We start from the raw sequence: 100,016 nt of genomic DNA on the forward strand, positions 1-100,016 counted from the left end.
TACTTCTGCAGTATGTAAAGCTGGTAGCCCTGAATCATGAAGCAGCCGACGACGAAAGTGAACCTGCCCAGAAGCGCCAGGTAGAAGTCGCGACAATTCTTAGTGGGCGGTATGAAGGATCGGCCGACATCTGCCCAGGTTCGTTCCACGACCGTGTTGGCAGCCGACTTCTCCCGGGGCCAGATCAGCACGGTGAGAATACCAGAGAAGAGGAAGATGATCATGGCCACTACCAGGCCGGTATGGATGTTGGCTATGAACGAGCTGCCGATGATGGTTCCCAACTGCTGGCCGATGACCTGGCTGGCTCCATACAGCGCCGAATAGGTCCCCCTGGTCGACTCGGGAATCCTGTCGGAAAGGACCGCCACAGCCGGGGCTATCAGGCAGTTGATGCCCATCTGGACAATGCACCAGCCGAAGATGATCATGACGAGTGTATGGGACTGGATAACCAGCAGGAAGCCAAGGGCGCCAATGATGCCGCCCAACACGATCCAAGGAGTACGTTTGCCGACTCGGAACCTGGACATGTCTGAGAGAGCACCAAAAACAACGTTGGCCACGAGGGCGAACACACAGCCGATCGAATTCATTGTCCCCAGAGCCGCTTCAGCGCTGACGCCATGCAGGGAATTGAAAATCTGAGGCAGGAGAACCCCGGACCCCATGGTAAAGGGCGCAGCCCAGAGCAAGGAAACCAGAACGAACCCAATGGCAAAGCGGAGCTTCTCCGTGGTCGTAAGCCTCCTGCCCGTATCCGGGGCAAAGCTCGCATCCACGCTCTGGCCCACCACAGCGCCTTGCTGCTCATCTGCAGAGGCCATGGCTTTGATGTCTTCCCTGACGCGAGCAGTGACCCCCTCAGCTGAGTCTCCCCTTCGATCATTATTTTCGTTCACCATCGTTACCGCTCCTTCGTGTGCAACCCTGCAGTCAGTGGCTCATCATTGAGCCCCACCAATCTCCCCCCTTCCATGACGGGTGATCATTTAGAACTTATTATCGGAGCAAACAAGTCGACATGTGGGCTACAATCACAGAATTTTTTCAATTGCTGAGACAACCGAGTCCACATTTCGGCGGAATTCCAAGGATTCCGGCAGAAGAGACAGGGCTAAGTATCCGTTGCCTGGCATGTCGAAGAAGTATCCTGGCTGTCCAGTCAACCCATAGGACCTAATCAGGCGAAGAATCAGTTCCTCTTCGTCAATGACCTGGGGAAAGCGCAGCAGAACATTCCAGCCGCCCTCAGGCCTGAGTAGAGATACGCAGGAATCCTTGTGGCCCAATGCCTGTCTAAGGATGTCAAGGTTGCCTCTGACACGCTCCCCTACTCGACTGGTCTGAGCGGGAATATCAGACAGCATGGCCTTCATATCTCTGGTAATCAGAAGGCTCATGGGCAGGTAATCATCGGCTATCAGATCAAGATGGCGCTTGGCAGCAGCAACCTGGTCCGACGGCCCGGAAACCTGGATCCAGCCCACTTTGGCATGGGGAGCTGCCAGGTTCTTCGAGAACCCATCCAGAGCGAAGGTCAGCACCCGATCCTCTCCTGCCAGCCGCGCACGGCCCGGCAGAGGGTCCAGAGGATAGTCGAAGAAGACCTCGTCCGCTATGATGGCCACCCCCTGCCGCTGGCAGAGCTCCATCAGCGACCGGCGTTCTTCCGGATGAACGTAGGAGCCAGTGGGGTTGTTGGGATTGATAAGGACCAGAGCGCGGATACGGTCACCTTCAGGTCCTTCCAAGGCCTGTCTGACCGCGGCCAGGTCAAGCACCCAGGACCCGTCGTAGGACAGGCGGTACGGAATTGTCCGAACGCATTCCAGACCGGCGATGGATTCAATCAAAGGGTAACCAGGCCTGGGCTCCAGAATGGCATCACCTGGGTCGCAGAGAAGCTTCATCAGCCAGGAATACGCCTGGGATGTGGAAGAGAGCAGGTAGAGGTCATCAGGATTAACCGCTGCATCATGATTGTTTTCGTTCAAGCCCCGATGCCTGGTCAGAAACTCAGCCAGAGCCTGGCGGGCCGCAAGAGGTCCTCTCGGTTCAGCCTCATAGACTTGGGGCAGGAATGACGGAGCCAGTCCGAAGCGAGTGGGATTCGAGTCGTTCAGCTTGTCCAGCCTGAGACCACAGGCTCGCGCCTCTGACTCGGCCAAGGCAATACGATTAGGGCGGTCAGACCCGGTTCGGTGAGAAAAATGCATGATTCTCCAGCTCCTCATCCGATTCACCAGCCGCCCGAACGCCACATGCGGGATGGTCGCAGAAAAAGCCGCGCTTCACCCCAGATGCTTTTGCCGAAGGTCGGCCAGATAGGCGGCGCCGACGATGCCAGCCTGGTTGCGCAGCTTGGCAGCCACAATAGGAGTCTTGATGTCGACATGAGGCAGGAACTTCTCGCTCATCCGGCTGACCCCGCCGCCAACGACGAAGAAATCAGGATTGAAGTAGTGCTCAAGCAGGCGGTAGTACTTGGTCAGGCGATTGGCCCACTTCTTGTAGCTCAGCTTCTTGCGGTCACGCACCGAAGAGGCTGCGTATTTCTCGGCCTCCTTGCCGTCCAGCATCAAGTGGCCCAGCTCGCTGTTGGGAATCAGAACGCCATTGTAGATCAGAGCCGAGCCGATGCCGGTGCCCAGCGTAGTGGCGATGACCAGGCCCTTCTGCCCCTTGGCCGCTCCATACTGCACCTCGGCAAGACCAGCTGCATCCGCGTCGTTGACTACGCTGACAGGCCTGCCACAGGCCTTGGAAAGGACCTCCTGAACATTGGTGCCGACCCAGGCCTGATCCAGGTTGGCCATGAAATCGAGCGGCTTGTCAGGCTTGACAGGAGCCGGAAAGGCGATGCCCACGGGCACATCTGAAGCAACTTCGAAACGGTCCAATAGCTCCTTGACGACAACCCCCACAGCCTCTGGCGTGGAGTGCTCCGGAGTCAGAATCTTCTTGCGAGGCTCTGCAAAATCTCCGATCGTCAGGTCAACAGGGGCAGCCTTAATGCCGGATCCGCCAATATCCACTCCGAAAGCCTGCGCTGTTTCAATCATTACTGCTCCTTAGCTGATCAAAGATGAGGGTCCGAACCGGCACGGTAGCGATTGTACCCCAAGGCATGCCTCTGCAACCCTTAGGAGCGGCATAAGTCAGGCCCGAGGGTGGGCCGTTCCTCAGCCTTGCGATACGCGCTATCGCCTCCCTACGCAAACTGCAGGAAGAAGAATTGAGTGGGATAATGAAGTTATGCCTGAACATACACAGCTTATTGATGCAGTCAACGTACGCATCACCACCAGAGAGTACGACCCCAAGCCCATCGATCCGGACCTGGCCAGGCAGCTGGACAGCACCTTGAATGCGCTGAATACGCTGAGCGGTCTGGACATACAGCTGATCCGGGGCAAACCTGACGCCTTCGCAGCTGACAACGCCTCAGGGCATCTGGCCAATGCGGCAAATTACTTGGCTCTGGTCGGCCCCAAGGACAGCAAGGAGAGTCTGGAAAAAGCCGGCTTTTACGGAGAACGCATGGTTCTCGCCGCCACCCTCTACGGGTTGGGGACAGGATGGGTATCGGGCAGCTGGGATCGTCAGGCAGCTGAGCGCCACTGCCGGATTACGCCCAGCCAGTCGCTCTATCTGGTAGTTACCATCGGCTATCCAGCCGACCAGGTCGGCTACGGCAACCAGGACTTCGCCACACTTTGCCAACGTCAGTGCGAGCATCGAACATCCAAGAGCTACGAGGAACTGACCTCAGCCATGAACGCACAAGACCGTCAGGATGCACCGGAATGGTTCAAAGCCGGCGTTGCAGCCGCCGCCAAGGCACCCTCGGCCATGAATGGACAACCAATCCTTTTCGCCTATGACAAGGACTCAGGTGATGCGATCGCCACTCTGGATCCCTCGATCGTCTATGGCTCCGCAGTCGATCTGGGCATAGCCAAAATGAACTTCCAGATCGGGGCCGGAGGCGGCGCTTGGACCTGGGGCGATGGAGGCCGCTTCATCAGGTCCTAACCATGGTTGCACCATGGTGACCCGGCAAGAGGGCCGTGTAGGGTGATGAACTATGAACAATGGAGCATCATCAACGCAATCTGCCTGCGAACCCAGCACCGAAGCAGGTTCGACAACCCTTTATCTGACCCGGCATGGCAGAACTACGGCCAATGTCATGCATCTCATGCAGGGCTGGTCCGATTTCCCTCTGACCAGGCAGGGCCGTGAGGATGTGCGCCAGTTCGGCCGGGGCCTGCGGTCCATTCGTTTCCGTGCGGCCTGGAGCGGCAATCTGAACCGCCAATATGAAACAGCGCGCCTGGCCCTTGACATATCCGGCAATGGGGACCTGCGCGTAGGCGTGGACCCGGATCTGCGCGAGGACAATTTCGGCAGTTTTGAGGGCCGGGACGAACGCACCACTCTGGACCAAGTCTGCGCCGCCATGGGATTCAAGGACTTTGCTGCAGCCAAGGCAACCTACGGCAGGAATATCCCTATCCATATGCAGGACGCCTTCCATCGGCTGGATGCCCAGGACGTCCTGTCTGCAGGACTGGAAGAACAGGATCGGGCCGAGACCACGGCCCAGGTCCGCAGCAGAATGATCAGCGCACTGACACGCATCGCCCAGTCTGCCATCGAAGAGGGCGGCGGGCCTGTCCTGGTAGTCTCCTCTGGCATGTGCCTGCAACAGTTCCTGGTGGCCATCGACGACCACTGCCCCATTCCTGACATGGACAACACCGCCGTAACCAAGGTCGTTTATGGGAATGACGGCTTTCGCCTGGCGGGACCGGTAAGCTCCATGGAGTACTTCCGGACAGGGAGTCAGAAAAAGTAGCAGAAGACATTTCAGCCGCGCTGCACTGCTCCGGCTGGCCAGCCCTTGAGGGGCTCTGCGGGCTTCCAGTCGGGAACGTGCATTATCCGGCGCCAATCCATCCCTCATTTCAAGGTTGAGCGTCTTCTCCCCGTCGGCGAGCGAGCGTATCTGGAAACCATGAGATCGTCGTAATACTTGCGAACCAGGTCATCGGCTGCATGCAAAGAGCTGGTGGACAGTATGCTTCCGATCCATTCCAAGTCCTCCGCTTGGGATCCGTCACCGTCACAGCGTCCTCATCGCTGGTTTGCCTGGCCAAGGCCGGATGCGCAGCTTCATTTGCAGGCAGCAGATGGTTTTGCATCCTTGCCGCGCTCCAGCCTCATTTGCAGCATTGTGAACCTTCGACAACCATAATATTTGTACAGGCTGCAGCAGTTGCATGGAAGGCGGTTTTATTTCCTTCCTGGATGTCGTGGAAATGCTCCGGCGGCGAGAGGGAATTGACCATTCCAAGGACCGCAGCTATATTGAAATCGTCAGTTTCAGGGAAGGTGAAAGTCCTTACTGGCGGTATCCGGCTGAATGCCGGGAGCCCGCGACCCGCGCAAGCGGTGGATATCGGTCAAAGTCCGAAGCCAACGGTTACAGTCCGGATGGAAGAAACGAGGCCCTCTATGAGCATGCCCAATTCTCATTCGCACACCACTGCAAACAAGGACACGCGCTTCAACGATGTCCACTCCACAGGGGCAGGCGGTTCAGGACGCTGGTCGACCAAGCGGATTGCGGTCTACGCGCTCTTCGTAGCCCTGGCCATGGTTCTGAGCTTCTTTTCCTTCCCGATCTTTCCTGCCGCCCCTTGGCTCAAATACGACCCCTCAGGCATCGTCGTCCTGGTATGCGGCTTCGCCTTCGGTCCAGCGGCAGCCGCCATCATCTCCGTACTGGGGTTCGTCCCTCACCTGTTCACCAACCCCTTCGGCGCTCTGATCTCGATGATCGTAGCCCTGGCCCTGAGCGTGCCGGCAGCATTGGTCTACCGCAGGATACATAGCCGTAAGGGAGCAGTCATCGGAATCGTCTCCGGCGCCATTCTGGGCGTGATCGCAGCCATCCTGTGCAACGTGGTGATCACCCCCTTCTACGCGCACATGTCAATGGCAAAAGTGGTCGCCATGATCGTGCCGACCCTGCTCCCCTTCAACCTGATGAAGTTCGCCATCCACGGCGTGGTCACCTTCCTGATCTACAAGCCCATCTCCAGGCTGATCAACAAGTAGGCTACGGAGGTTCGGAACGTCATGGCAGCATCCATGACCCAATCCGCAGTCCCGGATTCGGCGGATTCGACGGCAATGGTCGCCCGTCTCAGCCATGTCTCCTTCTCTTATGACGGAGGACGGACCTGGGCCTTGGACAATCTGTCCATGGAGGTGCATGCTGGCGAGCATCTGTGCATATTGGGAGCGAATGGTTCCGGCAAATCCACGCTGGGAAGCATCCTCTCGGGTGCGACGGCACCCGACCGCGGCCAGGTTGAGCTTATGGGCCGGGCAGTCTGCTCCGACACCCCGGATCAGGGCCGACAGGTCGATGCTGAGGCTTATCGGCAAGTGCGGCGAAGCATCGGCATGGTCTTTCAGAATCCCGAAGACCAGATCGTGACCACGGTTGTCCAGGACGACGTGGCTTTTGGACCCGAAAATCTGGGCCTGCCCCGCCAGAGGATGCTCTCCTGCGTGCCAGCAGCCCTGAAGCAGGTGGATCTGCAGACGCGGATGAATGATGATCCCACCCGCATGTCAGGCGGACAGCAGCAACGCCTGGCCCTGGCCGGCAGCCTGGCCATGAATCCGAGCATGATGGTGCTGGACGAACCTGGCGCCATGCTTGATGCAGCTGGCCGACAAGAGATCCAATCAATCCTCTGCCGGCTTACGGCCCAAGGGACAGCCGTCGTCCACATCACCCATCTGCTTGAGCAGGCCAGGCAGGCCGATCGGGTTCTGGTGCTTGACCATGGGCACATCCTGGCCTTCGGAAGACCAGATGAAATCCTGAACAGACAGGACCTGCCCGCCCTTGTTGACGACATCTCATTGGCAAGACGCAGTCAACCGGACCGAAATTCGTTAACCCAAAGCAGAGCTTCAAAAACGGATGCAAAGACCACGGTCGACAACCACACCATTTCCATGGTCAAATTCTCGGATGTCTCTTACCGCTTTCCTGATGCTGGCAGAAAAACTCTCAACCAAGTGAATCTGGAGCTGGCGTCAGGACAGACTCTGGCCATCATCGGGCGCAATGGATCCGGCAAGTCCACCCTAGCCAGGCTCATCTGCGCCCTGGCTGTTCCTGACAGCGGTTCCATCCAGGTGGCCGGCCTGCCTCTGGCAGGACCCGACCGACCCAAGGCCAAGCATCAGCGGCGTCAGAATCTGAGGCTTCTTCGTCAAAGGGTCGGCTATGTCATGCAATATCCCGAGCATCAGCTTTTTGCGGATACTGTTGCCCAAGACATTGCCTATGGTCCGCGCAACCTAGGCTACGAGCCCCAACAGGTGCAACAGCGGGTGGATGAAACCATGAAACTTCTGGGCATCGCTGATCTAGCCGACCGCTCCCCCTTCGATCTCTCAGGAGGCCAGCGGCGTCTAGTGGCCATCGCCGGAGTCGTGGCCTGCAGCCCGCAACTGCTGGTTTTGGACGAGGTCACTGCAAGTCTCGACCCCCAGGCCCGCGCGCGCATCATGACACTGCTTCGAGTGCTCCATCAGCGCGGAGTCACTATCGTCATGAGCACCCACGCCGATCGCGAAGCCTTGAACCTAGCCGACCAGACCCTGCTCCTGGAGCATGGAGAAACGCTGGCCTATGGGTCTACTGCTGATGTAGTGGAGCGCTACCACCAACTGCTGGCAACAGACGGAACAGTGAAGGAAGCGACAGGGAAGGAGACGCCCAGGAAAGAAGCAGGTCGCACTCAGACCGACAACAAACCTGTCTCCCTGCTGGCAAGACTGGACCCGCGAGCCAAACTGGTAACCTTCCTTCTGGCGATGTTCACCGCCTTCGCCATCTCCACGCCGACACAACTTGTTCTGGCGCTGGTAGTCACGGTGGGCCTCTTCGCCGCCGCTCGGGCCCCCCTGCGTTCCATGATGAACTCGGTCAAGGGCTTTCTAGTCCTCATGCTTCTGCTGGCCCTGTTCAATCTTTTAGTCACTCAGACCGGCCGCAGACTAGCTGTCTGGGGGCCATTCGTGCTGACCACCGGCGGCATCTGGGTAGCTGTACTCTATGCCTGCCGCTTCATGCTGATCATCTTTCTGGGGGCGCTCCTGGTTGAGACCACCACTCCGACTCAGATGGCTGATGCCTGTGAATCCCTGCTGAGCCCACTGTCCAGGCTGGGCATACACACTAATGAGATTGCACTGGTGCTCTCACTGGCTCTGCGCTTCATCCCGACCCTGAGGCGTGAGATTCAGGCCATTGCGGAAGCACAGGCCGCCCGTGGCGGATCCATCGAGTCTGGATCACTCTCGCAACGCCTGCATGCGGCCACAGCCATTACGGTCCCTGTCTTTGCTGGAGCTTTGCGCCACGCTGATAACCTGAGCCGAGCCTTGGATGCCCGATGCTATGAGGGCAGCCGTCAACAACGAACCCACTACCGCCTGCTGCAATTGGGCAGGATGGACATCCTGTTCATCGCTCTCATGTCCCTCTATCTGCTGGCCCTGCTGCTGCATCCCCTGTTCTGAGAGGTCCGGTTGGGTCAAGCACTGAGACGAGTTATCATCAATATCATCCAAGACTCTTCCACGCCGATTCCAAGTACTGCGCTACGCAAATGCCTGAATCATCGACTACTTGACTGAACAAGTGCAATGAATGCTGAGTTGGGAACGCCAGGTTCAGTCGCTGTCAGTGTCATCACTGCCATATGTCTGGCATAGGAAAATGGCCGAGTCTCTCGACGGAATCGTAGAGCAAAAGCAAATGTCACGATCACGATGTCAATGGACACCACTAATTCCTGGCGATCTCTCAGGGACGACACTGCAGAGATCAACACAAATTCTCGGCAGCACAAAGTACGAGGGGCTGGAACACAGCTCATGTGCTCCAGCCCCTCATCAGCCAACCATGTCAGGCATTACCGACAGGGCACCTACCGTATCTCAGTCGCTGTCGGCCGGACTCTGACCGGGCTGCTCAGACCCTTGGCCATCCTGGCTCTGGCTGTCGACCTCGCCTACTGATGGAAGGTCAGCTTCGGAAGAATCCACTGTGACACCGACCAGTTCAGGCTTCTGCTCCTGTTCATCGGCAGAGCTGGCCGCATGCCTAGGTCCCTCAAAGGGCTTGCCCGTGAAAGTAAACTCGCCTAGGATGCCCTCGCCTTCGGCGTCGACCTGGATCGATTCGTTATCCGTGAGGTCGCCCATGAGGATCTTCTCGGAGACGGCATCCTCGATGTCCCGCTGAATGACGCGGCGCAAAGGCCGAGCGCCCAGGAGCGGATCGAAGCCCTTCTCAGCCAGCAGATCCTTGGCCTTGTCGGTCAGATCCAAGGACATATGGCGCTCGAAGAGACGATCGTTAAGCTGAGCGATGTCCAAGTCGACGATCTGACGAACCTGCGGCTCAGTCAGCTGCTGGAAAACGATGATGTCATCCAAACGGTTCAGGAACTCAGGCCTGAACTGCTGCTTGAGCTCGCTGGTCACCTGGTCCTTCATCCGCTGGTAGGAGGTCTCGGTGTTGCCGCTCACATTGAAGCCGGTATTGGCCGCCTTGGCGATGTCGCGGGTTCCCAGATTCGTGGTCAGGATGATGATGGTGTTTTTGAAGTCCACCGTACGACCCTGCCCATCGGTCAGATGACCGTCGTCCAGCACCTGCAGAAGGGTGTTGAAGATGTCCGGGTGAGCCTTCTCGATCTCATCGAAGAGCACCACGGAGAATGGCTTGCGTCTGACCTTCTCCGTCAGCTCGCCACCCTCTTCGTATCCTACGTACCCTGGAGGGGCGCCGAAGAGACGAGAGGTGGAGTACTTCTCCGAAAACTCGGACATATCCACCCGGATCAGGGCATCCTCGTCGTCAAAGAGGAACTGAGCCAGAGCCTTGGCCAGCTCTGTCTTGCCAACGCCAGTGGGGCCAGCGAAGATGAAGGAACCTGCGGGACGCTTGGGATCCTTGAGGCCCACACGGGTACGGCGGATGGAACGAGACAGGGCGGAAACAGCCTCATCCTGGCCGATGATCCGCTTGTGCAGCTCCTTCTCCATGCCCAGGAGCTTCTTGGACTCGGCCTGAGTCAGCTTGAAGACCGGAATGCCTGTGGTCGAGGAAACCACTTCAGCGATCACGTCCTCGTCGACAACCATCTTGACGTCGGACTCGCCCTCGTGCCAGGCCTTCTCCTTCTCCTTGCGCTCGGCTTCCAGCTTCTCCTGGCTGTCACGCAGCTGAGCGGCCTTCTCGAAGTCCTGGTCCTTGATGGCCTGGTCCTTCTGGGCGGAGATGCGATCCACCTTGGCATCCAGCTCCTTGAGCTCCGGCGGCGCGGTCAGACGCTTGATGCGCAGGCGCGCACCGGCCTCATCGATCAGGTCGATGGCCTTGTCAGGCAGGTTTCTGTCCTGAATGTAGCGGGCAGAGAGCTCAGCGGCCGACTGCAAGGCCTTGTCGGTGATAGTCACATGGTGATGATGCTCATAGCGTCCGCGCAGACCCTTAAGAATCTCGATAGTCTGGGCAATGGTGGGCTCGGAGACCTGAATGGGCTGGAAGCGCCGCTCCAGAGCCGCATCCTTCTCAATGTACTTGCGGTACTCGTCGGTAGTGGTCGCTCCGATGGTCTGCAGCTCGCCACGGGCCAGCAACGGCTTGAGCATGTCAGAGGCGCCCAAGGCACCGTCGGCTGACCCAGCCCCGACAATGGTGTGAATCTCATCGATGAAGAGAATGATGTCGCCCCGGGTCTTGATCTCCTTGAGGACCTTTTTCAGACGCTCCTCGAAGTCGCCCCGGTAGCGGGAACCAGCCACCATGGAGCCCAGATCCAGCGAGTAGACCTGCTTGCCTTTGAGCGTCTCAGGCACATCGCCTTCATGGATCTTCTGCGCCAGACCCTCCACCACGGCGGTCTTGCCTACGCCAGGCTCGCCGATCAGCACTGGGTTATTCTTAGTCCTCCTGGACAGGACGACCATGACCCGCTCAATCTCGTTAGCGCGGCCGATGACCGGGTCCAGCTTGCCTTCAGCGGCTTCCTGAGTCAGATTCCTGCCGAACTGGTCCAGGATGGCCGAACCAGTCTGTCCGCTCTTGTTGGAAACGCTGCCTGCATTGGCCAGATCGCCCTTGCCGGCATCGCCGCCTTCATGGTTGCCGCGAATCATATCAATCGTGGCGGTCCGCAGATCGCTGAGATCCACGCCCATCTTGATCAGCACCTGGGTTCCGACACCCTCACCCTCGCGGATGAGGCCGAGGAGGATGTGCTCGGTGCCAATATATGAGTGGCCCAATTGAAGAGCCTCGCGCAGCGACAGCTCCAGGACCTGACGAGCATGCGGCGTAAATGGGATATGCCCATTGGGAACCGCGTTGCCCTTACCGATCATCTCCTCAACCTGTTTACGAGTGGCATCCAGCTCTACGCCCTTGGAGGCCAGGGCCTTGGCGGCAACACCGTCACCCTCCCTGATCAGGCCCAGGAGGAGGTGCTCGGTGCCGATGTAATTGTGCTGCAGGGTGCGGGCCTCTTCCTGCGCCAGCACAATCACCCGCCGCGCACGGTCGGTAAACCGTTCGAACATACTTGTCCTTCCCTTTGATCCGTAATTCACTCTACAGATTTACGGTGACGTTTATTCTCGGCCCGCCGGTGATTGCGCTCTGAACGCAACAAGGCCTTGGAATCATTCCTCTGAGCCGTCTTCTGACTGGATCCGCTCCATGAGTTCCACCTCAGGACGCTCATCGCGAGGCTGCTGTCTGACCACATCAATATGAAGATCGTCATAAGCCGGCTGCGACTGGACCCAGAGATGGGTTTCCTCCTGGGGCTCGATCTCGGAATGCTCGCCGCAGCCGTGATCCAGGGAAACCACGCGCCCGTCATCCGGGCTCCAACGATTGGCGCACACGCCGAACATGGTCCCCAGATCGCCTGCCAGGGGGATCATGAAGCCGCAGGTCTCGCAGGCCTTGCCCTTGGCTGTCCTGGTCGACAGGGACTTGGGACCGTGCTGACCCTCGTACCAGCGCTTGGCGGTGGCGGTCCTGGCCTCGACGGTCATCAGATGCCGACGACTCAGGGCGAAACGGTCAACAGCCTCATCCAGGTCGACGGAAGAGGTCTTCATATCTGCAGAAGCCTGATCCTTCGAATCCTGCTCATGCAATTCTTCCTCCTGACCTGAAGGTTTGACCAGGTGGAAGACCGCGCCATCGGTCTCCTGCTCAGTCCCGTCACCAAGGACCGAATCTGATTCGTTCAGGCCTTCCTCATTATCTTCAGGAGTCTGAGGCCTAGCCTGCACAGGCTTGCATCCCGCTGTCAGTCTGGGGTCGTCAGGATTCGTTCCCATGGCATCGGTCACGCTCAGGTCCGAGGGCAGCAGACGATCCTTCCAGGGAACCCATACCGGTGGCTGCAGGGCCGCATCGGTGGGGACCAGCGAGGATTCATCCACAGTCCAGGTATCGGCATCCTGGTCATGGTAGAGGGTAACCGACCACTGCCAGCCCTCGTAGCCCTTGATGGCTGAGGCGAACCGGTAGTCCCAGACTCCATCCTCGATCAGGGTGCGGCCGACCAGTTGTCCGACCTCATCACTGTCGGCAGCCACGCTCAGAGCCACTTGTCTGGCCAGTTCCTCAGGATCCAGGTCCTCTTGAACCATCTATCACACCTTCATCATCAGTGGGACCGGATCAGGCCGATCCACGTCGGATTCTTCTCGCTGTCACTCAGTCCGGCACGTCAAAGTCATCAGCCACAGCCCTCAGCAGGGTAGCCAGCTTGGCAGATTCAGCCCGACCCGGATAGTGGTGCCGACGCAGGCCATTGCCCGCCGAATCCAGCAGCTTGATCAGATCCTCCACAATGGCGGCCATATCATCCGGATCAGGTCGCTTGGCACGCAGAATGGAGGGGGTCGGTCCCACCAGTTTCAGATCCAGGGCCTGCGGGCCCTTTCGACCCTCGGCCACCGAAAATTCAACTCGGGATCCCTTGCGTATGGTGGATACACCGGCAGGTAGGGCTGATGAGGGCATAAAGACATCCCCACCTTGTTCATCTGTGATGAACCCGAACCCGCGCTTGGCGTCGTACCACCGTACTCTCCCGCTGGGCATGTTCTGCCACTTCCTTACGTTGCTTCTTGAACAGGTATATCCGAGAACAGTTTACCTGACCGGGACGGGCAGGACGACTCATCTTGTCATAGGCGTACGGGACGGTTGGCGACAATATTGGCCTATTCCTCAACGCGCCCCTGATCATGGCTGACGCCTTGGGGTATGACGATAGTAAAGGTCAAGCCGCCCCCCGGGGTCTGCGAGGCACAGATGAATCCCTGATGGGCCTTGACAATGGACTGGACAATGGCCAGACCTAGCCCAGTGCCACCCTTCTCCCGAGCCCTGGACGGGTCGGCGGTGTAGAAGCGCTCGAAGAGCCTGGTCCTGGATTCCTCCGGGACGCCGGGCCCGTGGTCGACCACACGGATGATGGCATAGTCGGTGCCCACATGGCTGTTCTGTGCCACCTGAATCGCCTCGGTCAGGCGTGCCAGAGAGGACCCAGTGGCATCCAGCCCAGTCAGGTCCGCTGGAGCGATGGTTGCCTTGACAAGGCCCAATCCCACTTGGACCGGCGAATCAGACGGAGTGTAGCGGTGGATATTGCCCACGATGTTGGTAATCACCTGACGCAGGCGGTTGGGATCGCCAGTCACCTGCACCGAGGGCAGTGGACCCTCCTGAATATCCAGGCTGACCGCTGGGCCCAGGTGCTCGCCTACCGTAATTTTCTCCTTGCTGCGTCCCTTGCGACCAGACAGTCCCTTGCTGGCCGTGACTTGCATCACCTGGGAGACAGGCTGATCCTCGGTATGCAGGCAAACTTTTCCTGTAGCCACCTGCCTGCCCAGGTCAAGCGCATGCAAGTCGTCCACCCCGTCTCGCACCAGTCCAGTCAGATCGACCGGCAGGGTCGGGTCGATCCCCCTGCCCTCATCCAAGCGCGCAAGCGAAAGCAGATCCGTAACCAGGACCGTCATCCTGGTGGAAGAGTCCTCGATGTGCTGAATGGACCTGTCGGCCCGCTCCAAAGCCCCTGGATAGTCGCGCTGCATCCTGTAGAGCTCTGCATAGCCGTGGATGGCGGCCAGAGGGGTGCGCAGCTCGTGGCTGGCATCCGAAACGAACTGCTTCATCTTCTCGGTGGTCTGACGCTGCTCATCGAAGGAATGCTCGATTCGCGCCAGCATGGCATTCAGGGATGCTGCAAGGGAACCCACCTCGGTATTCTCTGGAAAGTTGGGAATGCGTTGGGAAAGGTCACCGGCAGCTATCTTTGCAGCCGTCTTCTCGATGCGTTTGAGCGGAACAAGGGTGGACTGGATCAGCAGAACCGAAATGATTCCGCCCAGAAGAACCACCACGGCAGAGATGACCATGCAGAAAGCCGTCAGATCGTGCACGGCCTCATCCTGGTCGCTCATGGACAGGCCAATGAAAAGCACGCCGCTGATTTCGGAACCATCCAGTTCATTGCGCATCTTCCACTGCATGGCGACCACCCGCCAGGAGGCCCGGGCTCGCTTCATGGCGTCGCGATCGGGCGAAGCCTGTTGGGAGACGCGCACGTAGGCCGGTACCGTGGTCGGCTGTCCCAAGGGTATCGAACCCATGCTGCCGTCGGCTGGCAGGCGAGGGCGGGAGACGACCCCGTTGACCTGCATGGGATTCAGATCGTCCGAAATGATGTGCAGGTCGTCGTCACGGATCTGCAGGAAGTAGTCGGTAGGACCCAGACCGTTCTTGCTCAGATCCTCCTGGCGCAGGAGGGTGGCGTTGCGGATGCCCAGGTTGGCCTGGCGGATCAGCTGAGAGTCCGTGCGCTTCATCAGGTAGTCGTCGGCCATCTGGCAGATGGCTACGGAAACGCCCACCGTGCCCACGATGAGCAGGATGAGCATGCTGGCCACAAGTTTAGTGCTCAGGGGAATGGCAGCCAGCGGCGACCTAGGCATGGACCGACCACTCGGCTTACTGGAGCCTGTTGCTTTGCCGGAGTCCGAACCCATGAAGGACGTGGACCTGTCAGCCGACCTCGGGTCAGGAGCCGCAGAAGGTTCTGCCATGGGAGTCGGTTCCTTGGGGCTAGTCGCCATCGCCGCCGTCCGATGCGTTCTGCCTTGGCGCCCGAACCATGTAGCCGATGCCCCGTTTGGTCTCGATCAGCGGAGTAACCTTGCGCTCCCCGCCATGGCCGTCGCTGACGGTGATGCCATCGACCTTCTTTCGCAGGTAGGAGATGTAGGATTCCACGATGGCCGCATCGCCGCCCCAGTCATACTGCCAGACATGGTCCAGAATCTGGGCCTTGCTGAGCACGCGACCCTCATTGTCCATCAGATAGCGCAACAGCTTGTATTCGGTCGGGCTCAGGTCGATGGGTCGACCGGCCCTGGTGACATCGTGCGAATCCTCGTTGATCTCCAAATCACCCACGCGGATGATCGGGTCGTCCTCCTGGTGCTCGCGGGTCCTGCGCAGTATGGCCTTGATCCTTGCCACAACCTCCTCAAGACTGAAGGGTTTGGTCACGTAATCGTCACCGCCCACAGTGAGCCCCATGACCTTGTCCTGGGTGTCGTCCCTGGCGGTCAGGAAGAGCACCGGCGCATCGATTCCCTCCTGACGGATACGGGAAGTGACCGTAAATCCATCGATGTCAGGCAGCATGACATCCAGGACGATCAGGTCCGGCTGGATGCGTTCTATGACCTGAATGGCCTCGGAGCCGGATGCCGCCGTCTCGACTGCAAAGCCTGCGAAGTGCAGGGAAGCCACCAGAAGATCCCTGATGGACGGTTCATCGTCGACCACGACCAGTTGTGCTTGCGTCGGTTTGCTCATGTGTTCAGCTTGCCGTGTCTTTCTGAGTATTGTCTGATAGTTTGCTGACCGCCTCTGTTGGGCGAGAGGTCCTCTTAACAGAGCCAGACTTGCGATGGTGAGCCCCGCTTCGGCTGCTGCGACGCCACCAGATCGCCACAGCTATGCCCAGAATGACCAGGACCACAACCGTTACTGAAAGGGCGATGATCATGACACGGTGATGCCGGTGGTTTTGATCCAAGGTCTCCACCTGGGTCATCATGGCCTTGGCTGAGCCCACCCAGTCGGGATTGCGTCCCTTGGTGACCGGCTCCAGAGCAGACTGCGAGAGCTGATCCACACTGGATTGGTCCTTGAGCCAATCCTGAGAGTTGCTGGAGACCGCCACCACCAATTTGCCGTCCTGAGAGGCCACGGCCAGCATAACCGTGTCATTTGCGGGCTTCGTCGACTCAAGCACCCGGGAAGCCCAGGTCTCCGGCTTGACGCCCTGATAGAAATGCGGCAGGTAGAGCAGTCGGACCGATACTCCTGTTTGTTCTGCGGTCTCCTTGATCGCATCCTTGACGGATCCCACGTCCGAACCCAGCAGATTCTGCGGATCGGTGATTGTGTCAGTCATGGTTCCGGACCCGGTTTCAGGCTCATCGGCAAAAGCCTTGGTCGGTCCAAAAACGCAGACCATCAAAACCATCGAGAGCAGGACAGCCAGAACCCGCCTCATGGCCAAAAGACAGCCCGGGCTCGTCTTGTGGAGGGCAACTGGTTCGACCACATGGACGCACGGACGGGGCAACTGCGTGAACACTGTCATAGTGTCCACAGTAGCGGTTGACGGCATTGGACTCCCCCACCATCACCGCCATTCACGGAAAGGAAAACCATGACACGGTTCCAAGTTGATTCGGATCAGATACAGACGGCCTCCGGCGCGGTCAGCGGCTCGATAGGGGCCATCAGAGATGCCGTGGCGGGAATGTACACCAATCTGGACAATCTCCAAAGCGTCTGGCAGGGTTCGGCGGCCAGCCAATTCGCTACGGTGGCCCAGCAGTGGCGCACGTCTCAGGCCCAGATGGAACAAGCGCTTGAGGGCATCCAGGCAGCCCTGACCCAAGCTTCGGCTCTCTATGCGGACACGGAAGCCCAGGCTACCCGCCTCTTCGCCGGAGCTTGAGCATCCGGTCAATGAATGCACTCACCTTCCAGCCTGTTCGCCATTGTCGGACGGATGCCAGATCCGGAAAAACCAATGACGCACTAGCAGAAGAACACCAACAGGGGCCTGCGCACCATTGTCCGGCGCGCAGGCCCCTGTCCTTGGCGATCCACCAAATCAGCCGGAAAACCCGACCGGATCAGGGATCAGTAGCCCATATCGCCCTGAGGCTGGCCAGCAGCTGGTGCCGGAGGCTCAGGCTTGTTGGCCACGACAGCCTCGGTGGTCAGGAAGAGCCCGGCGATGGAGGCAGCGTTCTGCAGCGCGGAACGGGTCACCTTGACGGGGTCGGCCACACCGGCCTCCAGCAGGTCCTGGTACTCGTTGTTGGCGGCGTTGAATCCCTGGCCAGCAGGCAGCGAACGGACCTTGTTGATGACCACGTCACCAGAGACGCCGCTGTTCTCGGCAATCTGCTTGATGGGGGCCTCGATGGCGCGGAAGACGATGGATGCACCAGTGGACTCGTCGCCATCCAGCTTGACATCCTTCTCAGCCTTGGCTGCGGCCTGAACCAGAGCCACGCCGCCTCCTGGCAGCAGCCCCTCTTCGATGGCGGCCTTGGCGTTACGAACAGCGTCCTCGATGCGATGCTTGCGCTCCTTGGCCTCGACCTCGGTGGCTGCGCCGACCTTGATGACGGCCACACCGCCGGCCAGCTTGGCCAGCCGCTCCTGCAGCTTCTCGCGGTCGTAGTCGGAGTCGGTGTTCTCGATCTCGGTGCGGATCTGGCCCACGCGGGCGGAGACCTCGTCCTTGGAACCGCCACCGGAGACGATAGTGGTCTCGTCCTTGGAGACGATGACTTTCTTGGCGGTGCCCAGCACGCTCATGTCAATGGAGTCCAGCTTGAGACCGAGCTCATCAGAGACCACCTGTGCGCCGGTCAGGATGGCCATATCCTGCAGCATGGCCTTGCGGCGGTCGCCGAAGCCAGGAGCCTTGACGGCGCAGGAGTTGAAGGTGCCGCGAATCTTGTTGAGGATCAGGGTGGGCAGCGCCTCGCCGTCCACATCCTCAGCCACGATCAGCAACGGCTTGCCGGTCTTCATGACCAGCTCGGCAATGTGGACCACGTCCTGCTGGCTGGAAACCTTGCCCGAGGTCAGCAGAATGTAAGGATCATCCAGAACAGCAGTCTGATCGTCGTTGTTGGTGACGAAGTAGGGAGCGATGTAGCCCTTGTCGAAGCGCATGCCCTCGGTGAACTCAAGGTCAAGTCCGAAGCGGTTGTTGTCCTCAACGGTGACCACACCATCCTGGCCGACCTTGTCCAGAGCCTCGGCGATCTCATTGCCGATCTCGGGGTCGCCTGCAGAAATGGTGGCGGTGGCGGCAATCTGGTCCTTGGTCTCGACTTCCTTGGACTGGGCCACGAGCTCCTTGACGATGGCGTCAGCGGCCTTCTCGATGCCACGGCGCAGGGCGATGGGGTTGGACCCGGCGGCCACGTTCTTCAGACCCTCATGCACCAGGGCCTGGGCAAGCACAGTAGCAGTGGTGGTGCCGTCTCCCGCGACGTCGTCAGTCTTCTTGGCGACTTCCTTGACCAGCTCGGCGCCGATGCGCTCGTAAGGATCCTCCAGGTCGATCTCCTTGGCGATGGAGACGCCGTCGTTGGTGATGGTCGGTGCGCCATAGGACTTGTCCAGCACCACATTGCGACCCTTGGGGCCCAGAGTGACCTTGACCGTGTCGGCCAGCTTGTCCAGGCCGGCAAGCATGCCCTGACGAGCTTCCTCGTCGTACTCGATAATTTTTGCCATTGTTGCTTCCTCCGTCATGGCTTGAGGTTTCATGACCCACCGTCGGCGTGGAGCGGAACTCGACCGTCAGCTGTCGCGTTATCACTCCCGCACCTCGAGTGCTAATTCAGCAGATTAGCACTCGCTGAAGCCGAGTGCCAACCTGAGGAAAAAATTCGCTGCAGGCTGCATGCCATATCAGCCGCGACGGCAGACGATTCACGCCCTAAAATTCCTGGATAAGCACCAGGATATGGGCAAAGTGCCATAAAAAAGGACCCCGGAATTCCCGGGGTCCCCATGACGAATACAGAAGACGACAATCAGAGCTTGGTGACCTTGGTTGCCTGCAGACCCTTGGGGCCCTGCTCCACCTGATATTCGACCTTATCTCCCTCATCAAGGGTCTTGAATCCATCGGACTGAATAGCCGAGTAGTGCACGAACACGTCCTCGCCTCCATCGTCGGGATTGATGAATCCGTAACCCTTGCCAGCGCTGAAGAATTTCACAGTGCCTTGTGCCATAACTAACTTCCTTAACATAGGTGCCGCGTCACAACAGATACGAGACTGACCGCATCTGCCTGGTCGGCAAGGTCAGTTTAGGCCCATCGTGAGGGCAATTGCAAAACGTCGAGCCAAGATGCGGAATGTTGCACTGCCATATTTTCTTCCTCGTCCGGTCGTCGAACCTCACCGCATGAGGATGGCTTCCACCGGAGTGGCGGCCACTGAGGACTGCTCCACCTGGGCGATGCCCAACAAGCTGGCCACCTCTTGTGCGGTGGCCTTATCGGCCTCGTCACGGTAGCGCACTGTGCTTACGCCAGGCAGGGCACCCTGCGGGTTGGATGCTGTGACCGCAGTGTAACCGGCACTGGATAGAATCTGGCGCTTCTTGCCGGCATACCCGGTGATTCTCGTTCCATTGATGATTGAGACCTGCGTGCCATGGTTGACCACAGGAGCCGGACTGCTGCTGGAAGCGCTTGCTGAAGGCGGCTGGGAGGACGGTTGATCCGTCTGCTCTTGGGAGGCTTGGTCAGTAGGGGCCACGCTGCTTGATGCAGAGGAGGACGTCGACCTCTTTGGCAGATGGCTGCTGATAACTCGGGAGGCCTCAGTGTGCGTCTGCTGCCAAGGCAGGGAGCCGCTGACCGCAGCCCATACGCCCAGACCGCACAGCACGGCCAAGACAACCACCAGCAGGTAGGGCAGAACCCTGACCGACAGGGAACGAGGCCCGCGATGCACACCGACCGGCCCATTGGGAGGGTTGTCGAACACATCATGAACCTGGGGGCGCGCCTGCGTTTCATTGTCGTGCGTGCTAGCCATGAACTCTCCTCCGCTCCACCGGATCCTGAACCATTATAAGTAATGGGTCGCCGGGTCAACATTCAACTGACCGTTCGACGCCCTCCGCCAACCCTGGAATGGCCGAGGCGGCCCTGACCGGCCCATATCACCAAGCGATATAGTGACCTTATGAACAGCAGCCAGCCTATTGCCGCAACCTCCCCCGCGCCGACGAACGAAACGGTTACCAACTCTCAGACCATAGCAGGAGGCCAGGGCCGAACCCACCGCAAACCCCTAAGCGCCCTGGTGGACCCGGGCTGGGCCCATGCTCTGGCGCCCGTCGAACCCAACATTCACCGGATGGGCGATTTCCTCAGAACCGAGTTGGCCCAGGGTCACCGCTATCTGCCGGCCAGCAAGAACATTCTTCGCGCCTTTACCATCCCCTTCGACTCCATCAAGGTCCTGATCGTAGGCCAGGATCCCTATCCGACGCCCGGCCATCCGGTAGGCCTGAGCTTCTGCGTGGACCCTGCGGTCAGCCCCATTCCCGGTTCCCTGCGCAATATCTACACCGAGCTGAGCGCCGATTTGGGCCTGCCCACGCCTTCCAACGGCGATCTGACGCCTTGGACCAGGCGAGGGGTCATGCTGCTCAACCGCTGCCTGACTGTGCGAGTGGGCAAGCCGGCCAGCCATCGGAACAAAGGCTGGGAGGAGATCACCGACGCTGCCATCCGAGCTCTGAACGACAGACGTGACCAGGAGGGCAGAATCCGGCCCTTGGTGGCCATTCTTTGGGGACGGCAAGCCCAGAGCCTAGAGCCTCTGCTGACCAACGCAGCCATCATCAAATCCCCGCACCCCAGTCCCCTATCGGCCCGGTATGGCTTCTTCGGATCCCGCCCATTCTCCAAGGCCAACCAAGCGCTGGAGGCCATGGGCGCCCAACCGGTGGACTGGTCCCTGACCTGAGTCCTGCCAGCTGAGTCGTCAGGAAATGCCGTTACCATGTCTGCTATGGCATTATTCCCACCTCAACCCAGTCAGCCTCCATCTGTTCAGCTCGGCAGGGACCGGCAGGTTCCGCCAATCAATCAGGATGACCTGCAACGTTGCCGTCAGTTGGCCGACCGGATCCGGACCCGCTTTTCAAGAACTCTGGTAGGTCAGGAGAACCTGCGCGAAGCCCTGATACTGACGTTGGTGGCCTCCGGACACATCCTGATCGAATCCGTACCCGGCCTGGCCAAGACCACTGCCGCCCAGACCCTGGCCACCTCGGTATCTGGCAGCTTCAAGCGGATCCAGTGCACACCCGACCTGATGCCCTCGGATCTGGTGGGCACCCAAATATACGACTTCTCCACACAGCGCTTCTCCACGCAGCTGGGCCCTATTCACGCCAACTTCGTTCTGCTGGACGAGATCAACCGCTCCAACGCCAAGACCCAGTCGGCCATGCTGGAGGCCATGGCCGAAGGCGCAACCACCATCGGCGGCGAGCGCATAGCCCTGCCTAGGCCTTTCATGGTGATCGCCACACAGAACCCCATCGAAGAGGAGGGCACCTACAATCTGCCTGAGGCCCAGATGGACCGATTCATGCTCAAGGCAGTCATGACTTATCCTGATGCCGACCAAGAGACCCGAATGCTACAGATGCTTACCATCCGCGGCACCGACATGCCCGAAAAGGACGATGGGGATGCCCTGACCATCGCTGATGCGGACTTTCTAAGGCAGAAGGCCCGGCAGGTCCACGTAGCACAGCCAATCATGCGATATGCAGTCGATCTGGCAGCCACCAGCCGGGGGGCAGGATCACGGCCCATCCAAGGGCTAGCCGAGCAGGTGAGGCTGGGAGCCAGTCCGCGCGCCTCCATCGCCCTAGTGCGCATCGGCCAGGCCAGAGCCCTGCTGACAGGCAGGGATTACGTCATTCCCGAGGACCTGAAAGACTGGGCCCATTCGGTGCTTCGCCACCGGATCCTCATGACCTTCGAGGCTCAGGCCGACGGCATCAGCAGCGACGATATCATCGACCAGATCGTCGACATGGTGCCAGTTCCATGATCCGTCGACGCCCGTATCGCGACCCGGTCCGCAGACGGATCGAGTCCTTGGACACCAGCCTCCGGCTTCCCACGGTACGCAGGGCCTTGGGCCTGTTGGAGGGCGAGCACTCCTCTGGCCGTCGCGGCGGCGGAGATGAGCGTGCCGACATACGCGCCTATGAGTTCGGAGACGAAACCCGCATGATCGACTGGCATGCCAGCGCACGGGTGGGTCGGCCCATGGTGGTGGAGCGCGAACGCCTGGTCACCAGCAAGGTCTGGCTGCTGCTGGATGTCGGCCGCGAAATGTCGGGAACATGCCCGGATGGGGAACAGGCCATTCAGGTAGCCGCCAATGCCCTGTGCATGTTCGCATCCCTCTGCCTGCGCCGCAGCGATGAGGTCGACCTGGTCCTGGTCGATTCATCCGCTATTCGCCGCATACCCTGCCAAGGCGGCTTTGCCCGATTCGAACAGACCCTGGACCGAGCTCTGGAATCGCCGCTGGATCAGCCACGCAACCTTGAAGCCCTATTGGGCTATGCCGCCGGCATCCAGGACCGTCAAGCCATGCTGGTCATCGCCACTGACCAGTCAGCATTGAACGTTGACCTGATGCCGACCATCCGCCGGTTGGCCACCACCCACCCCTTGAATCTCATCGGAGTGGAGACCATGAATCCCCTGCGCCAGCAGCCCGCAACGGGCTCAGTAACTGATGCCCCAACCGCACGGAAAATCCCGGCCTTCCTACGCACTGCGAATGGGACGCAGGCCGTGGACCTGCACAGGCGCTATCAGATCGAGGCATTTGAGAGGGAACTATCCCGGATCGGGGCCTCACTGATCCGGGCCGACTCCAGCACAGCCATGTTCAACAGGTTCATCCGCCTGCTTTCAGCCGGTCGACCGGGCATCCCCGAACAACGGACGGTGATGGCGGCATGAGCGATGTCGTCCTGATTCATCTTGCGTCTGATCATGGCCGACCCAAGGTCATGCCCGCTATGACCCAGCCCGCCTGGCTGCTGACACTGACGGCGATCGCCATCATAGCGACCTTGTCTCTGGCTACGGCTGCCCTTGTCCTGCCTAAGTTCCGTCATCAGCAGAGGGAGCATACGGTCCAGGCGAACTTCGACTCCCGCAATGCATGGCGTCAGCGGATCGATCAAGTGATGGACCAGTATGACAACGGCCGCATGAACCGCGACCAGGCCATGACGGCGCTGGCCGCTATAGCTCGTGGATTCGCCTCCCGTTCCTGGAACAGCGACATGAAGGCCAAGACTCTGGCTGAAATCAAGGCCCAGCCCCGCACGCCGGGCACCCGTCAGGGCCTTGACCTGCTTCGGCAGACCATAGATGCCCTTTATCCCCCTGAATTCGCTCTTCCCCGTGACAGCGCAGGAACCGACGCCACGGTGAATCAGGCAGCCGACTGGGTACGGGATCTCATTGAACGGTGGCCGCGATGAGCATAGGCAATCTGTTCTGGAGGTGGCCTTGGCTTCCGGTTCTGGCTTTGGTCCTGTCCCTGGTATTCGGCCTACTGGTTTGCCATATGGCGCATCGGCGTAAGCCGAATCAGGAAACGGGAGCCCGCGTCTGGACCTTGAAAAGCGACTTGGATACCGAGGATGGCCACGAAGCCCTGCGACGCTGGCGAGGGTTGAACCGCATCGCAGCAATCCTCCTCTGTCTAGCCCTGCTGATGGCTCTGAGCCTTGCTGCAAGGCCGGCCCGGGTAGATCGGACATTGGAGCGAGGTCATAACCGCGATATCGTCCTATGCCTGGATGTGTCCGGCTCCACCCTGCCCTACGACCGGCAGGTGATCGCCTCCTACCTTGATCTGGTCCGCAACTTCCGGGGCGAACGAATGGCTCTCAGCATCTTCAACTCCACCTCGCGCACCGTCTTCCCTCTAACCGACGACTATGACATGATCACCGCCGAATTGAGCAAGGCGCGGCGGATCCTGGACGGAGTTCAGTCTCAGGACCGCATCGACGCCATGAGCGGACGGCAGTATCAGGACATCAGCGATTGGCTGGAAGGCACGCAGAATCGCCGGGACACCACTTCCTTGATCGGCGACGGGCTGGTGGGCTGCGCTGCGCTCTTGCCGCAATTCGCTCCCAAGGACCAGAGCGGATCGACAAGGATCAACCAACGATCGAGCTCGCTGGTCCTGGCCACCGATAACGTGGTCTCCGGCAAACCCACATATACCTTGGGTGAAGCGCTCAAACTTGCCGCTGCTGCCGGAATTGCGGTGGATGGGCTTTATTCGGGTCCTGAGCAGGGCACCGAGGATGAGAGCACTAAGCAGATGCAGCAGCTGATCGAGGCCCATGGCGGCGTCTTCCTGCGACGGCAAGACGGGAACTCCATCAACGCGCTTGTCCGCCAAATTGAGTATCGACACGGAGCCGAACCCCGCCAGCAGGAGCAGTCCAGCCTGGTGGATGCACCCGGCTGGTGGACCCTGGCCCTGGCCCTGGCGCTGTCGGGTTATCTGCTCCTGGCCTGGAGGCTGAAGCGATGAACATACTCAAGTCCCTGACCTTCGAGCCTGCCTTGGGATGGATGGCCGGCGGCCTCCTGGCAGGCCTGCTGCTGCTCCTGGCCACTGCGCTGGTCATCCATGGACTGCGCAAGCGCGAGGATACGGACGCTGATCGCTGGGCCTTGGCTCGGCGCACCGCCATGGTCCTGATCCTGGCCCTCATGGTCCTGACCCCCAGCACGATCAGCAAAACCACCAATAAAGCAGTAAACGCCACTGATGTTTTCATTGCGGTCGACGTGACCGGATCCATGGCAGTCAAGGATGCTGGATATGGCGATCACGAAGGGATGAGCCGGCTGGAGGCAGCCCGGGCAGCCGTCCACGATCTGACAAGCATCTACCCGGATGCCTCCTTCTCCGCCATTAGCTTCGGCGCATCGGCCAGCGTCGATCTGCCCCTGACCCCCGATGTGCGGGCTGTGGACAATTGGGCCAGGGGGCTGACCACAGAACCCACATCCCGATCTTCCGGCTCCAGTCTAGATGCTCCGCTGAATCGTCTGAGCCTGATCTTGAAACAGACCAAGGACCGGCATCCTGACGATCGAATCCTGCTCTACCTGATCAGCGATGGCGAACAAACCGGGCCTGATGAGCGGCGATCCTTCAGCGTCCTCAGGGAAGGGCTGGACGAAGCCTTCATACTGGGAACCGGCTCAGCCAAAGGCGGCATGGTGCCCCTGAGCTCCGATGTCGGCGGCAGTGACGCTAACGGTTGGGTGACGGACCCCAGGACCGGCCAGCCGGGCATCTCTGCCATGGATGCGAAAACCCTCAAGGCCATGGCCGACGAGATGAGCGGCCACTACCAGGCCCTGGCCAAGGGGGCCACCGTGCGCGAGGGCGCTACGGCTGCGGCCTCCAAACGCTACCGGATGACCACGGTCGACCAGGTCCGCCTACATGTCACCCCGCTGGTCTGGCCGCTGGCACTGGTAGAGCTGCTCCTGATCCTGACCGAGGCAGGGCTCTGGATTCGCACTTCGAGGAGACTGCTATGAGTAGAAAGCCCAGGCAAGGCGCAAGAAGCGGACACGGCCTGCGGACGCGCCTGATTCTGGCTGGCTTGGCTTTGATCGCAGCCCTGGTCGGAACCTGGGGCCTGATCAACGTCAAAGCCATCGCCACCTATAACGAGGCTACGCGCATGCTGAGCACCAACGTCCGGCAGGCTCAAAACCCACAGGCCGATCCGGCATCCATCAAAGCCCTGCAGGAGCAGGCCGAACGGCTTTTCGCCCAGGTCGAACGACCAGGACCCCTGATTCTGCCACAGACCAGGCAAGCTGCCCAGGCCAACCGCGCTGCCAATGCTGCACTGACCAGCCGCACAGAGCGCCTGCTCAAGAAGCAGAAGGCCAAACAGGGCCAGAATGGACAGAACGGGTCCGGCAAGGGTTCCTCCTCAGGGCTGACCAAGCAGCAGGAGGCCGAGGTGGAGGATTTGCTTAGGCGCAACCAGCAACAGAGTGAACCATCCGCCTCTCCCACGCCGACAGAAACGGGGAACGACAACATAGGGCAGAAGAAGAACGTCAAACCCTGGTGACCGGCCGCGCATTAGCCTTTCGCATGAGTTTTTCACCGTGTCTTTTTCCCATGGATTCGTCCTAGGCAGACGAAGACTCCCGGCTATCACGCTTACGGGCTTAATGGTGAATTTATCCCCATCCAGTTGGAGCGGACATCATTCGACCACATAGTTCCATGGGAATCGTTGCAAGATGGCTGCCATGATGAAGTTGACACATGTATAGGTCATCCTCGTCACCACCCACCCTGGGTCCCTTCCTTGCTCAGCCGTCCTACCTTGCCGATCCAGACACAGCCCAAGCCTGCCCCTGCCATGCGCGAGCAGCCCGATGCCGAGCCATGCTGTCCGACATGGCGCAACAGTCACGAACAACTCTGGTCCACCTGAGCGAATTAGCCGATCAGGCTTTGAGGGTCGACTGGCAAGGGCGGGCCTCTGAGACCTATAGAACCCAGATACGGGCCATGGATGCCTTCTGTCAGGATCAGCGTATCCAGGCAGGACGCACACTGAACCTGATCGATCAAGAGTGTCGGCCTTGAGGCGGACGATCACCGCCGCCCCCGATGCCAACGGCTATACACGCACCGAGCTGGAGCACCTGACCGGTATGGCGGACCGGCTCAACCAGGCAGGGAGTGCCCTGGCCACCATGCAGTCCCAATGGATTCTTACTAATCAGGCCATTCGCAGAACCATGCCAGGACTACCGGCCCTCCCCTGCACCCAGGCTGCCACGCCGCAGCCGGGTCACGCCCATCTGCCTCTGGTTCTGATGGCGACCTTCTGCAACGACCAGGCACAGGCCTGCGAAGACCTGCGCACCCGGCTTCAGTCTGTGGCCGACCGGTTGACCAAGGCCTACGGGCTGTATTCACAGGCTGAATCATTCATGGAAAGGCTGATCGGCTCCCTGATGTCCAAGGCCTTTACGGTCTGTCAGCCTATTGCCCCGCTCATGCTGGGAACCGCTGGAATAGGACTGGGAGCAGCCAAACTGACCGGCCACTTGGATGCCTCGCAATTCCAGGAATTTCTGGAGACTACAGCTGGCATCCATCAACCCCTGCTGACAGCCGTGGCTTCCGGCCTGTCCTCGGACCACCATGATCCCATAGGAGGATTGGTCACAGGCCCGGGCCTGCTGGTGCCCTTGATACTTGATCATTTTCAGGGTGACCAAATAGCAATGGATCCTGTTCAGCCACAGGGCAAGGGCTTGGGCGAGGCTCATGACATTTCCAGCGCTCTGAGCAATCTGGAGACCTTAGGTTCCTGTCGTGATGGCATTCCCTATGCAACCGTCGCCGTACAACGCTATCAGGAAGCCGACGGCAAGGATCGCTGGCTGGTATACATACCAGGCACCAGCTCCCATCTGGACTCCCCTATCGGCTGGGCCCAGAACATCCAGCTCATGAGCGACAGGGCTTCAGTGCGCGACAGGGCGGCCTCTCTGCGTCTAGTGGACCAGGCCATGAGGGATGCAGGGGTGCGGCCAGACGACCCGGTCAGCCTGGTGGGCCATTCCCAGGGCGGCATCGTGGCCGCCACCATGGCCACGGATCTTTCGGACCGCTACCGCTTCGATCACATCGTGACTGTCGGATCGCCCATCGCCCACCGCCAGATAGGTTCAGACACCTGGGTCACCAGCGTTGAGATGCGTGAGGAGCTGGTCTCCAGCCTTGATGGAGCCGACAACCCCTCCCGACCCAATCAACTGACCATCAGAGGAAGAGCAGGCGGACCTCCCCCTCCAGGAGGCAGTCAGACTGGCCGGACAGTGACCACTACCGGCCCCGGCAAGGAATCGACCCATGGCATGGCCTACCAGCATGCAGCCTGGAACGATGCCCGAGACCAGAACTCACCAGCAGTACGTCGTCAGGACGACCATTTCGCCCATGCCATCCGGGGCAATCTGCAAGAGACCCGCTACTACCGCGGCAGGCTGCGACGATGAGCTGGACACGCGCTCCGCCGGAAGCGCCCATGCCGGTTCCTGATGGTTGGCCCGGTCGTCTAGGCTGGAGGCATGAACCTGAGCCGAATTATCCCAGTCATCCCCCTCAATCCCCTAGACGGACGTTATCGCAAACAGACCGCAGGACTGGTGGACTATCTGAGCGAACCCGCCTTGAACCGCGAGCGCATACGGGTCGAGGTCGAATGGATGATCATGCTGGCCAATGGCTACCAGGGAAATGGCCAGCACCCGGTTCTGCCGGGCGTAGATCCTCTGACTGAGACGGAACAGGCCTACCTGCGAGCCATCCCTGAGGATTTCGATGCCGATGGCATCGACGAACTGGCGGGTATCGAAGCCCAGACCCACCACGACGTCAAAGCCGTGGAATACTACATCGACCGCCGTCTTGAGGCTGCGGCCACAGCTCTTGGCCCCAAGGCCCAACTCCCTAGGCTGGCGCCCCTGGTCCACTTCGCCTGCACCAGCGAGGATATCAACAACCTGGCCTATGCCCGCTGCATCCGAGGCGGGGTCGAACAGGTCTGGCTCCCCAAGGCCGACCGGATTGAGGATCATCTGGCGGCTATGGCGGAACAATACCGGGATTTGCCCATGCTCGCCCTGACCCACGGCCAGCCGGCCACGCCCACCACCCTGGGCAAGGAGATGGCGGTCTACGTCCACCGGCTGCATCGGCAGCTGGACAGAATCCGCAGTCAGGACTACATGGGCAAGATGAATGGTGCCACTGGAACGCTTGGCGCCCATATGGCCGCCCTGCCGCAAGTGGATTGGATCGATCTGACACGGACCTTCATCGTGGAGCGGATGGGCCTGGTCTGGAACCCGCTGACCACCCAGATCGAGTCCCACGACTGGCAGGCCGAGCTCTTCGGCAACATCGCCCACCTGGGCCGAATCCTGCACAACCTGGCCGTGGATGTCTGGATGTACATCTCCCGTGGCGTCTTCGCCCAGGAACCTGTCAAAGGCGCAACAGGATCCAGCACCATGCCCCACAAGGTCAACCCCATACGCTTCGAGAACGCCGAAGCCAATCTGGAAATCTCAGGAGCTCTGCTGGACACCCTGGCCACCACTCTGACCGAAACCCGCTGGCAGCGGGACTTGACCGATTCCACCACTCAACGCAATATCGGTTCGGCCCTGGGCTATAGTCTGCTGGCTCTTGACAACCTGGACGGTGGCCTGCAGACCATCCACCCGGACAAGGCACTGATGGCCCACGAGCTGGATGGCAACTGGGAGGTTCTGGGAGAGCCCATACAGACGGCCATGAGGGCCGCTGGACTGGCCGGACGCTCAGGCATGGATCACCCATATGAGCAGGTCAAGGAGCTGATGCGGGGCAAGAGGATCGGTCGGGAGGATGTCGAGCACTTCATCGATGGCCTGGATCTGGACCAGGACACGACCAGTCGGCTCAAGGCCCTGACGCCGGCAACCTATACCGGCACAGCCGGAACCCTGGTGGACTTCGATCGCGACTGACCATGACCCCGTCCCAGTCGACCATCTCCTCCGAGGACACCGATCCCGCCGACTCTGTGCAGGCAGACCAGGTCGTCATCCGTGATACCCCGCCCCGGCGGGTCCATGATGCCGAGGATCTGCTCCGAGCCTTGGCAGCTCTGATCCTGGGGATTCTAGTCACCCTGGCGGCGGTCTATCTGAAAGGCATAGCCGCAGGGGTCGAATCGGACATGCGCCAGGCCGGCAATGCCATGGATTGGCTCATGGACGTACCCACCGCCTTCCTTCAACAGGCAGTGACCGTGACCGTGGTTCTGGCCGTGCTTGTCCACCTGCTGATCAATAGGGAGTGGATCCAGGCCATCACTGCCCCCCTGGCCATGTTCCTAGGGTTTGGGCTGGTCCTGCTGACCTCGAACCTGATTCTGAAGGCGGGCAACCCGACCCTGATCGCCGCATTCAGTTCTCAGAACGCCATAGGTTCGCCCGTCCTGCTGCCTGACTTCTATGCTGGACTGGCAGCCTTCCTAAGCGCTGCAGGACCCCGTCGTCTGCGTAGCTCGGTCAAATGGGGATGGAACGCTCTATACATAGTGGCCGTCATCATGGTAGCCATATCCTCCAATTCGGCCAGCGGAGTCCTAGTCTCGCTGATCCTGGGACGGATCATGGGCATGGTGGTTCGATACGTGGCTGGCACACAGAACCAGGGCGCCTGGGGGCAGGCAGTGGTGCAAGCCATAGCCTCAATCGGCATCCACGCCGCGAGCCTGGAACGTCAGGATCTCAATCTGGACGCTGATGGACAGCCTCTGCCAGCCCTTGACGACGACCTTATCGAGGCCTCCCGCATCTACAAGGCTCGTGACAGAAACGGCCGAACTTACACGGTGTCGGTCATGGACGGCCAGCTGCACACCATAGGCTATCTGATGCAGCTCTGGCAGTGGATCAAGCTGTCCGGAGTCTCCATGCGCCGGGACCGGTCGGTCAGAAACTCTATGCAACACCACATGGCCATGCTCACTGAGTTACGGGATCTGGGACTGACTGCCCTTCACCCCTATGGCCTGGCAGAGAGTGCCGAATCCTCAATTCTGGTTTTGGAGGATGACGTCCATCTTAGGCCCCTGGAACCCGGAAGCCTGGACACGGACAGAGCCAAGCAGCTGATGGATTACCTTCGCCGGGCCAACGAGCGCGGCTTTACCCACCGCCGCATCCGACCAGAAACCCTAGCCATGGACCAGTCAGGCTCCGTGGTCATCGCCGGCTGGGAGAATGGCGACAGCGCCAGCTCCCAGGCCAACATCGCCCTGGACCGGATCCAGCTTCTCGCCCTGATAGCCACGATGATCGGCGTGGATCAAGCCATCACAGCCGCCCGTGCCTCCTGGGGGGGCAAGACACTGGCGGGACTGTCGCCATTCTGCCAGCTGGTGGCCATTCCTGCGCAGACTCAGGCCCTGCCCGGCTGGGATCGACAGCTTCTTACTGACCTGCGCAAACATCTGCAGACCTTGGCTCCACCTGAGTCGGTGGCTGAGACCGGCCAGGTAACCCTCTCGCGCTTCAGTCTGCGCAGCTTCGTAGCCCTGGCCCTGTTGGTAGTCGCTGTTGCCGTCATCATCACCCAGTTCAACCTGCCGCAGGTCATCAGTGCAGTCCGCAATGCCAACCCTTGGATGGCTGGACTCTCTTTCCTGCTGGGGTCACTGTCCTGGGTGGGCTGCGCCATCACCCTAGGAGTCTTCATCGACCCGGCCAGGCGCGACTTCAAGGGTATCTTCCTGTCCCAGGTCGCCTCCTCGTTCACCTCGGTCTCCATGCCCGCCGGCGTGGGGCCAGCATTCGTCAATCTGCAGTTCCTGCGACGGGACGGTTATGACAACACCATGGCCACGGCCATCATGAGCGCAGTGGTGGCCGTGCAGTTTGCGACCACCTTCTGCCTGCTGATCGTCATCGGGCTGTTTACCGGGCGCAACACCCTTTCCGGGATGATCCCCACCAACACCCTGGTCATCGTCATCGGGACGGTGGCCATCATCGCAGCCCTGATCATGGCCGTGCCTTACACGAGACGGTTGGTCATGGAGCGGCTGATGCCTATCGTAACCTCCTACGCCCGCCACCTTGTGGAGATTCTGACTCAGCCCAGGCAGCTAGTGGTGGCCGTCCTTGGAGCCGTGCTGCAGTCAGCCGCCCTAGGCATGAGTTTCTGGGCCGCCCTGATGGCCTTCGGCTGCCGGACCAACGTTTTCGAGACCACCTTCGTCTTCCTCCTGGCCAACACGCTAGGCTCAGCTGTCCCCACACCAGGCGGCCTGGGTGCCATAGAAGCGGTGCTCTTCTCTGCCTTCCGCCTGGCTGGCGTTCCATCGGGCGTGGCCATCTCGGCCACTCTGGTCTTCCGAGTAGCCACCTACTGGCTGCGCATCCCTCTGGGAGCCTTGGCCATGCGCTGGCTGAGCAGCCACAATCGCATTTGAAGGGCCCCTCGGGCAGTCTCTATCCCAAGGAGCTCAAAAATCACATGACGAAATGTCGGAAACCCCCGGAAAATGCGGTATTTGGGCCTAACCTGCGCTAATATCGGTCATTGACCGTTGGGCTTTCCCCAATCAAGCAGTGGGAGGCCCCCGAAAGAAGGATATTCTATGGCATACAACAAGTCTGATCTCGTGTCGAAGATCGCGCAGAAGTCCAACCTGACCAAGGCTCAGGCGGAGGCTGCCGTCAACGCCTTTCAGGATGTCTTCGTCGAGGCCATGAAGTCCGGCGAGGGTCTGAAGCTGACCGGTCTGTTCTCGGCCGAGCGCGTTAAGCGTGCCGCCCGCACAGGCCGCAACCCTCGCACCGGTGAGACCATCAAGATTCCGGCCAGCTATGGCGTGCGCATCTCTGCAGGTTCGCTCCTGAAGAAGGCCGTTGCCAACAAGAAGTGAAGCAAGCCTCTTCGCAAGGGCCTCGTCATCCATTCACGGATGCCGAGGCCCTTCCTTTTCCAGTAGATCCGACGATTGCCCGCCGCTGCAGACCGGACCCTATTTACGCGGCTCTGTGCCATCTTTCAGGAAATCCATCAGTGAGCGGTACCGGGGTGGGCCCAGATAGTCGAGGGGATCAGGCAGGTTCACCTCAACTCGACGTGAACCGCCCAGGACCAAGTGGCTCCAGTCGCATGACCATGAGCGTGTTCCCTGATCTGCGGCACGGACGAAGTCGCCACGCAGACGGGCCCGGGTATCCTCTGGAGGTCGGTCCATGGCGCGCCTCACCTCGGAGTCGTTGACCGGCGATTGCATGAGCCCATGCCTGACCAGACCGGCGTAGGCTCGTCCCGCGCTGAGATCGTGATAGTCCAGGTCCAGGGCATCGGCCAGAGCCCGTCCGGCGCCTCGTCGACTCAAGCCCTGGAGCAGCCGCAGCTTGGCTGCCCAGTCCACCCAGTCAGCCAAATCCTGCCAACGCCCTGCGTCCAACGCATCCAAGGCAGTCCTCCAAAGTTGAAGAACACGCAGGGCCTGGGGCCGACCGATTCCCGTATCCTCCTGCTGATCCAACAAGGTCTTGCAGGCCGACCAATAGGCCTCTTGCAGACTCAGAGCGCTGATGCCGCCGGTCTTTGTGGAAGCCTGCAGCTCCAGAGTGACGCGCCCGGTCCGGTCACGGCTGACGGCTCGTACAGCCGCACGTGGATCAGCTAGGGCCCAGTCGGCCAGGTCAGGCTGTCGGCCTTGGCGACATGCTTGCTCGATCAGGTTCAAAACCAAGTGGGTGCTAGCCATCTTGAACCAAGTGGCCAGCGGCGACCGGTTGGTATCCCCTACGATCACATGCAGACGCCGCCATCGTTCGGGATCAGCCAGAGGCTCGTCACGGGTGTTGACCATGGGACGGGCACGGGTGGTGGCCGAGGAGACCGCCTCATCCAGGAAGTCGGCCCGCTGGCTGAGCTGGAACCCATCGGGGCTCAGGCGACCCGCTCCGGTGATCAGCTGTCGGGTGACCAGAAAAGGGACCAGACAGGCTTTAATCATGTCCAAGGGGACTCGACGGTCCAGCAGGTAGTTCTCATGGCAGCCGAAGGCATGACCTTGGGCATCCACGTTGTTGGCAAAGACATGAACCCTCACAGGCCTGCCCAGATCCTCCGCAAGGCGCATCTGAGCGCGCCTTGCAAGGCCGGTCATCATCCGCTCACCGGCCAGCACCTGCGTCAGCGCCGTCAGCGGATCACGGGCCTCTGCAGTGGCATACTCCGGGTGAGAGCCCACGTCCAAGTAGAGTCGGGCGCCGTTGGACAGATAGACATTGGTGGACCCGCGCCTATCAATCAGCGGACGAAACATGGCCATGGCCACCCTGCCGGCAGCATAAGGGCCGCTGACACCGGTCAGGCTCAGCCCATACTCGGTCTCGATGCCGAATATCCTGTGAAAGTCTGAGCCTGTCCCCTGCCCGCCCCCCATGAATCACTGGCCGCCCTTCTGAACGAAGCCTTGCACATACTCCTTGGCGTTGGTCTCAAGAGTGGTCTCGATGTCATCCAGGACAGCATCGAGATCAGACTCAGCTGCCTGGTCCTGTTCACGTGCACCGGTCTGTGGCAGATCCTCTTCCTTCTCCTGTTGCTGCCCGACGGTCATGCGCCGTCCTTGCTGAGATGCCTCAGCCATGGTCGTTCTCCTTCCCGGCGCGGATCAGCGCCCGATGAGATAAGCGTTCAGATCCTCCGCAATGAGCCCGTTGGTGGCCACCACGTCGTTCCTGCCCTCCCAGCGCACATGCCCGCCGTCCCAGCGCCAGAGGGTGCCCTTGGCCTCACGGACCACGACAGCCGCCGCAGAGACTGCAGGGATGTCCCAGGAATGCAGAGCCGGTTCGAAGTAGGCATCATAACTGCCGTCCGCCACCCGGCACAAATCCAGCGAAACCGGGCCGACGCGCTTGATGTCGGCAGGCTTGCCGGCCATGCGCGAAACGATCTGCAGAACCTTTTCGGACTCGTTGGGGAAGTAGGACATGCCGAAGCTGACTACTGATCCATTCAGGGAGGTCATAGTGGAGGGAATGATCTTCTCACGTTTGTCGCCCACGATGGTACGTCGGATTCTGATGGCGCCCTCCCCCTTGGCGGCCAGATAGGTCAGGCCCAGCACCGGCGCATGGACGATGCCCAGGACCGGTGAAGCGTGATCCTTCTCATCCACGGCGAACAGGGAGATCGTCAGCGTCCATTCGGCCATGTTGCGCACATAGTTGACCGGGCCGTCGATATGGCCCAGGCACCAATAGCGGCCGCCTGGACAGCGGTTGCCGGCCTCTTCCTCCCAGAAGCCATCCATAGGGTCCAGGGCAGCGATCTTGGTCCGGCAGTAACGGATCAGACGTGTATCGATATCCGGCGTGAACTGAGTGCCCTGGCCGATGGCCAAGGTGGAGCGTGGATCGTGAGGGTTGATCTGGTCCTGGAGGGCATGACGGCCGGCCTCCACAGCGATGGTGGCGGCCTGCATGGCCAACTCGCGCAATTCCATACTTCTCTTCTCTTTCAAACGGGCGGTCTAGGCATTATCGACCGTGGCCCACCGGTGGTCGTCAGGTCGAGTATCGAACTATTCCATGCGCTATCAGCAGTATATGTCGCAGTCGTCCCGGATGGAGGCCCGTGTGTGCCCCAGCGGATCAGACAGATCCACAATCCTGGTCCTACGCTCCTCATCCGGCCCCTGCTCCTCAAGAATGACCCTACTCCAGGAGACGGCTCTGACCTCAGTAGGGCAACGGTGGAGCAGCAGGGAACGGCACCAGGCTCGGGTCTGCTCCGGCCCTCGGTCCATGGCCCTGACGACCTGGTCGGGATTGGCCAGCCGCAAAACGGATCCTCTGAGTCGCCAAGGCAAATCACGGCCGGGAACCACCCGCGCCCAAGCCAGATCCAGAGCCGCCAGCCGAGGATCCGACCAATCCGGTATGACTCGGCGACGGCGCAGTCGCTCCAAGAGCTGCCATTTGAGCAGCCATTCCAATCTGCCTGCCTGATCCTGCATGGCCAGACGGGCATCATCGTCGCCCGAACGCACTGCAGCCAGATCCTCGAGCACCTGCTTCCAGAGGTTTAGAACCCGGTTGTCAGTAAGTTCGGGCCGGTTGATATCCCGTCTGGCCTGGCGGACCGCATCCAGCAATGCCTTCTGGATGGTCAGCGCATCGGCACATCCTCCGTTTGCCAAGGCCAGCGGCTTTGTCAGGGTGGCATCTCGCGAAACCGTGTGCAGGGCCGATACCGGATCATCCAGCGTCCAGCGATCCAGCAGTTCATCGACCTGACCGGTCGAATCGCCCTCGGACTCCAGGAGTCCCAGCAGCAGATCAGTGGTCCCCAACTTGAGGACCAAGGGCGCGTCCAGCCGATTGGCATCGCCCACAATCACATGAAGACGGCGGCTGCCCGGACCTGCATGTGACTCATCCCTGGTATTGATGATCGGCCGCCCGAAGGTGGTTTGCAGTCCAATGCGGCTGGTCAGATAGTCGGCGCGCTGGCTAAGCTGAAAGCCGGCCTCTTCGCTCCTGGGTCCTAGACCCACTCTTCCCGAGCCGGTGTAGATCTGCCGGGTGACGAAGTGAATGGTCATCAGGGCCGCTACCCTGGCGAAGGGCACTGCCCTGTCCATAAGATAGTTCTCATGGGATCCCCAGGCCGCACCTTTGCCGTCTACATTGTTCTTGTAGAGGGCCAGGCCTCCGGCCCTGCCAGCGGCCTCAGCCATCATCCGATCGCCCGCGCGGTCCTGGACCAGCGCATCGAAGGCATTCACCGTTTCCGCCGAGGCATACTCAGGATGGGCATGATCCACATAAATCCGCGCGCCATTGGGAGCTGCCACATCGATCAGCCGGGCCTCGGGCGCATCAGTGAGCATGCTCGGAGCGGCAGCGGAACGTGGCAGCCGACCTCCCCTGGCGTCATTGACCGGATCCTCACTCCCATAGTCCCAACGGATGTGAGCCAAGTCCGGCTCAGCGGCAGCCCTCACCAGACGCAGAGCCAGCGTACGTGGATCAGCGCCTGGATCCTTGGGGTCGTCAATGGCATACTCCGTCTCGGTGCCCATGACCCGCCCTGTACTCATGACTGGCCCTCGGACCCGTCGACTGGGCGAACCTCCTGAACCTGCCCCGGGCGTAGTCCAGCCAGATCGGCCCAACGATCCGGGTCCTGGCCGCAAAGCTCCTCCAGAGTGTCCTGATATTGCCCACTGACCGCTCTCATGCAGAGCTCACGGTCAAGCCCCACCTGTCGACCCTGTTCGATTGAGGCCTTGACCGCCATGGTCTTGACCCGATCAACGAGGTTATGCAGCATAGCACCCGAGACCACAGACTCCAGGTAGAGAGGCTGCCAGCGGCCTGAGACATCCATGATCCTGCCCAGCAGGTGGTCATTATCCCGGGTAAAAAGCCCGTCGACCAGCACCTGGATCAGATCCTCCGGCCCGGCACCATCCTCCATGGGCATATCTGAGCCCAAATATTTGCCCAGGATGGCTGCCGACCTGGTCCTGTCGGGCCGGTCGATGCGGATCTTGACATCCAGCCTCCCTGGGCGCAGAACCGCCGGGTCAATCATGTCAATGCGGTTGGAGGCGCCGATGACCATGACCTGGTCCAGGGACTCAACACCGTCCAGCTCTGTCAGAAACTGGGGGACGATTGTCGTTTCCACATCCGACGAGATGCCCGATCCGCGAGTGCGGAGCAGGGCATCCATCTCGTCGATGAAAACCACCACCGGTCCACCCTGGCCTGCCAGACCGCGGGCGCGTGCGAACAGACGGCGGATCAGACGTTCTGACTCGCCCACGAACTTGTTGAGCACTTCTGGGCCCTTGACCGACAGGAAGACCCCGTGACCGTCGCTCTCCTGAGCCAGGGCGCGGGCCAGGGCCTTGGCGATCATGGTCTTGCCATTGCCAGGCGGCCCATAGAGCAGAACACCCTTGGGGGCCTGGAGCCCATAACGACGCATCAGACCGGCATGCTGGAAGGGCAGCTGGACTGCATCGCGGATACGCTCGATCTGCCTGTCCAAGCCGCCAATATTCGAGAAATCCACGTCAGGAGTCTCCTCCAGCAACATGTCGGCCTGATCAGACTCAGACAGAACGGCGAGGGCCAAAGAGCAGCTTTCGTCCATAAGCAAGGCGCTGCCCGCTTCGATCGGCTGGTTCTGCAGAGATCCTGCTCGTGCAGCGACGCGGGTCTGCCCGGAAGGATCCTCCACCAGCAGAGCACCGGATTCCAAGGTCTGCCGAAGCATGCGGACCTGCCCGGTCACCGGCTGATCGCCTACGCGCACCACTACCATATCGGCGTTGAGCAGAACCTCCTGTCCAGCCCTGATCCGTTCAGCTTGGATATCGGGCGCCAAGGGCACCACCATCCGCCTGGAGCCGTTCAGAATCAGCAGGCGGGCCTGCTGCACACCCTGACTGTCATAGGCGACAGAATCCACGCCCAGAGCGAGAGCGAGCGTCAAGGGCGGTTGAGCCAACTGGGCCAACTGACTCTTGGCCTTGGACAGCTCTTTAGCAGCTCTGGTCAGCGCCGCAGCCAAAGCACGGCTGCGCCGGTCCTCGGCCTGACCTAGGTCATTGGCTGGTTCAGTGCCGCTGGCTTGCTCATCGTCAGCATAATCGGCATCATCGGACTGCATGGCTTCCCTCCTTTGTCCATCCCCTGGAATCACAGCCCGGACAGAGCGGTTTGCCGGGCGAAGGGGCTCAACTGCAGCGGGCCCCATCCTCCAAACGAGCTCCACGAGCCCAGTCCGTGGCCTTCATGGCGCGCTTGCCGGCAGCCTTGACCATCTGAAGCTCCAAAGGCAGGGTCTTGGTGCCAACCCAGAGGTGACGACGACCCATAGCCAACCGGCCTGGCTCAAGATGCTCCGGAAGATCGGATTCGTCCCCTCGAGCGGGTGCCGCCATGAGCACGCTCAGTCCTGTCTGTCTGTCCTGAAGATCATCGCCCCGCTGGAACAGGCACCAGGCTCCCGGTTCCGGGCTGCAGGCCCGGACCTGCCGATCCAAGGCGAAGACGGGTACATCGAAACGCATGCGAGCATCCTCATGGGTGATTTTAGCGGCTACCTGGTAGGCGCCATGCGTCTGCTCCTTGGGTTGAATCCGGCCTTCCGAAAGGGCCTCCAGGCTGGCAGCCAGCAGGTGGGATCCATCCTCGGCCAACCGATCCAGCAGCTCGCCCGCGGTCTCGTGCGGACCGATTTCCACTGTGGACTGAGCCAGGATGGGGCCTTCATCCATCCCAGCCGTCAGGCGGAAAACCGTGGCACCAGTGATGGTATCCCCAGCCCATATGGCCCGCTGGACCGGAGCTGCCCCCCGCCACTGCGGCAGTAAAGAGAAGTGCAAGTTGTACCATCCGCCTTCCAAGGCATCCAGGACCGACTGGCGCAGGATCCGCCCGTAAGCCACCACGGCAGCACAGCGGGCACCAGTATCCTGCAGCCGCGCCGGAAAATCCGGGTCGGAGGGGTTGTCCTCAAGAACGGGGATCCCCAGCTTCAGGGCCTCAGTCTTGACTGGGCTGGGCTGCAGATGCCTTCCACGCCCCTGAGGCGCGTCGGGTCTGGTGAGCACGGCAGCAACCCGGAAATGCTCGTGATCGGCCGCCAGCAATCTCAGAGATGGCAAGGCAACCTGGGGTGTGCCCGCAAACAGCAATGTCATGACCATATCGGCAATCTCCTTTTCATCTGACGGCTTTGGGCCGCTGCACTTTCACTGCACCTGAGGAATATTCACCTCTGCTTCAATCAGAGCAGTGCGCAGCCCGTAGGGATCGCTGAATCGCAGACTGCGGATGCCTGCCTTGTTCGCACCGACTACATTCATACCCTTGTCATCCACGAAGAGGGTCCTGTCAGCCTGGATTCCGAACCGATCCAAGGCGTACCGGTAGATGGCCGGGTCGGGCTTACGCATATGGATAGGGCCTGAGACCACCACTCCATCCAGCCTATGCAAAAAAGAGTCGCCATCCCAAGCGTAATGGAAGAGTTCGGATCCCCAGTTGGTTAATCCCCAGACGCCCAGGCCAGCCGCTTTGAGATCCTCCACCAGCATGCGGGCACCGGGAACAGGGCCGGTCAGCGAATCGACAAAGTGGTCGCAATAATAGGCGAACATGTCATCCCATGGGGATCCGCAGTTGTCGGCTACCCAGTCACGAGCCTGGGCGCAGGTGGCTCCGCCGTCCATCATGTTGTTGGCCCGGTAGAAGCCGGACCGGCTGTCATCCAGCATGGCCTCGATGCTCCTGCGCCCGTATCGGGCCACCATGGCCATCTCGGGCCTCCAGCCGATCAGGACGTTGCCGAAGTCGAAGATAACCTGTTCAATGGGCTGACCCTGAGCCTGAGTCGCTTCCTGTTCAGCCTGGATCACATCTGCCTCAATCCGGATCTCGCCCGGCCATCCCTTCATGCCTCTCCGCCCTTCCTGAATCCGTTCATAAACGCCTCTGCCTACGCCCTCATGAAATCACGTCGCATAGACCCAGTGCATAGCCACTGGAGCAGCAGTCAGGTCAAATCCTTGGGGTCCATTCGGAAGTGCAGCTCTCCGCGCCCGCGGCCGGCCATGTACCTGGCCTGAGCCTGCTTGAGCTCATCCGCTAGCTTGTCCCGACGGCTAACGGGAACTCGAACCAGGGCCCGGACCCTATCCTGAGTTCCCTCCAGATAGCCAGTCTTCAGCGTGGAGGGCTGGGGCATGGATACGGGACCTAGCAGGGCTGGGACCGGCTCTGGACCTGTATCTGTCATCGCCTCCTGCCCCGGAGCAATCCCGACGGTATCCAGCATCCAGGCAACAGCCTCTCTTTCACCCCAGATCGCAGCCATGCCGACCGCAGGTGGCAAGGCAGTCAGACGACGGTCCTCCAGATCGGCGGCGGCCAGCACCGGTCCCTTCCAGGTCATCAGCGCCTGGGCCAGCTGCGGATCACTCTCCCCCAGCAGGAGCACCTGCCCCCCTTGAGCCCGGGAGCGACAGAAGGAGGCCACGCGCATCCAGGCTCCCAGGGTGTCCATACGCGCATCAACGCCTTGGGCATACAGGCTGGTCCAGGCATCCAGAATGGCCACGGCCCGGTATCCTTGCGACAGCCTGGGCAGATCCAGATCGCCAGTGTCATCATTTCCGTCATTGATGCTGGAACTGACCACCCTAGGCTCGGCCCCTGGGGTGGCGATGACCAGACTGGGACGATCCTGTACACGCTCCACCACCCCGCGGGGCTGGTTGGGCGAGGAGATGACGATGGGTACATTCCTGAAGAGCATGCGCAGCTCTTGAGCCGTTCCAGCGGCACCCACCCTGATCACCCGGAGCCGTGAGCCTCCGCAATCCGGGCAGGACCAGTCCGTCGCCGCAGCCCCGCACCAGGCGCATCGAGGCGCGCCAGGCCGCCGGGCACGCAGGGGCCCGGTGCAGCGCGGGCAACGAGCCTGATGATGACAACGAGCGCAACTCAGACTTTCGAAGATGCCGTCCTGCGGTATGGACAGCAGAACCGGGCCGCGCTCCAGGGCCTGGTTGATGACGGCGACGGCGGTATGAGGCACCCGGGCGCCCATGGTCGGGTCGGCCAGACGGCTCAGTTCCTCCCGGTTCAGCCAGCGGATCCAGGGGATCAGGGTCGTCACTGCAGACCGATCAAGCGTCAAGGCTTTGCCTGGTCCGGTCACCCCTGAGTCCGCCTCGGTGGCCTCGGGCAGACTCTCCCAGTGGGAACGTACGCTTCTGGCACGGGCCATGGCAAGAAAGACGCCGCCATGGGCACGCGCCCGCAGCCTCAGCACTCCGCGGGCGTTGGCATAGGGCATCATCCCATCGGCATACTGGTAGCTGGCATCGTCCATCAGTGCGAAGAGAGCAGGACCTTCCACCGGAGCGTACATGGCGGCCCGCAGCCCAATGGCGCAGCGGACCTGACCGGAGGCCAGCGCAAGGTAGGCCCTATAGCGCTCGGCGGGGGCCATGCTGCTGTCCAGAATGGCGAAATCACCGGACCAGCCGCGCGCCTCCTGCTGGCCTGGACCAACAGCGATCGTAGGGCCAAAGGGGCGCAGGCCCAGCTGCTGGAGCACTGCGGACAGGTGGGCCACCTGACGAGTGCCTGGCAGCACCATAATCGCCGATCGTCCGGCCAGCAGAGCGCTTGTCAGAACCCTGGCAGCCAGTAGGGCGGCCTGGTCCACACCGGGCAGAATGTCTGCCATAAAGGCGGTGAAAGTATCATCCTCCAGCGACTGGTCAAGCTTCTCCAGCCCCAGATAGCCCTGATCAAGCCTCTGTTTCAGATTCCTGTGTCGATGGGCCAGTACGGCCACCCAGGCAGGATCGGACGCCAATCGGGGCTGACCGGGAACCAGCTGCTGCTCCTTGTCGATGCGGGCTACACGAGGAGGCAGGGCCAGCCGCAGTATGTTGGCCTCAGTACCACCGTAGGCCCTGGCTATGGCGGTAATATCCGCGCGCAGGGAAGGCGATATCAGGCTGCGATCCAGCACCACTCGCTCCAGGTAGCGCAGGGAGGCGTGCGGAACCTGGCTGTCTGCGACGCGCTCCCAGATGATGCCGTTGACCCTGCGCGCCCCGAATCGAACGCGAACCAGGCATCCCGGCTGAGCATGGTCATTCTGGTCGCCGTCCACCAAATAATCGAAGGTCCCGCCCAAATGAGTGGCCTGCACATCCAGCACCACCCGTGCCACAGGAAATTCTTCAGCCGGTCGGCGCTGAGCTTTCTTTCGACTGCTGTTCGAACGACGGCGTGGGGCAAGACCGTCCAGGGCAGGCTGACTGACGGCCTGCGAATCCATGGATCCTCCCCTCGCTTTCAATCGTCTGGCTTGCCAGCTGCAGCTGGTCCTATGAGAGAACCACGACGACTTCCCCCGGTCGATGACCTGGAAATCCGCCGTGGTCCTTGACGATCAGCTATTACCTGTTCACGCCAATGGCGGCCTTGAGCTCACCCACCTTGTCCACCTGCTCCCAGGTGAAGTCGGGGTCCTCCCGGCCAAAGTGCCCGTATGCCGCAGTCTTGGCGTAAATGGGCCTCAACAGATCCAGCTCATCGATGATGGCTGCAGGCCGCAGGTCGAAGACCTCGCGCACGGCTTCCTGGATCTGCTCCCGTGTGACTCCCTGCTCAGTGCCGTATGTTTCCACGTTGACGCTGACCGGATCGGCCACGCCAATGGCATAGGCCACCTGGACCTCGACCTTGTGCGCCAGTCCAGCGGCCACGATGTTCTTGGCCACCCAACGTGCAGCATAAGCAGCGGACCGGTCGACCTTGCTGGGATCCTTGCCTGAGAAAGCACCGCCTCCATGATGGGCTGCACCGCCATAGGTGTCCACAATGATCTTGCGTCCGGTCAGTCCTGCATCAGCTGCAGGACCGCCCAAGACAAAGGAACCAGTCGGATTTACCAGCACCCGATAGCCCTGATGCTCGACGGCCTGGCCGCAGATGCGATCCAGCACGGGCGTGATGACATGCTCCGTCAACTGCTCCTCCAGCCAGTCATGCCCGACCTCAGGATCATGCTGCGTGGAAATAAGGACCGTATCCACACGACGCGGCCTGTCTTCCTGATCGTATTCGATCGTCACCTGGGTCTTGCCATCAGGCCTCAGGTGGGGAATGATCCCCTCCTTGCGTACCTGGGCAAGCCGGAAGGCCAGCTGATGGGCCAAATAGATGGGAAGAGGCATGAGCGCGTCGGTCTCATCGCAGGCGTACCCGAACATGACCCCCTGGTCGCCGGCCCCCTGGGACTGGTAACGCTCCTCACGAGTGGCCGCGCTCTCCTGGCTGGCCGACAGCCGTTCCACGCCCTGATTGATTTCCTTGCTTTGCTCGCTCAGAGCCACAGTGACGCCGCAGGAATCCGCGTCAAGACCGATATCAGATGAGGTGTAGCCGATCCTGCGCAGCACCGACCGGACCTGGGACTGAATGTCCGTGTAGCCCTGGGATGAAACCTCCCCGAAGACGAAGAAGAGGCCAGTCGCCGCTGACGTCTCTACAGCCACATGCGAGTGCGGATCTTGGGCGATCAGATCGTCCAAAATGGCATCGGAAATCTGGTCGCAGACCTTGTCTGGATGGCCCTCGGTCACTGATTCAGCCGAAATCAGCCGTCGCTCTGTCATTTCATTCACCTTTGTCTTGAAGCCGTCACTGTCCGAGGATCCTGCACCGGCCACAAACAGAGCCGGCATCGGGAATCAAAGACTCAGTTGCCTTCGCTCAGATCATCCTCGCCCAAGGTCTCCTCCAGCAGGCCCTCATTAATTTCACGGAAGGCGATGGACAGGGGCTTCTCCTGATTCTGGTACTCGACCAGGGGGCCCACGTTCTGCAGCAGGCCTTCATTGAGCTGAGTGAAATAGGAATTGATCTGACGGGCCCGCTTGGCCGCAAAGATGGACAGCGCATACTTTGAATCGGCGTGCTTCATGAGATCGTCGATGGGAGGATTCGCAAATCCCTGCGGATGGGGCTCGGTACCGAATGCCATAAGATGTTTCTCCAATTCAACTGGATGAATCATTCATTCAAACTGAATGATTTTACCGCCCGGGCTCGATTTTAGCTTCAGCTGCTTCTCTGCCGGGAAAAGCAATGCAGAAACGACGAAAATTCCAACATGTGGTCATGTTCGGGCCATCGCTGTCCCCGTTAACTTGAATAAAACTATGCAGATGCGATCAGCCAAATTGATGAAGGAACGAGAGTTCGCGGGCGCCCGTGCTCTCTACCGTGCCGCTGGCGTCAAGGGCGAGGACTTCGGCAAGCCCATCGTGGCCATCGCCAACTCCTTCTCCGAGTTCGTGCCTGGTCACGTCCACCTGAACAAGGTCGGGCGCATGGTCTCCAAGGCCGTCAAGGAGGCAGGCGGCATCCCCCGTGAATTCAACACCATCGCTGTGGACGACGGCATCGCCATGGGCCATACGGGCATGCTCTACTCCCTGCCCAGCCGTGACCTGATTGCTGACGCCGTGGAATATTCGGTCAACGCCCACTGCGCCGATGCCCTGATCTGCATTTCCAACTGCGACAAGATCACCCCGGGCATGCTCATGGCCGCTCTGCGTCTGAACATTCCCACGGTCTTCGTTTCCGGAGGCCCCATGGAGGCAGGCCGCACGGTCATGCCTGACGGGACAGTCAAAGAGAGCACGGACCTGATCGACGTCATGTACGCCTCGGCCGACGACAGCATCGACGATGCTGGACTGTTGGCCTTGGAGAAAACGGTCTGCCCCACTTGCGGCTCCTGCGCCGGCATGTTCACTGCCAACTCCATGAACTGCCTGACTGAGGCCATGGGTCTGGCCCTGCCTGGCAACGGCACCACCCTGGCCTCGCACACGGCCCGAAAGATGCTCTTCGAGCGGGCCGGCAAGCTGGTCGTCGAGATCGCCAACCGGTACTATCAGGACGACGACGACTCGGTCCTGCCGCGTTCCATCGCCACCAAGAAAGCCTTCGAAAACGCCATGACCATGGATGTGGCCATGGGCGGGTCGACCAATACCGTCCTGCACATCCTGGCCGCCGCACAGTCGGCGGATGTGGACTTCACCCTGGATGACATCGAGCGCATCTCCCATACGGTTCCCTGTATTTGCAAGGCCTCTCCTTCGGGGGACTGGGAGATATCCGACGTTCACCGGGCTGGCGGCATCTGCGGGATCCTAGGCGAGCTTGACCGTGGTGGAGTACTGCACAAGGATACGCATTCCATCGATTACCCCGACCTGGAGTCCAAGCTTAATGACTGGGACATCATGCGCCCCACCTGCCTGGATCAGGCCAAGGAGCTCTACCATGCAGCGCCCGGGCACATCACCTCCCCTGAGCCCTTCAACCAGTCCAAGGAATGGGAGGACCTTGACACCGACCGTGTAAACGGCGCCATTCACGACCTGGATCATCCAGCAGTCTCCGAAGGCGGTCTGGCCATATTGCGCGGCAATCTGGCCCCTGATGGCTGCGTGGTCAAGACCGCAGGCGTGCCCAAGGAGATCTGGAATTTCCGCGGACCGGCCCTGGTGGTCGAATCACAGGAGCAGGCCGTGGAGGTCATACTCAACGGAACCCTGCACAAGGGCCAGGCCCTGGTCATCCGCTACGAGGGACCCAAGGGCGGTCCAGGCATGCAGGAGATGCTCTACCCCACCTCATTCGTCAAGGGCAAGGGGATCGGCAAGGATGTGGCCCTGCTGACCGACGGCCGCTACTCCGGTGGCTCATCAGGCCTGGCAATCGGCCATATCGCTCCTGAGGCAGCAAACAAGGGCCCAATCGCCCTGATCCGCAACGGCGACATGATCCGCATCGACATCCCCAACCGGCGGGTGGATGTTGAGCTGAGCGATGAAGAACTCGCTCAGCGCCGCGCAGAGCTTGAAGCTGGCGAAGGCTATGTAGCCCACAGGGACCGTAAGGTCTCCCTGGCCCTGAAGGCCTATGCTGCTTTCGCTCGCTCGGCAGACAAGGGCGCCACCCGCGATCCCGACCTGATTAATAGACTGTCAGGTCTGGACTGATAGACCAAAATCCTCCAATCAGGCTTGAACCCGACTGGAGGATTTTTTGACTCTTCTGAAACAGAACTGAAGAAGGGGGGTCAGAGACCGTACTCCTTGGCAATTACCTCCCAGAGAGCCTGCGCAGCCTTATCCACGTTGTCGTTGACTATTACCTGGTCGAACTGACCCTCGGAGGCCAGCTCCACCTTGGCGGTCTCCAGCCTTCGTGCCCGCTGCTGCTCATTTTCGGTTCCCCGCATGTTCAACCGAGTAACCAGATCCTGGAATGACGGCGGCGCCAGGAAGACATAGAACACTTCCAGACCCAGTTCCTTCGCCCTCTGGCGAACGCGATGGGCCCCTTGCAGATCGATCTCCAGAATTGTGGGCACCCCTGCCGCCATATGGTCCAGGACCGGCTGCAGCGGAGTGCCATAGTGGGACATGCCATGCACCAGGGCAGTCTCCAGGAAGTCGCCGGCAGCCTCCCTGCGGGCGAACTCCCGCTCATCCATGAACCAGTAGGTGATGCCGTCCCTTTCGCCTGGACGTGGCGCGCGGGTAGTGGCAGAAACAGAGACCCAGACCTCCGGGTGGGCATGACGCAGGGCTGCCTCCACAGTGCCCTTGCCAACAGCCGTAGGCCCTGTCAACACGATCAGCCGGCCGCCCGTCTTCCCTGGTCCCCCAGTTTGTTCTTCCGAAGAATCCTGATTCGACATATCGGCACCGTTGATCGCTGACACGGCCACTTCCTTTCCTGAAGGTCATCCCTCCGGCTTATGTAGACCGGAGCATGGGTCAATCATATAGCTACAGCACCTACCTGGCCTTCTCCAGCTCCAACAGCCGGGCCGCGTGCTCCTGGATGCTCATGACCTGATAATCGTCCTTCTTGGCCACATCAATGGCCATCAGGGCGGCTGAGAATTCGGTGACCGTGGTGAATTGCGGCAGATCGGCGGCAATGGCGGCCACCCGGATAAGATAGCCATCGGAGCGCGAACCTCTGGAACTCGGAGTATTGAGGATCATGTCGATAGCTCCATCCTCGATAAGCTGGACCGGATTGCGACCCATGTGCCTAACTCCTTCAGCATCAGTGAAAGCCTGCCCCTGATCCTCGCCACCGCTGATCTTATCGACAACGGACACGTCGAAGCCGTACCGACGCAGGACGGAGGCAGTACCACGGGTGGCGCAAACGCTGAAGCCCTGCTCCAGCAGACGGGCTGCCAGCATGGGCAGCTGGCGCTTGTCTGTGTCATTGACCGATAGGAAGACGACCCCGCTGGTGGGCAGACCTCCTTGATAGGCGGCCAGCTGGCTCTTGGCGAATGCATGGGGAAAGTCCCGATCGAAGCCCATGACCTCTCCAGTGGAACGCATCTCCGGACCCAGCAAAATATCCACAGTCCGACCCACCGGAGTTCGGAAGCGCTTGAATGGCAGGACGGACTCCTTGACCGCCACAGGCTGGCCGACACGGACCATGCCGCCGTCGCCGACAGGCAAGAGCAGCCCGTTGACTCGTTGCTGGGCGATGGACTCCCCCACCATGATACGGGCCGCAGCCTTGGCCAGCGCCGCACCCGTGGCTTTGGAGGCAAATGGGACGGTCCGGGATGCGCGGGGATTGGCCTCGATCACATAGAGAGTGTTGGCCATAAAGGCATACTGAACATTGATCAGCCCCTGGACCCCACAACCTTGGGCTATTGCCAGGGTAGCCTGCCGCAACCGGTTGATCTGGTCGTCGGAGAGCGTGGAGGGCGGCAGGGTGCAGGCGGCATCGCCGGAGTGGACTCCGGCCTCTTCAACATGCTCCATGATTCCGCCGATATAGAGCTCCTGCCCGTCATAGAGGGCGTCCACATCGATCTCAATGGCGTCCTGAAGGAACTTGTCAATCAACAGGGGCGAGGGCAGACGGCCGGAGACCACCGTATCGGCCTTGGCCTCCTCCAGGGCGCGATCCACGTAAGTGTTCAGCTGTTGGTCATCATAGACGATCTCCATGCCTCGCCCGCCCAGCACGTAGGAGGGCCTGACCAGAACCGGGTAGCCGATGGCATGTGCTGCATCTCTGGCCTCATCCAGGGAAAGGGCGGTGCCGTAACGGGGGGCGTTCAGATGTTCCTTGCTGAGCACCTGACCGAAGAGCTCACGGTTCTCGGCAAGGTCAATGGATTCGGGACTGGTCCCCAGAATGGGTACCCCGGCTGCCTTGAGCCTTGCCGCCAGGGACAGGGGCGTCTGACCGCCCAGCTGGACGATGACCCCTTTGACAGGTCCCATGGCCTTCTCAGCCCGGTAGATCTCCAGAACATCCTCGAAGGTCAGCGGCTCGAAATAGAGCCTGTCCGACATGTCATAGTCGGTTGAGACCGTCTCGGGATTGCAATTGACCATGATGGTGTCATAGTCCTTGCCCAGCTCCTGGACGGCATGCACGCAGGTGTAGTCGAACTCGACTCCCTGGCCGATCCGGTTGGGTCCCGAACCCAGGATAATGACCGCTTCGCGCTGACGGGGTCGCAGCTCGGACTCGTCGGCGTAGCAGGAGTAGTAGTAGGGCGTGACCGCATCGAACTCGGCTGCGCAGGTGTCCACGGTCTTGTAGACAGGATGAAGGCCGAAGGCCCAGCGAAGCTCCCTGACGACCGCCTCGCCTTGGTCGCCCATACCGCGCAGGTGAGCGATCTGCAGGTCGCTCAGTCCCGATTGCTTGGCCCGGCGCAGCAGGTCCTCATCCAGGACTTCGGACTGGCGCACCTGAAGGGCCAGCTCGTTGATCATGCTGATCTGCTCCAGGAACCAGGGATCGATTCTGGTGGCCTGGTGAACCTGCTCCACGGTAGCTCCGCCCCAGAAGGCCCGCTGAATCTGCAGGTAGCGGTGCTCGGTGGGAGTGTGCATGGCCTCCAGCAGCTGGTCGGTCTCGGCCTGGTCGGGCCGGGGGCCATCCCAGGAGAAGGTCATGTGCCGCTTGTCGATGGAGCGCATGGCCTTGCCCAGGGACTCGCGGAAATTGCCAGCCAGGGCCATGGCCTCGCCCACGGACTTCATCGAGGTGGTCAGGGTCGTATCCGCCCCGGGGAATTTCTCGAAGGTGAAACGTGGAATTTTGGTGACCACATAGTCGATGGTCGGTTCGAAGGAGGCAGGCGTTGAGCGGGTGATGTCGTTCTCGATCTCATCCAGGGTGTATCCCAGGGCCAACTTGACTGCGATCTTGGCGATGGGAAAGCCGGTGGCCTTGGAAGCCAGAGCCGAGGAGCGTGAAACACGCGGATTCATTTCGATGACGATGATCCGGCCGTTCTCCGGGTTGACGGCGAACTGGATATTGCAGCCGCCCGTGTCCACCCCCACGCCGCGAATGATGGCGATGCCGATGTCACGCATCCGCTGATACTCCCGGTCGGTCAAAGTGAAGACCGGAGCCACAGTGATGGAGTCCCCGGTGTGCACGCCTACCGGATCCACATTCTCAATGGGGCAGACCACGACCACATTGTCCAGGCGATCGCGCATAAGCTCCAGCTCATATTCCTTCCACCCCTCAATGCCTTCCTCCAGAAGGATCTCATCAGTGGGCGAATAGTGGATGCCTGCACCGGCGATCCGCCTCAGCTCCTCGCGATCATGGGCGATTCCAGAGCCCAGGCCGCCCATGGTGAAGGAAGGACGAACGACCAGGGGGTAGCCGAGTTCGGCGGCTACTGCTTCGGCCTCATCCAGGTTGTGGGCGATGCGGGACTTGGCCGACTCGGCACCGGCCTGGTCCACCACCTGCTTGAAGAGCTCGCGGTCCTCTCCCCTGTCGATGGCCTCCAGGGAAGCGCCGATCAGCTCAACCCCGTAGCGTTCCAGCACGCCAGCCTTGCCCAGCTCCACGGCAGCGTTCAGAGCAGTCTGACCGCCCAGGGTGGGCAGCAGCGCATCCGGCCGCTCCTTGGCAATGATCCGTTCCAGGAAGGGCAGGGCGATAGGCTCAATGTAGGTAGCATCGGCCATCTCAGGGTCCGTCATAATGGTGGCGGGATTGGAATTGACCAGGATGACGCGAATCCCCTCTTCGCGCAGCACCCGGCAGGCCTGGGTCCCCGAATAGTCGAACTCGGCCGCTTGCCCAATGACGATGGGCCCCGAGCCGATGACCATGACCGAATGGATGTCCTGCCGCTTAGGCATGTGCCTTCCCTCCCTTGGCGTCCTGCATCAACGTGACGAACCTGTCGAACAGATAGGAAGCATCGTGCGGACCAGCCGCCGCCTCCGGATGATATTGAACGGAGAATGCTGGAATATCCAGGCACTCCAGACCCTCGACCACTCCGTCGTTCAGATCGACATGAGAGACCCGGACACGACCATACCGGCCTTCGCCATAGGGCGAGGGCACCGGGTCTCCCTTGGGCGCCTTGACTGCGAATCCGTGATTATGGGCAGTAATCTCAACCTTGCCGGTGCTGAGATCCTTGACAGGCTGATTGATGCCGCGATGGCCAAATTTTAGCTTATAGGTCTCGAAGCCCAAGGCACGGCCCAGAAGCTGGTTGCCCAGGCAAATGCCGAAGAATGGCAGTCCGGCATCCAGGACCTGTCTGAGGAGCGACACCTCCTCGTCTGCGGTCGATGGATCGCCTGGACCGTTAGAAAAGAAAACTCCATCAGGTCCCAGGGCCTGTATCTGCTCAATAGTGGTATCCACGGGAAGTACGTGGACCCTACAGCCGCGCTCAGCCAATCTGTGAGGGGCCATGGACTTGATCCCCAGATCCACTGCTGCCACTGTACAAACAGGCTCTTTCCCCTCATGGTCTCCGGCTGGTTCGACGATATAGGACCTGTCCGTGCTGACCTCGCCGGTCAGGTGGGATCCACTCATCTGGGGAGCCGAACGGACCTGATCAAGGAGTTCCTGCATGGTTCTGGGCCTGCCGCCGCCGTTGAGCATTGGGTCCGGGCCTGAAAAAATACCGGCCCGCATGACACCTGCAGAACGCAAGTGTCGCACGAGCCGGCGAGTGTCTATGTCGCTGATACCGACGATGCCCTGACCGACCAGCTGGTCATGGAGACTGCCTCGGGCCCGCCAGTTGCTGAAGTCGGGGCTGGGTTCCCGGACTACATACCCTGCCACCCAGATCCTGTCCGACTCCCCATCCTGGTCATTGACACCGGTATTACCTATGTGGGGGAAGGTCTGCACAACGATCTGCCGAGCATAGCTGGGATCCGTCAGGGTTTCCTGATACCCCGTCATCCCGGTCGAGAAAACAATTTCACCTATGGTAGTGCCCACCGCTCCGAAGGCTCTCCCCAGATACACTTCCCCATCCTCAAGGATGAGCAAGGCCCTATTGGAGAAACGGCTATCGGAGGTGATGGTGTTGGTGTCTTTCAGGTTCACCGAACCCCCTTGATTACCGCGGATATTCGCACCCATATTAATGACTCCTATGGATCATGTCGATCGAATCGTTCAAAAGATGGCTGGGTAAATCCTGCAGGTTGGACTGCTGGTCAACCAGTCTGAATATGGCAAAAGGCCGACCTGATGCCATAACAGCTAGCGGGCATCGGTCGGCCTTTATTGGGATCATCGTTCAGTTGCTCGAAGGACGATCCGCATCGGAGGTCAGTTCCTCGGGCAAGGTCAGTTTCAGCTGGTCCAGACTGGGGGCGGACTGGTCGAGCGTATGGTCAGGGACCTGATCGGAATCTCCCCCTTCGGGTCCAATCGCTGCCGATTCCGAATCGCTGTCAGCATGAGCATCTTCAGAGCAGACATGCTCGGAGGCTGCGACCCTTGCTTTTGCCTTATCGGATTCATCATCCGAAACGACCACATCGGCTTCTGCATCAGCCAGGGCAGCAATCCTACCGGCTTGCTCACGACGAGCTTGATGGTCATCCTTCTCCTGGTCTAGAGCACTCAGAACGCCGTGAATGAAGGCGGGGGCATCAGCATCCGACAGGGTCTTGGCCAGGGACAGGGCTTCATCAATGGCCACCTTGTCTGGAACCTCGGAGTTGTAGAGCATCTCCCAGGCGGCAATACGCAGAATATTGCGGTCAATGGCATGCATGCGGCTCAACGGCCATCGGGTGGAATGGGCCTGCAGAGCCTCATCGATATCTCGACGGTGCTCTGCCACACCCTCAACGATGGTCACCGCATAAGCAGGCAGAGGTGTCTGCGCCCCCGGCCGAGCCTTGCGCTCCTCCAGCAGGGAGAGAAAATCCTGGCTCTTCTCATCGGCCTCATACAGGGTGTTCAAGGCCCGCTTGCGGGCTGTGGAACGTGCCATGGATGTGTGGTTTCCGCCTTGCTCAGTTCTCGCGGCCCAGGTAGGAGCCGTCGCGGGTGTCCACCTTGACCTTCTCGCCCTCGCCCACGAAGAGGGGCACCTGGATCTCCGCCCCGGTCTCCACAGTGGCAGGCTTCGTGCCAGCGTTGGAGCGGTTGCCCTGGACGCCCGGTTCGGTTGCAGTTACGGTCAGCACCACGGATGCAGGCAGCTCCACTGATAGGGGGTTGCCATCATGGAAGCTGATGATGCAGTCGGTGCCCTCAAGCAGGAAGCGTTCCTGATCGCCAACCAGGGTCTCGGGAATGTTGACCTGTTCATAGGTGTTCATGTCCATGAAGACGAAGGAGTCGCCGTCCCGATAGGAGTACTGCATGGTCCGGTTGTCGACGGTCTCGAAGTCCATCTTCATGCCGGCGTTGAAGGTGCGGTCCACGATCTTGCCTGAGAGGACGTCCTTGATGGTCGTGCGCACGAAGGCCGGCCCCTTGCCCGGCTTGACGTGCTGGAACTTGATGACGGTCCAAAGCTTGCCGTCCAGGTTGATGACCGATCCGTTCTTGATGTCGTTGGAAGTCTGTGCCACCTTGATACCACCTCATTCTGATGAACGTTCCTTCGGAGGGCTCCTGGCCATCTGCCGAAAGCACCGGGCCACACAGGATCCGGCCCGCTCGCGATAAATCCTCGCCTATTATGCCACGGCGCATGAACACCGCGGCTGGCCCAGCGGCGAGGCCGGCCGGATATGGGCGGGGCCCGGAATCACAGGAAGGATTCCGGGCCCCGTCATTGGATTGTGTCGGTAAGCGACAGGCAATCCTACTCGATGACCTTGGTGACTCGGCCTGAGCCAACCGTGTGGCCGCCTTCACGAACAGCGAAGGTCAGGCCCTCCTCCATGGCGACGGGCTGGATCAGCTCGACGGAGAAGGTGGCGTGATCGCCGGGCTGAACCATCTCCACGCCCTCGGGCAGGGTGATGACGCCGGTGACGTCGGTGGTCCGGAAGTAGAACTGCGGACGGTAGTTGGAGAAGAACGGCGAGTGGCGTCCACCCTCGTCCTTGGTCAGCACGTAGACCTCGCCCTCGAACTTGTGGTGAGGAGTAACGGTGCCGGGAGCAGCCACGACCTGGCCGCGCTCAACATCCTCACGGCCGATGCCGCGCAGCAGCAGACCGGTGTTGTCTCCAGCCTCGGCTTCGTCCATCTGCTTGTGGAAGGTCTCGATGGAGGTGACGGTGGTGGACTGGGTGTCCCGCAGGCCGACGATCTCCACGTTGGTGTTCACGGGCAGCTTGCCGCGCTCGACACGGCCGGTCACCACGGTGCCGCGGCCGGAGATGGTGAAGACATCCTCAATGGGCATCAGGAAGGGCTTGTCCAGGTCATGAACCGGAGTGGGGATGTAGTCGTCGACGGCATCCATGAGGTCCTTGATGGTCTGGACCCACTTGTCGTGGTCGGGGGCATCGTCATGCAGAGCGCCATAGGCGGAGGTGCGGATGACGGGGCAATCGCGGTCGAAGCCGTTCTCGTCCAGCAGATCGCGAACTTCCTCCTCGACCAGCTCGATCAGCTCTTCGTCGTCGACCATGTCGCACTTGTTCAGGGCGACCAGGATCTTCGGCACGCCGACCTGGCGGGCCAGCAGCACGTGCTCGCGAGTCTGGGCCATGGGGCCGTCAGTGGCGGCGACCACCAGGATGGCGCCATCCATCTGAGCAGCGCCGGTGATCATGTTCTTGACGAAGTCGGCGTGTCCGGGGCAGTCCACGTGGGCGTAATGGCGCTTGGCGGTCTGGTACTCGATGTGCGCGATGTTGATGGTGATGCCGCGCTCCTTCTCCTCAGGAGCAGCATCGATCTGAGCGAAATCGTACTCGGGGTTGACGTCCGGGTACTCCTCATGCAGCACCTTGGAGATGGCCGCGGTCAGGGTGGTCTTGCCGTGATCGACGTGGCCGATGGTGCCAATGTTAACGTGCGGCTTGTTCCGCTCGTACTTTTCCTTTGCCATTGTGTTTTGTCCTCCTGGACGTCTCGTAGGTTGCCTGCACGAACCACGCACAGAGCACTCGCTACATATTACTGGGTTATCGGGTTCTTTGCCACTTTTGCCCTCCGCCCAGTCAGCGCTACAAGAGTGTAACGCCGACTTGTGACAGAAGAGCCTTGTTGCGGCGGCCCGCCGTGGCGGCGGACCGGACCGGCATTACTCGCCCCGCTGGGCCTTGATGATCTCGTCGCTGACGGCTTTGGGGACTTCAGCGTAGGAGTCCATCTGCATGGTGAACATGGCGCGCCCCTGGGTCTTGGACCTGAGGTCGCCGATGTAGCCGAACATCTCCGACAGGGGCACCTTGGCGTCGATGACCTTGACGCCGGTGGCGTCGGTCATGGACTGGATGGAGCCACGACGGGAGTTGATGTCGCCCATGACGTCGCCCATGTACTCCTCGGGAGTACGGACCTCGACAGCCATGATGGGCTCGAGGATGACGGGCTTGGCCTTGGGAGCGGCCTCCTTGAAGCACATGGAGCCAGCGATCTTGAAGGCCATCTCCGAGGAGTCGACCTCATGGATCTGGCCATCGGTCAGGGTCGCCTTGACGCCTACGACCGGGAAGCCTGCCAGCACGCCGGACTCCATGGCCTCCTGAACGCCCGCATCGACCGAGGGGATGAACTCCTTGGTGATGTGGCCGCCGGTAACCTTGTTCTCGAAGACGTAGGTCTCGCCCTCGGTGGTATCCAGGGGCTCGAAGTTCATGAGCACCTTGGCGAACTGTCCGGAGCCGCCGGTCTGCTTCTTGTGGGTGTACTCCTGGTTCATGACAGGCTTGCGGATGGTCTCGCGGTATGCCACCTGGGGCTTGCCCACGTTGCACTCCACGTGGAACTCACGGCGCATTCGGTCCACCAGGATGTCCAGCTGGAGCTCGCCCATGCCGGAGATCAGGGTCTGGCCGGACTCCTCGTCCGTCTTGACCTGGAAGGTGGGATCCTCCTCGGAGAGCTTCTGCAGGGCGATGCCCATCTTCTCCTGATCGGCCTTGGTCTTGGGCTCCACGGCCACCTCGATCACAGGATCGGGGAAGGTCATGGATTCCAGCACCAACGGTTCCTTTTCGTCGCACAGGGTATCACCGGTGGTGACGCTCTTGAGACCGACAAAGGCGTAGATGTTGCCAGCAATAGCCTCGTCGACCGGATTCTCCTTGTTGGAGTGCATCTGGAAGAGCTTGCCGACGCGCTCCTTCTTGCCCTTGGTGGAGTCCAGGACGGTATCGCCCTGAGCCACCTTGCCGGAGTAGACGCGCACGTAGATCAGCTTGCCGTAGAAGGGGTGGGTGGCCACCTTGAAAGCCAAGGCCGAGAAGGGCTCGTCCACAGTGGGCTTGCGGTCGATCTCGACAGACTCGTCGCCGATCTTGTAGCCCTTGATGGCCGGCACATCCTCGGGGCTGGGCAGGTAGTCCACGACCGCGTCCAGCATGGGCTGCACGCCCTTGTCCTTGAAGGCGGATCCGCAGAAGACCGGGAAGGCCGACTGCTCGATGGTCATCTTGCGCACAGCGGTGCGGATCTCCTGCTGGGAGATCTCCTCGCCACCCAGGTACTTCTCCAGCAGGTCCTCGTCCGACTCGGCCACGGCCTCAAGCAGTTCGGTGTGGTATTGCTCGGCCTTGTCCTTGAGATCATCGGGGATGTCGATGGTCTCGTACTTGGCGCCGAGGTCGGCCTCGTCCTTCCAGTAGTAGGCGACCATGCGCACCAGGTCGACCACGCCGTGGAAGTCGCTCTCAGCGCCGATAGGCAGCTGCATGACCAGCGGCTTGACGCCCAGCTTGTCCTTGATGGTGTCCACCGAGTAGTAGAAGTCGGCGCCCAGCTTGTCCATCTTGTTGATGAAGCAGATGCGGGGCACGCCGTACTTGTCGGCCTGACGCCAGACGGTCTCGGACTGGGGCTCCACGCCCTCCTTGCCGTCGAACACCGCTACAGCGCCATCGAGCACGCGCAGGGAGCGCTCCACCTCGGCGGTGAAGTCCACGTGGCCGGGGGTGTCGATGATGTTGATCTGATAGCGGTCCTCAGGATCGTGGGACTGGCGGTTCCAGAAGGCTGTGATGGCGGCGGAGGTGATCGTGATGCCACGTTCCTTCTCCTGATCCATCCAGTCCATGGTGGAGGCGCCATCGTGGGTCTCGCCGATCTTGTAGTTGACGCCGGTGTAGTAGAGAATACGCTCGGTCGTCGTTGTCTTGCCGGCATCGATGTGGGCCATGATGCCGATGTTGCGGACCTTGGTCAGGTCCGTGAGCACGTCTTGTGCCATAATTCCTTGTTCTCGCTCTCTTGGGATTACCAGCGATAGTGGGCGAACGCCTTGTTGGCCTCGGCCATCTTGTGGGTGTCCTCGCGGCGCTTGACCGCAGCACCCAGGCCGTTGGAGGCATCAAGGATCTCGTTGGCCAGCCGCTCCGACATGGTCTTCTCGCGACGGGCACGGCTGTAATCGGTCAGCCACCGCAACGAGAGCGTATTGGCGCGGTTCGGCTTGACCTCGACGGGGACCTGGTAGGTGGCGCCGCCGACACGACGGCTGCGGACCTCCAGGCTGGGACGAATATTGTCCAGGGCGCGCTTGAGCACGGCCACAGGCTCCTGGTCGGTCTTCTCCTTGACCTGCTCCAGAGCGGTGTAGACGATGTTCTCGGCGATGGACTTCTTGCCGTCCAGCAGGATCTTGTTGATCAGCTGGGCCACCACGGTGGAACCGTAGATGGGATCGGGCAGGAGCTGATGCTTTTTAGCTGGTCCTTTGCGTGACATGTGTTACTTGGCCTTCTTTGCTCCGTACAGGGAACGGCCCTGCTTGCGATCCTTGACTCCCTGGGTATCCAGCGCACCGCGCACGATGTGGTAGCGCACGCCGGGCAGATCCTTGACACGTCCGCCGCGCACCAGCACGATGGAGTGCTCCTGCAGGTTATGGCCCTCGCCGGGGATGTAGGCGGAAACCTCAATGCCGGAGCTCAGACGGACACGGGCAACCTTCCGCAGAGCCGAATTCGGCTTCTTGGGGGTGGTGGTGTAGACACGGGTGCACACGCCGCGACGCAGCGGGCTGCCCTTGAGTGCCAAAGTCTTCGACTTGCGAGGCTTGGCCTTGCGCCCTTTGCGGACGAGCTGTTCAATTGTTGGCAACTGACTCTCTCCGATTCCTTCGATGAATTTGTCTTCGTTTGCACTGCGAGACCGCTGCACCGCAGCCGCAGTCGCTCCCAAAAGGAGAGATCAGCCACTGTCCACCGGCCCGATGGCCCCTGATCCTCCTGCCGCACATTGCTGCCTGCAATCTTCGGATTCGGGGATATCCCGACAAACTCACCTGTGACATAAGGTGTGCTGTCGGCACACACGATGAAAAGTATATCACCGTGCCAGACATCGTTTCACAGCGCACGTGTCTGTATGCTCTAGGCTTTGTTCACTGTGATGCCGGGAACCGTCATTGGGAAGGCCCCTGCAGCAGACCTCCAACAGGCTTTTTGCATACCATACTTTTATAAATCCCGGTAATCGGGTGCCTGCCTGTAACAGATTCAGATTCCTGCTACATAAGCGTTACAAGTGTCGGAATATAAAGGAATGCATATCTAACTAAATCAGCACAGATAAATGCCAGAAACATAAATGTCAGCGTCCTGGCATATAAGCGCCAGCGTCCCGAAATGCTCTGGAATTCGTGGACGGTCAGCCGTCTACCTGTCTTCCTTCTCAAGAGCCTGCCGGATATAGTCGCGCAGAATCAGAGCATGGTTGACGGCTGGATCCTTGGCCGCATAGACCAGCGTCGTCCGATCATGTTCACGCACAATGCTCAGCAGATCCTCCAAGGCAGGATTCTCATCCAGCTCAGTACGGTAGCGGCGGGCGAAGTCCTCGAAGCGGTCCGGATCATGATGCCACCAGCGCCGCAGGTCCGGACTGGGAGCGATGTCTTTAAGCCAGCCGGACAGGGCTGCCCGCTGCTTGCTGACGCCGCGCGGCCAGAGCCTGTCGACCAGGATGCGGACCCCATCCTCGTCAGCCGCCTGCTCGTATACGCGTTTGATATCCACCTGACCCATCATCTGCCTCCTGAACCCAGGGACTTGTGTGATTCATGTCTCCTTGGACCATGATATTGTCCGAATCCGCATTAAGGAAGAAGCTGCGACAGCCATACCAGGGCGTAGGCTGATGATTATGCTTACAGACGCAGACAGGGGCAAGGCCGCCGGGTCAAACGGCAGCAGACCAAACCCTCAAGCCCGCAAATCGACAGACATGAATGGATCAGGACCCAAAGCACGACAGCGGCGGCTATGGATACCCGACCAGATAGGCGGATGGGCCATGGCCTTGATGCCGGGACTGGCCGGTCTGCTGGTCGGAGGCCCGACCTGGAGGAGCCTGCTGCTCATGGTCGCCTGGGCTTTCTGCTACTGCTTCGAATTCACTGGCTCAAGATGGATGGTTTCGCATCGGGCTGCCAGATTCGCACCACCAGCTCTGGGATACGCCCTGCTCACGGCCGCGACCGGGCTATTCCTGCTGATCGACACCCCTGGGCTCCTGCGATGGGCCCCGCTCTACTTGGTCCTAGGCGTGCTGAATTTTGCCGCCGCCTGGATGCGCACGGAACGCTCCTGGTGGAACGATATAATTGCCGTGATTGCGGCCTGCACCCTCTGTCTGATCGCCATCTCGCTAGGGTCACGATTCCAGAAGCCGGGACCGGGTCAGGGAAGCGTCAACGCCGGATACTTCGGATGCCAGCCGAATCCTGCTGTGGACTGCTTCGGCAGCGGATTCTTCCCAAGCGCTGCCCTGCCTTCAATCGGCATAGTCAGCGCGGCTGTCTTCGCTGTTACCCAGTTCGGTTCGGTCATCTTCGTCAAGACCATGATCCGCGAGCGCGGCAAGACCTGGTGCTACATGCTTTCTCTGGCTTGGAACCTGGCCCTCTGCCTGATCGGAGTCGCCATGGCGCGCACTGCGGGATGGTGGCCTCTGTTAACAGCCCTGCTTCTGCTGATTCGTGCAGCCCTGCTGCCCGCAATCTCCCGTCGGCGGCGCATTCCCATCAAGTATGTGGGCCTGGTCGAATGTGCGACCAGCCTGCTGGTCTTCATTCTGGTGATTGCACAGGCTGACGTGATGACTGCGGCTCTGACAAACCTACTCAACGCATGACTGCAACCGCAGCCACGCATGTCAAGCACGAGTTCGGACCTGTTTGTGATAGTCAGTCCCGTGTGCTGATCCTGGGATCCATTCCCAGCCCGAGTTCGCGCGAGGCTGGCTTCTACTATATGTTTGCGCGCAACCGTTTCTGGCCTGTACTGGCCGCACTTTTCGACCAGCCTGTTCCAGCGCCGGATCCGGCTGTCCGCGCTCGATTTGCTCTCAATCACGGCATAGCACTCTGGGATGTCATCCAAGAATGCGACATCCACGGCGCCTCCGACGCTTCAATCACCGGGGTGGTGCCTAACAACATTGCCAGCCTGCTGGACCGCGCACCCATAGGCACCATATTCACTACTGGTCGCAAGGCCGGCCAGCTTTACCGTCGCTACTGTCTGCCGAAACTGGAGGAAAAGGGGGATCGGCCGACGGTGATCAATCTGCCGTCGACCAGTCCTGCCAATGCCGCTATGAGCCTGGTCGATCTGATCAAGGCCTACCAGCCCATAAGAAAAGCACTCGATGAAAGAGAACCAGAAAGCTAGGCAGTCGCATCGACTATGGCCAATAGACAAATACCGACAGTCAAAACCCGAGATGTCGGGAACCTTTCCAAGGATGAATTCGCCTTCCCCGGTCCAGAACGTAATCGTCTAGTGGAAGCGATCCTTGATGGGCGTAAAACTGCTACGACCAGCCTGATGGCAGAGTTCATCCATGATCATGAGCCACCCCCCTCCTCCGGCCGACGAACAGTTCTGCTGAACTCAGATGACCAGCCGGTTGCCCTCCTTAGATATGTCTCGGTGAGCGTGACCCGACTCGGCCTGGTCACGCTGCAGCATGTTCTGAATGAAGGAGAAGGCTATAAAACCCTTACTGAGTGGCGCAAGATTCATGAGTCCTTCTGGACCTCAGAAAACATGCTGCAGGCACTGGATGATCCCGACTTCACCGTCGATGATCAGACCCTGGTGGTGCTGGAGACTTTTTATGTAGAGGCCATGGTCGTGAACTGAAGGTTCAAAGACAAAGCACGATCTTTAGGCATGGGTCGCACCTCACCGGCGTGCCACGTCATGCCATCGTGTATAGTTTCATCTGTTGCATTGATCTGCGATGCGGGTCAATTCATTATGGTGGCTATAGCTCAGTCGGTAGAGCACCTGATTGTGGTTCAGGAGGTCGCGCGTTCGAGCCGCGTTAGCCACCCCACCTCACCTCCCTACTCCCTACTTGGAAACAGGGGTTTCTCAAATCCTAAAAACACCATCGACATCAATCCGTGTGACCCATATGTGACCCAAACTTGGCAAAACGAGGTTAACAGCTCGCCCCGTGTCTGCGCTCGATTTCTCCGCCGGTCCTCTCAGAGGCACCATATCTGATGTCAGCTAGGTCGGTTCTGATCTGCTGGTGGATGACTGCCAGGCGCTCGCGGTCTTGTTCGCTGAGTCCGGCTTGCTGCTCCTGGTCGATGAGCTGGTCGAGGCGCTTGAGCAAAAGGAAAGTCAGTCGCTCCCGCTCGTCGTCGGAGGCGGACACATAGCCGGGGTTGTTTTGAGGTATCTAGGAGATGTCATCGGAGATATAGACTATACCTATGGATGATAGGCCGGACTTATATGATGATATGAGTAGGGCCGGGAGGTCGCCGCCCTAGTGTGACGCGTCCGAATATCCCCACCTTGCATCACATCGTTAGCGATGCAATATAGGCATCAGCAGGGGTACACACAATCGAGGAGGACAAGATGGCACTTTGCCGCATCACCTACAGGTGCGGGCATACGGACACGGTGGAGATCAAGGGCATCAACTTGTTCGGGAGGCGCAAGAAGAAGATCGCCCGGTACAGGACCATCGACTGCCCAGCCTGCTGGGCGGCGAAGGTCCGCTGGGAGCTTGATAGCCTGCCCGCGCTTGAAGGCAGCGACGAGCAGGTGTTTCGCGCCGCCGACATACGCGAGAAGATCGTGGAGATGCTGATGAGGATGGAGGACGAGGCGCAGAAGGACCACGACGCCCGGGACGAGCGCGGGACCATTAAAAATCAGAAAGCAGTGGCCAGCGCCATCGCCTGGCTCAAGGCCCAGGCATCCGCATCATGGTGGATCGACCACCAGGAGCCCCTCCGTGCCATCATAGCCGCTTCGGATGCGCTGCCCGGGCAGGGGGACTGACATGGCCATGATCCCCATCACACAGTATGCGGCCATGCACGGCAAGGCCGCAGTGGTCACCCGGCAGCTGGCCTGCCGGGGCGGCCTGCGCACCGCCCGCAAACAGAGCCGCGACTGGATGGTCGACTCCGATGAGCCTTACCCAGATCACTGCCAGCGCATGAGCGAGGTCCCCACTGGGGAGGGCATGGACGGCCTGGACGCACAGCAGCGCCGGCATGAGCTTAAGATCGCGTAGGCCAAGCAATACAACATGGTCGGTGAATTCGGCGGCACCTTCTCAGCCAACTGGGATCGGATCCAGCTCACACCCGAGCAATTGGGATGGATGGTCGACCTGCTGACCGAAGCCTACATGGACGGACAGCGGCAACCCCCATTACGATCAACTCCAGACCGATGGCGAGTGACGGCCGGCATTGCGCGAAGAGTCGAGTATTCCCATCATATATTACAGCGCTATCGATGTATTAAGGGTATCAGCAAGAGATGCAGAAGGACAAGATGGACGAGATGACCTACATGTGGATTAGCTGCTACGCGCGAATCCAGCGCTTTCGCAGCCCATTCCTTTAGTCAAGCCATCAATGCTCCACCCATAAAAGGTCAAAAACGCAATGATGTCGACCTGATGCCGGTCAATGCCGCTTTTATGAGAAAAGGACACATAAACTGGCCTCAACGGAGGTTGCTTCCTGAAAATAAGCAGGTCGCCGGCAGACCTGCCGCAAGTATCGGGGAAGAACGAGCCTGGAGGGTCAGATGAGCAACAATCGAAACGAACGTGCGAATAAGAACCAAGGCAGGAATGAGCAATCGCGAATACCGGGCAACCAGCAGAAGAGGCACGAGGGCGACTCCTCACTGGGCAACGACACCCGGGAGAGCTCTGAGCAAACAACAATGAACGACAAGAACCGCATGCCAAAACCTGGGAGCAATGCGAACGTCAGACAAGAACACCAAGCCGAAGATGCCCCCAAGCAAAAGCCTGCACCAGAACACATAGGCGAGAGGGAGGGCAAGGACTCACCCGGCAAGAATGCTGATCATGGCAAACCTGAAATACACAATAGACAGGAACAGGCCGTAGCTGCTGACCACGCGCAGGCTAGCCACGCAGACAAAGAGCATGGCCCCTCCCATGACCACAAGCCGAGCGAATCGAGCAAATTTACTGCAAACAAACCATCTCAGCCGACCAACGAAAGTAGACCTGCCAAACCGCACCAGGCCAAAAACCATGATTCCTTCTATCTGGGCCTGGCCTCGGCAGTCCTGGTCGCAGCTCTGGGCCTCAGCCTGAGCACCATGCCGATCTTCTTCTCCCTGCCTCTTGCCGCTGTCCTCTTCGGAATCGGCATCTGGCTCCTCTCATACGCCAGCTTCAAGTCTCCCGGCAAACCGGAGGGAGAAGGAACGGAGGCGGACAGGCACACCAGGACGGTGGTTGTGGCTACGGTCCTTCTGGTCCTTCAAACCTTCATCATGGATGTCTTCATCTTCACCCGAATGGGAACAGTCAGCAAACATCAGAACGCCATCGTCATAGCCTGGATCATCGCCAGCATGATCGAGACCCTGGCTGCCTTCGCCCTTATCTACCATCACAATCCGCTGCAGTCCAAGCCACAGAATCCTGTGGCGAATGATAAGCGCGAGGGGGAGGAATAAGACACTGCAGTGAGCCTGGATCTGAAACGGCGCACAAGGCTAGAAAGGCTGACTGGCCACGGATGTGAGAATTACCGCTGCAGATCAATGAATTGATCAGGCAAAGCGTTCTATTCGCTAAGGTCTTGCGCCTCAGGGCGCCGCTCATCATTCTTATGGATGCGTGGCGCCCTTTGCATGGTCAACCCCCACAGCAGCTGGCCATCAAGAACATCGCCTTGGTGGTCGGCGTCAATGACGCGACCAACGCGGCAGCCCGCCGATCAGGGACCACAGTATCTGGCATGCCATCCTGGACGTTGACAAGTCACAGCATGTTGTCATCCTTAAGCGAGGCAAGAGAAGGGATACGCAGGCATCGCGAGAACGGGCTCTACCTCAACCCAAACACCCAGAAGCTCTTCAACGCTGCCAAGGTCAGCATTCAGGTGATCATCGCATCCGCCAAGGATCTCATCGACAGAGCATCAGCTGGATGACCCGTCGCATATGCTGTTGTAAGAGCCATGGCTCAGAAACCGCTTGGCTGGCCCCTAGCCAATTATCGTCGAACCGGAAGGACTTATATGCTGTCATTTGTCAACGACTATTCCGAGGGCGCCCACCCCGAAGTCCTGCAACGGCTGATCGACACCAACATGGAGCGCCTTCCCGGCTATGGCAAGGATCGGTACTGTTCCTCCGCAGCTCAGAAGATCGCCCAGGCCTGCGGCTGCCCCCAGGCCCAGGTCTATTTCATGGCCGGAGGAACCCAGACCAACCAGGTCGTCACCTCCTGCCTGCTGAAGTCCTACCAGGGAGTGGTCGCCGCGGATTCGGGACATGTCAACGTTCATGAGGCCGGCGCCATTGAGGCCGTTGGTCACAAGGTCCTGACCATCCCCGGCGAGCAGGGCAAGATCCGCGCAGAGGATCTCAACGCCTTCCTGGAAGGCTTCTACGCCGACGAAAACCATGAGCAGATGGTCTTCCCAGGCATGGTCTACATCTCTTATCCCACAGAGTATGGAACTCTCTACACCCTCCAGGAGCTGGAGGATCTCTCGCAGACCTGTCGGGAATACAAGATTCCGCTCTACCTGGACGGGGCCAGGTTGGGATACGGGTTGGTAGCCCCCGGAACCGACATCGACCTGACGGATATAGCCCGTCTCTGCGATGTCTTCTACATCGGTGGTACCAAGGTGGGCGCACTCTGCGGCGAAGCGGTCGTCTTCCCCAGAGGGAACGCTCCCGAGCATTTCAGCACCATGATCAAAAGAAGAGGTGCACTCCTGGCCAAAGGAAGACTCCTGGGAGTGCAGTTCGACGCTCTCTTTACCGATGACCTCTACCTGCGCATCAGCCGCAACGCCATCCAGAAGGCAGCGATGATCAAAAAGGCTTTGCGTGAGAAGGGGTACCAGATTGTCATGGACGCCCCCACCAACCAGACCTTCGTCCGCCTGGACAATGAGCGCATGGAGGAGCTGTCCAAGCAGGTCGCTTTCGACTTCTGGGAACGCAGCGATGCCGCTCACACAGTAATTCGACTAGCGACCTCCTGGGCGACAACAGCCGAGGACACCCAGGCTCTGATCAATCTGCTTTAAGGCCGCCCACGCTAATCCAGGCAAGTCCCTGATCATTCTGACACCCCTCCCCTGCCAATTCACCTTAGGGGAGGGGTATTTACGTGTATATGTCTTCGTATCCGGCGTGCAGGCCTGGCGGTCCCATACTGTCGGACATATCACACCCTTTCAAGGTGAGTACATAGTTATCATTCGTTAATATTTTTATTGCACCGATGCTGATGCAGACATTCCCGCCCCGCATACAGGGGCGGATAAGCTTCGATGATGAAAGGAAACCCATGAAAGCCGTTGTTTTCGAACAGTTCAACACCTTCCCCACCCTTAAGGAAGTGCCGGAGCCGACACCCGGGAGCGGCGAGGTCCTGCTCAAGGTGGCTGGGGCAGGTTGCTGCCATTCCGACGTCTCCGTCTTCCAGGACTACACCCCTGAAACCGGCAGCCACACCAAGCCGCCGTTCATTCTGGGACACGAGACCACCGGCTGGGTCGAAGAGGTAGGACCCGATGTCACGGGATTCAAGAAGGGCGATGCCTACATCGTCTATGGGCCCACCGGATGCGGCCACTGCCCCCACTGCGTAGCTGGCCAGGAGAACTACTGCTCCAGCGCCGCAACCAATAAATCTCTGGCCCTGGGACTGGGCCGCAATGGTGGCATGGCCGAATACATGACCGTTCCGGCCCGCAACCTGGTTCCTCTGGGGGATGCAGATCCAATTGGCGCCGCACCCCTGGCTGATGCAGCTCTGACACCCTACCATGCCATCAGGGCTGCCATGCCCCACCTGAACGGCGGCGGGAAGTACGCTCTGGTCATTGGCCTGGGTGGCCTGGGCCAGATCGCCATTCAGATTCTGCACGCCCTGACCGGCGCTACCGTGATCGCCACCGACACCAAGCCAGAAGCTCTGGCCAAGGCTGAGGCCAAGGGCGCCATTCCCGTTATGAGCGACGAGCACCAGGTGGAGAACATCAGGAAGATCACCCATGGCGAGGGCGTGGATGCCGCCTTCGATTTCGTGGGTGTGGCCCCGACCATTGCTGCCGCACAGGCTTCAGGTGGCCCGGGATCCCGGGTGACCGTGGTCGGCATCGCCGGCGGCAAGGCGGAATACGACTGGTATTCCAAGCCCTGGGAGCAGGAGCTGCTTGGCGTTTACTGGGGCTCCATCCCTGAGCTCTACGATGTGGCCAACATGTATCGCAACGGCCAGATCGAGACCGAGATCGAAACCTACTCGCTGGACAATGCCCTCGATGCCTACCACAAGCTGGTCGACAACAAGCTCTCGGCCAGGGCTGTTGTAGTTCCCCACACCAAGGCTTGATTTTCCCTTGAACGTAGACGGAGAAGCGGCTTATCCGTTGACCGGATTTAAGCACAATCAGATTCATGTACTGACACCGTTCTTCGCCTACACGCGCTGATGGCCGGTCATGGTCTCGTCATGAAGACCGTGACCGGCCACAGCATCTCACCAAGTTCACCCAAGCCTGCGTTATTTACAGTGCGTTCAATTGTGGAGCATTGCTCAGTAGTAAGTGGACCAAGAAAATACCCCTGCTGGCTTCCAAGCTCATGGAACCGCCCAGCGAATCCACCAGGGAGTCGACAATACTGAGACCCAGACCTGTGCTTCTGATCTTGGTCCGTGATTGGTCATCGGTCTGGAACCGTTCCATGAGCCTGTTCACATCGACGGCTCCGCCCTTGGTTTTGTTGCCGAAGTCCAGATGAATCCGCCCGTCTTCACCCTTGTGCAGGTCCACCCAGGCTGATTCCTCCGCATACTTGAGCCAGTTGCCGATCAGGTTCTGAATTATTCGACTGATCATGGTCTGGTCCGTCGTAATTTCCACACCAGTTTGGATTCTGGGCTCCACCGTGACTGACCGCGCAGTCAAAGAATCGAAAGCGTTGAAGAGCTCCTGTTGAACCAGTTCCGATAGGCTCACCCTGGTCAGATCCAGGCTCACGCTCTTCTCCTGTATCAGATTGAAATCCATCAGGTAATGAAGATAATGATCCACCGACTGCAGGTTGTTGAGGATCTTGCCCAATTGCTCCTGTTCAGCCGATCCCTCCTTGAGCAGCTGGGCGTATCCCCTGGCCACGGTCAAAGGGGTCTTGATGTCATGAGTTAGGTTGGTCAGCATCTGCCGGACTTGCTTGCTCTGCTCAGCCTGGGTGATCTGCAGCCGTCTGGTCTTGTTCAGAACACCGTTGATTTGATGCGCCAGAGTGCGGATGAGCCCGATATTGGACCCAGTGGTTACCAAGGCATTAGTGTCGGCATGGTTGATGAAGTCCAGATCATCACTGATCCGTTTGAGGTCGGTAGTCAGCATTATCAGGCCAATCGCCAAGGCGAGGGCGACAAGACCCAGAACAAGTGCAACCACCTTCACGAGTTCACCTCCGACGACCTCTTGTTTATCGTTCTCCCCCTCCAGCAGAATTCAGACCAGGCGTACGCCGATGCCCCAGACCGACACGATGTAGTGCTGACTGCCGGCGTATCTGTTCAGACTGGTCCGCAAGGTGCTCAGATGCACGTTGAGAGTGTTCTCGGCATTGATATAGGGCTGGTTCCAAACCTGCCTGTAGAGGTCCTCCTTCTCGAAAACCCGATGCGGATGGTCCATCAGAAGCTCAAGAATGGAGAATTCCTTGCGGGCCAGATCGACCCGGTGCCCGTCAACGCTTACCGTGTGCTCCATCCGGTCCAGCTCGATCCCCTGGAAACAAATCTTGGCGGCGGATTCACCTGCTGTATCTGTATCCACTTTCAGCGCCCCGGATTGTCGCAGCTGAACCTGTACGCGTGCTCGCAGCTCGTCGACGTCAAAAGGCTTGGTCACATAATCATTGGCGCCCTGCTCCAAGAGGCTGACGGTCCTGGTCTTGTCCTGTATGGCCGTGAGAATGATGACCGGCACCGACGACATATGCCGAATGGCCTTGAGGACGCTGTCTCCGGTGACTACGGGGAGCATCAGATCCAGAAGGATCAGGTCGGGTTCCTCCTGCTGGAAGCGGGCCAAGGCCTGGGCGCCCGTCGTCGCTTGGATGATTCGGTAGGTCCCTCCCAACACATCCTTGAGCAGGGACTGGATGTCCTCCTGATCCTCCACGACCAGAATCGTCGGCATACTTTCTTCCTTTCACAGGTCACTCTCATGTTACTGAAGTCGCCTAACGAGGCCAGCTTCGCCCAATCGGATTTATGCAATTCTTAATGATTTCTTAGCCAAGCACTTAAGAAAGGCGCTTTAGATTTTTACGGTAAGGACATAGAGGAAGGAACTCCATGGACGATGCCATTCTGGATATTAGCCACGTCAGCAAACGGTTCGGCCGCTTCCAAGCACTGGACGATCTCAGTCTTTCCATAAGCAAGGGCGAGATCTACGGACTGATCGGCGAGAACGGCGCTGGCAAAACCACTCTGATGCGTCTGATCACAGGGCTCTCCCCCATGCAGAAGGGGACCATAAGGCTGATGGGGCACACAATTGGCAAGAACAGCCGCATACTGAGCAGGATAGGATCGGTCATTGAGGCTCCCGCCGCCTTTAAAAAACTCACCGTCGTCCAGAACATGAAACTGACAACCATCCAGCACGGGCTGGCCGACGACAAAGCCATCGAACAGACCATCGACTTCGTCGGCCTGAGCGAAAAGGCCAAGACTCGGGCCGGTCACCTCTCTCTGGGCCAGCGTCAGCGGTTGGGGTTGGCCATGGCCATCCTCACCCGACCAGATTTCCTGATTCTGGACGAACCCATCAACGGCCTGGACCCGGGAGGAATCATGGAATTCAGAATACTCCTGAACAAGCTCAACAAGGAGCGTCAGACGACCATTCTCATCTCCAGTCACATTCTGAGCGAACTCTACCTGGTCTCCTCCCGGTTCGGATTCATCAGCCACGGTCGACTGATCAAGGAGGTAGACAAGGATGAACTGGATCGGATCAATCAAAATGGACTGTTGATAGACGTGGACCAGAGCTCCAAGGCCGCCATGCTCCTGGATCGCCAGGGAATCGGCCCCTTCCAAGTCCTTGACGACCATCATATTCTGATCAGGCAAGAGAATCTGGAGCCGGGCCCCATCAACAGTCTTCTGGTTCAGGAAGGCGTCCTGGTCAATCAGATCAGCCAGCAGAAGGGATCGCTGGAGGAATATTTCGCGGATCTACTCAACAAAGACTCTCAAGAGTCGAGGAGACAACAATGATTAACCAGATCAGGGCCGACTTTTACAGGCAGCGGAGATCCATCGGCATGCTGATTCTGCTCATTGCCACTATGGGACTCGGCATAGTGACCACATGGCGCAAAACCCCTATGGGACCCACCATCGGAGGCGAAGAGCTGTTGGCAATCGGACGACAAGGCTGGACTGTCAGAACAGGCCTGCAATCGGGTGTCGCTTCCGCCTCGTCTCTAATCTACTTTTACATCGCGGTCTTCGTCATTGTCATTGGCGCGGAATACAGCCAGCACACTCTGAAGAATACGCTGACATCAGGCATCTCACGCATACAGTTCATCCTCGGCAAGTACGCGACCATCCTGATTGACATCGTCCTCCTGACCCTGTGCTACTTCATCACCATCCTGATCACCGGACTGGCCCTAGGACGAAACCCGGGGGTAGACTGGGGCATCCTATGCAAGGATGTTGCCGTCATGACCCTATCGGTCGGCTTCTGCATCTCCGTCATCATCAGCCTGGGCATTATCCTCTTGATCATTACCAAATCCCTGATCATCCCAGCAGTAGTGATCGTGATATGGCCCATGCTGATCTCCCTTGTGGAGTATGCCTTTAAGTGGAACTGGCTGAAATACTTCGACTTTCCCGGGTTTGGCGAACAGATCGCCCTGAACACTCTGAAGGCCGATCAGGCCTGGATCTATGCCGGAGTATCCGCAGGCGTAGTCCTGGTGGCTATCTTCGGATCGGCCCTGATCATATCCAAGCAGGAGATCTAAGCCGGGTTAGATTGCACCTGTGTCCGGCTCTTGATCGCTGACGGCCTTGCACGGCCATATGGGCAAAGGCCCTGACGGAGGCGTCCAGGAGGTAATCTTCCTTTGCAGGGTCACGTTCTGATGGAATCCAATCGAGACCGGCATACTGTCCAGCTACCGGGAAACTTCCGCCTTCAGTCGGCGTTCCATGGGCCCTGTGCCTGCTATGGTCAGGCTGATCCTGCGTCTGTTCCTGCACAAGACCAGGGCACGGATCAAGGTCAGATGATCCTTTTCTTGGATTAGCCTGCCAGAGGCCACGACTGGAATCAGCTGGACAGGCTCAACAAGGAGCGCTGGTCGACCGTTCTCATCTCCTCTCATCTCCAGTCACATGCTGAGCGAACTCTACCTGGTCTCCTCCCGGTTCGGATTCATCAGCCACGGTCGACTGATCAAGGAGGTAGACAAGGATGAACTGGATCGGATCAATCAAAATGGACTGTTGATAGACGTGGACCAGAGCTCCAGGGCCGCCATGCTCCTGGATCGCCAGGGAATCGGCCCCTTCCAAGTCCTTGACGACCATCATATTCTGATCAGGCAGAAGAAGGGATCGCGGGAGGATTATTTCGCGGATCTGCTCAACAAAGACTCTCAAGAGTCGAGGAGACAACAATGATTAACCAGATCAAGGCCGACTTTTACAGGCAGCGACGCTCCATCGGCATGCTGATTCTGCTCATTGCCACAGTGGCCCTCGGCATAGTGGCCACATGGCGCAAGACCACTATAGGAATCACCATCGGGGGCGAAGAATACGCTCATAAACTGTTGGCAATCGAACGCCAAGGCTGGACTGTCAGAACAGGCCTGCAAGCAGGTTCCGCCTCCGCCACGTCCCTGATCTACTTTTACATCGCGGTCTTCGTCATTGTCATTGGCGCGGAATACAGCCAGCACACTCTGAAGAACACGCTGACATCAGGCATCTCACGCATACAGTTCATCCTCGGCAAGTACATGACCATTCTGATTGACATCGTCCTCCTGACCCTGTGCTACTTCATCACCATCCTGATCACCGGACTGGCCCTAGGGAGAAATCCAGGAGCCAGCTGGGCCATCCTAGGCAATGATCTGGCCATCATGACCCTATCGGTCGGCTTCTGCATCTCCGTCATCATCAGCCTGGGCATTATCCTCTTGATCATTACCAAATCCCTGGTCATCCCAGCAGTAGTGATCGTGATATGGCCCATGCTGATCGGCATCGTGGAGTTCACTGCGAAATGGAAATGGCTGAAATACTTCGACTTCGTCGGGTTCGGCGAACAGATTGTCTTGAACACTCTGACGGCCGATCAGGTCTGGATCTATGCCGGAGTATCCGTGGGCGTGGTCCTGGTGGCTATCTTCGGGTCGGCTCTGATCATATCCAAGCAGGAAATCTAAGCCAGGTTAGACTGCACCTGGTCCGGCTCTTGATCGCTGACGGCCTGCACAGCCATATGGGCAAAGGCCCTGACGGAGGTATCCAGAGAGTAGTGTTCCTTGGCATGTTCGGCATAGCGTCTAGACCAGACTGCTAGGACATCAGGATGGTCTATCCACCAATCGATTTGCTCAGCCAGGGATCGGGCCCTGCCGACCGGGAAGAGCGAGTGCTGCGTCAGGGCGAAGTGTCCTGCGGCGCTCAGATCAGACTGGGCGATGATCGGGACTGCGCCGCAGGCCATCCCCTCCAGGACGCTGACGGATTCCAGATCCGCGATAGACGGGTGAACCAGCAGGTCGGTCTGCCTGAGCAGATCAGGCATGGTCGCGTTCTGATGGAATCCAATCGAAACCTGCATGCCGGCCAGCTGCCGGGCGGCTTCCGTTCTCAGCCGGCGCTCCATAGGACCTGCACCTGCTATGGTCAAGCGAATCCTGTATTTGTTCCTGCACAAGGCCAAGGCACGGATCAGGGTCAGATGATCCTTTTCCCGAGCCAGCCTGCCAGAGGCCACGACCTGGATCAACCGACCGGATCGCTGCCGCTCGTATCGGTCACCAGGGTTGAACCTGGGCTGGTATCCGTTGGATATGACGTGCAGATGGGCCTTGTACCCATGCGAGCGCAGCAGGTCGGCCGTCAGCTGAGTGGGAACGTGGATGTGCCCGACATGGTCGTAGAGCCAGAACCGAAAGAGCCGGTAGATGGCCGCATCCACCCCGGGCAGCCGGCGCAATGGGCCTGCGGAATAAGTGATGTTCTCAGGCTGAATATGAAACCCGGCGGTCACCGGTATGCCCATGGACCTGGCCTGTGACAGGGCGGCCCGGCCGAAGGCGAAGGGCTCATAAATATGGACCAGGTCAACACCGGTAAAAGCCCTTCGGAAAAGTTCCGGATCGGCACGAGCGAAGCTCATCTGCTGTCTGGCCGCCACACGAGAAACCAGAGGAATTCGATGCACTCGCGCCGGATACTCGGTCGAGCCCACCCCCACCAGGCGGACCCGGTGCCCCAGCGCTTCCAGACCCTGGGCGTATTGGATGGCGGAGTTGGAAGTCCCGTTGCCCCTGTTGCCAAAGGAGTCCAGAACAAGGGCCAGCGTCAGGCGACCACGATCCCTCATCAGCCTTCCCCCTGCTGTTCATCATTAGCAGCTTTGGGCCGGACCAAAAAGGGCGACGACCCGATTGCACCCACTATTAGTAGGAGAAGGCCGGGACGGCCGCCCCACGGTAGTAGCGGTTGATGGCATCAGCCACATATCGGCTGTGATAGGCGGAGACCAGGGCCTTGTATGCGGAGTCATTTCTGTCGGCCTGCCTGGCCACGATGATGTTGACATAGGGGTGATTAGCTGGCGATTTCAGATCACCGGGCACCTGGTAGATGGCATCCTGGATTTTCATGCCGGCATCAAGGATGAAATTGGTGTTGGTGATGCCGGCCGCATAGTCGGGCAGGACCTTGACGATTCCCGGTGGATCGACCTGGTCCAGGACCAGCCCACGCGGATTGTCGACGATGTCCTCTGGAACCGGCGTGGTGGCCTTGGGGTCCCGCAGACCGATCAGCCCGGCGCTGGCAAGCACCTTCAGGGATCGACCCAGATCGATGGGATCACTGGGTATGGCCAGACGCTCGCCATAGCCAATCTGGTCAACGCTCCTGTACTTCTTTGAGTAGAGGTTGAGGGGTGAGATGTAGGTGTCGCCGATGGCTGCGAACCGGTACCCGTGCTGCTTGGACTCCTGCTCCAGAAAGGCGTAGTGCTGGAAGGCATTCAGGTCGATCTCCCCGTTGGACAGCGCCTGATTGGCGTAGCGCCCATATTGGAAGGAGCGGAGCTTGATTTTTATGCCGGCCCGGCGCTGGTCCAACTCGTGCTGAACGGCCTTCCAAATCTCTTCATCGGCATCGCCCACCAGGCCGATGCTGATCTCCCGCTGGCCGCGTTCGGGCTGGTTGACCTTGACATAGGCCACGCCCATCAGGACGGCGACCACCAGGATGACGACCGAAACAGCCGCCAGCTCTCGCTTGGCCCTGGTTCTTCTGGTGCTCATATCCGTCCTCCTTCATTGATAGAACCTACCGCATCAGGAAACCTTGAAGGCCGGCAGGCAGGCGCCCTTGTAGACCCGAACGATGGTGTCGGCCACGGGCTTGGAATGATAGGCGCGTACCACTGCGGCGTAGGTGGGGTTGTCCCGCTGATCCTTGGTGGTGACGATGATGTTGATGTAAGGCTTATTTGCCGGGTTTTGCAGATCGTAGGGAACCTCGTGGATGGCATCATGCACGCTGCGACCTGCATCGACCACGAAGTTGGCGTTGGTGACCCCGCCCGCATAGTCGGGCAGCAGATTGAGGATGCCGGCCGGATCCACCTGCTCGATACTCAGATGCTTGGGATTGTCCACCACATCCTCGGGCAGCGGGTTGGTGGCCTTGGGGTCGCGTAGACCGATGAGTTTGGCATCGGCCAGGACCTTCAGGGCACGGCCCATGTTGGTGGCGTTGTTGGGGATGGCCACCCGGTCGCCGTCCTGGAACTGCGAGGGCTTGGCATAGCGCTGCGAGTAGAGGTTCATGGGCGAGATGTAGGTATTGCCAAGCACGGCCAGCTGGTAGTGGTTGGTCCTTACATCGTCCTCCAGGTAGGCATAGTGCTGGGCTGCGTTGAAATCCACCTCGCGGTTGGACGTGGCCTGGTTGACGTAGATGGCATCCTGGAAAGGCTTGAGCTCGATCCTGATGTGCTCACCCCGCCGATCCAGCTCTGCCTGGACGGCCTTCCAGATCTGATCGTCCGAACTGCCGATGACGCCGACCTTGACGACCTTGACATCGTCGCCCACCTGGTTCAGGCGGACATCGGTACCGACCACCAACGCCAGCAGGAGGACGATGACCAGGCTGAGCGCCGCCAGCTGGACCTTGGCTTTGTTCTTTTTGACGACCCGACTACGACCGACCACGATAATCTGACCTTTCCCGGGTTGCTCAGTGTTCGACGACCTCGGCCAGAAGCCGGCCGAACAGTTCGATCAGGGCGATGAAGATGACCAGCACAATGATGGTGGCGATGGTCACGTCATTCATGGACCGCTGGTAGCCCAGACGGATGGCGAAGTCACCCAGGCCGCCGCCGCCCACGATGCCTACGGTGGCGGTCTCGCCCACCAGGCTGACGATGGTGATGGTGGTCACCCGGATGATGGAGGGGATGCCCTCACGCAGGTAGACATGCCAGATGATCTGCCAGGTGGTCATGCCCATGGACTCTGCCGCCTCGACATACCCGGGATTTAGACCGGCAAGGGCCGACTCGATCTGTCGCGAGAAGAAAGGCGTAATGCCCACGACCAGCGGGAAGATTGCCCCCTTGGGGCCGATGGCCGTGCCCATGAGGATCCTGGTCACCGGCACCAGGGCCGCTGCCAGAATGATGAAGGGGATGGAGCGGAACAGGTCGATCAGCTTGTCCAGGATAGTGAATACCAGTCCGTTTCGACGGATGCCATCACGTCGGCTGATAATCAGCCCCACCCCAATGACCAGAGCGAACAGGAAGGAGATCACCCCTGAGACGCCGACCATGACCAGGGTCTGGACCATGCTGCTGAAGAACTCCGGCAACCGGCTCATAACGTTGGGGAACCAGGCGGTAAGCAGGGACGTCATGACTTGAGAACCTCGATTCCGATGTTGCGCGAGCACAGGTATTCCATGGCCTGAGTGATATTTTCCGGGTCGCCGCCCATCCTGACCACCAATCCTCCCAGGGGTGCCCCCTCCACCACATCGATGTCGCCGAAGATGATGTTGACATCCAGGTTGTAGCGACGGCTGATGGTGGAGACCAGAGCCTCGGAGACCTCCTTGGAGACATAGGACATGCGCATGAGAATCTGCCCGGGTTCCAAGGCCACTAAAGGCGAATCGGCTGCCATCAGATCCTTGACCTTGTCCAGGTTGGAGGTGGTGGCCACGAAGGACTTGGTCAGCTGGGCCTTGGGGTCTGCAAAGACATCAAAGACCCGGCCCTGCTCCACGATGACGCCCTGGTCGATGACTGCCACCCGGTTGCAGATCTGGCGGATGACCGACATCTCGTGGGTGATCATGACCACCGTGATGTCCAGCTGGTCGTGCAGATCACGGAGCAGCTGAAGAATGGAGCGCGTGGTGGTCGGATCCAGTGCGCTGGTGGCCTCGTCGCTGAGCAGGATATCCGGCTCGTTGGCCAAAGCTCGGGCGATGGCCACGCGCTGCTGCTGTCCGCCGGAGAGCTCGGCGGGATAGTGATCGGCCAGCTCAGTCAGTCCTACCAGTTTCAGAAGCTCGGAAACCCGGGCCCCTCGAGATGCGCGGTCACGGCCGCTCCCACGCAGAGGGAGGCCAACATTGTCGGCCACCGTCCTGGAGGGCATCAGGTTGAAGTGCTGGAAGATCATGCCGGTGCGACGTCTCAAGTCCCTCAGCTCGGCCGGAGCCAGATCCTTGACCTCGCGGCCACGGACCTTGACACTGCCCGAATCATAATCCTCCAGCCCGTTGATGCAGCGGACCAGTGTGGACTTGCCCGCCCCGCTCAGTCCAATGATGCCAAAAATATCCCCAGTCTCGACGGTCAGATCGATGTCGGCCAGTGCCGTCTTGTCTTCGTCGTCGTCGCTGTGATAGGTCTTGGTCAGGTGCTCCATCCGCACCGCCGGTGTCCGCTCGCTCACGTTCCCGCCTTCCCTGGTCGACTGCCTGACATGGTAATCGTCCCGACGGCCAGCGGACAAGAAGGCCTCTATAGATGTCGTTTATAGGCATGTATCCATAAACCGCATCATTGGTCTACGGGTGAGTGGCAGAATATGGCCATGAGCGCATCCGGTCAGCAGCGGATTATCAACACCATCAATCCAGAGGAGCGGCCGTTCGGCTCCCCTCTAGGGCCAAGACCCACACGAGTCCTTCTCCTGGGAGCTGGCGAACTCGGCCGCGAGATCGCCATCAGCCTGATGCGACTGGGGGCTTGGGTAGGTGCAGCAGACTCCTACCCTGGCGCACCCGCCACACAGGTGGCCCATGCCGGCTACCAGGTGAAGATGAGCGATCCGAAGGCTCTGGAGGACCTGATCGAACAGGTCCAGCCTGATCTGATCGTGCCCGAAGTGGAGGCCATCGCCACTGATCGCCTGGCCAGCGCCGCGGACCGAGGCATTCAGGTAGTGCCTGCAGCCCCTCTTGCGGCCATGTGCATGGACCGCAGAGCCCTGCGCGTCTTCGCCCACGAGCAGGTGGGCCTGCCTACCACTCCCTACCGTTTCGCCGACTCCCCCGAAGAGCTGGCCAGTGCGGCGGACCAGGTGGGTTACCCCTGCATGGTCAAACCCCTGATGAGCTCCTCCGGCCACGGGCAGACCCTGGTAAGAAGCAGCCGAGGATTGTCCCAAGCCTGGAATTCGGCACTGACCCAGGGCCGGGCAGCTACCAAGCACCAAGGCAAGGCCGAGGTCATCGTGGAGGCCCTGGCCCCCCTGGCCCATGAGCTGACCGTTCTGACTGTGGCCTCCTCTGCCGGAGTGGCCACTTGCATGCCTATCGGACAGCGTCAGGAGGACGGGGACTACAGGCTCTCCTGGCAACCGGCGGATCTGAATCCCGACATCCTGCAGCAGGCCCGGAACATGGCAACCCGGCTGGTTCAGGCCATGACATCCCTGGCCCGCCAGAGCGCCGAAACGGGTTGGGGAATCTACGGAGTCGAGATCTTCGTCCTGCGCGACGGCTCGCTGCTCTTCAACGAGGTGGCTCCGCGCCCGCATGACACTGGCATGGTGACTATGATCTCCCAGCGGCTCAGCGAGTTTGATCTTCACGCCAGAGCCATCCTGGGCATTCCCGTTCATCAGGAGGATCTGGCTCTGAATCTGCCGGAAGGCACATGTGCCGTCAGCCGACCCATCCTGGTCAAGGGGCAGGGGCCGGTCAGTTTCGAAGGCTTGCCGCAGGCCCTGGACCACCCTGGCACTGATTTGCGCATCTTCTCCAAGCCCGAAGCACATGGTCTACGACGCATGGGCGTGGCGCTGGCCTTGGGGCCGGACCTGCAGACTGCCACCGAGCGCGCTGATGCCGTGGCCAGCGATTTGAAACCCCGAGTAGGCGCGGGGATGTAACCTGCGCTTGCTATGGTGGTCGTGTCCCAAGCAGTGCAGAAGTTTCCAATTCGCAACAAACTCGAGGAAGGCGAACCGTGGAAAAGTTGGGAATGCGCTATCAAGGCAAGGCCAAGAAACTGTACGAGACGGATGATCCGGACATACTCTGGGTTGAGTACACTGACCAGGCCACCGCGGGGAACGGGGCCAAGAAGGCCAATATCGAAGGCAAGGCCAGACTGAACAACAGGATCACCACGGTGATATTCTCCTTGCTGGCCCGTCGGGGCATCCCCAGCCACTTCGTCCGCAGCATCTCCGACACCGAGCAGCTCAACCGCCGGCTGGACATGTTCCCCCTGGAGATCGTCATGCGCAACCGGGCTGCAGGCTCCTTTGCCCAACGGTACGGGGTGAAGGAAGGCACTGCCTTGAAACAGCCGGTGCTGGAGTTCTTCTACAAATCAGATCCCCTGGAAGATCCATTTATCAACCGGGACGACATTCTGGCCCTGGGACTGGCCACTGAGCAAGATCTGGACATCATCGCCGCAAAGACCCGGGAGATCAACGGGGCGCTGACCGGCATCTTCCGCGCCATCAACGTGGAGCTGGTGGACTTCAAGATCGAAATGGGCAAAACTGGATCGGGCATCATCCTTCTCGGCGACGAAATCACCCCCGACACCTGCCGGCTCTGGGCGATCGGCAATAATCATGACGGCCAGGTTACCCACCTGGACAAGGACATCTTCCGCAGGGACCTCGGCAGCATCATTCCGGCCTATCAGACCATTCTGGACGGACTGACCGAATTGGAGGAGCGCGAAAGCCAACCGAACAGCTGATCGGTCGACCCGGAAGCGAGCATATCGCCTCCGGGTTTTTCATTGGTCCCCAACCAGTCCATCGCGAAAGGATCCACTGTGCTCTTCCGTGTCTATACCGAGAAAAAGCGGGGCTTTGACCAGGCCGCCGACAGGCTTGCCGAACAGCTGCGCACCCTGCCGGGAGTACAAGGGCTCACCGGCCTGCGCATGATCAACCGCTACGATCTGGAAGGAATCGACGAAGACCTCTTCAAACGCTGCCTGCCCACGGTCTTCGCTCAGCCCCAGACTGATCTGGTGTCCACCCAACTGGAGCAGGCCCTGCGCATGAAAAGCGACGAAGACCTGCCGTCGCTGGACTCCCCCAGGCTCTTCGCCGTGGCTCCTCTGCCCGGTCAGTTTGATCAGCGAGCCGACTCCGCAGCCCAGTGCGTCCAGCTGGTCGGCCAAGGCGCCCGCCCCTTGGTGGCCACGGCAACCGTCTATCTGCTCCATGGCGACTTGGATGTCCAGCAAATCGAAACCATCCGCAATTACCTGGTCAATCCGGTCGATTCACGGATAGTGGGGCTGGAACAGCCTAAGACCCTGACCATGCCTGACGAGGATCCGGATCCAGTGCCTGTATTAAACGGTTTCCGCAATCTGGACGATCCTGAACTGGAAGCGCTGATCGGCAAGCTGGACCTGGCCATGGATCTGCCTGACGTCCGCTTCTGCCGAGACCACTACCGCCAGGAAAAGCGTGATCCCACCCTGACTGAGCTCAAGGTGATCGACACCTACTGGTCCGACCACTGTCGGCACACCACCTTCAACACCAGGCTGGAGAGAATCGAGGCGGACAACCCCCGAGCTCGCGCCACGCTGGAGCGTTACCGGGCAATCCGCGCTGAACTGGAACGCCAGGACCGCTCGGAATGCCTGATGGACATGGCCACCATTGGAGCCAAGTATCTGCAGAAGCGTGGCATTTTGAACGACCTGGACCAGTCCGAAGAGGTCAATGCCTGCACTATCCGGACCAAGGTCGACGTGGACGGCCAGGACCGCGACTGGCTCTTCCTCTTCAAAAATGAAACCCATAACCATCCGACAGAGATCGAGCCCTTCGGAGGCGCAGCCACCTGCATCGGCGGAGCCATCCGCGATCCCTTGTCCGGAAGGGGCTACGTCTACCAGGCCATGAGGGTCAGCGGTGCGGCAGATCCCCGTCAGCCACTGGATCAGACTCTGCCGGGCAAGCTGCCCCAGAGCCGGATCATCCGTCAGGCAGCCGATGGCTACTCCTCCTATGGCAACCAGATAGGGCTGGCCACCGGGCAGGTTCGTGAGATCTACCACCCCGGCTATGCGGCCAAGCGGATGGAGGTGGGTGCTGTGGTGGCCGCCACCCCGGCCGACCATGTGATCCGCCATCGGCCTGCACCCGGCGATCTGATCATCCTGGTGGGCGGGAGGACCGGCCGCGATGGAATCGGCGGCGCCACAGGAGCTTCCAAGTCCCAGGACGAACAGAGTCTGGAACGCTGCGGGGCCGAGGTGCAGAAGGGCGATGCCCCTGAGGAGCGCAAGCTCCAGCGCCTCTTCCGCCGACCAGAGGCAGCCAGGCTGATTGAGCGTTGCAACGATTTCGGAGCCGGCGGTGTGGCCGTGGCCGTGGGCGAGTTGGCGGACGGCCTGAAGGTGGACCTGGACCGGGTGCCACTCAAGTACCAGGGGCTGGACGGGACCGAAATCGCCATTTCCGAGAGCCAGGAACGCATGGCTGTGGCCCTGGCGGCCAAAGACGCACCCGCCTTCATCGAATATGCCCGTCAGGAGGACCTTGAGGCCACTGTCATCGCCAAGGTCACCGAAGAACCCCGACTGCGGATGATCTGGCGATCAGAAACCATCGTAGATATCCCCCGATCCTTCCTAGGCTCTAATGGCGCCCCTCATAAGGCCGATGCCCATGTAGCGGTTCCTGCTCCCTACCATGCTCCCTTCGAGGTCCAAGGCAGCTTGGACGCACGCATGAGGGCCCTGCTTACAGACATCAACGTCTGCTCCCAGCAGGGTCTGGCCGAGCAGTTCGACTCCACTATCGGCGCAGGCACCGTCCTCATGCCTTTCGGCGGAGCCCGACAGCTGACTCCGGCCCAGGCCATGGTCGCCAAGCTGCCGGTGGACGGACACACCACCACCGCCTCGGCCATGACTTGGGGATTCAACCCTTGGATAAGCAGTCGGGATCCATACGCCGGCGCCTACCTAGCCGTGGTCGAAAGTTTGGCCAAGCTGGTCGCCTCTGGTTTCAGCCGTTCCCGGGCCCATCTGAGTCTGCAGGAGTACTATCCAAAGCCCGGCGACGACCCCAGGCGCTGGGGTCTGCCTGTGGCCGGCGTCCTGGGCGCCCTCCAGGCTCAACTGGACCTGGCAGTGGGCGCCATAGGCGGCAAGGACTCCATGTCCGGCAGTTTCGAGGACCTGGACGTGCCGCCCACCCTGATCAGCTTCGCCGTGTCCCTGGGGCAAGTCAAGGATGCGGTCTCCCCTGAGTTCAAGGCCGCGGGCCGTCGGATCTATCTCTTGGCACCTGAATACCAGAAGGAAGGATTGCTGCCCGATCCGCAGAGTCTGCGAACAGTCATGGACCAGGCGGAGACGCTGATCAGCCAGGGCCTGGTGGATGCTGTAGCCACTCCGGGCTACGGATGCATCGCCCAGTCCCTGATGGAGATGTGCCTGGGCAACAGGATCGGACTGGATCTGGCGTCAGACACCGTTATATCGGCGCTCTTCCGCCCAGCCTATGGAAGCTTCATTCTGGAGACCTCAGGTCCAGAGCCCCTATTCATTCAGGATTCCAGCCTGCATTTGCGTCTCCTGGGACACACCAGCCAGAATTACCGTCTGCGCTGCGGCGGCGAGGATCTGGACCTGGCAGAGCTTGAGGAAATCCGTGCCAAGGGTCTGGAAGGCATCTTCCCATACCGAGGCCAAGGCGACCCGGTGCCGACTATCGGTCGCACCGACCGTGAGTCCGGCAGGCCTGCAGCGCACAGAACCAAGGGGGCTTTCCATACCGCCCGACCGAAGGTGGTCATGCCCGTCTTCCCCGGCACCAACTGCGAGTTCGACTCCACACGAGCCTTCCATGACGCTGGAGCTCAGGTGGATACCGTGGTCATCCGCAACTTGAATGCCGACGACGTGACCGAGAGCTCCCGCCGCCTGGCCCAGGCCATCCGCAACAGCCAAATACTCATGCTGCCCGGCGGCTTCTCCGGCGGCGATGAGCCCGACGGTTCGGCCAAACTAGTGGCATCCTTCCTGCGCTCGAACCAGGTCGCGGATGCCCTCCAGGAGCTTTTGCAGGACCGGGACGGGCTGATTCTGGGCGTCTGCAACGGCTTCCAGGCTCTGATCAAACTGGGCCTGGTTCCCTACGGCAAAATCGTCACGGGCTCGTCCGAGGACCCCACTCTGGCCGTCAACGCCATCGGCCGTCATCAGAGCCGTCTGGTCCACACGCGGATCAGCTCTACTCGCTCACCCTGGCTGAGTACCTGCCGGGTGGGTGATATCCATACCATGCCCATCAGCCACGGCGAAGGACGGTTCGTGGCCAAGCCCAGCCTCCTGCGCACCCTGATCGAGCGAGGGCAGGTGGCAGCCCAGTATGTAGACGAACAGGGCCGCCCCTCCATGGATCCGTTGGTCAACCCCAATGGATCAGCCATGGCTGTCGAAGCCATCACCAGCCCGGACGGCCGAGTGCTGGGCAAGATGGGGCACACGGAACGCAGCGGTCCCGACCTGTATCTGAATGTGCCGACAGGCCCCCTGCAGCCGCTCTTCCAGTCGGGAGTGGACTACTTTGCCGCCTAGAGGAAAGGACATCGACCATGTCGTTGGAGCTTGAGGGCATCCACGAGGAGTGCGGGATCTTCGGGGTCTGGGGCCACCCCGACGCCGCCCGGCTGACCTACTTCGGTCTGCACGCCTTGCAGCACCGCGGCCAGGAGGGCGCCGGCATCGTTTCCAACGACCAGGGGCACCTGATCGGAAGGCGGGGCCTGGGCCTTCTGACTCAGGTCTTCCCGGACGAGTCCAGCCTGGCGCCGCTGACCGGCGACCGAGCCATTGGCCATGTACGCTATGCCACCACCGGTTCAGGATCCATCGAAAACATTCAGCCCTTCGTCTTTCGCTTCCATGACGGAGACATAGCCTTGGCGCACAACGGCAATCTGACCAACTGCAACAGTCTCAAGGCGCAGCTGGAGGATCAGGGAGCCATCTTCCACTCCAACTCCGACACCGAGGTGCTCATGCACCTGATCCGCCGCAGTCCTGAACGGGACTTCATGGCGGCGCTCAAGCAGGCCTTGCGCCAGGTCCATGGCGGCTTCGCATACCTGCTCATGACCGAGAACGCTATGATCGGAGCCCTGGATCCCAATGGCTTCCGTCCCCTCTCCCTGGGTCAGCTGCCCGGAGGGGCCTACGTCCTGGCCTCCGAAACCTGCGCACTGGACCTGGTCGGCGCAACGTTGGTAAGGGATATCGGCCCTGGCGAAATCGTCCGCGTGGACGACTCGGGCTACAGCATCGAGCGCTATACCGATCACACCTGCCTATCCATCTGCTCCATGGAGTTCATCTACTTCGCCAGACCCGACTCGAATATTTATGGGATCAATGTCCACTCGGCCCGCAAACGGATGGGGGCCAGGCTGGCCCATGAGGCCCCGGTGGACGCAGACATGGTCATCGGCGTACCCAACTCCTCCTTGTCCGCAGCCTCAGGCTATGCCGAAGCGGCAGGGCTGCCCAACGAGATGGGGCTGATCAAGAACCAATACGTGGCACGCACCTTCATCCAGCCAAGCCAGGCCATGCGCGAACAGGGTGTCAGAATGAAACTGGCTGCTGTGCGCGGAGTCGTGGCGGGCAAACGGGTTGTGGTGATCGACGACTCCATCGTCCGAGGCACTACCTCGCGCAGAATCGTCCATCTGCTTCGTGAAGCCGGGGCGAGCGAGGTGCACATGCGAATCGCGTCCCCGCCCCTGCGTTATCCCTGCTATTACGGCATCGACATTCAACGGACCTCTGAACTGATCGCTGCCAAAAAGTCTGTAGAGCAGATCAGAGAAACCATTGAGGCCGATACCCTGGCCTACCTGAGTCTGGACGGTCTGGTGGATTCCATCGGCCTAGGCCGGGAAGCGCCATACCAGGGACTTTGCGTGGCCTACTTCAACGGAGACTACCCCACGCGGCTTGACGACTACGAGCAGGGCTTCCTGGCCTCGCTGACCCAAGAGGACCGGGCCCGGCTGGAAGCCTCCAAGGGATCCTATGGGCTTGACATGCCTGCAGGGGCGGGGCAGAAGAACAGACCTATGAGGACTAGCGAAGAGCTGGACAGACAGAGCAGAGAAAGGGGCATCCATGCCGAAGGCATATGAACAGGCTGGAGTATCGGTGGAGGCCGGATACGAACTGATCGACAGGATCCGCTCCCACACGGCCAGAACCCGAAGGCCGGGCGCCGGTGACATCGGCGGCTTCGGCGGCGACTTTGATCTGTCTGAGCTCAATTACCGACAACCGGTCCTGGTCTCAGGCACCGATGGCGTGGGCACCAAGCTGATGGTGGCACAGGAAGCTGGTCGCCATGACACCATAGGCCAGGACTGCGTGGCCATGTGCGTCAATGACATCATCGCCCAGGGGGCCGAGCCGCTGATCTTTCTGGACTACATTGCCTGCGGACACAACGATCCGGCTCTGCTGGAGCAGGTGGTCAAGGGCGTGGCCGACGGCTGCGTCCTGGCCGGGGCTGCCCTGGTAGGCGGGGAGACCGCCGAGATGCCCGACATGTACCAGCCCGACGAATACGATCTGGCTGGATTCACCGTGGGTGTGGTCGAACGTAAGTCCCTGGTGGACGGATCTGCAATCAGCGAGGGCGACCAGCTGATCGGCCTGCCTTCCTCGGGCGTCCACTCCAACGGCTTCTCCCTGATTCGCCAGGTCCTGCTGGATCAGGGAGGCATGAAGCTGGAGGATAGGCCCTACCAGCTTGGGGGGCGAACCCTGGGAGAGGAGCTGCTGACCCCCACCCGAATCTACGTCAAGGCCCTGCGCCCGCTCTTTGCCTCTGGCCTGCTCAGGGGCGCGGCACACATCACTGGCGGCGGCTTCGTGGAGAAAGTGCCCCGGATCCTTCCAGAGGGACTGGCCGCCAGCTTCGACCTCGATGCCTGGAAGGTGCCGCCCATCTTCGCCATGATCGAAGAAATGGGCGCAGTCAACCATCTGGAGATGTACAACATCTTCAACATGGGCATTGGGATGGTTCTGGTGGTTTCCTCTGACCAGCTGGACCAGGCTCGCGCAGTCCTTGATGAGGAGCAGGAGCCCTACGCCCTGATCGGGCGGGTAATACGTGCTCAAAACGGCCAGCAGGTCATCCTTAATGAAAATGGCCGTCAATAATATAGCGAGAGGAGCCCATCATGGCAGACAAGGTACTGGTCATCGGGTCGGGAGCCAGGGAGCATGTTATCGCCACCACTCTGCTGTCCGGTCCAGGAGTAGATCGGGTCTGGTGCGCCCCGGGCAACCCCGGCATGGAACCGGACGGCATCAGCCTGCTGCAATTGGATTCCTCGCAGCCTGAAAAACTGATCGCTGCAATACGCGAGCTGAGGATCGACTGGGTCTTCGTCGGACCAGAGGCTCCTTTGACGGCAGGATTGATCGACGACCTGCAGGCGGCCGGCATCCTCGCCTTTGGACCCACTAAGGCCGCGGCCCGCATTGAGGGATCCAAGGGCTTTGCCAAGGACCTTATGCGCAGGCATGGTATTCCTACCGCCGACTATGCGGTCTTCCATGACCTGGAAACAGCCAAGGCCTATGTGCGTTCGCACGGCGCACCCTTGGTCATCAAGGCTGACGGACTGGCTGCAGGCAAGGGAGTGACCGTGGCCGACGACCTTGACCAGGCCATGCAGGCTTTGGATGCCATCTTCATTGGTCATAAGTTCGGACAGGCCGGCGCCCAGGTTGTCATCGAGGATCGGCTGATGGGCCAGGAGTGCTCGCTCATGTGCTTTGTTCGAGGCGAGCAGTTCTGGCCCATGCCCCTTTCGCAGGACCACAAGCCCACCTATGACGGGGATCGGGGTCCAAACACCGGCGGCATGGGTGCCTACTGCCCTCTGCCTCAGTTCGGACCGGAACTGACCAAAAAGGCTCTGGATACCATCGTTGCACCCATCGTCCGTGCCTTGGCCCAGGAAGGCTGCCCCTTCACCGGGGTCCTGTACACGGGGCTGATGGTCACTGACCAAGGCCCTCAGGTCATCGAGTTCAATGCGCGACTGGGGGACCCGGAGACCGAAGTGGTGCTGCCTGCACTGACCAGCGACTTGGGCACAGCCATCCGCACGCTGATGGAGGGCGGAGATCCGCAATTCACCTGGGACGACTCCCATAGCCGTCTGGGTGTGGTCCTTGCAGCCCAGGGCTATCCCGGCAATCCCAAGACCGGTGTACCCGTACCGCTGATCGCCCCGGAGCCGGACCTCAGAGCCTACTACGCCGGAGTGTCAGGCTCGGCATCAACTGGTCTGACATCCTCCTCAGGAAGGACCGCCCTGGTGGTTGCCCAAGGTGACAACCTGGCCCAGGCAGCCCGTCGAGTCTATGACCGGCTGAACGGATTGTCGATGCCAGGCCTCTTCTATCGGCACGACATCGGCCACCGCGGCCTGGAAGCCTAGTTGGCCGAGCTGGCCGAGCTCTCCCTGTCCTTGTCCTGGTTCTGCTCTTCCTGACGGGCCTGCTCCTTAGCCTGCTCCTTGGCCTGGCGCTCCATCTCAGCCTTCTGACGGGCGGCATCCGAGCGGCGGGTGGGAGTGGCAGTGAAGCCGGTCCCCTGCAGGTAGTGCTTGCCGGCCATGATGTCGTACTGAATCAGCTTGTAATCGTTCAGAAGCTGACGGGTGGCTCGGTCGAAGTCACGGGCATCCATGGGCCGGCCCTGGGCATCCAGATAGTTGGTCTGCCCTGCCGGGATCCTGTTCCAGTCCTGGATCTGGTTGGCAACCGGGGGCTCGATAGCGCTGATCTTATCGTGCAGCTGGGTCAGGAAGGCCGTGAAAGGCGAGACCTTGGCATCCATGTGCTCGGCCGCCTGGGCCTGGAAGAAGTTGGGCGAGGAATAGGCACTGTTGCTTACCTGTGCTCCCGAGGCATCCGAGGCTTTGTTGGACCAGATGAAGTAATCGGTCAGATGCAGGGCCAGGGAGTTGCGCTCATCCCAGCTTGCCGTTCCATAGATGCCAGGCAGGTGATCGCCGTAGAAGACCACAGTGACCGGCTTGCTCTGCGCATCCAGGCTCTTCACAAAGTCTGCAGTGGCCTGATCGGTCAGACTGACACCCTTGGCATAGGTGCGGATGGATTGCACCTCATCATCGCCCAAGGGCATGTTGGGATCGGAGGAGTTGACCGAGAAGTTGTTATCGTCATACCAGTCGTTGTAGGGCATGTGGTTCTGCATGGTGATGACTTCGACGAACTGGTTGCCCTTGTCGTCGCCCATCTGCTCCAGGGCGGAGTCGTAGGCGGAGCGATCACCCACATACTGGCTGCGATCGATGCGGTCCTGGTGGGCTATCTGGTCAGGGCCTGTAAGTGAATAGAAGTGCGAGAAGCCGAACTTCTTATAGTTCTCAGCCCTGGAATACATGGAGGACTCGTAGGGGTGAAAGGCCAGTGATCTGGATGGCGCTCCCCAGGCCTGATTGACCGTGGGTATCCAGCTCAAGTGAGGAATGACCTGCTGATACGGAGAGGTCAGCGAAGGGTCGAAGTTGGCCATGGACAGGCCGGTCATGGCCTGGAACTCCAGGTTGGCCGTGCCCCCGCCATAGCCGGAGGAGAGCATGAGTCCGCTGGTGGTGCCCTGCTTGATGGATCTGATATGAGGCATGGGGTCCTGGTTGAGCGCAACGCCCGGCACGCGTGTGGGATCCGAGAATGACTCGGAGAGAACGTAGACCAGGGTCGACTCGTTCATATAGGACTTGCGGTCACGGTTGATGCTGTCCGCCGATAGCTGGTAGCGATGGGCCAGAGACTGCATAGTGGCACGGCTGTAGCCTGCGGGCTGGTCCATGACCTTGGGCCGCAGCTGCCGGGAGAAGGACACGAAGACCCCGTTGCGCTGGGCATCATAAACCGAGTCCCACATGGAGGGCTTGTCCCCCATGAACTGTGAGAAGCGGTAGGCGGGACTGCCGTAGGTGCCCACGGTGGACATGAACAGCGCCACCACCAGAACCGGGACCAGGACCCCCACCGTACGCAGCCCGGCGCCCAGCGGCTTGTTGCCAGTGGCCACCGGGCGGCCGCGACGGGCATCCATCCGTGTCACCACCCAGCAGAGCACTCCGAGAACGATCAGAGCCACGACTCCTAGCCCGATCATGAGCAGAGACCTGGCCGGCAGGAAGGAGACCAGGTTGGCCGCATCGGCATGGAGGAAATCCAGATCGGAGGGCAGGATGGCCTCGTAGCGGGCACGTACCTTGAAACGTTCGATGACCGCAATGACCGCACAGATGGCCAGGATCAGGCCCGATGCCGCCCAGAAGCGATTGGTCAAGCAGGCCAGAGCCAGGTAGACCAGGCCCACAGCCAGCATATTGAGCACCAGAACGAACCGACGCTGGGTCCACATGGCCGAGATGAAGCCCCAGAAGCCGATTAGCGGGTTGGACAGTTCTACACGGGAGCTGTTCAGGGAGACTCCCCACTGCAGGATGCCCACTGACAGGAAGTCAATCAGGATGAAGGCGAGCAGATAGACCCATCCACGCACCCGAAGACGTCCGGTCATGTTCTGCATCCAGGATGTCCACCGGCCGGGCTGACGCTTACGATCCTTCACCGCTTACTCCTGACTTTGGCGACTGAGCCCCACGGGCCTTTACCGATACCTGTGCCATTGTTCCCATTAAGGACGACAAGCTCCATGAAAACACCTCTTAGCGAACATGAAGCGCGAGCTGGTCCATCAGGCCTTGGCGCCCGGCACCTGATGGATCAAGGCGCTGATCCAGTCCTCTAGGTTCCGGTACTTCTCAGGGCGCTGCTCGCTGACTTCGAACACCGGGACATGAGCCTTGCGGGCCTGAATGGCCAGCTCCTTGGAGGTTCGATTGACTTCCTGAACGTTGAGCACCAGCATGTCCAACCGTCTGGAGGACAGCAGATGCCGGAAGGCCACCAGGTCCTCGGGCGAGGGCTCGCTTTCATTGGCGGCCGCCCGCAGGTACCCCTCGGGGGTCAGATCCTCCATGCCCAGATCATGGCAAAGATAGTAGGCAGCCGATTCCGTGGCCGCGTAGTGCCATCCCTGGGTCTGCTTGCGCGCTTTGGCAATCAGATCGTCCAGACGGGCCTGTCGACCTTGCCAGTCCTGGTAAGCCCTGTCGAAGTCGGCTGTTCGGTCGGGACGCAACTGCCCATAAGCCTCATGCACGGCCTTGGCAGCTGCTCTCCTGCCCTGCGAGGAGAACCAGAGATGGGGGTTATCGCCAGCCTTGCGTCCCGAGGCCTTGGATATGTCCACCATACGGGCCTGCCCGGTTTCAGCAGCCTTGGCCGCCCAGTCGTCAATGCCTGCACCGTTGACTATGACCAGATCAGCACGGCTGATCCGGGCGATATCTGCCGTTGTCGGCTCATAGTCATGGGCGTCAGTTGATGTGTTGCTCAGAATGGTATCCACCCGAGCCTGGTCGCCGCCCAGATCCACAGCCAGGGACTGCCACTGATTGATGCTGGTCACCACCTGCAGGGGACCGGATCCGGCAGCGGACGGGGACGCAGTGCTCGTTCCGCAGCCTGTCAGACAGGTCAGCAGGGTCAGTCCGGCCATGAGAGCGGTGGCCATGGTGCGGATCCGGCGGTGGCGTGAGCTGCTGGCATGCATGGATGGGGATTCCTTCCTAGCGACTGCAAGAGGCCAGTTGACGGCCTCACGAGCGTTACTGAGATTGATTATCAATAAATGTACCATAGATTACCTTTGACCAGAATTCATGAAAGCGTCCGAACAGATACCTGCAAAAATGGCCCTCGTCCGCGTACATTCTCTATACTGAGCTGCGGGTACATTTTGGTTGGGAGGAATTGCATGGGTACATGGCTGGCAAAGGTCCATCTGACCCAGGGATGGCTGCCCGCGACGATGTTCACCCTGACGGCCCTGGTCCTAGTCCTGCTGGTGTTGACCGGACTGACTCATGGACGCTGGCGGACCCTATTGAGACAGTTCGCCATTGCCGTGGGCATTGGGGCCTTGGGACTGCTGGCTACTTGGCTGGTCTCCGACGTCTTCATGCTCTTTGGGGTATCTTTGGGTTGGATGGTCATCATCACTGTGGCCCTGTGCTTCCTGGCTGCCGGGTTTGCAATCTGCATCCTGTTCACTGCACGTGGATGGCGTCGGTTCCTTGCAGCCCTGAGCGTCCTGCTCTGCCTGCTGTCCACCGGACTTCGCGTCGATATCATCTACGGGGAGTTCACCACCCTGGGATCCCTGTTCGACGTCACCCTTTACCCGGACTACGGAAGTCATCCAGCGGCCAGACCGGCCATGAGCGTGGCCCAATGGCGGTCCCGGGCCTCCCGAGGCGATCTGCCGTCCTATCCGCGCAGCGGCCGCTCCTACAGCGTGCGCATCTCCAATGACAGCTCACAATTTCTGGCCCGTCCGGCCGATATCTACCTGCCGCCCGCCGCGCTGAGCGAAAAACCGCCAGCCCTGCCAGTCTTCGTCCTCCTGGCTGGCCAGCCCGGCAGCCCCGATCGGCTTTTCACTGCCGGATCCATCCAGGCCATGATGGATGCCTACGCCGCGCAACACGATGGCTTGGCTCCAGTGGTGGTCTCCCCTGACCAGAACGGGTCTTCGTTCCACAACAGCCTGTGCGTGGACTCCCCCGTCTACGGAAAAGCCGAGACCTATTTGAGTCATGACGTGCCTGCCTGGATCCGCGCCAACCTGCCAGTCGCCAGTCAGCCGCAGCTCTGGGCCATCGGCGGATTCTCCCAAGGTGGAACCTGCTCCACTCAGCTGGGAGCACGGCATCCCGACGTCTACGGGAACATGCTTCCAGCCGACGGGGAGCTGGAGCCGACCCAGGGTCGAAAGGACCAGATGATCCACGACTACTTCGGCGGCGACCGAAAACGCTTCCTGGCCCAGGTCCCGGCCAGAGCCATCCTGGAGCGGGCTCCATCAAGTCAGCGTCTATTCACTGCTGCTGGATCCAACGACAAAGAGTCACAACACAATATGATGATCATTGCCAAGGCCGCCGACCAGGCAGGCATGAGCGTGGAGGCCGTCGTCACCCAGGGATCGGGCCATGACTGGCACACGGTCAAGGCCGCCTGGAAACCCGGGCTGGAATGGCTGGGCGAGGCCATGGGTTTGGGAAAAATGTCCCAGCCGGTCCAGGATTTTCCGGATATTGTTGTAGCAAACATCGGTTCAACTGCCGACAGGACAGACTAGCCGAATCCATAAGCAGAGAGAGCCGCATCGATCATGCAGACAACGAATAAGAGATACGGACTGATGGAGCCTTCAGCAAAGACCGTCCTTCTGACAGACTTGGCCCATTGGGCCAAACGCCACGCCTTAGCACTGGCCTTCAGCCTCGGACTGATCCTGCTCAATCTGATTAGCTGGCTGCTCATCTGGCTGCTGCGCATCCCCGGCAGAGCCCGGCTAGGTATGCCTCTGTCCGATCTGATCTTTCTTCAGGCGTCCAGACCCTTCCATGGACAGGGTCAGCACTCGCTCCTGCTCCAGTTCGCACGACTGCTGGTATCCCTGGTCATCACTCCCGGCCCCCTGCAACTTGCTATAGACGTAGCCTTGGTCCTCGTCATGCTGTGCATCGCCGAAACCCGTTTAGGGCGCAGGCGCACTGTGCTGGCCGCAGTCATCAGCGCCATAGGCGGCACAGCAGTCGGTCTGATCATCTGCTCGCTGATCAATGCCCTCCAAAGCCATTGGTCCTGGTTCATACGAGTGCCCATGTCGCTCAGCCCCATCATCCTGGTGGTCGGCTCCCTGATGGCCTCCATCCCTTTCAGCGACTTTCTCTGGCGACGCAGGATCGCCACCATAGGTTACACAGCTTTGATCCTTATAGTGCTGTATACCGGCAATCCTGGTTATTATTGCGCCCTTGCGGCAGCCTTGATCGGCCACCTGACCGGACACCTCTGGCATGGACCAGCCCAGGATGCCAATCCGCACGGGCATAGTGGCTCCTACGAGACCCGTCATCTGCTGGGCGCCGTCTCCACGGTGCTGGCTCTTGGCCCCGTGGTTACCATCTCCTCGCGAATCCGCGCCGGATTCTTAACCCCCTTGGGCACATTCCTCAGCCCGACTAGAGTTGGCAACGCTGCACTATCCCACTGCCTTGCCGAAAACAACCAGGCCAGCTGCTATGCCCAGTACGGTCTGGTGAACGGCCATGGCCCCACAGGCGTCTCGTCCTTGATCATGCCCACCTTGGTTCTGCTGGTGGTGGCCTGGGGCATCTACCACGGCCGTCGAGTCGCTGCCGTCACCGGTCTGGTTCTCAACACTCTGAACATCGTCCTGGCCCTGCTCTATTTCCTGGTCTTCCCCCTGACCATCGGAGAAGGCCTGGCCCAGGCCATTCGACATGGCGCTTTGCCCTCGCTATTGGTCATCACCCTGCCGCCATTGATTCTCAGCTGGTTCCTGGCGCGCAATCTGCGCATCTTCCTGGTGCGGACCAAGACCTCACGTCTGCAACTGGGCTGGGCGGCCATCGTTCTGGCCTTCCTGACCACCGCCATGGGCTATATGGCATTCACGGCCGTCAGTCCCGGCTCCTTCAATCCACGGCCCACTACCGGCAGGGCACTCTCCCAGCTGCCTGCGCTCTACCTGCCCAATGGAGTAGCTTCACGCTTCCTTCCAGCCCTGGTTCCACGCACCCCCACGGGGAGAATAGTCAGCCACGGAATAGGGCTGATTTTCTGGCTAGTGGTCCTGGTGGTTCTGCTCTCCTGGATGCGCAGCTCGGTCATCCAAAACGGCAGCGAGCGTCAGGAGGCCGATCAGCTGGTGGAGCATGGAGGTGAGAGCATGTCCTTCATGACCACATGGGAGGGCAACAGCTACTGGTTCTCTCACAGCGGCCGATCGGCCATCGCCTACAGGCTTTTGCACAGCATAGCCCTGACCACCACTGGTCCATTCGGCGACCCTGACGAGTATGCGGACGATCTGGACGAATTCACGCGCTTCTGCAACGCCCACTCCTGGTCACCGGTCTTCTATAGCATCCACAAGCCCCAGCGCGATCTGCTGGCCGCCCGCGGCTGGTCCACCCTGACAGTCGGCACAGAGATGGTGATCACCCCCAGCCTCTGGCAGACCAAGGGCAAGAAGTGGCAGGACATTCGCACAGCCATCAACAAGGCCAAGCGCGACAGCATCACCGACGTGCTGACCACATTCAACGACGCCTCCTGGGACGTCCAGTCGCAGATCGTGGACATCTCCGAGCAGTGGGCTGAGCTCAAGGCGCTGCCTGAGATGAAGTTCACCCTAGGGGGCCTGGATGAGCTGAGAGACCCGCGCATGGCCATCCTCTATGCCGTAGATGGCCAGGGGAAAGTGCTGGCCGTGACCAGCTGGATGCCCACCTACCGTCAGGGCCAGGTGATCGGCTGGACTCTCGACTTCATGCGGCACAGGACCGACAGCCCTAATGGCATCATGGAGTTTCTGATAGCGCGCATGGCCGAACGGCTGCGCGACCAAGGCACAGCCGAATTCATGAGCCTTTCGGCCGCCCCGCTGGCCGGCATGGACAGCAGCGAGGATAACACCGATGAACAGAGCGAGGATCGGACCGCCTTCCTGCAACATGCCCTGCGTCTGGTGTCCGACCTGATGGAACCAGCCTATGGCTTCAGCTCGCTCTTCTTCTTCAAGAAGAAGTTCCAGCCCAGCGAGCACCCGGTCTATATCTGCTACCCCGACCCGGCTCAGCTAGCGCAGATCGGACTGGCCGTAGTCCAGGCCTACCTGCCCAATCTCAAGGCTTCGCAGGCCTGGGATGCCATCAAGACCATCATGCCTAAGGGCAGGGAGGATCACTGACGCGCATCTGATCAGAGCGGTCCCGACAGCTGTTGCACAGGCCGTAGACCTCCAAGGTATGCGAGGAGACAGTAAAGCCATGTTCAGCTGCCACCGCCTTCAGCCAGTCCTCATCCGGAGGGCTGATCTCCACGGTTCTGCCGCAGCGTTCACAGACCAGATGGTGATGGTGTTTTCGCTGAGCCAGGCAGACCCGGTAAAGCCGGATGCCTCCATGCTCAATGCAATCCAGATTGCCGGACATATGCAGGGTGCTCAGCTGACGGTAGACCGTCGCCAAGCCGATTCGCTGGCCATCATCGCGAAGAAGCCTGTGCAGCTCCTTGGCTGAGACGAAGTCGTTCTGGGCCTGGAGAACTCTCCAAACGGCGTTTTTCTGCCACGTCCGGCGACCGACGGATGAGTCAGCGTTCATGATTAGACACACTCCTTGGGCTCCCCCAAGCCTACATCCGGCTTGCCGATAAAGATGTGAGGATTCGGTTCAGTCCAGGTCGGACCAGCAACCTGTGGCCTCCAGATCCCGGGCGGTCCTTTCAGGATTGTCGGTCAGCACCGTCAGATGCCCCATCTTGCGGTCGGTGCGTACCTCAGCCTTGCCGTAATCATGCAGGGACCATTCGGGGTGCTTACCCAGCAGCCTCCTGACCGGTGCCACATGCTGGCCCAGAACGTTGACCATGACCGCGGGGCTGAGCAGGCGAGGACTAGGCAGGGGCCACCCGGCGATGCCCCGAACATGGGCATCGAACTGGTCCATGGAGCAGGCCTCGATGGTGTAGTGACCTGAGTTATGGGGCCGCGGAGCCAATTCGTTGACCACCAGACCGCCATCGGGCATGACAAAAAGCTCAAGAGCCAAGGTCCCGGCCAGCTTGAAGCCGTCCGCGAGCGTCAGAGCCATGTCACGCGCACGGTCAGCCATCGCAGGCTCGACCTTGGCTGGTGCCAGAGTCATATGGAGGATGTTGCGACGGTGCTCGTTGCGCACCATGGGGAAGGTGACATAATCCTTCCCGTTGCCTGAGACCAGTATCGAGGCCTCGAAGGCGAAGTCCACGAACCCCTCCAGTACGGAGGGCGGAAAGTCCCGGCCTTTCATTCGCGCCATCAGCGCCTGAAAATCCTCATTCGTGCGCAGCACTGCTTGGCCATGGCCGTCATAGCCGCCGGTTCGCGTCTTGAGCACAGCAGGCATTCCCAGCTCCTGCAGGGCTGCATCCAACTGATCAAGACTGTCGACCTGCCTCCAAGGAGCCGTATCTATGCCATGACGGTTGATGAATGTTTTCTCGTGAACCCGATCCTGGGTGACCCTGAGCAGGTCGGTCCCTTGGGGGACGGCCACACGATCCCTCACCTGGTCCAGTGCGTCGGCATCCACATTCTCGAATTCGTAGGTGAGCACATCGCTGCGTTCAGCAAGCCGCTTGAGGGCGTTAAGGTCGTCGTAGTCGGCTGTCTCCTGAAAATCAGCCACCTGGGCTGCGGGAGCATCGGGCGTAGGATCCAGCACACCGATGCGAAATCCATGGTATCGGGCGCTCAGGGCCATCATCCGTCCCAGCTGACCGCCACCCACGATCCCAATGACGGACCCCGGCTCCAGGTGATCAATGCTCCCCTTGGTCTCCTCAGACAAGCTGGGCATTGGATGCCTCCACAGATTGAGCGAGCTCGGTACGGTAGTCATCCAGGGCCTGAGCAAGTTCGGAATTGTTGATTGATAGGATCGAAACCGCCAAGAGACCGGCGTTGGCGGCACCTGATGCTCCTATGGCCGTGGTCGCCACAGGTATGCCGGCAGGCATCTGGACGATGGACAGAAGTGAATCAACTCCACTCAAGGCATGTGATTGCACCGGCACCCCGATGACCGGCAGGGTGGTCTGGGCCGCCACCATACCAGGCAGATGGGCTGCTCCGCCAGCCCCGGCGATAATGACCTCGGTGCCCTGGCTCCGTGCCTGATGCGCGAACTCGGCCATGCGCCCAGGCGTGCGATGGGCGGAGATGACCTCCTTGGTGTAGACAATAGCGAACCGGTCAAGCATCCGACAGGCTCCCTTCATCGTCTCCCAGTCGCTCGATGATCCCATGATCACTGCGACGCGTGCCCCTTCATGTGTATTGTCAGCCATCGGCCCTCCAATGTTCATGCACATTCGATACTACGCAAGACCGGGGAGAAGCCGCCCAATCGTGACGGTCCTATGGATGTAAGGGCCGGACCTGGTGAACATCGGGCTTTCACGGCTCCAAACCGCTGCTCCGGACCTAGAATCATTGGATTGCATCAAGGAAACAGACAGGAGGGCTATGGGCAAGCTTCTGGACAGCATCGACTCCCCGCAGGATCTGAATGTTCTCTCCTTAGAAGAGCTGAACCGTCTGGCCGACGAGATCCGTCAGCTCCTGATCCGCTTCTGTCGACGTCACGGCGGCCACTTGGGCTCCAACCTGGCCACCATCGAACCCATTATTGCCCTGCACCGCGTCTTCAATATGCCTCATGATCATCTGATCTTCGACGTCTCCCATCAGGCCTATACCCACAAGATCCTGACCGGTCGGCGCCGGGCCTACACGGACCCTGAGTCTCAGGAGGACCTGTCAGGTTTCACCTCGCCCAAGGAGAGCCCTTACGACGACTTCATGCTGGGGCACACCGGCACCTCCATCGGCCTGGCCTGCGGGATGGCCGCACAGCGGGATGCTACCGGCGGCAAGGCCAACATCATCGCTTTCATCGGCGACGGCTCCCTGAGCAGCGGACCAGCCTTCGAGGGGCTGGACTGGGCTGCCGAACAGGGAGGCAACCTGATCATCGTGGTCAACGACAACGAGATGTCCATCGCTGAAAACCACGGGGGGCTGTACAAAAGTCTGGCGGCCCTGCGTGCCAGCGGGGGACGCAGCTCAGACAATCCCTTCCGGGCGCTTGGACTGGACTACCACTACGTGGAGGAGGGCAACCGGATCGAGGACCTGATCGAGGCCTTCCGTCTGGTCAAAGACACCGACCATCCGGTGGTGGTCCATATTCACACCCGCAAGGGCCTGGGGCTGGGACAGGGCAGTCAGGGGCAGGCCGGCCCGTCTTCCATAGCCCAGGGCGATGGGCAGACAGCCCATATGACTTCCCTGCCTGATTTGCCCGCCGAAGGTCCGGTGGAGGCCAACCACTGGCAGGACGGGCTGGACTCTCTGAATCGCCTGCCCAATTCACGAAAGACCTACGGAAGAATGGCCATGCAGGCCTTGGAGGCCAGGTTCCCGCAAGAGCCGGGCCTGATGGTCATCTCCCCCGCCACGCCGCTTTCAAACGGCATCGATCCCGATTCCCGACAGCGGGCCGGAAACCACTACCGCGACGTGGGCATCGCCGAATCCCACGCGATAGCCTATGCCGCTGGCATCGCCAAGGCCGGAGGCACTCCCGTGGTCGCTACCTCGGCTACTTTCTTTCAGAGGGCCTACGACCAGATCGAGCAGGAGATGGCCTTGAACGGCAGCGCAGTGACTCTGCTGGTTTTCTCCACCGGCATCGCCAAAACCGATGCCACGCATTCAGGCACGGCCGACATGGTCATGATGCGAGGAATCCCTGGACTGACCTGTCTGGCTCCGAGCAGCGGGGACCAGTTTCTGGACATGCTGGCATGGGCCACTGGTCCGGCTCGGCGGCCTGTGGTCATCAGGGTGCCCGGCGAGCGCACGCTGGCGACAGAACGGGCAGGCAAGCCAGTAGCGACGGCTCCAGAACCCTTGAAGACCGATGCTGCATGCAGATCGGACGCTGCCCCCTGGGATCGCTATCGCATCCTGCAAAAAGGCAGAACAGTGGCCCTGCTGGCCCTGGGCGATGCCCTGCCACTGGGCTGCGGCCTTGCTGATTCCTTGGAGAGGTCCATGGGGCTGAAGCCCACACTGGTAGATCCTCATCGCTATGACTGTTTGGATGAGCAGACCCTGGATGCCCTGGCCAGCACCCACTCTCTGGTGGTCACCATCGAGGACGGCCAACTGGACGGCGGCTGGGGACAGGCCGTGGCAGCCTACTACGGACCTGCTGAGGTTCACACGTTGGCCTTCGGAGCAGCCAAGGAGTTCAACGATCGAGTTCCCCAAGCCACCCTGCTGGAAGGATATGGCATGACCGTTCCTGCAATGACTCGAGCGATATCGGAAGCCCTAGTCGACCAGGCTTCATAGATCTGACCCGCCGGTGGACCCGGGCGGGTACAATGAAATGGTTTGGCCCCGTAGCTCAGCTGGATAGAGCAACTGACTTCTAATCTGTAGGTCGAGAGTTCGAATCTCTCCGGGGTCACCAGTCGGGTTCCCCGCTCCTTTACTGGAAGCGGGGAGTCAACTTGAGCTCATATCTCATAAAATAATGTGTAAGACGAAATACTAACGAGTATGACGATTTCCGGTAGTTGACAACTACCGACACCGGTTTGTTCATGATCGGCGGTTTGCTATCTCAAGTGCGCAAGCAGTCCGGGCTTTGCACAACGGAATGAAAATTCACGGATCGTAGACAAGATCACCGGCTAAGCTTATCAATTTCCCGTATTGAACATGCAGCGATGGTAGGCCCGTCAATGTGCAGCCCATCACGAATCATATTGGTTATGTCAGCTGACCGCAGCAATTGCAGATCCTCCAGTTCCCAATCGCTGCCGTGATGGCCACTATCGACTGCAGGAATGGACGAAGCGCTATCAAGCAGCATCTCCATCACCCGCACGTCGTCTTGGACCATTCCGGCATCGGCATGAAGCCTATGCAATTGACGGATGGCATCAGGCTGCGCCCACAATCCAGTCTCTTCATGCAATTCGTCAATGGCTGTGGTCAGGGGATCTTCACCTTGCTCCCCCATGCCTCGCGGAAATTCCGACGACCAATCTCCAACGGCAACCCGCCGATGGCGAGCAATCAGATAAAAGTCCCCTTCCCCCGTTGAATGACTGTCACTCAGATGACGCCTGGTCGACCCTGTTTGACAGATGCCACGTGCAAAGTCATGTCAGCGCCTGTCTTTCTTGGCTTGACATCCACAGCAGTCACAGTGAAGTCAGCGCCCCCGGTTTCCGTGAAGACCTCCCGATGCCTTATTTTCTGTAAAGGGCCTACGCGCCTTGGCGGATCTACATTTTTCGCATCCACCGTCTTGGTTGATGATTTCGGCATACTCAAACGGGCTTCACTGTTGAGCGAATACCATGATTTGTGCCGCCGAATGCTAGTCATACATCCACTCCGCCATCGTCGGCAACTCAGGAAAAACTTCAATAAACCAGGCCGCTATCAATATCAGGATAATAGACACAGAGCCTGAAAAAATGATCGTGTCACAGATGACGGATATAGCGGCGATGATCAGAGTTGCAACAAACTGCTTGATAATTTTTGGGTTGTCTTGCCCCGGGTCAACTGCGATGCTGACTTTTGCACACAATAAGCAATGTTGCGAATATACCGATGCTGCACAGAGGCAGAAGCATCCGGCCTGCAACCAGGTCACTGCTGTATCGCGCTTCTTGACTGATAGCAGAACTGCACAAAGCAGGCGTAAGACATCTGCCCTGATACTTCTATGACTTGGCCCGACAGTATCAGTGCACGCCTGCCTTCTCGGTTCGCGGCTGATTTTGCTCAAAACATCCTAAAGACAGTTTTTCCTGTCTCGTTCGCCGAGCTGTCGATCACCAGGTACGCAGGCAATCGACAGGAGCCT

84 protein-coding genes, 2 tRNA genes, 1 pseudogene and 1 riboswitch (1 of these 88 cut by a window edge) are annotated in these 100,016 nt (G+C 60.0%); of the genes and pseudogenes, 41 read left to right on the top strand and 46 right to left on the bottom strand.

Translation table 11 applies throughout. From position 1 onward, the window contains the following. The 3 genes from ACUIAD_RS07755 to ppgK form a co-directional block, all read right to left on the bottom strand. Nucleotides 1-905, bottom strand: the 5' portion of a protein-coding gene (locus ACUIAD_RS07755) for an MFS transporter (RefSeq protein ID WP_110452351.1). It extends 472 nt beyond the left edge of the window; 905 of the gene's 1,377 nt are visible here — the first part of the coding sequence; its start codon is at nucleotides 903-905; its stop codon lies off the left edge, out of view. A gap of 132 nt (nucleotides 906-1,037) precedes the next feature. Continuing rightward, nucleotides 1,038-2,219: a pyridoxal phosphate-dependent aminotransferase gene (locus tag ACUIAD_RS07760; protein ID WP_110452352.1), complete on the bottom strand. Its 1,182-nt coding sequence runs from the start codon at nucleotides 2,217-2,219 to the stop codon at nucleotides 1,038-1,040. Between the two features lie 75 nt (nucleotides 2,220-2,294). Beyond that, nucleotides 2,295-3,065, bottom strand: coding sequence for a polyphosphate--glucose phosphotransferase (ppgK, locus tag ACUIAD_RS07765; protein ID WP_110452353.1), 771 nt, complete (start codon nucleotides 3,063-3,065; stop codon nucleotides 2,295-2,297). A gap of 193 nt (nucleotides 3,066-3,258) precedes the next feature. Here ppgK and ACUIAD_RS07770 point away from each other — a divergent pair, with 193 nt between their 5' ends. The 4 genes from ACUIAD_RS07770 to ACUIAD_RS07785 all read left to right on the top strand — a co-directional run bounded on the left by ACUIAD_RS07770 (nucleotide 3,259) and on the right by ACUIAD_RS07785 (nucleotide 8,619). Beyond that, nucleotides 3,259-4,038, top strand: a complete 780-nt coding sequence (locus tag ACUIAD_RS07770) for a nitroreductase family protein (protein ID WP_445343246.1) — start codon at nucleotides 3,259-3,261, stop codon at nucleotides 4,036-4,038. Between the two features lie 52 nt (nucleotides 4,039-4,090). Beyond that, nucleotides 4,091-4,864, top strand: coding sequence for a histidine phosphatase family protein (locus ACUIAD_RS07775; RefSeq protein WP_110452355.1), 774 nt, complete (start codon nucleotides 4,091-4,093; stop codon nucleotides 4,862-4,864). 519 nt (nucleotides 4,865-5,383) lie between these two features. Continuing rightward, nucleotides 5,384-5,518: riboswitch (FMN riboswitch) on the top strand. After that, nucleotides 5,503-6,129 carry an ECF transporter S component gene (locus tag ACUIAD_RS07780; RefSeq protein WP_375315003.1) on the top strand — a complete coding sequence of 209 codons (627 nt, stop codon included), beginning with the start codon at nucleotides 5,503-5,505 and terminating at the stop codon, nucleotides 6,127-6,129. Its footprint overlaps the riboswitch before it by 16 nt. 21 nt (nucleotides 6,130-6,150) lie before the next feature. Further along, a complete protein-coding gene (locus ACUIAD_RS07785) occupies nucleotides 6,151-8,619 on the top strand; it encodes an energy-coupling factor transporter ATPase (RefSeq protein WP_258333164.1) in 2,469 nt (822 codons plus the stop codon). Nucleotides 8,620-9,039: 420 nt separating this feature from the next. Here ACUIAD_RS07785 and ACUIAD_RS07790 read toward each other — a convergent pair whose 3' ends face one another. The 6 genes from ACUIAD_RS07790 to ACUIAD_RS07815 all read right to left on the bottom strand — a co-directional run bounded on the left by ACUIAD_RS07790 (nucleotide 9,040) and on the right by ACUIAD_RS07815 (nucleotide 16,847). Continuing rightward, nucleotides 9,040-11,688: an ATP-dependent Clp protease ATP-binding subunit gene (locus ACUIAD_RS07790; RefSeq protein WP_110452357.1), complete on the bottom strand. Its 2,649-nt coding sequence runs from the start codon at nucleotides 11,686-11,688 to the stop codon at nucleotides 9,040-9,042. A 102-nt stretch (nucleotides 11,689-11,790) separates the two neighbouring features. Then, nucleotides 11,791-12,777 carry a DUF3027 domain-containing protein gene (locus tag ACUIAD_RS07795; RefSeq protein WP_445343247.1) on the bottom strand — a complete coding sequence of 329 codons (987 nt, stop codon included), beginning with the start codon at nucleotides 12,775-12,777 and terminating at the stop codon, nucleotides 11,791-11,793. A 67-nt stretch (nucleotides 12,778-12,844) separates the two neighbouring features. Further along, the gene (locus ACUIAD_RS07800; RefSeq protein WP_110452359.1) at nucleotides 12,845-13,234 is read right to left on the bottom strand and encodes a cold-shock protein; all 390 of its coding nucleotides are present in this window, start codon (nucleotides 13,232-13,234) and stop codon (nucleotides 12,845-12,847) included. A 122-nt stretch (nucleotides 13,235-13,356) separates the two neighbouring features. Further along, the gene (locus tag ACUIAD_RS07805; protein WP_309146221.1) at nucleotides 13,357-15,246 is read right to left on the bottom strand and encodes a sensor histidine kinase; all 1,890 of its coding nucleotides are present in this window, start codon (nucleotides 15,244-15,246) and stop codon (nucleotides 13,357-13,359) included. A gap of 19 nt (nucleotides 15,247-15,265) precedes the next feature. After that, entirely contained in the window at nucleotides 15,266-16,024 is a 759-nt protein-coding gene (locus ACUIAD_RS07810) for a response regulator transcription factor (protein WP_110452361.1), read from the bottom strand. A gap of 4 nt (nucleotides 16,025-16,028) precedes the next feature. Continuing rightward, nucleotides 16,029-16,847 carry a TPM domain-containing protein gene (locus ACUIAD_RS07815; protein WP_110452362.1) on the bottom strand — a complete coding sequence of 273 codons (819 nt, stop codon included), beginning with the start codon at nucleotides 16,845-16,847 and terminating at the stop codon, nucleotides 16,029-16,031. A gap of 42 nt (nucleotides 16,848-16,889) precedes the next feature. On the opposite strand from ACUIAD_RS07815, the gene ACUIAD_RS07820 reads away from it, so the two are divergent. Then, complete coding sequence (locus tag ACUIAD_RS07820) at nucleotides 16,890-17,183, top strand: WXG100 family type VII secretion target (protein ID WP_110452363.1); 294 nt, start codon at nucleotides 16,890-16,892, stop codon at nucleotides 17,181-17,183. A 188-nt stretch (nucleotides 17,184-17,371) separates the two neighbouring features. Here ACUIAD_RS07820 and groL read toward each other — a convergent pair whose 3' ends face one another. The 3 genes from groL to ACUIAD_RS07835 all read right to left on the bottom strand — a co-directional run bounded on the left by groL (nucleotide 17,372) and on the right by ACUIAD_RS07835 (nucleotide 20,310). Beyond that, nucleotides 17,372-18,991: a chaperonin GroEL gene (gene groL / locus ACUIAD_RS07825; protein WP_110452364.1), complete on the bottom strand. Its 1,620-nt coding sequence runs from the start codon at nucleotides 18,989-18,991 to the stop codon at nucleotides 17,372-17,374. Nucleotides 18,992-19,293: 302 nt separating this feature from the next. Beyond that, the gene (locus tag ACUIAD_RS07830; protein ID WP_015022108.1) at nucleotides 19,294-19,497 is read right to left on the bottom strand and encodes a cold-shock protein; all 204 of its coding nucleotides are present in this window, start codon (nucleotides 19,495-19,497) and stop codon (nucleotides 19,294-19,296) included. A 168-nt stretch (nucleotides 19,498-19,665) separates the two neighbouring features. After that, entirely contained in the window at nucleotides 19,666-20,310 is a 645-nt protein-coding gene (locus ACUIAD_RS07835; protein ID WP_110452365.1) for a LytR C-terminal domain-containing protein, read from the bottom strand. A gap of 150 nt (nucleotides 20,311-20,460) precedes the next feature. Here ACUIAD_RS07835 and ACUIAD_RS07840 point away from each other — a divergent pair, with 150 nt between their 5' ends. The 11 genes from ACUIAD_RS07840 to ACUIAD_RS07890 all read left to right on the top strand — a co-directional run bounded on the left by ACUIAD_RS07840 (nucleotide 20,461) and on the right by ACUIAD_RS07890 (nucleotide 32,854). Continuing rightward, entirely contained in the window at nucleotides 20,461-21,249 is a 789-nt protein-coding gene (locus ACUIAD_RS07840; protein ID WP_445343248.1) for a uracil-DNA glycosylase, read from the top strand. 45 nt (nucleotides 21,250-21,294) lie between these two features. After that, nucleotides 21,295-22,350 carry an AAA family ATPase gene (locus ACUIAD_RS07845; protein ID WP_110452549.1) on the top strand — a complete coding sequence of 352 codons (1,056 nt, stop codon included), beginning with the start codon at nucleotides 21,295-21,297 and terminating at the stop codon, nucleotides 22,348-22,350. After that, nucleotides 22,347-23,279 carry a DUF58 domain-containing protein gene (locus tag ACUIAD_RS07850; RefSeq protein ID WP_110452366.1) on the top strand — a complete coding sequence of 311 codons (933 nt, stop codon included), beginning with the start codon at nucleotides 22,347-22,349 and terminating at the stop codon, nucleotides 23,277-23,279. The genes ACUIAD_RS07845 and ACUIAD_RS07850 overlap by 4 nt, the downstream gene beginning before the upstream one ends. After that, nucleotides 23,276-23,809 (top strand): hypothetical protein, encoded by a 534-nt coding sequence (locus tag ACUIAD_RS07855; protein WP_110452367.1) that lies wholly within the window; start codon nucleotides 23,276-23,278, stop codon nucleotides 23,807-23,809. Before ACUIAD_RS07850 ends, ACUIAD_RS07855 begins: the two co-directional genes overlap by 4 nt. After that, complete coding sequence (locus ACUIAD_RS07860; protein ID WP_110452368.1) at nucleotides 23,806-24,882, top strand: vWA domain-containing protein; 1,077 nt, start codon at nucleotides 23,806-23,808, stop codon at nucleotides 24,880-24,882. Before ACUIAD_RS07855 ends, ACUIAD_RS07860 begins: the two co-directional genes overlap by 4 nt. Continuing rightward, nucleotides 24,879-25,907 carry a vWA domain-containing protein gene (locus ACUIAD_RS07865; protein ID WP_110452369.1) on the top strand — a complete coding sequence of 343 codons (1,029 nt, stop codon included), beginning with the start codon at nucleotides 24,879-24,881 and terminating at the stop codon, nucleotides 25,905-25,907. The genes ACUIAD_RS07860 and ACUIAD_RS07865 overlap by 4 nt, the downstream gene beginning before the upstream one ends. After that, nucleotides 25,904-26,455 (top strand): DUF6466 family protein, encoded by a 552-nt coding sequence (locus ACUIAD_RS07870; RefSeq protein WP_110452370.1) that lies wholly within the window; start codon nucleotides 25,904-25,906, stop codon nucleotides 26,453-26,455. The genes ACUIAD_RS07865 and ACUIAD_RS07870 overlap by 4 nt, the downstream gene beginning before the upstream one ends. Before the next feature lie 523 nt (nucleotides 26,456-26,978). Continuing rightward, a complete protein-coding gene (locus ACUIAD_RS07875) occupies nucleotides 26,979-28,406 on the top strand; it encodes a PGAP1-like alpha/beta domain-containing protein (protein ID WP_146208614.1) in 1,428 nt (475 codons plus the stop codon). Nucleotides 28,407-28,478: 72 nt separating this feature from the next. Beyond that, entirely contained in the window at nucleotides 28,479-29,924 is a 1,446-nt protein-coding gene (gene purB / locus ACUIAD_RS07880) for an adenylosuccinate lyase (protein ID WP_445343249.1), read from the top strand. A 2-nt stretch (nucleotides 29,925-29,926) separates the two neighbouring features. After that, complete coding sequence (locus ACUIAD_RS07885; protein ID WP_445343250.1) at nucleotides 29,927-32,398, top strand: lysylphosphatidylglycerol synthase transmembrane domain-containing protein; 2,472 nt, start codon at nucleotides 29,927-29,929, stop codon at nucleotides 32,396-32,398. A gap of 168 nt (nucleotides 32,399-32,566) precedes the next feature. Next, entirely contained in the window at nucleotides 32,567-32,854 is a 288-nt protein-coding gene (locus ACUIAD_RS07890) for an HU family DNA-binding protein (protein ID WP_110452375.1), read from the top strand. A gap of 99 nt (nucleotides 32,855-32,953) precedes the next feature. Here the strand turns inward: ACUIAD_RS07890 and ACUIAD_RS07895 are convergent, their stop codons facing one another. The 10 genes from ACUIAD_RS07895 to rpoZ all read right to left on the bottom strand — a co-directional run bounded on the left by ACUIAD_RS07895 (nucleotide 32,954) and on the right by rpoZ (nucleotide 44,535). Then, a complete protein-coding gene (locus ACUIAD_RS07895; RefSeq protein WP_445343251.1) occupies nucleotides 32,954-34,381 on the bottom strand; it encodes a proteasome accessory factor PafA2 family protein in 1,428 nt (475 codons plus the stop codon). 3 nt (nucleotides 34,382-34,384) lie between these two features. Further along, nucleotides 34,385-34,558 carry a ubiquitin-like protein Pup gene (locus tag ACUIAD_RS07900; protein WP_445343829.1) on the bottom strand — a complete coding sequence of 58 codons (174 nt, stop codon included), beginning with the start codon at nucleotides 34,556-34,558 and terminating at the stop codon, nucleotides 34,385-34,387. Between the two features lie 54 nt (nucleotides 34,559-34,612). Continuing rightward, nucleotides 34,613-35,449: an inositol monophosphatase family protein gene (locus tag ACUIAD_RS07905; RefSeq protein ID WP_110452378.1), complete on the bottom strand. Its 837-nt coding sequence runs from the start codon at nucleotides 35,447-35,449 to the stop codon at nucleotides 34,613-34,615. A gap of 93 nt (nucleotides 35,450-35,542) precedes the next feature. After that, nucleotides 35,543-37,048: a depupylase/deamidase Dop gene (gene dop / locus ACUIAD_RS07910; protein WP_445343252.1), complete on the bottom strand. Its 1,506-nt coding sequence runs from the start codon at nucleotides 37,046-37,048 to the stop codon at nucleotides 35,543-35,545. Continuing rightward, nucleotides 37,045-38,631 (bottom strand): proteasome ATPase, encoded by a 1,587-nt coding sequence (gene arc, locus ACUIAD_RS07915; RefSeq protein ID WP_445343253.1) that lies wholly within the window; start codon nucleotides 38,629-38,631, stop codon nucleotides 37,045-37,047. The genes dop and arc overlap by 4 nt, the downstream gene beginning before the upstream one ends. 67 nt (nucleotides 38,632-38,698) lie before the next feature. Beyond that, nucleotides 38,699-39,673, bottom strand: coding sequence for a methionyl-tRNA formyltransferase (gene fmt / locus ACUIAD_RS07920; protein WP_445343254.1), 975 nt, complete (start codon nucleotides 39,671-39,673; stop codon nucleotides 38,699-38,701). A 45-nt stretch (nucleotides 39,674-39,718) separates the two neighbouring features. Then, a complete protein-coding gene (locus ACUIAD_RS07925) occupies nucleotides 39,719-40,423 on the bottom strand; it encodes an HAD family hydrolase (protein ID WP_110452382.1) in 705 nt (234 codons plus the stop codon). A gap of 98 nt (nucleotides 40,424-40,521) precedes the next feature. Beyond that, entirely contained in the window at nucleotides 40,522-42,825 is a 2,304-nt protein-coding gene (locus tag ACUIAD_RS07930) for a primosomal protein N' (protein WP_445343255.1), read from the bottom strand. 121 nt (nucleotides 42,826-42,946) lie between these two features. Then, entirely contained in the window at nucleotides 42,947-44,167 is a 1,221-nt protein-coding gene (gene metK, locus ACUIAD_RS07935; RefSeq protein WP_110452550.1) for a methionine adenosyltransferase, read from the bottom strand. 83 nt (nucleotides 44,168-44,250) lie between these two features. Further along, complete coding sequence (gene rpoZ / locus ACUIAD_RS07940) at nucleotides 44,251-44,535, bottom strand: DNA-directed RNA polymerase subunit omega (RefSeq protein ID WP_015022131.1); 285 nt, start codon at nucleotides 44,533-44,535, stop codon at nucleotides 44,251-44,253. 178 nt (nucleotides 44,536-44,713) lie between these two features. On the opposite strand from rpoZ, the gene ilvD reads away from it, so the two are divergent. Next, the gene (ilvD, locus tag ACUIAD_RS07945; protein WP_445343256.1) at nucleotides 44,714-46,573 is read left to right on the top strand and encodes a dihydroxy-acid dehydratase; all 1,860 of its coding nucleotides are present in this window, start codon (nucleotides 44,714-44,716) and stop codon (nucleotides 46,571-46,573) included. A gap of 80 nt (nucleotides 46,574-46,653) precedes the next feature. On the opposite strand, the gene gmk is transcribed toward ilvD, so the two are convergent. From gmk to ACUIAD_RS07995, 10 genes are all read right to left on the bottom strand, one after another. Beyond that, nucleotides 46,654-47,277, bottom strand: coding sequence for a guanylate kinase (gmk, locus tag ACUIAD_RS07950; protein ID WP_110452551.1), 624 nt, complete (start codon nucleotides 47,275-47,277; stop codon nucleotides 46,654-46,656). 100 nt (nucleotides 47,278-47,377) lie between these two features. Then, nucleotides 47,378-50,752 carry a carbamoyl-phosphate synthase large subunit gene (gene carB / locus ACUIAD_RS07955; protein ID WP_110452385.1) on the bottom strand — a complete coding sequence of 1,125 codons (3,375 nt, stop codon included), beginning with the start codon at nucleotides 50,750-50,752 and terminating at the stop codon, nucleotides 47,378-47,380. Further along, nucleotides 50,745-51,974 carry a glutamine-hydrolyzing carbamoyl-phosphate synthase small subunit gene (carA, locus tag ACUIAD_RS07960; RefSeq protein WP_445343830.1) on the bottom strand — a complete coding sequence of 410 codons (1,230 nt, stop codon included), beginning with the start codon at nucleotides 51,972-51,974 and terminating at the stop codon, nucleotides 50,745-50,747. Before carA ends, carB begins: the two co-directional genes overlap by 8 nt. Nucleotides 51,975-52,170: 196 nt before the next feature. Further along, nucleotides 52,171-52,875 carry a transcription antitermination factor NusB gene (nusB, locus tag ACUIAD_RS07965; RefSeq protein ID WP_110452387.1) on the bottom strand — a complete coding sequence of 235 codons (705 nt, stop codon included), beginning with the start codon at nucleotides 52,873-52,875 and terminating at the stop codon, nucleotides 52,171-52,173. 22 nt (nucleotides 52,876-52,897) lie between these two features. Continuing rightward, nucleotides 52,898-53,461 carry an elongation factor P gene (gene efp / locus ACUIAD_RS07970; protein ID WP_045924655.1) on the bottom strand — a complete coding sequence of 188 codons (564 nt, stop codon included), beginning with the start codon at nucleotides 53,459-53,461 and terminating at the stop codon, nucleotides 52,898-52,900. A 236-nt stretch (nucleotides 53,462-53,697) separates the two neighbouring features. Then, complete coding sequence (tuf, locus tag ACUIAD_RS07975; RefSeq protein WP_101432623.1) at nucleotides 53,698-54,897, bottom strand: elongation factor Tu; 1,200 nt, start codon at nucleotides 54,895-54,897, stop codon at nucleotides 53,698-53,700. Nucleotides 54,898-55,092: 195 nt separating this feature from the next. Then, entirely contained in the window at nucleotides 55,093-57,219 is a 2,127-nt protein-coding gene (gene fusA, locus ACUIAD_RS07980) for an elongation factor G (RefSeq protein ID WP_445343257.1), read from the bottom strand. Nucleotides 57,220-57,245: 26 nt separating this feature from the next. Continuing rightward, on the bottom strand, nucleotides 57,246-57,716 hold the full coding sequence (rpsG, locus tag ACUIAD_RS07985) for a 30S ribosomal protein S7 (protein ID WP_015022140.1): 471 nt from the start codon (nucleotides 57,714-57,716) through the stop codon (nucleotides 57,246-57,248). A gap of 3 nt (nucleotides 57,717-57,719) precedes the next feature. Beyond that, a complete protein-coding gene (gene rpsL, locus ACUIAD_RS07990; protein WP_015022141.1) occupies nucleotides 57,720-58,091 on the bottom strand; it encodes a 30S ribosomal protein S12 in 372 nt (123 codons plus the stop codon). Nucleotides 58,092-58,648: 557 nt separating this feature from the next. Then, nucleotides 58,649-59,017: a DUF488 domain-containing protein gene (locus tag ACUIAD_RS07995; protein ID WP_445343831.1), complete on the bottom strand. Its 369-nt coding sequence runs from the start codon at nucleotides 59,015-59,017 to the stop codon at nucleotides 58,649-58,651. Between the two features lie 112 nt (nucleotides 59,018-59,129). Between ACUIAD_RS07995 and ACUIAD_RS08000 the strand changes: the two genes are divergently transcribed. The 10 genes and pseudogenes from ACUIAD_RS08000 (at nucleotide 59,130) to ACUIAD_RS08045 (ending at nucleotide 66,881) form a co-directional block, all read left to right on the top strand. Then, entirely contained in the window at nucleotides 59,130-60,125 is a 996-nt protein-coding gene (locus tag ACUIAD_RS08000) for a YwiC-like family protein (RefSeq protein WP_445343258.1), read from the top strand. Next, nucleotides 60,122-60,664, top strand: coding sequence for a DNA-deoxyinosine glycosylase (locus ACUIAD_RS08005; protein WP_445343259.1), 543 nt, complete (start codon nucleotides 60,122-60,124; stop codon nucleotides 60,662-60,664). The genes ACUIAD_RS08000 and ACUIAD_RS08005 overlap by 4 nt, the downstream gene beginning before the upstream one ends. A gap of 15 nt (nucleotides 60,665-60,679) precedes the next feature. Then, nucleotides 60,680-61,138: an ASCH domain-containing protein gene (locus tag ACUIAD_RS08010; RefSeq protein ID WP_445343260.1), complete on the top strand. Its 459-nt coding sequence runs from the start codon at nucleotides 60,680-60,682 to the stop codon at nucleotides 61,136-61,138. Between the two features lie 120 nt (nucleotides 61,139-61,258). Beyond that, nucleotides 61,259-61,334 (top strand) — tRNA-His (locus tag ACUIAD_RS08015). Nucleotides 61,335-61,873: 539 nt separating this feature from the next. Further along, a complete protein-coding gene (locus tag ACUIAD_RS08020; protein WP_445343261.1) occupies nucleotides 61,874-62,302 on the top strand; it encodes a hypothetical protein in 429 nt (142 codons plus the stop codon). A 1-nt stretch (nucleotide 62,303) separates the two neighbouring features. Beyond that, on the top strand, nucleotides 62,304-62,540 hold the full coding sequence (locus tag ACUIAD_RS08025) for a hypothetical protein (protein ID WP_445343262.1): 237 nt from the start codon (nucleotides 62,304-62,306) through the stop codon (nucleotides 62,538-62,540). A 524-nt stretch (nucleotides 62,541-63,064) separates the two neighbouring features. Continuing rightward, complete coding sequence (locus ACUIAD_RS08030) at nucleotides 63,065-63,976, top strand: hypothetical protein (RefSeq protein WP_445343263.1); 912 nt, start codon at nucleotides 63,065-63,067, stop codon at nucleotides 63,974-63,976. A 209-nt stretch (nucleotides 63,977-64,185) separates the two neighbouring features. After that, nucleotides 64,186-64,455, top strand: a pseudogene (locus ACUIAD_RS08035) (NAD(P)(+) transhydrogenase (Re/Si-specific) subunit beta); the annotation flags it as partial. 87 nt (nucleotides 64,456-64,542) lie between these two features. Further along, nucleotides 64,543-65,568, top strand: coding sequence for a threonine aldolase family protein (locus ACUIAD_RS08040; RefSeq protein ID WP_445343264.1), 1,026 nt, complete (start codon nucleotides 64,543-64,545; stop codon nucleotides 65,566-65,568). Between the two features lie 263 nt (nucleotides 65,569-65,831). After that, nucleotides 65,832-66,881 (top strand): NAD(P)-dependent alcohol dehydrogenase, encoded by a 1,050-nt coding sequence (locus ACUIAD_RS08045; RefSeq protein WP_110452403.1) that lies wholly within the window; start codon nucleotides 65,832-65,834, stop codon nucleotides 66,879-66,881. A gap of 175 nt (nucleotides 66,882-67,056) precedes the next feature. Here the strand turns inward: ACUIAD_RS08045 and ACUIAD_RS08050 are convergent, their stop codons facing one another. Together ACUIAD_RS08050 and ACUIAD_RS08055 are read right to left on the bottom strand one after the other, a co-directional pair. Further along, the gene (locus ACUIAD_RS08050; protein WP_445343265.1) at nucleotides 67,057-67,956 is read right to left on the bottom strand and encodes a sensor histidine kinase; all 900 of its coding nucleotides are present in this window, start codon (nucleotides 67,954-67,956) and stop codon (nucleotides 67,057-67,059) included. A gap of 57 nt (nucleotides 67,957-68,013) precedes the next feature. Beyond that, nucleotides 68,014-68,706, bottom strand: coding sequence for a response regulator transcription factor (locus ACUIAD_RS08055; protein ID WP_445343266.1), 693 nt, complete (start codon nucleotides 68,704-68,706; stop codon nucleotides 68,014-68,016). A gap of 158 nt (nucleotides 68,707-68,864) precedes the next feature. Here ACUIAD_RS08055 and ACUIAD_RS08060 point away from each other — a divergent pair, with 158 nt between their 5' ends. The 4 genes from ACUIAD_RS08060 to ACUIAD_RS08075 all read left to right on the top strand — a co-directional run bounded on the left by ACUIAD_RS08060 (nucleotide 68,865) and on the right by ACUIAD_RS08075 (nucleotide 71,992). Continuing rightward, nucleotides 68,865-69,797, top strand: coding sequence for an ABC transporter ATP-binding protein (locus ACUIAD_RS08060; protein ID WP_445343267.1), 933 nt, complete (start codon nucleotides 68,865-68,867; stop codon nucleotides 69,795-69,797). Further along, the gene (locus tag ACUIAD_RS08065) at nucleotides 69,794-70,558 is read left to right on the top strand and encodes an ABC transporter permease (protein WP_445343268.1); all 765 of its coding nucleotides are present in this window, start codon (nucleotides 69,794-69,796) and stop codon (nucleotides 70,556-70,558) included. Before ACUIAD_RS08060 ends, ACUIAD_RS08065 begins: the two co-directional genes overlap by 4 nt. Before the next feature lie 373 nt (nucleotides 70,559-70,931). After that, nucleotides 70,932-71,219, top strand: a complete 288-nt coding sequence (locus ACUIAD_RS08070) for a hypothetical protein (RefSeq protein WP_445343269.1) — start codon at nucleotides 70,932-70,934, stop codon at nucleotides 71,217-71,219. Continuing rightward, complete coding sequence (locus ACUIAD_RS08075) at nucleotides 71,216-71,992, top strand: ABC transporter permease (RefSeq protein ID WP_445343270.1); 777 nt, start codon at nucleotides 71,216-71,218, stop codon at nucleotides 71,990-71,992. The genes ACUIAD_RS08070 and ACUIAD_RS08075 overlap by 4 nt, the downstream gene beginning before the upstream one ends. Here ACUIAD_RS08075 and ACUIAD_RS08080 read toward each other — a convergent pair. The 5 genes from ACUIAD_RS08080 to ACUIAD_RS08100 all read right to left on the bottom strand — a co-directional run bounded on the left by ACUIAD_RS08080 (nucleotide 71,989) and on the right by ACUIAD_RS08100 (nucleotide 76,771). Beyond that, nucleotides 71,989-73,161 (bottom strand): glycosyltransferase, encoded by a 1,173-nt coding sequence (locus tag ACUIAD_RS08080; RefSeq protein ID WP_445343271.1) that lies wholly within the window; start codon nucleotides 73,159-73,161, stop codon nucleotides 71,989-71,991. The genes ACUIAD_RS08075 and ACUIAD_RS08080 overlap by 4 nt on opposite strands. 76 nt (nucleotides 73,162-73,237) lie before the next feature. Then, nucleotides 73,238-74,101 (bottom strand): MetQ/NlpA family ABC transporter substrate-binding protein, encoded by an 864-nt coding sequence (locus ACUIAD_RS08085; RefSeq protein ID WP_024626619.1) that lies wholly within the window; start codon nucleotides 74,099-74,101, stop codon nucleotides 73,238-73,240. A gap of 33 nt (nucleotides 74,102-74,134) precedes the next feature. Next, on the bottom strand, nucleotides 74,135-75,016 hold the full coding sequence (locus ACUIAD_RS08090) for a MetQ/NlpA family ABC transporter substrate-binding protein (RefSeq protein WP_445343272.1): 882 nt from the start codon (nucleotides 75,014-75,016) through the stop codon (nucleotides 74,135-74,137). A 25-nt stretch (nucleotides 75,017-75,041) separates the two neighbouring features. Continuing rightward, nucleotides 75,042-75,722: a methionine ABC transporter permease gene (locus ACUIAD_RS08095; protein WP_445343273.1), complete on the bottom strand. Its 681-nt coding sequence runs from the start codon at nucleotides 75,720-75,722 to the stop codon at nucleotides 75,042-75,044. Beyond that, on the bottom strand, nucleotides 75,719-76,771 hold the full coding sequence (locus tag ACUIAD_RS08100; RefSeq protein ID WP_445343274.1) for a methionine ABC transporter ATP-binding protein: 1,053 nt from the start codon (nucleotides 76,769-76,771) through the stop codon (nucleotides 75,719-75,721). The genes ACUIAD_RS08095 and ACUIAD_RS08100 overlap by 4 nt, the downstream gene beginning before the upstream one ends. A 135-nt stretch (nucleotides 76,772-76,906) precedes the next feature. On the opposite strand from ACUIAD_RS08100, the gene purT reads away from it, so the two are divergent. The 6 genes from purT (at nucleotide 76,907) to purD (ending at nucleotide 86,813) form a co-directional block, all read left to right on the top strand. Beyond that, the gene (purT, locus tag ACUIAD_RS08105) at nucleotides 76,907-78,214 is read left to right on the top strand and encodes a formate-dependent phosphoribosylglycinamide formyltransferase (protein WP_110452410.1); all 1,308 of its coding nucleotides are present in this window, start codon (nucleotides 76,907-76,909) and stop codon (nucleotides 78,212-78,214) included. A 77-nt stretch (nucleotides 78,215-78,291) separates the two neighbouring features. Continuing rightward, nucleotides 78,292-79,044: a phosphoribosylaminoimidazolesuccinocarboxamide synthase gene (purC, locus tag ACUIAD_RS08110; protein WP_110452411.1), complete on the top strand. Its 753-nt coding sequence runs from the start codon at nucleotides 78,292-78,294 to the stop codon at nucleotides 79,042-79,044. Nucleotides 79,045-79,122: 78 nt separating this feature from the next. After that, nucleotides 79,123-82,902: a phosphoribosylformylglycinamidine synthase gene (locus ACUIAD_RS08115; protein WP_445343275.1), complete on the top strand. Its 3,780-nt coding sequence runs from the start codon at nucleotides 79,123-79,125 to the stop codon at nucleotides 82,900-82,902. Between the two features lie 17 nt (nucleotides 82,903-82,919). Beyond that, entirely contained in the window at nucleotides 82,920-84,488 is a 1,569-nt protein-coding gene (purF, locus tag ACUIAD_RS08120) for an amidophosphoribosyltransferase (protein ID WP_258333168.1), read from the top strand. Next, nucleotides 84,472-85,521, top strand: coding sequence for a phosphoribosylformylglycinamidine cyclo-ligase (gene purM / locus ACUIAD_RS08125; protein ID WP_110452413.1), 1,050 nt, complete (start codon nucleotides 84,472-84,474; stop codon nucleotides 85,519-85,521). Before purF ends, purM begins: the two co-directional genes overlap by 17 nt. 20 nt (nucleotides 85,522-85,541) lie before the next feature. After that, nucleotides 85,542-86,813, top strand: a complete 1,272-nt coding sequence (gene purD / locus ACUIAD_RS08130) for a phosphoribosylamine--glycine ligase (protein ID WP_445343276.1) — start codon at nucleotides 85,542-85,544, stop codon at nucleotides 86,811-86,813. Here the strand turns inward: purD and ACUIAD_RS08135 are convergent. Together ACUIAD_RS08135 and ACUIAD_RS08140 are read right to left on the bottom strand one after the other, a co-directional pair. Beyond that, a complete protein-coding gene (locus ACUIAD_RS08135) occupies nucleotides 86,810-88,945 on the bottom strand; it encodes an LTA synthase family protein (RefSeq protein ID WP_445343832.1) in 2,136 nt (711 codons plus the stop codon). The genes purD and ACUIAD_RS08135 overlap by 4 nt on opposite strands. A gap of 168 nt (nucleotides 88,946-89,113) precedes the next feature. Beyond that, nucleotides 89,114-90,034: a metal ABC transporter solute-binding protein, Zn/Mn family gene (locus ACUIAD_RS08140; RefSeq protein WP_445343277.1), complete on the bottom strand. Its 921-nt coding sequence runs from the start codon at nucleotides 90,032-90,034 to the stop codon at nucleotides 89,114-89,116. Nucleotides 90,035-90,238: 204 nt separating this feature from the next. Here ACUIAD_RS08140 and ACUIAD_RS08145 point away from each other — a divergent pair, with 204 nt between their 5' ends. Together ACUIAD_RS08145 and ACUIAD_RS08150 are read left to right on the top strand one after the other, a co-directional pair. Further along, complete coding sequence (locus ACUIAD_RS08145) at nucleotides 90,239-91,624, top strand: alpha/beta hydrolase (RefSeq protein ID WP_445343278.1); 1,386 nt, start codon at nucleotides 90,239-90,241, stop codon at nucleotides 91,622-91,624. 33 nt (nucleotides 91,625-91,657) lie between these two features. Beyond that, on the top strand, nucleotides 91,658-94,267 hold the full coding sequence (locus tag ACUIAD_RS08150) for a bifunctional lysylphosphatidylglycerol flippase/synthetase MprF (protein ID WP_445343279.1): 2,610 nt from the start codon (nucleotides 91,658-91,660) through the stop codon (nucleotides 94,265-94,267). Here the strand turns inward: ACUIAD_RS08150 and ACUIAD_RS08155 are convergent. The 3 genes from ACUIAD_RS08155 to purE all read right to left on the bottom strand — a co-directional run bounded on the left by ACUIAD_RS08155 (nucleotide 94,245) and on the right by purE (nucleotide 96,408). After that, the gene (locus ACUIAD_RS08155) at nucleotides 94,245-94,682 is read right to left on the bottom strand and encodes a Fur family transcriptional regulator (RefSeq protein WP_110452419.1); all 438 of its coding nucleotides are present in this window, start codon (nucleotides 94,680-94,682) and stop codon (nucleotides 94,245-94,247) included. The two genes, ACUIAD_RS08150 and ACUIAD_RS08155, sit on opposite strands and share 23 nt — an antisense overlap. A gap of 69 nt (nucleotides 94,683-94,751) precedes the next feature. Then, nucleotides 94,752-95,918, bottom strand: a complete 1,167-nt coding sequence (gene purK / locus ACUIAD_RS08160) for a 5-(carboxyamino)imidazole ribonucleotide synthase (protein ID WP_445343280.1) — start codon at nucleotides 95,916-95,918, stop codon at nucleotides 94,752-94,754. Next, nucleotides 95,902-96,408: a 5-(carboxyamino)imidazole ribonucleotide mutase gene (gene purE, locus ACUIAD_RS08165; RefSeq protein ID WP_445343281.1), complete on the bottom strand. Its 507-nt coding sequence runs from the start codon at nucleotides 96,406-96,408 to the stop codon at nucleotides 95,902-95,904. Before purE ends, purK begins: the two co-directional genes overlap by 17 nt. 178 nt (nucleotides 96,409-96,586) lie before the next feature. On the opposite strand from purE, the gene ACUIAD_RS08170 reads away from it, so the two are divergent. Continuing rightward, a complete protein-coding gene (locus tag ACUIAD_RS08170; RefSeq protein ID WP_445343282.1) occupies nucleotides 96,587-98,482 on the top strand; it encodes a 1-deoxy-D-xylulose-5-phosphate synthase in 1,896 nt (631 codons plus the stop codon). Between the two features lie 44 nt (nucleotides 98,483-98,526). Continuing rightward, a tRNA-Arg gene (locus ACUIAD_RS08175) sits at nucleotides 98,527-98,603 on the top strand. A gap of 216 nt (nucleotides 98,604-98,819) precedes the next feature. Here the strand turns inward: ACUIAD_RS08175 and ACUIAD_RS08180 are convergent. Together ACUIAD_RS08180 and ACUIAD_RS08185 are read right to left on the bottom strand one after the other, a co-directional pair. Further along, entirely contained in the window at nucleotides 98,820-99,287 is a 468-nt protein-coding gene (locus ACUIAD_RS08180; RefSeq protein ID WP_110452423.1) for an NUDIX hydrolase, read from the bottom strand. Between the two features lie 234 nt (nucleotides 99,288-99,521). Next, on the bottom strand, nucleotides 99,522-99,938 hold the full coding sequence (locus ACUIAD_RS08185) for a hypothetical protein (RefSeq protein ID WP_445343283.1): 417 nt from the start codon (nucleotides 99,936-99,938) through the stop codon (nucleotides 99,522-99,524). Nucleotides 99,939-100,016 lie beyond the last annotated feature (78 nt).

It is taken from the genome of Bifidobacterium sp. ESL0819 (assembly GCF_052606245.1).

Coding starts and splice junctions, on each gene's coding strand:
- ACUIAD_RS07760 (WP_110452352.1), bottom strand. CDS start 2,219: ATGCATTTTTCTCACCGAACCGGGTCTGACCGCCCTAATCGTATTGCC.
- ppgK (WP_110452353.1), bottom strand. CDS start 3,065: ATGATTGAAACAGCGCAGGCTTTCGGAGTGGATATTGGCGGATCCGGC.
- ACUIAD_RS07770 (WP_445343246.1), top strand. CDS start 3,259: ATGCCTGAACATACACAGCTTATTGATGCAGTCAACGTACGCATCACC.
- ACUIAD_RS07775 (WP_110452355.1), top strand. CDS start 4,091: ATGAACAATGGAGCATCATCAACGCAATCTGCCTGCGAACCCAGCACC.
- ACUIAD_RS07780 (WP_375315003.1), top strand. CDS start 5,503: ATGGAAGAAACGAGGCCCTCTATGAGCATGCCCAATTCTCATTCGCAC.
- ACUIAD_RS07785 (WP_258333164.1), top strand. CDS start 6,151: ATGGCAGCATCCATGACCCAATCCGCAGTCCCGGATTCGGCGGATTCG.
- ACUIAD_RS07790 (WP_110452357.1), bottom strand. CDS start 11,688: ATGTTCGAACGGTTTACCGACCGTGCGCGGCGGGTGATTGTGCTGGCG.
- ACUIAD_RS07795 (WP_445343247.1), bottom strand. CDS start 12,777: ATGGTTCAAGAGGACCTGGATCCTGAGGAACTGGCCAGACAAGTGGCT.
- ACUIAD_RS07800 (WP_110452359.1), bottom strand. CDS start 13,234: ATGCCCAGCGGGAGAGTACGGTGGTACGACGCCAAGCGCGGGTTCGGG.
- ACUIAD_RS07805 (WP_309146221.1), bottom strand. CDS start 15,246: ATGGCAGAACCTTCTGCGGCTCCTGACCCGAGGTCGGCTGACAGGTCC.
- ACUIAD_RS07810 (WP_110452361.1), bottom strand. CDS start 16,024: ATGAGCAAACCGACGCAAGCACAACTGGTCGTGGTCGACGATGAACCG.
- ACUIAD_RS07815 (WP_110452362.1), bottom strand. CDS start 16,847: ATGCCGTCAACCGCTACTGTGGACACTATGACAGTGTTCACGCAGTTG.
- ACUIAD_RS07820 (WP_110452363.1), top strand. CDS start 16,890: ATGACACGGTTCCAAGTTGATTCGGATCAGATACAGACGGCCTCCGGC.
- groL (WP_110452364.1), bottom strand. CDS start 18,991: ATGGCAAAAATTATCGAGTACGACGAGGAAGCTCGTCAGGGCATGCTT.
- ACUIAD_RS07830 (WP_015022108.1), bottom strand. CDS start 19,497: ATGGCACAAGGCACTGTGAAATTCTTCAGCGCTGGCAAGGGTTACGGA.
- ACUIAD_RS07835 (WP_110452365.1), bottom strand. CDS start 20,310: ATGGCTAGCACGCACGACAATGAAACGCAGGCGCGCCCCCAGGTTCAT.
- ACUIAD_RS07840 (WP_445343248.1), top strand. CDS start 20,461: ATGAACAGCAGCCAGCCTATTGCCGCAACCTCCCCCGCGCCGACGAAC.
- ACUIAD_RS07845 (WP_110452549.1), top strand. CDS start 21,295: ATGGCATTATTCCCACCTCAACCCAGTCAGCCTCCATCTGTTCAGCTC.
- ACUIAD_RS07850 (WP_110452366.1), top strand. CDS start 22,347: ATGATCCGTCGACGCCCGTATCGCGACCCGGTCCGCAGACGGATCGAG.
- ACUIAD_RS07855 (WP_110452367.1), top strand. CDS start 23,276: ATGAGCGATGTCGTCCTGATTCATCTTGCGTCTGATCATGGCCGACCC.
- ACUIAD_RS07860 (WP_110452368.1), top strand. CDS start 23,806: ATGAGCATAGGCAATCTGTTCTGGAGGTGGCCTTGGCTTCCGGTTCTG.
- ACUIAD_RS07865 (WP_110452369.1), top strand. CDS start 24,879: ATGAACATACTCAAGTCCCTGACCTTCGAGCCTGCCTTGGGATGGATG.
- ACUIAD_RS07870 (WP_110452370.1), top strand. CDS start 25,904: ATGAGTAGAAAGCCCAGGCAAGGCGCAAGAAGCGGACACGGCCTGCGG.
- purB (WP_445343249.1), top strand. CDS start 28,479: ATGAACCTGAGCCGAATTATCCCAGTCATCCCCCTCAATCCCCTAGAC.
- ACUIAD_RS07885 (WP_445343250.1), top strand. CDS start 29,927: ATGACCCCGTCCCAGTCGACCATCTCCTCCGAGGACACCGATCCCGCC.
- ACUIAD_RS07890 (WP_110452375.1), top strand. CDS start 32,567: ATGGCATACAACAAGTCTGATCTCGTGTCGAAGATCGCGCAGAAGTCC.
- ACUIAD_RS07895 (WP_445343251.1), bottom strand. CDS start 34,381: ATGGGGGGCGGGCAGGGGACAGGCTCAGACTTTCACAGGATATTCGGC.
- ACUIAD_RS07900 (WP_445343829.1), bottom strand. CDS start 34,558: ATGACCGTCGGGCAGCAACAGGAGAAGGAAGAGGATCTGCCACAGACC.
- ACUIAD_RS07905 (WP_110452378.1), bottom strand. CDS start 35,449: ATGGAATTGCGCGAGTTGGCCATGCAGGCCGCCACCATCGCTGTGGAG.
- dop (WP_445343252.1), bottom strand. CDS start 37,048: ATGAGTACAGGGCGGGTCATGGGCACCGAGACGGAGTATGCCATTGAC.
- arc (WP_445343253.1), bottom strand. CDS start 38,631: ATGCAGTCCGATGATGCCGATTATGCTGACGATGAGCAAGCCAGCGGC.
- fmt (WP_445343254.1), bottom strand. CDS start 39,673: ATGGTCATGACATTGCTGTTTGCGGGCACACCCCAGGTTGCCTTGCCA.
- ACUIAD_RS07925 (WP_110452382.1), bottom strand. CDS start 40,423: ATGAAGGGATGGCCGGGCGAGATCCGGATTGAGGCAGATGTGATCCAG.
- ACUIAD_RS07930 (WP_445343255.1), bottom strand. CDS start 42,825: ATGGATTCGCAGGCCGTCAGTCAGCCTGCCCTGGACGGTCTTGCCCCA.
- metK (WP_110452550.1), bottom strand. CDS start 44,167: ATGACAGAGCGACGGCTGATTTCGGCTGAATCAGTGACCGAGGGCCAT.
- rpoZ (WP_015022131.1), bottom strand. CDS start 44,535: ATGGCATTCGGTACCGAGCCCCATCCGCAGGGATTTGCGAATCCTCCC.
- ilvD (WP_445343256.1), top strand. CDS start 44,714: ATGCAGATGCGATCAGCCAAATTGATGAAGGAACGAGAGTTCGCGGGC.
- gmk (WP_110452551.1), bottom strand. CDS start 47,277: ATGTCGAATCAGGATTCTTCGGAAGAACAAACTGGGGGACCAGGGAAG.
- carB (WP_110452385.1), bottom strand. CDS start 50,752: ATGCCTAAGCGGCAGGACATCCATTCGGTCATGGTCATCGGCTCGGGG.
- nusB (WP_110452387.1), bottom strand. CDS start 52,875: ATGGCACGTTCCACAGCCCGCAAGCGGGCCTTGAACACCCTGTATGAG.
- tuf (WP_101432623.1), bottom strand. CDS start 54,897: ATGGCAAAGGAAAAGTACGAGCGGAACAAGCCGCACGTTAACATTGGC.
- fusA (WP_445343257.1), bottom strand. CDS start 57,219: ATGGCACAAGACGTGCTCACGGACCTGACCAAGGTCCGCAACATCGGC.
- rpsG (WP_015022140.1), bottom strand. CDS start 57,716: ATGTCACGCAAAGGACCAGCTAAAAAGCATCAGCTCCTGCCCGATCCC.
- ACUIAD_RS07995 (WP_445343831.1), bottom strand. CDS start 59,017: ATGGGTCAGGTGGATATCAAACGCGTATACGAGCAGGCGGCTGACGAG.
- ACUIAD_RS08000 (WP_445343258.1), top strand. CDS start 59,130: ATGATTATGCTTACAGACGCAGACAGGGGCAAGGCCGCCGGGTCAAAC.
- ACUIAD_RS08005 (WP_445343259.1), top strand. CDS start 60,122: ATGACTGCAACCGCAGCCACGCATGTCAAGCACGAGTTCGGACCTGTT.
- ACUIAD_RS08010 (WP_445343260.1), top strand. CDS start 60,680: ATGGCCAATAGACAAATACCGACAGTCAAAACCCGAGATGTCGGGAAC.
- ACUIAD_RS08020 (WP_445343261.1), top strand. CDS start 61,874: ATGGCACTTTGCCGCATCACCTACAGGTGCGGGCATACGGACACGGTG.
- ACUIAD_RS08025 (WP_445343262.1), top strand. CDS start 62,304: ATGGCCATGATCCCCATCACACAGTATGCGGCCATGCACGGCAAGGCC.
- ACUIAD_RS08030 (WP_445343263.1), top strand. CDS start 63,065: ATGAGCAACAATCGAAACGAACGTGCGAATAAGAACCAAGGCAGGAAT.
- ACUIAD_RS08040 (WP_445343264.1), top strand. CDS start 64,543: ATGCTGTCATTTGTCAACGACTATTCCGAGGGCGCCCACCCCGAAGTC.
- ACUIAD_RS08045 (WP_110452403.1), top strand. CDS start 65,832: ATGAAAGCCGTTGTTTTCGAACAGTTCAACACCTTCCCCACCCTTAAG.
- ACUIAD_RS08055 (WP_445343266.1), bottom strand. CDS start 68,706: ATGCCGACGATTCTGGTCGTGGAGGATCAGGAGGACATCCAGTCCCTG.
- ACUIAD_RS08060 (WP_445343267.1), top strand. CDS start 68,865: ATGGACGATGCCATTCTGGATATTAGCCACGTCAGCAAACGGTTCGGC.
- ACUIAD_RS08065 (WP_445343268.1), top strand. CDS start 69,794: ATGATTAACCAGATCAGGGCCGACTTTTACAGGCAGCGGAGATCCATC.
- ACUIAD_RS08070 (WP_445343269.1), top strand. CDS start 70,932: ATGCTGAGCGAACTCTACCTGGTCTCCTCCCGGTTCGGATTCATCAGC.
- ACUIAD_RS08075 (WP_445343270.1), top strand. CDS start 71,216: ATGATTAACCAGATCAAGGCCGACTTTTACAGGCAGCGACGCTCCATC.
- ACUIAD_RS08080 (WP_445343271.1), bottom strand. CDS start 73,161: ATGAGGGATCGTGGTCGCCTGACGCTGGCCCTTGTTCTGGACTCCTTT.
- ACUIAD_RS08085 (WP_024626619.1), bottom strand. CDS start 74,101: ATGAGCACCAGAAGAACCAGGGCCAAGCGAGAGCTGGCGGCTGTTTCG.
- ACUIAD_RS08095 (WP_445343273.1), bottom strand. CDS start 75,722: ATGACGTCCCTGCTTACCGCCTGGTTCCCCAACGTTATGAGCCGGTTG.
- purT (WP_110452410.1), top strand. CDS start 76,907: ATGGCCATGAGCGCATCCGGTCAGCAGCGGATTATCAACACCATCAAT.
- purF (WP_258333168.1), top strand. CDS start 82,920: ATGTCGTTGGAGCTTGAGGGCATCCACGAGGAGTGCGGGATCTTCGGG.
- purM (WP_110452413.1), top strand. CDS start 84,472: ATGCCGAAGGCATATGAACAGGCTGGAGTATCGGTGGAGGCCGGATAC.
- purD (WP_445343276.1), top strand. CDS start 85,542: ATGGCAGACAAGGTACTGGTCATCGGGTCGGGAGCCAGGGAGCATGTT.
- ACUIAD_RS08135 (WP_445343832.1), bottom strand. CDS start 88,945: ATGCAGAACATGACCGGACGTCTTCGGGTGCGTGGATGGGTCTATCTG.
- ACUIAD_RS08140 (WP_445343277.1), bottom strand. CDS start 90,034: ATGCATGCCAGCAGCTCACGCCACCGCCGGATCCGCACCATGGCCACC.
- ACUIAD_RS08145 (WP_445343278.1), top strand. CDS start 90,239: ATGGGTACATGGCTGGCAAAGGTCCATCTGACCCAGGGATGGCTGCCC.
- ACUIAD_RS08150 (WP_445343279.1), top strand. CDS start 91,658: ATGCAGACAACGAATAAGAGATACGGACTGATGGAGCCTTCAGCAAAG.
- ACUIAD_RS08155 (WP_110452419.1), bottom strand. CDS start 94,682: ATGAACGCTGACTCATCCGTCGGTCGCCGGACGTGGCAGAAAAACGCC.
- purK (WP_445343280.1), bottom strand. CDS start 95,918: ATGCCCAGCTTGTCTGAGGAGACCAAGGGGAGCATTGATCACCTGGAG.
- purE (WP_445343281.1), bottom strand. CDS start 96,408: ATGGCTGACAATACACATGAAGGGGCACGCGTCGCAGTGATCATGGGA.
- ACUIAD_RS08170 (WP_445343282.1), top strand. CDS start 96,587: ATGGGCAAGCTTCTGGACAGCATCGACTCCCCGCAGGATCTGAATGTT.